Genomic DNA, 115,343 nt, shown 5'->3' with positions numbered 1-115,343 from the left:
ACAGCTGGCGGCAGCGGACCGTACCGGCGGATCCGGTGGCGCAGGTCGTCGCCGTCGACCAGGTCCAGGACCAGGGCGGGCAGCTCGCCCACGGCGGTCCGGGCCCGGAGCCGGATCACGTTCGGATGGTCCAGCCGGGACAGCAGAGCAGCCTCGGTGTGGAAGCCCTCCACCAGATCGGGATACTCGGCGGCGTCCGCCCGGAGCACCTTCACCGCCACCGGCACGTCGTCGCGCAGATCGTGCCCGTGGTGCACCGCGCCGACCGCCCCACGGGAGAACTGCGCCCCCAGCCGATACCGCCCGTCGAGCGCCTGTCGCGTGCCGTACTGCCCGTCCACTCCGTCGACGGTAGGTGTGCGGCCGGGGCACGACGGTCACCAAAGCGACGCTTGGCACGAACCTGGGAGGGATCCGCGTCACTGTGACGGGAAGTTGTCCGACCGTGGACGTCAGCGGGTGCCGGCCGAGCCCACCGCCGGCGCGGCATCCGCAGTCGGCGCGGCATCCGGCTGGCCGGGCAACGTCCGGCCAAGGCAGATCAACGCGGTGAACGCCGCAGTGAACAGGACGATCAGCGCCGAGTTGATCCGGGCCCCGTCGGCCATGGCCTGGAAGGCCTGGTCGCTCTCACTGAACGACCGGGCCAGATCGAGCAACTGGGCACCGCCGACCCGGGTGACCACCTCGGCGATCACCAACAGCAAGCCGGGACCGGCCCCGGCGACCAGATATCCCGGCCAGGGCAGCGGCCGGCCGGACCGGCGTACCGCCCGGTGCAGGTAGCCGAAGGTCACCAGCCCGGCGAGGGCGCCGGCCAGCAGGGCGGTGGCCCAGACCAGCCGGGACTGCGCGGCCAGCACGGATCCGGCGGTGTCGGCGGCTCCGAACAGCTCCAGCAACGGTCCCTTGGCAAGTTCCCGGGCGGTCGTGGTGCCGGCGACCGCCAGCGCGCCGGCGGCGGCCGCCGCCGTCAGCAGGCCGGCCCGGCGGTGCAGACCCGTCAACGCGCCGCCGACCGTGGCGCCGGCGAACAGCGCCCAGCCGAGGATCTCGACGGCCGACCCGCCCCGGCCGTCGCCGAACACGACGGCGGCGGCGGCACCGACGCCGGTCGACGCTCCGCAGCCGAGGGCGGCGAACAGTCTCGGCACCGCTGCCGCGCCCAGCCACCGGTCCGCCAGTCGGCGGACCGCCTGGGCGACACCCGCGCCGGCGATCAGCGCCGCGAAGATCACCGCCGGGAGCCCGTACGCGGTCTCGGTCACCGCGAGCACCCCGTCGGTGGACGACCCCAGGGTGCTCAGCACGGAGACGATCAGCAGGGTCACCCAGGCGAGGCTGAGCAGGCCGAGACCGACTGCCGCGCCGACCGAGCCGTCCGGGCCCACCTCGGCGTCGGGGGCGACTGCGGGTTGGCTGGTCATCGCTGGTGCCCTCCTGGTCGTCGGCGTGCTGTCGTCCGGTGCCGACCAGCGTACGCGGATCGGCGTGCGGGTCAGCCGGGCGTGCGACGATGGGACCCGGACCGCGTCGCCGTGGCCGCCCCACCGGGTGCCCCGACGGGTCCGTCTTCGCCGACGTTGTCGAGATCACGCCAGGAGCCTGTGATGGACGCCGTTCCCGCCACTCCCGACCCCCGCAACGAACCGATCCGCGACTACGCGCCGGGCAGCGCCGAGCGGGCCGACCTGAGCCGCCGGCTCACCGAGTTGTCGGCCGACCGGATCGAGCTGCCGATGACGATCGGCGGCCGGCAGCGGATGGCGGCGGGCGCGCCGATCGAGGTGGTGATGCCGCACCGGCACCGGCACGTTCTCGGGGTGACCGGTAACGCCGAGCCGGCCGACGCCGAGGCCGCGGTGGCGGCGGCGAAGCAGGCCGCACCGGGCTGGCGCAACCTGCCGTACGCTGAACGGGCCGCGGTCTTCCTACGCGCCGCCGACCTGCTTGCCGGCCCGTGGCGGGACACGGTGAACGCGGCCACCATGCTCGGTCAGTCCAAGACCGCCTACCAGGCGGAGATCGACTCGGCCTGCGAGCTGATCGACTTCCTGCGGTTCAACGTGCACTTCGGCCATCAGGTGCTGGCCGAGCAGCCCCGGTCCGCACCCGGGGTGTGGAACCGGTTCGACCACCGCCCGTTGGAGGGTTTCGTCTACGCGATCACCCCGTTCAACTTCACCGCGATCGCCGGCAACCTGCCGTCCGCGCCGGCGCTGATGGGCAACACGGTGGTCTGGAAGCCGTCCCCGACGCAGCAGTTCGCCGCTCACTTCACGATGCGGCTGTTCGAGGCCGCCGGGCTGCCGCCGGGGGTGATCAACCTGGTCACCGGGGACGGGCTGGCGGTGTCCGAGGTGGCGCTGGCCGACCGGGACCTGGCCGGCATCCACTTCACCGGCTCCACCCGGGTGTTCCAGCAGCTGTGGCGGACCGTCGGGGAGAACATCGGCCGGTACCGCTCGTACCCCCGGCTGGTCGGCGAGACCGGCGGCAAGGACTTCATCGTGGCGCATCCCAGCGCCGACCCGGCGGCACTGCACACCGCCCTGGTCCGGGGGGCGTACGAGTACCAGGGACAGAAGTGCTCGGCGGCGTCCCGGGCGTACCTGCCGAAGTCGCTGTGGACGGCCGGGCTGCGGGACCGACTGGTCGCGACGGTCGAGTCACTGCCCTACGGCGACGTGACCGACTTCACCAACTTCGGCGGCGCGGTGATCGACGACCGGGCGTTCGCCCGGCACGCGGCCGTGCTGGACCGGGTCCGCAACGACCCGTCGTGTCAGGTGCTGGCCGGCGGCACGGTCGACGACAGCGTCGGCTGGTTCGTCCGGCCTACCCTGTTGACCTGCACCGATCCCGGGCACGAGGTGTTCAGCACCGAGTACTTCGGCCCGATCCTGTCCGTGTCGGTCTATGACGACGACCAGTTCTGGGACGTGGTGGCCCAGGCCGAGGAAATCGCTCCGTACGCGTTGACCGGGTCGGTCTTCGCGACCGACCGGCGGGTGATCGACCGGGCCGGCGCCATGCTGCGGTACGCGGCCGGCAACTTCTACGTCAACGACAAGCCGACCGGGGCGGTCGTCGGGCAGCAGCCGTTCGGCGGCGCCCGGGGCAGCGGCACCAACGACAAGGCCGGGTCGAAGCACAACCTGCTGCGCTGGACGTCGCCGCGCACGATCAAGGAGACGTTCGTGCCGCCGGTCGACCACCGCTACCCGCACATGGGGTGAGCCGGGCGGGCCGGCCCGGTCACAGCAGCGTCTCCAGCTCGGACACGTCGTACCACTCCAGCTCGTGGTCCTCGGCACCGTCCACGACGAACTGGGCGTCGGGGTCACCGGCGGCGGCCTGCGACACGGCGGCCACCGCCGCCGATACGTCGTCGACCGCCTCGTCGCCGTCGACGTGCACCGCGGCGACCGAGGCGAAGGCGATCGGGCCGGCCAGCGTCACGGTGCTGGAGCCGAGCTCGGCGACCGACCGTTTCAGCGCGTCCGCCGGCAGGTCGACGGCGATCACCACCCGCCGGCGCGGGGCGGCCGGATCGTCGCGCAGGTGGCGCAGTGATTCCTGGGCGGCGCGGGTGAACGCGACGTACTCCAGCTCCTCTTCGTCACCTTCGACGTACCACTCCCGCAGCGCGGGGGTCACGGTGTGCGCGACGTCGGCGGCGAGTTGGCCGGTGTCGCGGAGCCCGGCGAGCGCCGGCAGGGTGGCCGGGACGTAGACCCGGAGCAGGTTGTCGGACACGCTCGCCCCCCACAGATGTCGTCGCTGATGCAATGTACGCCGCCGAGCGGCCCTGCGGGGCCACGGTGGCACACTGAACCGACCGACGTAGACGAGCCGGGAGTCACCGTGGAGCCGAGGTTCCTGCAGTTGTCCGACGTCGCCGCCGAACTCAACGTATCCGACTCGCAGGTCTATCACATGGTTCGCAGTGGCGAGTTGCCCGCGATCAAGATCGGCGGACGCGGACAGTGGCGGGTGGAACGCGCCCAGCTGGAGGAGTACATCCAGCGCAAGTACGCCGAGACGGCGCAGTGGGTGCAGAGCAACCCGCTGATCGAGCGCGAGCCGGAGTAGTCCGGCGCCTACTGGTTGTCCGAACACCGTCATCGACAGACGTTGACGGGCGGTGTCATGCTGGCTTCAAATTGGTCTGCCGAAAGCAAACGAAGGCAAACGCAAGATCAACAGGAGCTCGGATGACTGTCGCGACCCGGATCCGACGTCCCCCCGTCCGACTGCGACCCGCCCCGCCGCTGGACCCGCCGTTCACCGACGAGCCGGCTCAGTTCGACATGCGTCCCGGTCCCGGCGTACAGCTGGCGCTCGACCTGGCCGGGGCGACACCCGGCGCGGTGGTCGCCGACCGGTCCGCGACCACCGTCGGCCGACCGGGCAACGGGTCGGCCGGTGGCCGCGGAGGGTTGCCGCCGGGCGCGCTCGCCGGCGCGTCACCGGAGGCCCGCCGGGCCGCGCACCGGTTCCTGGCCGCGAGCCTGGAGATCATCAACGGGTTCCGCCCGGCCGGCCACATCCGCCGGCTCGCCGACCCGGCACAGGCGCTCGCGGTCGGCGCGCAGCTGGCCGTCGCCGTCGACCGGGCCCGGAGACCGGACGACCCGGGCCGGGCCCGACGCGGGCCGGCATCGCCGCAGCCGGTGCCGATCGTCCGCGGTGGGCGGCGCCCCGTCGAGCTGCTCCGGGTCCGTCAGCTGCGGGTCTGCGAGCCGGTCAGCGGCGTCGCGGAGGCCGTCGCGGTGCTCGGCACCGACGAGCGCAGCTGGGCGCTCGCCTTCCGGCTGGAACGCCGGCCAACCGGCTGGTTGAGCACCACGGTCGACGTCGTGTGACCGGGCAACCCGCCGGGATCAGGTACCGCCGGGATCAGGCCCCGGGAGCGCCGTGGCAGCGCTTGTACTTCTTGCCGGACCCGCACGGGCAGGGCGCGTTGCGTGACGGCCCGTTGCTGCTGACGGCCTGGCCGGGGGCGGCTCGGCGGCCGGCCGACGCCGGCACCGGCGGGCCGGCCGCCGATCGGCTGGCGGCGGGCGGGCGGCCCTGACCGCCCTGGCCCGCACGTTGGCCTTGGCCCTGACCGCCCTGGCCCGCACGCCCGGCCGGTGGGCCGCCGACGCCCAACGCCGGTGCCTGCTGCACCTGCACCCCGCCGTCGGCACCGGCGGCACCGTCGATGGTGGGCGAGACGTACTGCAGGCCCTGCGGCCGCGGCGCCGCGCCAAGGCCCTTGGCACTCACCTGGACTCCGGCGCCACCGTCGGGCACCGGAATCCGGGGTCCGGGCCGCTCCCCCGCCGGCGCGCCGGCACCGTCAGCCGGGGCCCCCGGCTGCTGCACCTGCACCTCGACGTTGAACAGGAAGCCGACCGTCTCCTCCTTGATGCCGTCCATCATGGTGGCGAACATCGCGTAGCCCTCACGCTGGTACTCGACCAGCGGGTCACGCTGGGCGTAGGCCCGCAGGCTGATGCCCTCCTTGAGGTAGTCCATCTCGTAGAGGTGCTCACGCCACTTGCGGTCGATCACCTGTAGCAGGACCATCCGCTCCAGCTGCCGCAACGCGTCGGTGCCGAGCTCCTCCTCGCGGCGCTGGTACGCCGCGTGGGCGTCCTCCAGCACCTGCGCCCGGAGGAAGTCGGCGTCCACCGCGCTGCGTTCGCCGCCAGCTTCCTCGATCAGCTCGTCGACGGTGATCCCCACCGGGTAGAGCTGCTTGAGGCTGGACCAGAGCTGGTCGAAGTCCCAGTCCTCGGCGTAGCCCTCGACCGTAGCCCCGTCGACGTACGCACCGACCACGTCGTCGATCATCTTGGTGACCTGGTCGTGCAGGTCCTCGCCGTTGAGCACCCGCAGCCGCTCGGCGTAGATCACCTGGCGCTGCTTGTTGAGCACCTCGTCGTACTTGAGGACGTTCTTACGGGTCTCTGCGTTCTGGCCCTCGATCTGCGCCTGGGCGTTCTTGATCTGCCGGGTCACCATCTTGGACTCGATCGGCACGTCCTCGGGGATGTTGAAGCGCTCCATCACCGCTTCGACCGCCCCGGCCCGGAACCGCCGCATCAACTCGTCCTGCAGCGACAGGTAGAACCGGGACTCACCCGGGTCGCCCTGCCGGCCGGAGCGACCGCGCAGCTGGTTGTCGATCCGGCGGGACTCGTGCCGCTCGGTACCGAGCACGTAGAGGCCGCCGACCGCGGAGACCTCCTCGGCCTCGGCGGCGCAGGCCTGCTTGACCTGCGGCATGATGTCTTCCAGCGCCTTGGCGTACTCCTCGGCGTGCTCGACCGGGTCGAGCCCACGCTGACGCAGCTGGGCCGCGGCGAGGTAGTCCGGGTTGCCGCCGAGCAGGATGTCCGTGCCGCGGCCGGCCATGTTGGTCGCCACGGTGACCGCGCCCTTACGGCCGGCCTGCGCGATGATCTCGGCTTCCTTGGCGTGGAACTTCGCGTTGAGCACCGCGTGCGGGATGCCCCGGCGACGCAGCAGCTGGGAGAGGATCTCCGAGTTCTCCACCGACACCGTGCCGACCAGCACCGGCTGGCCCACCGCGTGCCGCTCGGCGATGTCCTCGACGGCGGCGTTGAACTTGGCCTTCTCCGTCTTGTAGATGACGTCCGCCCGGTCCATCCGGACCATCTCCCGGTGGGTCGGGATGGTCACCACGCCGACGTCGTAGACCTTGTTGAACTCGCCGGCCTCGGTCTGGGCCGTACCGGTCATCCCGGCCAGCTTGCCGTAGAGCCGGAAGTAGTTCTGCAGGGTGATGGTGGCGAGGGTCTGGTTCTCCTGCTTGATCTCGACGCCCTCCTTGGCCTCGATTGCCTGGTGCATGCCCTCGTTGTAGCGGCGGCCGTGCAGGATCCGGCCGGTGAACTCGTCGACGATCAGGACCTCGCCGTCGTTGACGATGTAGTCCTTGTCCCGCTTGTAGAGCTCTTTGGCCTTGATGGCGTTGTTCAGGTAGCCGACCAACGGGGTGTTCACCGACTCGTACAGGTTGTCGATGCCCAGCCGGTCCTCGACCTTGGCGACGCCCCGTTCGGTCACCGCGACGGTGCGCTTGGCGTAGTCGATCTCGTAGTCGCCCTCGCCGTCCTTGCCGGCCTGCATCCGCTTGACCACGGCGGCGAACTCGCCGTACCAGCGGGCGGAATGTTCCGCCGGGCCGGAGATGATCAGCGGTGTCCGCGCCTCGTCGATCAGGATCGAGTCGACCTCGTCGACGATGGCGAAGTTGTGCCCGCGCTGCACCAGGTCGTCCTTTGACCAGGCCATGTTGTCGCGCAGGTAGTCGAAGCCGAACTCGTTGTTGGTGCCGTAGGTGATGTCCGCCTGGTACGCGGCCCGGTGGTCGGCCGAGGGCCGGTTGGGCAGGATCACGCCGACGGTGAGCCCGAGGAACTCGTGCACCCGGCCCATCCAGGCGGCGTCCCGCTCGGCCAGGTAGTCGTTGACGGTTACGATGTGCACACCTTTGCCGGACAACGCGTTGAGGTACGCCGGCAGTACCGAGGTGAGCGTCTTACCCTCACCGGTCTTCATCTCGGCGATGTTGCCGAAGTGCAGCGCCGCGCCGCCCATGATCTGCACGTCGTAGTGCCGCTGGCCGAGCACCCGGGCGGCGGCCTCCCGGGCGGTGGCGAACGCCTCTGGGAGGAGGTCGTCGAGGGACTCGCCGTCGGCGTACCGCTGGCGGTACTGGTCGGTCAGCTCCCGCAGCTCCGCGTCGGTGAGGTCGACGTAGTCGTCCTCGATCGAGTTGACGGCCGTGGCGACCGCCTTGAGCCGACGCAACATGCGGCCCTCGCCGGCGCGGAGGACCTTCTCAAGAATCGACACGGATCAACGCTCCCCTAGACGGTGTGCCTCACCATCGTAGGCGCATCAATCGGTACGGCGGCAGTCGCAGCCCGCATCCAGCACCGGATATTCCGACATAACGGACCATGTCGACGGGGTCCGCCCGGCATATGCGTTATGCCCTGCGCGAAAGCTGCGTCAGGATGGGCCGGTGGAACCCGTCGAACTCACCGAGGGCGGCGTCCGGCTTCGGATGTTTCTGCCCGACGACGCCCCTGCGGTCGCCGAGGCCTGCGGCGATCCGACCACCCAGCGGTTCATCCCCGACCTGCCCCGGCCATACACGATCGTCGACGCACTGCGCTGGATCACCAAGGGGTCCACCGCCGCCTGGGCCGGCGGCGGCGCGGCCTGGGCGATCGCCGACCCGGGCAGCGACGAACTGCTCGGCTGCGTCGGGCTCAGCCGGGCGGTACCCGAGCGGGCCCAGATCGAGGTCGGCTACTGGATCACGCCGCGGGCCCGGGGCAAAGGAGCGGCCACCGCAGCCGCCATCGCCGCCACCGGCCACGCGATACGCTCCGGGTTCGGCCGGGTCGAGCTGCTCACCGACGCGGCCAACGCGGTCAGCCAGCGGGTGGCGCTGGCCGCCGGGTTCAGCTACGAGGGGGTGCGCCGAGGCGCCGCCAGCCAGCCCGGCCGAGGGCCGACCGCCGACCGGGAGGACCTGGTGGTCTGGACCCGCCTGGCCGGCGACCCACCGGGCCCGACGCCACGCACCCTGCCGGACCTGCCCGGCGACGGGTTGACCGACGGGGTGGTCCGGCTGCGTCCGCTCGGCCCGGCCGACGCCGACTTCGCATATCACCTGGAGTCGCTGCCCGACGTCGCCGCGACCTCGGTCCCACCGGTGGTGCCGACCCGCGCCCTGATCGAGGCGCAGTGCACCAGGGCACCGGGCAGGTGGCTGGCCGGCCAGCGGATCGACGTGGTCATCTGCGACGCGGCCAGCGGTACGCCGGCCGGGCGGATCGGGCTCAGCTATCTGAGTCCGGAGCTCGGCGAGGCGATGATCGGCTACTCGCTGCTGCCCCAGTGGCGCGGGCGCGGCTACACCGCTCGGGCGGTACGGCTGCTCGCCCGGTGGATCTTCGCCAACACGGCCATCGCCCGGTTGGCCGCCGGTGCGCTGCCCAGCAACGTCGCGTCCCAGCGGGTGCTGGAGCGGGCCGGCTTTCAGCGCGAAGGGCGGAACCGGGCCCAGTTGCCCGGCGCGGACGCCAGCCGCCACGACAGCGTCCAGTACTCGCTGCTACCGACCGACCTTGACGAAGCGTGAGCCGCGCCGGCCGGTCGGATACCATCGACGGCCGCCCGTTTGGCGGCGACGGGCCAACGGTATCCGACCGGTCGACCACGAATTGCCGAAATGGTGGTCGATCAGGCGGTGACGGTCGGTTCAGCCAGCGCGATGACACCGTAGTCGTAGCCTTTGCGGCGGTAGACCACGCTCGGCCGGCCGGACTCCTTGTCCAGGAACAGATAGAAGTCGTGCCCGACCAGTTCCATCTGGAACAAGGCGTCGTCGACCGTCATCGGATTGCCCGGGTGTTCCTTCTCCCGGACGATATGCCAGGGCTGGTCGTCGTACTCGTCGGCAACGTCTTCGTACCCATCGTCGCTGAGATCCTGCGCGGTGCGGTCGAGTACCGCGACCGATGTCGCCGGCTCCTCGGTCGGCTGGGACGGCGGCAACGGTGCGAACCCGTTCAGCCCGGCGGTCGGCAGCCCGGAGGTCGCCTCGGCCACCGAGACCGGCGCGTGCCGGCCGCGGTGCACCCGGCGCCGGTCGGCGGCGCGGCGCAGCCGGGTGTCCAGCTTGCTGATGGCGGCGTCAAGGGCGCTGTAGAAATCCTTGGCGCACGCTTCCGCCCGGATCACCGGCCCACGCGAGACACAGGTGAGTTCGACCCGCTGGCAGTGGTCCGACTGACGGGGATTGCGCTCGTGAAACAACTCGACGTCGACGCGCATCAGCTTGTGGTCGTACCGTTCGACCTTGGCCAACTTCTCGGCTACATGGGCTCGGTAGTGGTCGGGGACCTCTACGTTACGGCCTTTCACCACGATTTCCACGCGTGACCTCCCTGGAACCATCTCAACGATCGGTGTCGCTGCAAAAGAATTCGGGACCGGTCAGCGGACCAAGAGTGGTCGGCGTCAACCGGCCGGGTAGCGGAATACACCTCCCTCCGGGACACCTCAGGTGGTTGTTCAACCACCGGCCATACCCCTGATGCGCCTACGCTAACCCGCCGACGGCGGCGCGTCATCAGTTCGGCAGAGACCGGTGCGCGAAGATTCCCAGATCACGAACAAACCCCGACAAAGGACACCAGCAACTGGCTACCGTAAGTGACGGCGTCGCGTCGCTGCGAGCACCACGGCGGCGTACGCCGGCAGCCCCTGCGCGACGAGCAGCCGGTGCACGGCGGCCAGCGTCGCACCAGTGGTGACGATGTCGTCCACCACGATCACCCGCAGTCGAGGATCCGCCCGCAGCGAGATGTCAAGTCCGACCCGCCGGGGCCGAAACGCCGTCCGGGCGGACGCCAGCCGCGCCGCGCTGTCCAACCCGGCCGAGTCCGGACGGGTCCGGGCCCGCAGCGGCCGCGCCACCGCGACCCGCCGGCCGTCGACCCGCAGCCGGGCCGCCGCGTACCGGGTCAGCCGGGCGAGATGATCACCGTGCCGGGCCCGTGCCGCCGCAGCGGTGCTCGGCACCGGGACCAGCAGCACCGGCCGATCCGCACCGGTGCCGACTGCGGCGGCGACCGCGTCGCCGAGCAGCCGGCCCAGTGGCCGACCCAACCCGTGCCGGCCCCGCTCCTTGTACGCCAGCAGCAGCTCCCGCAGTACTCCCGCGTACTCGCCCAACGCCACGCAGGGCGGCAGGTCGGGCGGGGCCGGCTCGGGACGTACCGGCCGGGGGCGCAGCCGCTGCACCTCGCCGGCGCACCGGCCGCACACGCCGAACCGCAGCCGGCCGCCGGTGCGGCGGCAACCAGCGCACTCCACCGGCAGCACCAGGTCGGCCAGCGCCGACCAGACGTCGCCCACCACCGCCGCAGGTCAGTACAGGAAGAACGGGGCGGTCGGATTGGTGACCGGGTTCTCCGGCTCCTCGGTCTCGCCCGGCTCCACCGCTTCGATCTCCTCCGGCCGGATCTGCTCACTCGGCTCGAACAGGTCGTACGGCACGCCGTTGGCGACGTACATCCGGGCACCGACCGTGCCGCCGCCGACCGGGTTGGCCGGATAGCCGGCCAGGTGGGTCACGCTCGCCCCGCCGAGGTCCCGCAGCGAACTGGTCTCGATCGCACCGTCCACCGTCACGTCGTACAGGCTGACCCGCCCGTCAGGGTTCGTGCCGGCCGCCACCAGCAGCGTCTCGGCCACCCAGTCGACCTGGGTGAGGTCGGACAGTGAGGTCGGCACCCGGCGGGGTGGCAGCACCTCGAGCTTGCCGCCCCGGCTCAGCGCGGCCACGTACAGCCGGCCGTCGACCACCAGCGCGATTCGGTGACCGTCCGGGGCCGCACCGACCGACTGCACCTCGCCCGTCACCCCGGGCAGCGTGACCTGTTCGACCGCACCGCTGCCGACCCGGAACGAGTACAGCCCGCCGTCCGCGACGACGAGACCCGCGTCACCTGGTGCCTTGAGCCAGACCGGCCGGCCGATGTCGTCGAAGGTCCGGGTGCTGGCGTCGAAGCTGGTGCCCGCCCCGGTCGCCGCGCCGACAATCAGCCGCTGGGCGCCGCCGTCGGCCACCGCGAGGGCCGCGTACGTGCCGCCACCGGCCTGGGTGAAGCCGGCGGTGACCACGTTCTGGTTGACCTCATCGGTGAGCACCGGGATCGGCTCGCCGGAGCGCGCCGAACTGCGCAACCGGTGCACCCGGCCCTGGTAGACGGTGAACCGTTCGGGCGTCTCGGGCAGCGCCTGGGTGCCGTTCATCGCCAGCAGGTCGGCGCCCGGGTACACCTTCGGAGTCTGCCCCTGGATGGTCAACTCCAGGTCGTTGTCGAACTCCGGCCACAGCGACCACATCAGCTGGGCGGCCAATCGGTCGAGTTCGCGTTCGTCGGCGAACGGGGTCGCGTCGGCGATCAACGTGACCTTCAGCCGGTCTCCGGTGTCGGGCACGTTGCCACCCGAGCGGATGCTGCTCGGCAGCGCCTGCACCGCCGAGGCGAGCCAGTTCGACGGCCCGCTGATCAGCATTTCCAGCAGGACGGTGCGCTGGCGCTCCAACGGCACCGCCACCGGCAGGTAACGCAGATCCGGCACCAGCGCCCGTTGGCTGGTGTCCCAGAAGTAGATGGTGCGCTGCAGGTAGAACGTGTTCAAAGCGTCCACGCTGAGCAGCAGCGCCGCGGGCGGGTTGAGGACGAACTTGCCCGTCTCACCGGCCACCGACCCGACCTGGAAGGTGTACTCGGTGAACTCCGGCTCCTGGGCGGGCAGCGGCTCCAGCGCCCCGTTCGGCCGCAGCAGGCCGAGCTTCTGGACGTCGAGCGCCACCTCCTCCACCCCGGCCTCGGCCCGGGTGATCTGCGGACGTTCCCGCAGTCGGACCACGGTCAGCGCGACCTCGGGATTGGGATCGCGGATGTCCGCCCGGTCCTGCGGCGCGACGTACTCGCGTACCTGTTCCACTGCCCGTTCCGCCTCCACGGCGGCGGCCTGCAGGAAGTTGACGACGAACGCCTCGGTGTTGTTGCGTTCGTCGAGCCGCGACGCCGGCGTCTGGGCCCCGCCGCCGCCGGTCGGCAGGCCGGGTGCCGGACCCTGCCCGTCGACCCGCACGTCGGTGTTCTCCGGAATGCCGCACCCGGCGAGCAGCAGACCGGCGAGCACCGACAGCAGCGCCAGTCGACGCCACCGGCGGGTCACGGTACCGCTCCGGTCGCGGCCACGCCGCCACTGGCCCGGTCGTCGGAGCCGACGCTCTGCTCCGGGAGGACCACCATCGTGCCGACCGGTTCGGCGCCGGGCGGAACGGGCTGCGGCGGCGCCCGCCACGGCTCGTCCGGATCGGCACCGTCCGACCCGCCGGGCGGCCGGCGGTCCTCCGGAACCAGCCGCAGCGGTGACGAGGCGAGCCGGTCACCGGCCCGGGCCGGCAGGGTGAGCCGGAACTGCGCACCCTCGCCGGGCGCGCCCCACGCTTCCAGCCAGCCGCCGTGCAGCCGGGCGTCCTCCACGCTGATCGACAGGCCGAGACCGGTCCCACCGGTCTGCCGGGCACGGGACGGATCCGCCCGCCAGAAGCGGTTGAACACCAGCTTGTCCTCCCCGGCCCGCAGGCCGACCCCATGATCACGTACGGTCACCGCGACCGCCGCATCGTCGACACCGAGAGTGACCACCACCGGCCGGCCCTCGCCGTGCTCGACGGCGTTGCCGACCAGGTTGCGCAGCACCCGCTCGACCCGACGGGGATCCACCTCGGCGATAACCGGCGTCGGGGGCAGTCGCAGCTCGATCCGCACGCCGAGCCGCGCGGCCAGCCCGTCGAGCCGGTCAGCGACCCGGCGGACCACCGGCACCAGGTCGGTCGGCTCGGCGTCCAGCACCGCGAACCCGGCGTCGAACCGGCTGATCTCCAGCAGGTCGGTGAGCAGGCTCTCGAACCGGTCCAGCTCGGTCTGCAGTAGTTCGGCGCTGCGGGCCGCCGCCGGGTCGAAGCCGTCCCGCTCGGCGAAGAGCAGATCGGCGGCCATCCGTACAGTGGTCAGCGGGGTGCGCAGCTCGTGCGACACGTCGGAGGTGAACCGACGCTGCAGCCGGGACATCTCCTCCAGCCGGGTGATCTGCCGCTGCAGGTTGGTCGCCATCTGGTTGAACGAGGCGGCCAGCATGGCCAGGTCGTCCTCGCCGTCGACCACCATCCGTTGGTCCAGCAGCCCGGCGGAGAGTCGCTGCGCGGTGCGCGCGGCCACCCGTACCGGTGTGACGACCAGCCTGGTGACCAGCGCGGCCAGCAGGCCGAGCAGCATCACCAGGGCCAGTCCGGTGATGAGCACGGTCGCCCGGATCTGGTTGGCGGCCTGATCCTGGGTGGTCAGCGGCACCAGGTAGTAGAGCTCGACCTGACCGAACTTGGTCGGCACCGGGGAGCCGTAGACCAGGTACTTGAGCCGCCCCTCGCCGAGGTCACCGGTGCGGATCTGATGCGCCTGGGCACCGGAGCCGACGTGCCGGGCCAGCTCGTCGCTGATCATGCCGGACGCGTCCACCGCCGGCGAGGTCGCCGACTGGATCAGTGGGTAGCCGCTCGCCGCCATCACCACGACCACCCCACCCACCTGGTCGGGGTCGCCGCCGGCCAGGGTGCTGACGGTCAGCTCGAAGGTCACCCGGACCTGCGGGTCGAAGTACTGCGGATGCACGCTCATCTGCTCGGCGGCGTAGTCCCGCCCGTGGGTCAGCCGCCGCTGCACGTCCTCCCGGGCCCGGTCCAGCAGAATGTTGGTGCTCTGCGACGCCACCATGTACGCGAACCCGCCGACCAGCAGGCCGGACGCGACCAGGGTGATGGTCACCACCCGCAGCTGCAGGGACCTGCGCCACATCCGCTGGGCGCCGCTGGTCACCGGCCGGGTCCGGGCCAGCAGCAGCTCCCGTGCCAGGCGCAGTGCGCCAGTGACACGGGAGAGCAGGTCGGACACGGTGCGGGATCGGCCAGCCACAGTACCGACCAGGCTAGCCGGTGCCCGCCTTGTAGCCCACGCCCCGAACGGTGAGGATGATTTCGGGTCGCTCCGGATCCGGCTCGATCTTGGCGCGCAACCGCTGCACGTGCACGTTCACCAGCCGGGTGTCGGCCGCGTGCCGGTAACCCCAGACCTGCTCCAGTAGCACCTCACGGGTGAACACCTGGCGCGGCTTGCGGGCCAGCGCGACCAGCAGGTCGAACTCCAACGGAGTCAGCTTCACCTCCGCACCGTCGCGGCTGACGGTGTGCGCCGGCACGTCGATGGTGATCTGGTTCCCCGGTGGCCCGATGGTGAGCAGTTCGGGCGCGACGTCCTCACCCCGGCGCAGCCGGGCCCGCATCCGGGCGACCAGCTCCTTGGGCTTGAACGGCTTCACCACGTAGTCGTCGGCGCCGGACTCCAGGCCGAGCACGACGTCGACGGTGTCGCTCTTGGCGGTGAGCATGACGATCGGGATGCCCGATTCGGAACGGATCGCCCGGCAGACGTCGATCCCACTCATCCCGGGCAGCATCAGGTCGAGCAGCACGATGTCCGGCCGGTTGTCCCGGAACGCGGCGAGCGCCCGCTCACCGTCGGCAACGAACGACGGCAGGAAGCCCTCGCTGCGCAGCACGATACCCATCATCTCCGCCAGGGCGGGATCGTCATCGACAACCAGCACGCGGGCTCTCATGTGACCAATATTCCATCCCGGTTCCAGCGGTGGGGGACCGCCACCGGCCGTGCCGGTGGCAGCGCCACCGGCCCGGTCATGACATCCCCGCACGGTCACGACATTCCAGACGGCACGCCGCCCTACAGCGGCTGACGGCGATCCGCGTGCCACGATGGTAGGCCAGCGCCCCGTCCGAACCATCGACCACCTCGTCACCAGGAGTCCGCGTGGATCACGCCGGCCCGCCCGACGTGCTGCCGCTGCGCCCGCTCACCACGGGCGAACTGCTGGACGCAGCCGTGGGTCTGCTCCGCGGCCACGCGCCCGTCCTGTTGACCGTCGGCGCCGTACTCGCTCTCGGTGAGCAACTGCTGCTGCTCCCACTGCGCGAGGCGGCCGGAGCCACCGCCCCCGGGTACCTGCCGAGCTGGAACCGGCTCGGCCTCTACTGGCTACTGCTCGCCGCCGGGGCAGCCCTCGAAGTGACGGCGATCGCCCTGCTCAGCGGCCTCACCTCGCGGGCGGCCGGAGCGGCGCTGTCCGGTCGGCGCAGCACCGGGGCCCGGCTGCTCGACCCGCGCGGCGGCCGGTTCGCCGCAGTCGTGCTGGTCGCCTGGGCAGCCGGCACCATCATGTTCACCGCCGCGCTCGCCGGACCGGTCTGGTTCATCGGGTACGCGGTCCTCGGGCTGGCGGTCCCAGCCGTGGTGCTGGACCGGGTGCCGGTCTGGCAGTCGCTGGCCCGGTCCGCCGCGCTCGCCACCCGCGCCGGGCTGCGCGCCGGGCTGATCCGCGTCCTGGGCTACCTGATCTGGTTCGTCATCCGCGCCGGCCTGGCCATCGGCGCGGTGAACCTGGTCGACCGGGACGCGGCGTGGCTCGCCGTCGCGACCGTCGCCGGCTGGACCCTTCTCAACGCGGTCGGCTACCCGGCACTCGCCTGCCTGGACGCCGTCCTGCACGTGGAGACGCGGATGCGTACCGAAGGACTGGACATCCGCCTGCGGCGAGCGTCGACCCCGACGACCACCTTCCGGGCCGCAGCGTCGGTGAGGCCGGACGCCGGTTTGCCGGTGGCTGGCAGGTGATCGCGACCGTGAGCCGCTGGTGGACCGAGTTCGTCGCCGCCGTCGGCGACGTCGTCCCGCTGCCCCTTGCCACAGTGCTGCTGATGGCCGGCGCCGCGTTGGTCGCCCTCGGATGGTTCCACTGGCCCCGCTGGTGGCCACGGCGCCGGCCCGGTCCATGGGGCTGGCTGGGCCGGCCGGGCCTGACCGACCGGCTGCGCCGGCTGGGCCGCTGGCGGCCGGCACCGCCCGGCCTGCCCCGCTGGCTGACCTCGTTCGATCCGCGCCGCTGGCTGGCCGCGTTCGATCCACGCCGCTGGCGGCGCCGGACGGCGACCGCCGGCGGCGATCGCCCCGGTGGTTCGCCGGTGCCGCCGCCCCGGTCGACCGACGTTCCGGCCGCACTCGCCGACCGGTACGCCGACCAGGGCCGGTACGCCGAGGCGGTCCGGGAACGGTTGCGCGCGATGGTCGTTGAGGTCACCGACCACGGGGTGCTCACCGACCGCCCCAGCTGGACCGTCACCGAACTCGCCGACGTGGCCGGGCGGACCGAGCCGGCCGCCCACCCCGTGCTGACCGAGGCCGGCGACATCTTCAGCGACGTGTGGTACGGAGAGCAGCCGGCACTGCCCGGCCACGACCGGCGGATGCGCGAACTCGCCGGCCAGCTGCGTCACGCACTCGACCAGGACCGTCGGCCCGCCGGCCAGCGACCGGGCCGGCGACGGTGACCCGGCCCGGTGTCCGCCGCCAACGGCTGCCACGGCGGCGGTGGCGGTGGCTGCGGATCGCGATCCCGTTCACGGTGGTCGGCGTACTGCTCGTCGGCACCGCCGTGGCGTACCAGCTGACCCACCCGGACCCGACCCGGCCCGGTTTCCTCTCCCCGACCAACCACGGCCCGGACGGCGGCAGCGACCTCGCCGCCGCGTTGCGCGACGACGGTATCGCCGTCCACTCCGCCGACGGGACCGTCGGCGCGATCCGCGCCGCGCTGACCGGACCCACCACGCTGTTCGTTCCCGCCCCCACCCTGGTGCATCCGGACTACCTGCAGGCGCTCGGTCGGATGCCGGCCGGGACCCGGGTGCTGCTGGTCGACCCGCCGGCCCGGCTGCTACGCGGCGAGCCGCTGCCGGTCGAGCGCCGCGCCCGGCGCTGGGCGGCCCAGGTCGACGATCCGGACCACGACGGCCGGCCGTGCGCACTGCCCGAGGTGGCCGACACCGGACCGGCGGCGGCCGTACGGCAGCGTTACGCTGCCCCGCCCGGAATCGACCCGGACCGGTTCGACCTGTGTTTCGATGCCGGCCTGGCCCGGCTCGACTGGGGGCAGGCCGAGCTGGTGGTGGTCGGGGCGAGCGACCCGTTCCGCAACGACCGGTTCGACGAGCACCGCAACGCGCGGTTCGCCGCCCAGCTGCTCGGCACCCGGGCGCAGGTGGTCTGGCTCGACCTCGCCCGCCCGGACACCCCACCGGAGCCCGGGGAGCCGGTGCAGCAGCCGTCGATCCACCTCGGCGAGGACGATCCGAGCGCCGGCCCGCAGGTCAGCGCCCAGCCGACCGGGCGACCGCAGGGACCCGTGGCCAGCGAGGTCCGGCCGTCGCAGGACACCCTGCTGGACGCCTTTCCGCCGTGGTTCTGGGCGTCGCTCGCCCAGCTGGCCGTCGCCGCCCTGGTACTGGTGCTGTGGCGGGCCCGCCGGTTCGGTCCACCGGTGTCCGAGGCGCTGCCGGTGACAGTTCCGGTTGCCGAGACGATGCTGGGCCGAGGGCAGCTCTACCGGCGGTCCCGGGAACGGGCCCCCACCACGGGTATCCTGCGTACCGCCGCGCTGGCCCGGCTCGTTCCGATGCTGGATCTGCCTGATCAACCCCAACCGGCGGACGTCGTGGCGGCGGTCGCCGACCGGACCGGGGCGTCCGCCGAGCAGATCGACGCGTTGCTGTACGGGCCGCCGCCCACCACCGACGGCGACCTGCTACACCTGGCCCGGCGGCTGGCCGCCCTGCCCACCGAGGTCGCCGGTCCGGCCAACCGCATCGAACCGGCAGACGGGCCGGTCCGGACACCGTCCGACGGGCCGGTGGCTCCGGCACCCCGGTCCCCATCCGCGATCGAAGGAGAACCCTGGTGACCCGACCCAGCGTGACCGGTCCGGCGGACGCCGCACCCGCCGACCACGACGCGGCCCGTGACGCGCTACGCCGGCTGCGTGCCGAGGTCGCCAAGGCCGTGGTCGGGCAGGACGCCGTGGTCACCGGTCTGGTCATCGCGCTGCTCTGCCGTGGGCACGTGCTGCTCGAAGGCGTACCCGGCGTCGCCAAGACGCTGCTGGTACGCGCGTTCGCCGCAGCGCTGGATCTGGACGCCAAGCGGGTGCAGTTCACCCCGGACCTGATGCCGGGCGACGTCACCGGGTCACTCATCTTCGATCCACGGAGTGCCGCGTTCACCTTCCGGGAAGGCCCGGTCTTCACCAACCTGCTGCTCGCCGACGAGATCAACCGGACACCACCGAAGACGCAGTCGGCCCTGCTCGAGGTGATGGAGGAGCACCAGGTCTCGGTGGAAGGGGTCCGCCGGCCGCTGCCGGCACCGTTCATCGTGGCCGCCACCCAGAACCCGATCGAGTACGAGGGCACCTACCCGTTGCCGGAGGCGCAGCTCGACCGGTTCCTGCTCAAGCTGTCCGTACCGCTGCCCAGCCGGAACGAGGAACTTGGCGTGCTGCGGGCCCACCACGCCGGCTTCGATCCGGCGGACCTGGCCGCCGCCGGGGTGCGCCCGGTCGCCGGGGCGGCCGACCTGGCCGCAGCCCGCCGGGCCATCGGGCAGGTACGGGTCAGCGAAGAGGTGTTCGGCTACATCGTGGACCTGTGCCGGGCCACCCGGACGGCTCCCGCGCTGACGCTCGGTGCCTCACCGCGGGGCACCACCGCGCTGCTCAACACCGCCAAGGCGTGGGGGTGGCTGGCCGGCCGCGACTACGTCACACCGGACGACGTGAAGGCGGTCACCCGGGCCACCCTGCGGCACCGGATCCGGCTCCGGCCGGAGGCGGAGTTGGAGGGGGTCACCGAGGACGCCGTACTCGAATCGGTGCTCGGCGCCGTCCCGACGCCACGGTGACCGGGCCTGACGCCACCGTGACCAGGTCGCTGGCGCCGCCGGCCGGGGCCGGGTGGGCGCCGTGCTGACCTGGCGGGCGGCGGCGCTGCTCGGGGTCGGCGCGGTGACCCTGCCGTGGTGGCCGCAGCCATGGTTGGGTCTGGTGATCGTCACCGGATCGGTGGCCCTGCTCGCGCTGATCGACCTGGCGTGGGCCGCCCCGCTGAGCGCCCTGGAACTGCGCCGCGACGGCGACCGGACCAGTTGGTTCGGCACTGCGGCGACGGTGACGTTGCGGCTGCGCAACGGCTCCCGACGGCGGCTGCGGGCCGAGGTCCGCGACGCCTGGACCCCGTCGGCCTGCGCCGCCCCCGCCGAGAGCATCGACGCCGGCTCCGCCGGCACCGATCCAGCCGATGGCGCCGGCACCGCCGCCTACCCTGCCGGCACCGTCGGCGGTGGACCCATCTGGCGGGTACGGCTGGCACCGGGAGCTACCGCCGCACTACCCGCCGCACTCAGCCCGACCCGTCGCGGCGACCGCCGCGCCGTCGAGGTGACCGTCCGGTCCACCGGCCCACTCGGGCTGGCGTTCCGGCAGCGACGCCGACGGCCGGCCACCCCGCAGTGGACGCTGCGGGTGCTGCCCCATTTCGACTCCCGGCGGCTGTTGCCGGAGAAACTGGCCCGGCTGCGGGTGATCGACGGCATGCGGGCGGCCCGGGGACGGGGGCAGGGCACCGAGTTCGACAACCTGCGCGAGTACGTGGTCGGCGACGACGTACGGTCGATCGACTGGCGAGCCAGCGCCCGGCGCTCCGACGTACTGGTCCGGACGTGGCGTCCGGAGCGGGACCGGCGGGTGGTGTTCGTCCTGGACACCGGGCGCACGTCGGCGGTCCGCGTCGGCGACCAGCCCCGGTTGGACGTGGCGATCGACGCCGCGCTGCTGCTGGCCACGCTGGCGCACCGGGCCGGCGACCGGTTCGACCTGCTGGCGGTGGACACGAAGGTCCGGGCCCGGATCTGGGGTGCGAGCCGACAGACCCTGCTGCCCCGGTTGGTCGCCGAACTGGCGGCGCTGCAACCGACGCTGGTGGAGACGGACCACGAGCTGATGGTCGGTGAGGTGCTCCGCCGGGAGACTCGCCGGTCCCTGGTGGTGCTCTGCACCGCGCTGGAGCCGGCGGCGCTCGGCGACGGACTGCTGCCGGTGCTGCCCCGGCTCGTCACCCGGCACCAGGTGGTGGTGGCTGCGGTCGGGGATCCGGCGGTGCCGGCCGTCGTCAACGGGCCGGTGCGCGACGTCGCCGACGCATACCTCGCCGCCTCCGCAGCACAGACCACGGCCGAGCGGGACCGGGTCGGTGGTGCGCTGCGTCGGCACGGCGTCCCGGTGCTGGACGCGGCCGCGCCGAGCTTCGCCGGCCGGCTCGCCGACCTCTACCTTCAGCTGAAACTGCTCGGCCGGCTCTGATCCGGATCAGCGGGGTGCCGGGCCGGGTCGGCGGGGCGCCGGGAGCCGAGGATGAGGACGTAGCTGAGGAAAGCGAGCCAGGCGGCGAACCCGGCCGCGACCCGCAGCCAGGTCGGCAGCGGTGCCGGGGTGACGAAGGCCTCGATCAGCCCGGCCGCCGCGAACAGCAGCACCAGCCCGAGCGCCACCAGTACGCCGGAGAGCCCGGCCTCGGCGACCGCCCGGCCCCGGGTCAGGTGCGCCGGCGGCGCGATCCACGCCCCGCCGATCCGCAGCCCCACGCCGGCAGCGATGAAGACGCCGGTCAACTCCAGCAGACCGTGCGGCGTGACCAGTCCGAAGAAGACATCCGCCCGGTCGTACGAGATCATCACCCCACCGGTGACCCCGAGATTCAGCGCGTTCACCCAGAGCAGGTAGAGCACCGGGACCACCAGTACGCCCGCGGCCAGGCACTGCGCGGCGAGCCAGGCGTTGTGCGCCCACAACTGGGCGGCGAAGTTCGGTGCCGCGTACCGGGTGTAGTAGCCGGCGAAGCTCGACTCGGCGAGCTCAGCGGCGGCCCGGTCACCTATCAGCAGCCGGGCGCTGTCCGGATTGCCGGCCACCCACCACATCAGAAAACCGGTGAGCGTGCAGAAGGCGACCGCCACCGCCGCCCACCAGGGCGCCGCCTGGAACACCGCCCGGGGGAACCCGACGCTGAAAAACCGGCCGACCCGGGCCCAGGAGAATCCCCGACCCCGGGTTAGCCGAGCGCGGGCCGCCAGCACCAGCCGGGACAGCCGGGCGACCAGCGCCGGGTCCGGCGAGCGGCTGCGGACCGCCGACAGGTGGGTGGCGGTCCGCTGGTAGAGCGCGACCAGCTCGTCCACCTCGGCGACGGTTAGTCGCCGGGCACGCACGAGCTGTTCCAGTCGTCGCCACTGGGGCTCGTGCTCCGCCACGTACGCGTCGAGGTCCACGGCCACCTCCCGTCCCATAGTGTTCACTGGCAGGGTGGCCATGCAGACAACCGGGGGCGGCAGGCTGGTCAGCGGCGAAGCTGTCGAGGTGGAGGTACGGCTGGCCCGGCTCGGCTCGCGGCTGCTGGCCCTGCTCGTCGACCTCGTCGTGCAGGCGCTGATCGCGGTGGTGCTGGCGGTCCTGGCCGGGCTGCTGCTCGCGTCGATGCGCGCGTCCATCGAGGTGGATCAGGCGCTCGGGCAGGCGCTACTCACGGTCGGCGCGGTCCTGGTGCTGGTCGGCTACCCGGTGCTGTGCGAGACGCTGAACGCCGGCCGTACCGTCGGCAAGCTGGCGGTCGGCGTCCGGGTGGTACGCGACGACGGCAGCCCGCCACGTTTCCGACACTCGCTGACCCGTGCCCTGGTCGGCGTGGCCGCAGAGTGGCCCGGTCTGCTGCTGCCGCCGCTCACCTGGCTGGCCAGCCTGGTGACCTTGGCAATCAACCGGGACGGCAAACGCCTCGGCGACCTGGCCGCCGGCACGGTCGTGGTGCACGATCGGGCCCCTGCGGCCTGGGGGTGGGTGCCGGACATGCCGCCGGTGCTCGCCGGTTGGGCCCGTACCCTCGACCTGAGCCGCCTCGACGACGACCTCGCGCTGGACGTACGGCATCTGCTCGCCCGGGGGCACGGGTTCGCCGAACCGGCCCGCTCCGACCTGGTCCGGTTGGTGACCGAACAGGTCTCGGCGGTGGTTACTCCCCCGCCGCCGGCCGGTGTTCCGGACTGGGCCTACCTGGCGGCGGTTCTCGCCGAACGCCGTCGCCGGTCGGCGCAGCGACTGGCCCGAACCAGGTCGGTGACCGCCGCGCTCTGGCCGGAACTCGCCGCGGTGAGTCCGGCGCGCACGAGCGCCCCGCGTCCGGCGGCGCCGGTCCGGGCCGCTGCGCCCGAGTCGGTCGCGCCGGCGCAGCGGGACGGACCGGACTGGCCGCGCGGCAACTGGCCGCGGCCGCCCTGGTTGGGCCCGACGGCGGAGCAGCCGGACTGGACCGGGGTACGCCGTCCACCGGTCGCCAGCACGCTGCGCACCGCAGGCGCACGATCCGACCGAGAGCGGCCGCCCGGATCCGCACTGTCGTGAACCGGCTTACGACTGGCCGGGTGTGGCAGCATCGGTGCTGTGAAGGCATTCCTCCCGTGGTTGGTCGTCCTTGCCCTGGTGATCCTGTTGAACGCGGTCGGGTTGCGCCCGTTGGCCACCGCGCTGGCCCTCGGTTGGCTGGCGTACTGCATCTGGACCTGGGTACGACCGGGCAGCCGCTCCCAGGGTTGACCTCGCCGGCACGCCACGAGTCGGTAATTTCCGGATTAGCTTGACAGTGCGACTACTCACTGCAAATCTATGACTACGTCGCGTCACGATGATCGTCACGCTGACGCGCGGGGGAACCAAACCGGGGGGATGCGCGGGGCGGCTGTCGGTGAGCGGAGCGGACGCTCACCCGGCCGCCCCGCGTGCTTGTCCGCCAGCAGCCGGCTACTCGATCGACGGACCGACCGAGGCGACGAAGGCCGTACCAGTGCCGGAGAGCGCCAACGGTGTCCCGCCGGCCGGCCCCACCGCCGCCTGCCCGGCCCGGACCGACACCGCCGCCACATCGTCGTCGACGGTGACCTCACCGGCGACGCAGAGCACCACCCGGGGGCCTTCGACCGGCACTGACACCCGTCGCACGTCAGCGTCGAGCACAACCCGGTGCAGCGCGAACTCGGCGACCGGCACCGGCCAGGTGACCACCCCGGAAGCGACCGGCTGGACGCGTACCACCGGGTCGTCGAGCACCTCGAAGCGCAGCACCCGCAGCAGCTCTGCGACATCGACGTGCTTTGGGGTCAACCCCCCGCGCAGCACATTGTCGCTGGCCGCCATGATCTCCACGCCGGCACCCCGCAGGTACGCGTGCAGGTTGCCGGCCGGCATCCAGATCGCCTCCCCCGGAGCCAGGGTGACCTGGTTGAGCAGCAGCGCCACCAGCACCCCGGGGTCGGCCGGATAGTGCCCGGCCAGCCGGCGCAGCAGCGCCCCGTCGGCGGCGTACCGCGTCGGCAGTCGGTCGGCACCCGCCACCGCCGCCGCGACCAGAGCCGGTCGTTGCGGCCGCGGCCACCGCAGCAGCCGCTCCAACGCCTCCGGCAGCCCGTCCGGGCCGACCCGCAACGCCTTGGTCACCGGCTCCAACTCGTCGACACCCAACGCCGCCAGCACCTCGGCGGAGAGCTGCGGCACCCGGAAGCCGCAGAGCGCATCGAACTCGCTGAGCGCCACCAGCAGCTCCGGCTTGTGGTGCGGGTCGACGTAGTTACGCCCCGCCGAGGTGGCCGGCAGCTTCGACTGCGCGGCGTACCCGGCGCGGGCCTGCGCCGCGTCCGGATGCGCCTGCAACGACAGCGGCGTCTCGGCGGCCAGCACCTTCATCAGGTACGGCAGCCGCCCGTCGAACCGGGTCGCGGTCGGCTCGCCCAGCCAGCCCACCGGATCCTGGTCGATCAGCTCCGGCAGCCCGACCAGCGCCGCGCCCCGTCGCACCTGGGACGGCGCGCCGGGGTGGGCACCCAGCCAGAGCTCCGCCTCCGGCCCGGGTGCCGGAGCCGGGCGCCCCTGCAGCTGCGCGATGACGGTCCGCGACCCCCAGGCGTAGTCCCGGATCCGGCCGGTCAACAGTTCCACGACGCCCGCCTCAGGTGGTGGAGAGTTCCTTCATCTCGCTCACCGCCGGCACCGCCATCGGGTCCAGATGGTGCGCCAACGCCAGGTAGACGGAGGCGAAGTCGGGGACCGAGATCAACGAGGCGAGCCGTTCCAGCGCCGAACCGCCCTCCGCGGTGATCACGTCACACCGCACACCGCGCCGGTCCGCCAGGGTCTGCACCGCCTCGGCCCGGCGCTCCTCGACCACGAAGGGTTCGTCGGCGTCGTCCTCCGGATTCAGCCCACCGTCGCGCAGCAGCACCAGACGCAGCCGGGTCGGCGACTCGGACTGGTCGTCGTCGTCCGGGTCGGCGAAAATGTCCCGGGTCGACTCGCCCAAGCCGCCGAAGACCCCGTCGAGCAGCCCTACCCGACCCCGGCCGGCCTCACCGAGCGCCCCGGTGACCACCGGGTAGCGGGCGTTCGTGGACAGCGTGTCGCCGAACCGGCGGGCGGCGACCGACGCCACCGGCGACGAGCCCCAGACGATCGGCACCGAACCGGCCAGCCCGAGAGCGAGGGCCTTCGCCGGGTTGACGAACGACTCGGCGGCCGGGCGGCACCGCTCGGCGTCGGCGTCCAGCCGGGCCGCCGTCTCCGCCAGATCCGCCTCGTTGACCTTGACCAGGCCCAACGCCCGCGCTGCCAGCAGCACCGGCACGGTCAACGCCCAGAGGCTGGCCCGAGCCGGGGCCCGTCGCGGCACCGGGACGAACGGGGCGCGTACCCCTTCGGCGACCGACTGCAGCTGCGAGTCCGGCGGCCCGACGGCGACCAGCCGGGCACCGCGCCGGGCGGCGGCCTGAGCCGCACCCAGCGCCTCCGGGCTGCGCCCCGAAGCGCTGACCGCGATGACCACGTCCGCCGCGCCTACCCAGCCGGGCACGCCGGCGCTGCGGTGCGGGATCACCGGTACGGGACAGCGCGGTCCGGCCACAGTGGCCAGCACGTCGCCGGTCCGCCCGGCGGTACCGATCCCGGCGATGACGACCGCCCGGGGCCGCCCCTCGTCGCCGAGCACACCGAGGTTTGCCTCGGCGGCCAACGCCGCCGACTCGCGCACCTGGGCACCGGCCGACGCGGTGAACCGCAGCATGCCGCCGGGATCGGTCGAGTTGAGCCCGTCCACGTCGTCGAGCAGCGCCTCGTCGGCGACCCGCCGACCCACCACCCCGGACGTGCCGTCGATCGGAACCGCCATCAGCCGGCCTCGCCGGGCCGGCGGGCCTCGTCCAGCAGCAGCACCGGAATCCCGTCCCGCACCTCGAAGACCCGCGAGCACTCCGGACAGGTGAGGGTCGACGCGGCAGCGTCGTAGGTCAACGGCGTGTGGTGCGTGTCCGGGCAGGCGAGGATCTCCAGCAGCTGCTGATCCAGGGCCATCGGATGGCTCCTTCCACGTGTCTCGCCGGCGGACCCCGTCCCGGGGTGCGCCTTCCGGTGAAGATCCTAGCCGCGAACCAGCGCGAGCACCCCGTCGCGCAGTTCGGCCATCCGCTCGGTGGTCGGTGCCTCCACGTTGAGCCGCAGCAACGGCTCGGTGTTCGAGGCACGGATGTTGATCCAGGCACCGTCGTCGAAGCGGACGGTCAGCCCGTCCAGCTCATCGGTGTCGGCATCGGCGTACGCCGCCTTGATCTCGGCGAGCTTGGCCTGCTGATCGGTGACCGTCGAGTTGATCTCGCCAGAGGCGACGTACCGCTCGAACTCGTGGGCCAGCTCGGACAGCGGCTTGTCCTGCTCGCCGAGCGCGGCCAGCATGTGCATCGCGGCCAGCATCCCGGTGTCGGCGAACCAGAAGTCCCGGAAGTAGTAGTGCGCCGAGTGCTCACCGCCGAAGACCGCGTTGGTCCGGGCCATCTCGGCCTTGATGAACGAGTGACCGACCCGGGAGCGCACCGGCTCGCCGCCGTTCTCCCGGACGATCTCGGCCACCGCGCTGGAGGTGATCAGATTGTGGATGACCGTCTCACCGGGGTGTTTGGCCAGCTCCCGAGCTGCGACCAGGGCGGTGATCGCCGACGGCGAGACCGGCTCGCCACGCTCGTCGACGACGAAGCAGCGGTCGGCGTCGCCGTCGAACGCCAACCCCAGGTCGGCGTTGTGTTCCCGGACCGCTTTCTGCAGGTCGACGATGTTCTCCGGGTTAAGCGGGTTCGCCTCGTGGTTCGGGAACGAGCCGTCCAGCTCGAAGTACATCGGCACGATGGTCAGCGGCAGAGCCGGCAGCACCGTGTCACCGAGGACCGCGGGCACGGTGTAGCCGCCCATCCCGTTGCCGGCGTCGACGACCACCTTGAGCGGCCGGATCGCGGACAGGTCGACCAGGGTACGCAGATGCGCGGCGTAGTCGGCGAGCAGTTCGCGCCGCTCGACCCGGTCCCCGCCGGACGGCACCTCGCCGCCGTCGAGCAGCGCCTGTGCCCGGTCCCGGATGTCGGTCAGCCCGGAGTCCTGGCCGATCGGCGCCGCCCCGGCCCGGCACATCTTGATGCCGTTGTACTGGGCTGGGTTGTGGCTGGCGGTGAACATCGCGCCGGGCAGTTCCAGCGCGCCGGAAGCGTAGTAGAGCAGATCGGTGGAGGCCAGCCCGGCGTGCAGCACCTCGGCCCCGGCGGCGGTGGCCCCGGCGGCGAACGCGTCGGCCAGCGGCGGCGACGACTCACGCATGTCGTGGGCGATGACGATCCGGTCGGCTTTGTCGCCGCGCTCGGCCAGAACCTGCACGAACGCGGTACCGATGGCCCGGGCCACGGTCTCGTTCAACTGGTCGGGAGTGGTGCCACGGACGTCGTAGGCCTTGACGATTTTGGACAAGTCAGACAAGGTCTCGCTCCTCAGCCGTGCCGATGCCAACACGAGTGAGGGTAACGGAGCGGTGGGCAATGCCTTCGGCCAAGGCTGACGGTCCATCCTCCGGCAGCACGATGTTCATCCTCCGGCCGGATACGCCGCTGCAGGGAGCGCTCAGCCGCTGGTCAGCGCCGGATCCGGGGTAACAGCATGGTCGCCCCGCCGTCCCCGACATCCCCACCAGGACCACCCGTACCGCTGGCTGCCGACCGGGCTGGGCGCAGTCTGCGGATCAGCAGCACCAGCAGGGCGATGCCGACAGCGACCATGCCGACCCCGGCGGCCATCACCCCGGTGCCGATGCCGGAACCGTCGTCACCAGCCGACCCACCGGTGGTGCCGGCCGCGGCCAGCAGGTCCTGGTCGGGCAGTACGGCCGGCGCGTCGCTCGGCTCCACGGCCGTGCTGTCGACCGTCGGTTCAGGGGTCGGCTCCGCACTCGGTGACGGGGTCGGCGGACCCGGCTGGTAGGTGCCGGCGAGCCGGCCACCGACCCGCTTGGCCCCGGCTTCCCGGCCGAGCAGGACCCCACCGGCGGTGTACGCCTCACCGACGATGTGCGCGACTCCGGCCGGCGCACCGGCCCGGAACGCCATCCGGTAGCGGACCGAGCGGCTCTTGCCCTTGCACAGTTCGTCCTTCTCCGGCGCGGTGTGCTCGGTCAGCAGCAGCCCGTCGCCGTTGTCCCACAGCGGCACGGTCACCCAGTCGTCGTCGATCCGGGCCTGCACGGCGACCTGATCGGGAGTGACGCCGGGCAGCCGGATCGCCAGTGCGGTGCGCGCCGCCACGCACCCGTCGGTGCGTTTGGTCACCTTGACGGTCACCCCACCGGCATTCTCGCCAGCGGTGAACTTGCTCGGCAGATCGATCCGCACCCGCTCGTCCTGACCGTACGCGGGGGCCGCGGCGAGCACCGCTGTGCCAAAGGTCAGCGCGAGCACCGTCGCCAGTCGAGCCGCGCCACGCCGTACCGACATCTCCGCCTCGCCTCCCGCGTCGCCGGCACCCGCGCTTCGGACGCCACCGCGCGACAGGCTACCGCGCTCCGGCTACGTGGCCGGACCGCGCAGCGCGCCACCCCGGACATCGGCGACGAACCGCCCGAAGTCCGTCGCGGTGAAGGCGAGCACCGGGCTTGCCGGGTCCTTGGAATCCCGTACGCCGACGGTCCCGCCGAAGACGGCGACCTCGACACAGCTGCCGTTGCCGCTGCTGTAGCTGCTCTTACGCCAGCCCGCCCCGGTGAGATCTGCTGTGGACATGCGGTGCTCCTTGCCAGCGACGCGTCAGGTCAGCCCGTCGGCGACCTCGGCGATGAACGCCCGGGAGTCGTCGCAGCCGAGCGCATCCGCCCGCAGGTCGTCGAAGACAAGGTTATAGCGGGCGACGCCGGCCGGCTTCTCCACGTAGAGGTCGCCGGCCTCGTTCTCGACGTAGGCCACGTCGGCGTCGGCGGTCTCCGGGAAGGTCAGCACGGTGAACGGCCCGGTATTGCAGGCATATGCGCCCTGAGCGAACGGCAGGACCTGCAGCCGTGCGGTCGGCTCGAACCAGCGCAGCTCGGCGGCGTCGTACCGCTGATCGGTGCCGACCTGCTGGCCGTCGCCTGAGCGGGCGTGCGAACGGTGGTCAGAGGTCGAGTCCGGTGAGGACCATCACCCTGGGCTCGGTGTAGTCGTCCATCGCGCTGCGGACCCCTTCCCGGCCGACACCGCTGCCCTTGACCCCGCCGTACGGCATCTGGTCGGCCCGGTACGACGGCACGTCACCGACGATCACCCCGCCGACAGCGAGCGTGCGGTGCGCGGTGAAGGCGGTCTGCAGGTTGTGGGTGAACACGCCGGCCTGCAGCCCGTACGCCGAGTCGTTGACCGCCGCGAAGCCGGCCTCGTCGTTCTCCACCCGGTCCACGACGAGCACCGGGCCGAAGACCTCCTCGGTGAGCACCTTCGCGCCGGCCGGCACCCCGGTAAGCACCGTCGGCGGGTACGTAGCGCCGTCGCGCCGGCCACCGACCTCGATCGACGCCCCGGCGGCCACCGCCTCGTCCACCCACGACTCGACGCGTATCGCGGCGTCCTCGCTGATCAGCGGCCCGACATCGGTGGCGTCGTCGGCCGGGTCGCCGGCCCGCAGCGCCCGAACGGCGGCGACGAGCCGGGGCAGGAAGCCGTCGTAGAGCCATTCGTGCACGTACACCCGCTGTACGGCGATGCAGCTCTGCCCGGCCTGATAGTTGGCGAAGGTGGCTATCCGCTGCGCCGCCTGAGTCAGCTCCTCGTCGCCGGTCCAGTCCTCGCAGATCACCGCGGCGGCGTTGCCGCCCAGCTCCAGGGTGACGTGCTTGTCCGGCACTGAGCGGCGGATCAGCGCGCCGACCGGCCCGGAGCCGGTGAACGACACCACCGGCAGGCGCGGATCGGCGACCAGGTCGCCGGCCCGGTCGTTCGGCACCGGCAGGACCGAGACCATGCCGGCCGGCAGCCCGGTGCCTGATCCGGCGGGCGCTCCGGTGTGTGGGCCGTGCGGCTCGGTGACCTCGGCGATCAACTCGCCGAGCAGCAGCGCGGTCAACGGGGTCGCCGGTGCCGGCTTGACGATGATCGGCGCGCCGACCGCGATCGCCGGGGCGACCTTGTGCGCCACCAGGTTCAGCGGAAAATTGAACGGCGAGATGCCCAGCACCGGCCCACGCGGCACCCGCCGGACCACCGCCATCCGGCCGGCGGCGGCCGGGTCGGTGTCCAGGCGCTGCAGGTCACCGGAGAACCGCCGGGCCTCCTCGGCCGCCCAGCGGAATGTGGAGACGGCGCGCGCCACCTCGGCGCGCGCCCACTTGATCGGTTTGCCGTTCTCGGCGGTGATCAGCCGGGCGATCTCGTCGGCCCGCTGCGCGAGCCGGGCACTGATGTGGTCCAGTGCGCCCGCCCGGCGGTACGCCGGCAGCGCGGCGGCCTGCGGCGCGACCTGGTGCGCGGCGGCGACGGCCCGCTCGACCTGGCCGGGCGTGGCATAGCTGGTCTGTCCGACCAGCCGACCGTCGTACGGGTGGTGCACGGCCAGTGGCGCGTCACCGTGCGCCGGCTCGCCGGCCAGCCAGAACGGCATACGCGGGGTCGGGTCGGCGTGGTCCATCCGGCCAGCCTAGGCCAGTGATCCAGACACCCGATGAGCTTGACAATATACAACCGATCGGTTGTATATTGGCGTGGTGATCGAGGAGAGCGCGGACCGGGCGGACGCCATGTTCCACGCGCTCGCCGACCGCACCCGGCGCGACATCCTGCGCCGGGTGCTGGCCGGGGAGCACTCCGTCTCAGCGCTCGCCGCCAAGTACGACATGAGCTTCGCCGCCGTACAGAAACACGTCGCCGTGCTGGAGAAGGCCGGTTTACTGATCAAACGACGCAGTGGTCGCGAGCAACTGGCCAGCGGAGACGTGCAGGCGGTGCGCTCGGTGGCGTCCATGCTCGCCGAGCTCGAACACATCTGGCGTGGCCGCATCGCGCGCATCGACGCGCTGATTGCAGCTGATCCGGATGGGTAGTCAACGATTCCGACGGAAGGACCGAACAATGCCCGTGACCGACGTCCAGCAGGACCTTGACAACCTGACCCTGACCATCACGGCGGACTTCGCCGCGCCGGTGGAGCGGGTCTGGCAGGTCTACGCCGACCCTCGCCAACTGGAGAAGGTGTGGGGACCGCCGACGTACCCGGCGACCGTGGTCGACCACGACCTCACGCCCGGCGGACGCGTGACCTATTACATGACCGGCCCGGAGGGCGACAAGCATGCCGGATACTGGCTGATCACGGCCGTGGACGAGCCGACGAGTTTCTCCTTCGAGGATGGCTTCGCGGACATGGACTTCAATCCACTGTCGGAGATGCCGACCTCCCGGAACACCTACACCTTCGCCGAGCACAACGGCGGCACCCGGGCGACCTACGTGGGCAGGTACGAGTCCGCCGAGGCCCTGCAACAGGTGCTGGACATGGGCATGGTGGAGGGCTCCACCTCGGCGATCAACCAGATCGACGAGCTACTCGCCCGCTGACCCACGGGAGACCGGGCGACCGGCTCTTGATTCTGCGGTAGGTGGTGTTCGCAATGATCCGTGGTACCCGGAAAGTGCGTTCTTGTGGCGCGGATCCGCCCGCCGGATGATCGGTACGTGTAAGGAACCTGCACGTCTACCGGCAACCGATCGGATCGATACCATGCACCTGCCTGAGTACTCGTCGCTGCACGTCCACATCACCGACGGTGTCGCCACCGTGGCGCTCGATCACCCGCCGGTGAACACTCTGAACGGAACGATGATGCTCGATCTGCACGATCTGCTCGGGCGGTTGCGGGCAGACGACTCCACCCGCGTCATCGTGTTCGAGAGCAGCCACGACGAGTTCTTCCTGGCCCACGTCGACTTCGGGATCTTCGACAGCTACCCGGCTCTGGAGGCAGTCAAGAAGGACTACCCGCACGTGAACGTTCACCAGGGAATCGGGGAGCTGCTGCGCAGCCAACCGCAGATCACCATCGTCAAACTGGCCGGCATCGCCCGCGCCGGCGGTGCGGAGTTCGTGGCCGCCGCTGACATGGCGTTCGCCGGCTCGGAGCGCGGAAAAATCGCGCAGAGCGAGGTCCTGCTCGGGATTCTCCCCGGCGGCGGGGGAACCCAGTATCTGCTCGAGAAGGCCGGACGCAACCGCACACTCGAAGCGGTGCTGGGGGCCGACCTGTTCGACGCGGAGACCGCAGCGCTGTACGGATGGATCAACCGTGCCGTTCCCGACGCCGAACTCGACGCGTTCGTGGCCCGCATCGCCGGCAACATCGCGGCGCTCGACCCTGGTGTGATCGAGGGGGCCAAGCGTGCTGTTCCGGCGGCAGATCTGACCTGCGGCCTGAACGTGGAGCACGACGAGTGGAACCGGCTCGTCAGCGGCGACGCGCCGGCCAAGAAGATGAAGCTCGCCCTGGATCGGGGCCTCCAGAGCACCGGACCAGAGCGTGAGTTCGAGGGCTTCCTGCGCAGAGTCGCGGCCGACATCTGATACCGACGCGCGGTGCGAGCACCCTTGGCGCGGAAGCCGACTGATCCGGTCTCGTCCGGCAGCTGCGGACGCCCCGACGCTGAGGGTGCTCCACCCGGTGCGCTGGTCGCCCAGGATCCGTCGAGGGCGGTGCGCCCACAGGCTCACGGTCTGAGCGACATAGCTCACGAACCTCTTCAGGGGTTCCCGACCGATGTGTAAGTTCCTTCCAGATACCGACCTGGTGGGCCGAGACCTCAGGTCCAGAAACACATCTCGGCGTACCAGATCGATCTTGGAAGGGATACCGATGACCGCAACGGCACCCAGGTCGACTCCGCGGTTCGTGGCGGACTGCCCGACTCGGCCGATCCTCGACCAGGTCGCCGACAAGTGGACGATGATGGCCCTGACAGTGCTCGAGGAGCCCACCCGCTTCAACGAGATCCGTCGGCAGCTGGAGGGCGTGACCCAGCGCGTGCTCACCCAGACTCTCCGACGTCTGGAGCGCAACGGTCTGGTGGTTCGCCGTGTCCTCGAGACCTCGCCGGTCGGGGTCGAGTACTCCCTCACCACCTTGGGCGAGTCTTTCCGCGAACCGTTCACCCGACTGTACGAATGGGCCCTGACCCACAGCGACGAGATACAGGAGGCTCAGCGCACGTTCGACGCCAGAGTCGCTCGACCGGACCATCGGAACTGAATCGCACGTCGCAAGACTGTCCGGCACTCGGTCGGAGCCCTCTTCGCGGCCGGTGACCACACCGGGCAGGGTCGCCGTGGGCGGCACCCGGGCGACCTACGCCAGCGGATACGAGTCCGCCGAGGCGCTGCAACAGGTGCTGGACATGGGGGTGGTGGAACTCCACCTCGGCGTTCAACCAGATCGACAATCTGCTCACCACACCTCAGCCCGGCATCGGCACGGCCATCTGGCTCCACGCCACAGACGTACAGGACATTCACGATGCTCTCGTCGCCGACGGTCACACCATTGTCTCCGCGCCGATTGACGGCCCGTTCGGCCAGACCTTCACCTTCGCCGACCCCGACGGCTACCGGATCACTCTGCACGACTGCGGCTGACGAACCCCGGACCCCCATGATGCGTCCGACGACCTGATGCCACAGGTGCATCCTGATGCACCTGTGGCATCAAGCTCAACCAGTACCCACCTGCTGACGTGCTCGATCCCGTCCTGCGGTATCAGCAGGTCGCCGCCGGTGTCGGGTCGGCGCCGATGACCGCCGCAACCCCGGCCGGCAACGGATAGACCCGCTCGGCCGGCAGCAGGGCACCAGCACCCGCGTCGTCACCAGCGGCAAGCCGGTCACGCACAGCGTGCGCCAGCCCGGTCACCTCGGTGATGGCGACGGTCCACTCGTCGACGTACCGGCCGACTGCTTCGCCGGACAGCCCCACCTGCAGCGACCGGTACGGCAGCGGCCCGAGCCGCAGCGACCGCTCAGGATCCCACTGCACCCGCACCGGGCTCGTCCTCACCCGTCGCGCCCACGTATCGCGGTCCGGGTACAAGCTACGGTCGAAGTGGCTCAGGCACGCTGCCGCCAGCGCCCACTCGAACCCGCTGCGCCGAATCTCGACCGCCAGCACCCGCTCCTGACCGGGCTTGGACGCCCACCCGCACCGGTACATCATCCACAGGAACGACGGCTTGATCCACGTCATCCGGTCCCGCTTGAACGGTGCCACGAACCGCCCGTTCGCCAACGCCGGCACAGCGATCTCCGCCGGATACGCCTGGTACACCGTGACGGTGTCGGCGGTGTACCGAGCCCGAACCTGCCGATGACGAGCGTCCACGCATGAGATCATCCCCGATACTGAGGCACCGCCGCGATGCCGGCACGTCGCCGATCAGGGCAGTTGCCCGACGCGCTTTGGGGCATCATCATCGGGCGATGCTGGACATTGAGTCCCAATGGTGACCGTCGGCCAGGACGGCGTTTCATCTCCCAAGCCCTTGACGCCACGCGCCCCCTGGTGGGCCCTGCACATCGTGACACTGGTTGCTGCGGCCTGCCTGCTCTGGGCATTCAGTGTTCCCGGCTTCTCGTTCTTCCTGGTGTTCGGCGCGGTGCCCGTACTCGGGCTGGCCGGCTTGGCCTGGGTCGTCTGGGTGGTGATGTTCGGGGTACAACGGCGGCGGTGGTCCTGGTCGTTCCTGCCGGCGCCGATCATCGTCGCGCTCGCGCTGGCGCTGCTCGTCGCGGGCGTGCCGCTGCAGGCCCGCTGGGCGATGAGTCGCAGTGCGTTCGAACAGGCGGTCGCGACTCTGCCCGCCGGCGAAGACTGGTACCTCGTCCCGGCACCGTCCACAATCGGCTCCTACCGGATCATCGCCGCCTACCACGTGCCCGGCGGAGTCGTGTTTCAGGAGGCGAACGGCAACCTGTTCGACGACGCCGGGTTCGCCTACCTGCCCGAAGGACCAACTCCGGCCCTGGAGAACGGCTCCTTCGAGTCCCCGGTCTTCCAGCATCTCGGAGGTGCCTGGTACCGCTGGACCGCAAGCTGGTAGACGAACAGCACGATGCCGGCGTCGCTCAGAGCCGCGACAGGAACTCCTCGATCGCCGTACCGACGTCGCCCGAGGGCCTGGGCGTAGGCCCGCAGCGGCCCGGGTGGCGGCCATCGAGGTGAGGTGTACGCACGTCAAAACGCGAGTACAAGGTGCGTACGCCTCACCTCGATGCGGGTGCCGCTGGCGGCGTCGGGCACGGCGAGACCGTGCCGGACCAGCCGAGCGCTGGTCCTGTCGTCACGATCAGTTCCAGGCAACGCGCGCACGGAAACAGTTGCCGTACCTCTTGTCTGCTGCGATTTCGGTCGCGAAGATGGCTCGTAGCTGGCGGATACCTCATCCTCCCTGATCCAGGCCGAGCCGACGTGCGGGAGCCGAACGATGACCGACAAGCAGACTCTGCGCAACTTCGTCGACGGCGGCTACGTCGAGCCGGTCGACGGCGGCTACCAGGACCTGGTCGACCCGTGCACCGGCGAGGTGTTCGCCCAGTCACCAACGTCCGGCCCCACCGACGTCGACCGGGCAATGTCGGCCGCCGCGACGGCCTTCGACAGCTGGCGGGACACCACCCCGGCGCAGCGGCAGCTGGCCCTGCTCAAGCTCGCCGACGCGGTCGAGGCCCGCGCCGCCGACCTGGTCGACGCCGAGGTCCGCAACACCGGAAAGCCGCGCCAGCTGACCGCCGACGAGGAGCTGCCGCCCAGCGTCGACCAGCTCCGGTTCTTCGCCGGGGCGGCCCGGGTGCTGGAGGGCAAATCGGCCGGGGAATACCTGGCCGGGCACACCTCCTACGTACGCCGGGAGCCGATCGGGGTCTGCGCGCAGGTGACGCCCTGGAACTACCCGCTCATGATGGCGGTCTGGAAGATCGCCCCGGCGCTGGCCGCCGGCAACACGGTGGTGCTCAAACCGTCGGACACCACCCCGCTGTCCACCCTGCTGCTGGCCGAGATCGCCGCCGAGTTCCTGCCGCCGGGCGTGTTCAACGTGGTCTGCGGCGACCGGAACACCGGCCGGACGCTGGTCGCCCACCCGACCCCGGAGTTCGTGTCGATCACCGGCTCCACGAGGGCCGGCATGGAGGTGGCGGCCGCCGCCGCACCCGACCTCAAACGCACCCACCTGGAGCTGGGCGGCAAGGCACCGGTGGTGGTCTTCGACGACGCCGACGTGGCGGCGGCGGCCGAGGCGATCGCCGGCGCCGGTTACTTCAACGCCGGGCAGGACTGCACCGCGGCGACCCGGGTGCTGGCCGGGCCGGGGGTGCACGACGACTTCGTCGCCGCGTTGGCCGAGCAGGCCCGAGCGACGAAGACCGGGCTACCGGACGAGCCGGACGTGGCGTACGGGCCGTTGAACAACGCCGACCAGCTGGGCCGGGTCACCGGCTTCGTCGACCGGCTGCCGGACCACGCCCAGCTGCACACCGGCGGCGTACGGGTCGGCGACCGGGGCTACTTCTACGCCCCGACGGTGGTCGCCGGGGTACGCCAGCCGGACGAGATCATCCAGGACGAGGTGTTCGGGCCGGTGATCACCGTGCAGCGCTTCACCGACGAGGACGAGGCGGTCCGGTGGGCCAACGGCGTCCGGTACGGCCTGTCCGCCTCGGTGTGGACCCGCGACCACGGCCGGGCGATGCGGATGACCCGCCGGCTCGACTTCGGCTGCGTCTGGGTCAACACCCACATTCCGATCGTGGCGGAGATGCCGCACGGCGGGTTCAAGCACTCCGGCCACGGCAAGGACCTGTCCATGTACGGGCTGGAGGACTACACCCGCGTCAAGCACGTCATGCACGCGATCGAGGACTGACTACGCCCCTGCACCGCGACCGTCGAGCAACGGCTGGGTCGGATCCCACGGCGGGCCGCCAGCGGCGGCGTCGCGGCGGCGCCGGGCGATCGCCGACAACGCCTCCAGCACGACCCGGTTGCCCAGGTACGCGGTGACCTCGGCCTGGTCGTACGGCGGTGACACCTCGACCACCTCGACGCCGACCACCGGCAGGTCGTAGCAGCAGCGCCGGACCGCGTCGAGCAGCTGCCGGCTGGTCAGCCCGCCCGGCTCTGGGGTGCCGGTGCCCGGCGCCATCCCCGGATCTACCACGTCCACGTCGACGGACAGGAACACCCCGGCGCAGCCGTCCACCGCAGTCCGGCCTGCCTCGGCCAGGCATACGTCCAGGCCACGGGCCACGATCTCGGTCATCTCGTACGAGCGCATCCGCTGCCCGGCCATCCAGGCCAGGGTGTCCGGACCCGGCCAGTAGCCGCGCAGCCCGATCTGCAGGAACCGGTCGCCGCGTACCGCCCCGGACTCGATGAGCCGGCGCATCGGCTGGCCGTGCCCGTACAAGGAGCCGAACTCAATGTCCCCGGTGTCGGCATGCGCGTCGAAGTGGACCAGCGACACGTTGCCGAAGCCCAGGTGCCGGGCCACCCCGGTGGCGTCCGGCAGGGCGATCGAGTGGTCGCCGCCGAGCACCACCGGGATCGCCCCGGTGCGGGCCACCGCGTACACGGCGGATTCGAGCGCGCCCAGCGACCGTTCGATGTCGCCGGCGAACATCTCCACGTCACCGGCGTCGACCACCCGCAGGTCGCGCAGCGCGTCCACGCGCAGCGCCAGCGACGGCCGGGACCCGTCGTGCGGCAGGTAGCAGGCCTGGCGCAACGCCGCCGGACCGAACCGGGTGCCGGGGCGGTGCGAGGTGCCGCCGTCGAACGGCGCGCCAACGATCACCACGTCCGCCCCGGCGAAGCCGGCGGGATCGGTCAGGTCGCACGGCGGTACGCCGAGGAACGTCAGATTCGGACCGTACATCGCCCCGTACCGCCCAGTCACTGGCAACCGTAACCGGTGGGCGCAGCCCTAGGAATTTTGACAAGCGCCTCCAACAAAGCTCTCGACCTCCCGTGACCGCCTGCTCCAGTCCGATACCCCGGCGCAATCTCGGTGAATTTTCGTCTAAACATATCAAAGGGATCGACACATAGGCACCGATCTGCAAACTCAGGGTGACCGCTGCCCTGAACTGGCCTGCCGCCGAACTCAACTTGCCCGCCCTGGCCGATTCCGGCGGCGAAGCTCAGGCCGCTGCATTAACCTCGGCCCTTCGTTAAGGGGTGTCCAAGGACTGGCCCAAAATGAAGAAGTACCTTCTGATCAGGGCAAATAGGGCTTGTCAAGAGTCCAATGAGCTCCTAACACGATCTTGGGGTTGCCTGTTCCGTGAGGCGGCGCCAGCAGATCAGAGCGCATCCGAGGCTAACGAGAGCGTCGTGGAGGTCGAGGTGGCGTTCCCAGCGGATGGCCAGTCGGCGGAACTGGTGGAGCAGGGCGATGCCCTGCTCCACCACGTAGCGCAGCTGCCCAGGCCCTTGATGTGCTTGTGGCCGCGTTGCGGGATGATCGGCTCGGTGCCCCTGTGGCGGCAGGCGGTGCGGAACCCTGCGCTGTCGTAGCCCTTAGGACGGGGAGCCGTCGGCGTGGTCGACCGGGGGGCCTGCGATGGGTGATACCGCGTCGAGCAGGTCCACGGCCTTGCTGATGTCGGGGACGTTGGCGCCAACGACGACGGTGCCGGCGCCGGTGGTGAGCGCCGCGAGTGGAGTGCCCGCTCCGTCGGTGATCACATGGTACTTGCTGCCGGGTTTGCCGCGATTGACCGGGGATGGGCCGGTGCCGTCGCCCCCATTTCGCGTCGATGTGTCCGCCGTCGATGATCGCTCTGGACCGGTCGATGCGGCCGTGGGCGTTGAGGTCGGAGAGCAGGAGTTGGTGGAGCCGGTCGAACACGCCGGCGTCGGTCCAGCGGCGTAGCCTGCGCCAGTAGGTCATGCCGGAGCCGAGGCCCAGTTCCCGGGGCAGGTCCTCCCAGCCGATCCCGGTGTGGAGGACGAACAGAATGCCTTGCAGGCAGAGTCGGCCGGGTACCGGTCGTGGTCCAGGTGATCGTTGTGGCCAGGGCGGTAGTAGCGGCTCGATCAACTCCCACAGGTCGTCATCGACGATCCTCGGCTTGGTCACGCCGTGTGGAACGAACCAGATCCACCGCCGTCACGCTAGCCACCATCGATCAACAAGATCGTGTTAGGAGCTCTTAATGATCAACGACCAAGATCAGCAACAGCATCCGAAGTTTGCGCCAGAGCCACGATTGAGGCGGTGTTGACAACCCTGGCGGCCCTGCACCTGACCCACTTCGAACACAAGTACCTGCCCGAAAGTCGGTGAGATCACTTCGTTGATCCATCAACCCCAAGTGTCAGAAGGTTGACTCGAAGTCAGAACCCTGGCCTGCTCGCGTCGTCCACACCAGCCGAGGGGATCCTCAAAGCGCAAACGCTCGACCTGCGGCTTCTCGGCCTTTCGGGCACGCCGTAGGACCATCCTGGGCTTCTCAAGTACGGACAGGGTGGATCGATGGGCCGCTACGTCGCCTGGTCCGTGATACGAAGACCTGATCGACGGGCTCGCATGCCGCCTCCACAATGGGCAACATGGGCACGCGCAGAGTACGGATAGCATCTCTGGCGGTCACATTCGTGGCCGCGCTCGCGCTAGGTGTGGTGGCGGTGGTCTTCGGCCGAGAAGACCTGGAAGTGGTGAGTTGGCTAGCCGGTATAGGCAGCTTCCTCGCCGCAGCTGCGACTCTCGCGCAAGGCACGGCGGGCGGGCGGGCAGCACACGTCGGGCACTCCATCCGAGCTTGGCTCGGCGGGATGATCCGCAATGTGAAGATTGCCGGCCAGAGTGCCGGCGTGAGGATCACCTCAGTCATTTGGAGCACCGTCGAGCGCATAGACATCAACGGCGAGACTCCCCTGCCGCCCGGACCGGACGACCCCACCATGCCCGGCAAGAGCACGGCGCCGAAGGCGGATCGCCGTGGATCAGAACATGGGGTTCCGGCGGCACCAGCTGCGGTTGCCGAGGCGACTGGCCGGGCCCAGGTGCGGGTCCGCAACGGCTTGATCAGCAGAGATGAGCAGTTGCGCCGAGTTGTCGCAGGCATCCGAACGGACATGTCGGGGATCTTTGTCGTGCTTGGTGGACACGGCATGGGAAAGTCCGCCTTCCTGCAACAGCTGCGGGAGGACCTGCGTCGGGAGCTCCCAGGCGTCGACATTCTGCCGGCCTCCTTGGACGTCTCGTTCGTCGGGCGCGGCCTAGACGAGACGTACAGCGGCCAGTACGGTGCTGCAGCCACAGCCGCCTCACTCCACCAGGTGCTGAACAAGTCGGCTAAGCTACTCGAAGACCTTGTCAAGGATGTCATCGAACGTTTCGGCGGATTCATCGCCGCAATGGAGAAGTCAACGACGGTGGCCCAGGCCATGCCCCCGCAGCGGGTGGTCATCCGGGCCGGCGGCTTCCGTACCAATACCAGCAATGTCAAGGTCAACGTGGGGGCCCAAGCTACCCCAATTGAAGGGCAGAGCCCCGAGGAACGACTACGCAACGCCCAACTGCGAATCGACAGGGCATTCCTTGCAGACTGGACAACGTGGCGGGCCGGTCGGCCGACAGTGTTGCTACTCGACGGCTTTGAGACGCTCATTGACGATGCAATGGGACACTGGTTTGTGACGCTCGCGGCCCAGATGCCTGACACTGCGGTCGTGCTGCCGATGATACCCAGGGAATACAACCAGCACGGGCGCAGCGTCTTGGACCCGGAGCGGACCGAGACGCTTCCCCTGTTCACGCCTCCCGAGGTCAACGCCTACCTGCAGTCCCACTTCGGCGACGATCTCGATCCCGAACTGGCTGAGGTCGTCTGGGACTTCACGAGCGGACACCCGTCCGGGCTCAACCTGGTCATTCATCTCATTCGCGAGCGGGGCACGGAGGCGACTCGGCCTAGCGAGCTACGGAAAGTGCTGGCTCAGGTCACGACCGAGGGCGACCTCGACCCTGCCAAGCTCGTTAGAAAGGTGATCATGCCGGATCGGAATCCCGGAGTGTGGCGAACGGTCGAGACTGCGGCGCTGCTGAACACCTTCGACGTTCCCATGCTCTGTCACCTGATGAGGGACGCCGAACCGGCAATGGATAGCGCCGCTATCAGCAAGGCCGTCGAGCGGATCAACAGTCTGGGTTTGCTCGATCCCTTACCGGTGGCCGGGCGGTTCCGCCTGCATGACTTTATCCGGTCGAGGTTATCGGACGACGTACGGCAGTTCCAACCGGCCAGGTGGGTGGACGTCAACCGACGCGCCGCAGCCTATTTCTACGACCTGACCACCTCGTTGGAGGGCACGACCGATCGGCCGTACGGCTCATGGCTAAAGTACGAAAATCCGACCTGGCAGATGTGTGAGTCGGATTGGTTGTTCCACTCGGCGCAACTGCCCGATGAGCGATCACTGACCCGCACGCAGTTCGTCGTGCTCTTCATGGAGGCCTTCTGGTGGTGGGGACTCTACATCGACTTCCCGTTCTGCCACCGACTGCTGGAGAGCTGGGGACGTACGATCCGGGACGACCGTGACCGTTTACTAATGGACCAGTTGATCCGGTTCCAAGACAACTATCCACCGGGTGCGACCAAGCCTCCCGGCGTGCACTGGGAGGAGGTCCGACATGCGCTCCGGACAATAGGTGACCTCTGCGGGTTGCGCCAGGGGTGGCGCAACCCCAATCTCAGCGAGAAGACCCAGGGTGTCCGCCGCAACGCTCGGCTCTACCTGCAACTGTTCACCGCACATGCACACTGGTACAACGAGAATCCTGGCCGAGCCGAGAGTTATTATCGCAGTCTGGAGCCGGAGTTCGTCGAGCTCGGCGATCGAGTCTCCCTCTCGTACTTCTACTTCGAGTGGGCTGACATTGCCAGAGCTGCGGGGGACCCTACCTCGGCAGCAGCCCACATCAGGGCGGCATGCGCCCAGATGCGGATCCTGGTCGACGATGGCGAGGAGGACCCAGAGCTCCAAGCCAACCTGCATCGTTGCCTCGGTGATCTGTTTTGCGTGGACGATCCCGTCACGGCTGCACAGGAGTACGGCCGCGCTGTACTGCACGCGTTCTTGCTGCAGCAGGTGACCAACACTCTCGACGACTCGGTGAACCCGCCCGATGAGTACACCCAACGGTTCTACCAGGAGATGAGCCAACTGGCGGCGGAGAAGGCAGCAGCGTGGATCGGCCATACTGAGCAGGAGGCTCTCATCGCGGCACTGGTGGAACCCTTCGGGGGGCACGTGCCGGAAGCATCGCTGGTCGAACAGTGGCGCTACCGGCCAGGGCTTGCGTCCGGAGCGGAAGCTGCATCGCGAACGGCCGCCTTGGCGGAGCTGGCTCAGGATCTGTTTCCGAGCGCCCCGGCGAATACAGACCTTCACCGGCGTACATCCGATTTCACAGACTACTGGGCGAATGTTACCGAGGGCGTGGACCGGAACGCGTCGCTCGACCTGGACCGGATCGACTGGCTGGCTGGCCGGATCCCGACGGATCCAGTTGACTGAGGTTTTCAGGCCGGGGCATAATCGCCGCGTAGCGGCCAAGGGGCCAGTCAGCTCAGCTCCAGCCTTTCGGACAGCCATGCGGCCTGCCAGCGCCGTTCCGCGTCGTAGCGGTCGCCCTCGGCGCTAGGCGGCCGGGTCTGCGCGGCCCGTGCGGCAACGTATCCGAGCGCAGCCACCGGATATTCGCCTGCCATGTCGACGGCGTCAACGAGGAGTCCGCACACTCGGGCGGCGATCAACCGACCCGCTCGGGCAGCCGCCTCCTGTCGGTTCAGCGCGAGTTCGCGCACATCGGCGGTCACCCAGGTGCTGCTCTGCGGATCGGTCAAGTGCTGTGCGACGTCGCGCAGCGATCCGTCGTCCAGCTCACTGCACTCGTATGCCGCATGCGAGGCGACTCGACCTATGCAGGACCGGGCAAAGGACTCTGCCGCCCCGGCATCCCATGCGTCGACACGCACGGACAGTCGACCGCGCGGTGCCAACACCTTGCGGCCAATCACCGTGACCGGACCGTCGAGTTCCACCTGCCACAGCTCCTCATGCAGCCAGTACGGCAGGTCGGTGACCCGGCAGGCGTGTAGACCACGCTCGCAGGGCACGATGTCAGGCTCATGGAGCCAGTCAGTCGTCCAGTGCTTCCCGGAAAAAGGTCCGGCTCCGCCGCGAGTGAGGAACTTGTAGTACCTCATGCGGCCGGCCCCGCCACCAAGTCGAGCAACCACGCCGGCGCGGGCCGCCCGGGCATGGTGGATAGACCGGCCCGCATCCCACCCAGCTTGTGTAGATGATCGAGACACGGTGGGCAAACCAGCAGGTGCATCTCCACGAGCTCTCGCCGGGCAGGGCTCACGGCGCCATCGAAAAGACGGCCAGTGAGTCCGACCACTGTGTCACAGCGCAGGAAGTCGTCCATCCTTCTCCTCCTCGTAGATCTCGCGGTCGATGAGCGCGACAATCTCGGTACGGGCTGCGGCGAGCATGCTGCGGTAGTCCTCCTCGGCGAGGCCGGTGATCTCGGTCGCTTCGTCGAGTCGCAGGCCGGCGACATCGGACAGGACCACGACTACCCGAGGCAGCGGCGGCAGCCGCCGTACGGCCGGTGCGAGGCGCCGGGTCAGCATCCGGTCGGAGGTCCATCGAGGCGGATCAGTCGCCCACCAACCGGCCCACGGTTCGTCCTCGCCCGCGAACCACCAAGCGAGCACGTCGGCGTCGGCCGGGTCCGGTGAGACGTGAAACAGATCAGCGTCGTCCAAGGCGTCAACCAACTCGGCGAGCACGGCCGTCTTCAGCCGGGCGGGTAGATCGTCGGCCGTGCGATCAATCACCCGCCGCCACGTCTCGTCAAGTACGGCCATGGCCCTCTCGTCAACGGCAAGCATATCGAGCGCGACGGCCGTAACGGGGTAGTCCCTCCGTACGAGTTCGGCAGCGACGTCCAGCGACGGGATCTCCATGTACCTATGGGGTGGGATCAGCTCTGGCGTGGGACCGCACCGGTCGATCATGGCGAGCAGAGCGTTGAACAAGGGGTCGTCGTGGACCTCGGGGCCCTCCGCCGACACGTAGTATTCGGCTACGAAGGCTCGCAGGGTCGTGCCGGGGAGACGCTGATCGCCGGGCCAGACAGCGAGAAGCATACCCGGCACCCGTTCGGCGTCAGGACGCACTCGAGGCTGGGCAAAGGGGACTGGTACCAGGTTGAAGCCCTGGCGCTGATAGAACCGAAGGCGGGCAGCAGGATCACCGTACATCGTTGCGTCGTGGTGCCGTGGATCCTCGACCTCAGCGATGATCGCGCGTGTCCCTGTACGCTCCCGCCACACAGGCAGCCAGCGTTCAACCATCGCCCTCCCGATCCCACCGCCACGGGCCCCTGGTCGGACCGCCAGGTAGCTGAGCAGCAGGGCATCACATTCGTCAAGCACGTCGACCACGATGGTGCCGACCGGCTCGTCGCCATGCAGGGCCACGGACATGTGCGCCGTGCCGTCGGCTACTCGACCAGCGAGTTCGTCCAGTCCATCCAGCTGGTCCGCAGGAAGACTCGGTTCGAGAATCTCGGAGTATGTCCGGGTCAGCAGTTCTAGGTGTTGGCCGCCAGCGACCTCCCGGAACTGGATCTGGCTCGTCGATTCGGCGGCAGAGGGAGTGTTCACTCCAATATAGTCGATCGCCGCCACGACCAGCACAACCAGCCGAACGCGTGAAAGCGACGCTCGCACGATCCGGCGTCATCGCTGCTGGCGCTGCGGCAAGCTCGTCTCCTTCGGACAGCGACCCACCATCGGATGGCCGTTCCCACGTCGCCTTCGACGGCAAGCTACCCGACCGCGGCCGGCTCAGCGAAGCCACGTGTCTGTCATGGGTGAGCGGTCGTCTTCCGGTACTCAGCTCAGGAGGCGCTGCGGCTTCGTCGTGACCACGCAGGCAGTCGCCGGCCCATGAGACTGCCGCCGCCCGGGACCGCCGAGACCTCCACCTTGAACTGAAGGGAAGCGAAGCCATCCGTCAAGGTCAACCGCTCCAACAGACTGCACCCACGCAGATGACCGCAACGGTCTTTCAGGTGCAAATCAACACAAAGAGTTGGCTAAGTATTGCTTTCGCATTTGATTCATTCAGCTATTATTTACCCGCCACCCCAACCGACACATGAGCCCGAGGACAAGAATGGAATCGACGAACGGCAACCAAAATGGAGATTCCAAACAAATCGACAGACAATCAAAAAGCATCTACGGATCTCATCTCACATTAAGAATAGTGAGGATTGAAAAGAGAGCCCATCTCGCCGAGATCGGAACTATCCGCCAATTTCTTGTCGACCTAGTGACAGGAATTGGCATGCGAATACTAGGCGGCCCACTAGTAAGCGCCGAGTCGGGGCGCGGCGACCTAGACGGATACTCGGGGGTGGTGCTGCTATTCGAATCGCATGCCGCCGTTCACACCTACCCCAAGCGAGCCGAAATCTTTCTTGATGTATTTTCATGCAGATCATTTGCGCCAGACGCAGTCTTGGTCATATGCAATGAATACTTCGGATCATACCTCGTCGCCGAACAAGCCCTAGTCGACCGGGGGCACCATTGGGAGAAATCCACTGAAGTACATATGATGGAGTGGCAAGAGTCTCGGCGACAAGCGCCCTGACGCGCAGGTCGCTGAGGCTCGGTACCACGGCAGGCGTCGCCAAGGTTGACGGCCAACTTCAGCAGGAAGGTGAGGGCAATGGACACACGGCGGCCCAGCGGTGGCTCCGGTCACGTCGTCCTCGACGACGTGGCGAAACAGATCATCGAACAGTTGCAGGAGGACGGGCGGCGCCCGTACGCGACGATCGGCAAGGCGGTCGGGCTCTCCGAGGCGGCGGTCCGCCAGCGGGTGCAGCGGCTGCTCGACGCCGGGGTGATGCAGATCGTCGCGGTCACCGATCCGCTGCAGCTCGGCTTCCCCCGCCAGGCGATGATCGGGCTGCGTACCGCCGGGGATCTGGAGACGGTCGCCGACCGGCTCGCGGAGCTGGACGAGGTCGACTACGTGGTGATCACCGCCGGGTCGTTCGACCTGCTCACCGAGGTGGTCTGCCGCAACGACGACCATCTGCTGGAGATCCTGCAACGGATGCGTACGGTCGAGGGGGTCGTCTCCACCGAGGCGTTCGTCTATCTGAAGCTGCGCAAGCAGACCTACACCTGGGGTACGGCCTGACCTGCGTCAGCAGCGCCCCACCGGCGGGACCACGGGTGGGCGCCGGTGCGACATATGTCGATTGTTCACCGGGGTCCACAGGGGTCACAACTTGTTGCTACTGTGGAGCTACTCATGGTGATCAGACAGAGAGGCGCCAGCCGTGCTCAAGTATCTTCGCAGCGCATTGGCGGGAACACTACTGGTAGTGGCTACCAGCCTCGCCCTGACGGCCACTCCGGCGCAGAGCGCCCCACCCGACTACTACACCGTCATTTACTACTACTACTCGGACAGCAGCCACACCACCGAGGTCGGCATCGGCTACCGCTTCCGGTGCCCAGATGGCAACTACAAGTATCTGACGGGCGAAAGTACCGCGTACTTCACCTCGATCACGGTCCCGTACTGCTTCTAGCCCGACCAGGACGGCACGGTACGGCCACAAGCCGGCCGCACCGGCAGCTGACACCTGGGGTACGGCCGGACCAGTCGGATTGATTCGCTTCCCTACCCTGACGGCACACGTCGAGGGAAGTGGGGCAAACGGATGCGTCGTCAGCTACGGGTGATCGCGGGTGTCGGTGCGCTGCTGGTGTTGACGGTGACCGGATGCACCACGGTGAGCACCGAGTCGGACCAGGTGGCGCTGCACTACGACGCGGGCGCCTTCTCCAGCACCACCTACCAGGCCTGTGTCACCCAGAACAACCGCACCTGGGACGGTCCGGGCGAGCGGTACTACGTGTACCCGGCCGGCCAGCGCACCTTCGACTTCACCGGCAACGAGGGCTCCGAGTCCACGCCGTTCGTCGTGGTCTCCAAGGACAACCAGGAGCTGACCGTCTCCGGCGGGTTGACCTTCCACCTGGACACCTCGTGTGCCGACGAGGGTGGGATGCTGCGGGAGTTCCATGAGGAGATCGGGCTGAAGTTCCAGCCGGTGATGGACGGCGACGGCCGGACCACCAGCCACTGGCTCGACCTGCTGCGGTTCTACATCGGGCAGCCGCTGCACAAGGCGATGACCACCGAGGCGCAGAAGTACGACTGGTTGGCGTTGTACAACGATCCGGCCACCCGGGCCGCGTTCGAGACGGCGATCAACGAGGACCTGGGCGCGGCGGTGCAGGCCACCACCGGCGGACGGGCGTACTTCCTGCAGTTCAACCTGACCCTGCAGAAACCGACACCGCGTCAGGATCTGGTCGACGGTCTGGCCGCGGTGCAGGTGGCGATCACCGAGCGTCGGGCGATCGTCGAGCAGAACGCCACAGTCGAGGAGAAGCTCAAGCAGATCCGCCAACTCGTCGAGGTGCTCGGCCCGGAGGGCTACATCCTGTACGAGGTGTTCCAGCGCTGCCTGACCGACGAGACCGCGAAGGGCTGCCCGACGTTCCTACCGGTGCCGGCCGGCGGCAGCGTCGACCTCAACGCCGGGCGCCCGGCGAACACCGACTGACCACTCGCGGGTGTTTGTCGGATCTTCACCGCCCCACATTCCACCTACGGGTTGCTACGGTATGACTACCGAAAGTCGAGCATCCTGAAGGGACTCGTACCGTGCCGGCTGTCATCCGCAACGCCCTCGCCGCAGCCCTGCTCGCCGTGTCCACCACCCTCGTGGTCACCAGCGCCCCGGCCCAGGCAGCACCCCCCGACTACTACGTGACCGTCACCCACTACTACTCGGACAGCAGTCACACCAACCGGGTCGGCACCTGGTTGCGTGGCCCCTGCCCCGACCGGGACTGGGACCACCTGTCCGGCGTACGCACCCCGTTCTCCACCAGCGGCATCCACCCCTGCCCGTAGGCACGGACAGGATTTTCCCGGGCCGGCCGGCGTCGGCGACAACCGACCCGGTCGGCTTCGGCGCCTCCCTGACACTGCGCGCCCCGGTGCGCCGTTCGGCCCGGTGCTCGGGCCCTCGCCCTGTCCGAGTCGATCAGGTCGATCGATGCCTCACGCGGGAGTGCCTCCCCGCTGACACTGCCCCACCGCCGGTGCAGCACCACCTCGTCGATCACCGTCACGAGCAACGGCGGGTGCGACCCGGTCAGGATCGTCTGACGCTCCAGTCGGATGGCGACGATCCGCTCCAGCTCCTCGTCGGCGGTGGGCACGCCGCCGATGTGCAGCATCCCCGCGTACCCCTCGGTCTGCAGCACACCAACCACCAAGACGACCCCTCGTCGGTACGGAATTCGTCGCAACCATGTTCATTGACTACTGAAAACGTCGCGGATAGGAGGTCTTGATCTCGTGAACCTTGCAGCGAGCGGCGCATCTGTGCGATAACCGTAGCCAGGACGGCGCTGTGCGGGCGCCGGTGCGACCGACGCGATGGGGCCACGACATGGGCAACCCGACCGACCACCTCTGGCTGCACTTCACCCGGATGTCCAGCTACCGGGACGCCCCGGTGCCGACAATCGTGCGCGGCGACGGCGCGTACGTCTGGGACAGCGAGGGACGCCGGCTGCTGGACGGGCTGGCCGGGCTGTTCGTGGTCAACGCCGGCCACGGGCGCACCGAGCTGGCCGAGGCCGCCGCGAAGCAGGCCAGCGAGCTGGCGTACTTCCCGCTCTGGTCGTACGCGCACCCGACGGCGATCGAGCTGGCCGAGCGGATCGCCGCACTCGCCCCCGGCGACCTCAACCGGGTCTTCTTCACCACCGGCGGCTCCGAAGCGGTGGAGTCGGCCTGGAAGCTGGCCCGCGCCTACTTCAAGCGGATCGGCAAACCCACCAAGCACAAGGTGGTCAGCCGGGACATCGCCTACCACGGGACCACGATGGGGGCGCTGGCGATCACCGGGCTGCCCGGCATCAAGGCCGACTTCGAGCCGCTGGTGCCGGGTGGGATCAAGGTGCCGAACACCAACTTCTACCGGGCGCCGGAGCATGGCGACGACCCGGTGGCGTTCGGCCGGTGGGCAGCCGACGAGATCGGCCGGGCGATCGAACGCGAAGGCCCGGAGACCGTCGCCGCCGTCTTCCTGGAGCCGGTGCAGAACGCCGGCGGCTGTTTCCCGCCGCCGCCGGGCTACTTCGAGCGGGTACGCGAGATCTGCGACGCATACGACGTGCTGCTCGTCTCCGACGAGGTGATCTGCTCGTGGGGCCGGCTCGGCGAGTACTTCGGCGCCCAGCGGTACGGCTACCAGCCGGACATCATCACCACCGCCAAGGCGCTCACCTCCGGCTACTCCCCGCTCGGCGCGATGATCGCGTCCGACCGGCTGATCGAGCCGTTCCTGCACGGCACCGAGTCGTTCGGTCACGGGATCACCTTCGGCGGGCATCCGGTCTCCTGCGCGGTGGCGCTGGCCAACCTGGAGATCTTCGCCCGGGAGGAACTGACCGGGCGCGTACGGACCAACGAAAGCGCTTTCCGGGGCTCGCTGGAAAAGCTGTACGACCTGCCGATCGTCGGGGACATCCGGGGCGACGGGTACTTCTACGGCATCGAACTGGTCAAGGACAAGGCGACCCGGGAGAGCTTTGACGACGCTGAGTCGGAGCGGCTGCTGCGCGGGTTCCTCTCCGGCGCACTGTTCGCCGCCGGGCTGTACTGCCGGGCCGACGACCGGGGCGATCCGGTGATCCAGCTCGCCCCGCCGCTGATCGCCGGCCAGGCCGAGTTCGACGAGATCGAGCAGATCCTGCGGGCCGTGCTGTCCGAGGCCTGGCAGCGACTGTAGCGCTGGGGCGACAACAGGAGGGTCGTGGACCCTGCGCGGTCACGGTGACTACCGGGACGTGTCGCACTGGATGGCCACCGTCGACGATGAGCTGGCGACCCGGCCCGCGCTGGACGGCGACACGACCGCCGACGTGGCGATCATCGGTGCCGGCTACACCGGGCTGTGGACCGCGTACTACCTGGCCCGCGCCGACCCGGCGCTGCGGATCGTGGTGCTGGAGCGGGAGATCGCCGGGTACGGCGCCTCCGGGCGCAACGGCGGCTGGTGCTCGGCGCTGCTGCCCAGCTCACCGACCGCGTTGGCCCGCCGGCACGGCCGGGACGCCGCCCTCGCGATGCAGCAGGCCATGTACGCCACGGTCGACGAGGTCGGCCGGGTCGCCGCCGCCGAGGGCATCGACTGCCACTGGAGCCACGGCGGCACAGTCACCCTGGCCCGTACCCCGGCGCAGTTGCGGCGGGCCGAAGCGGCGGTGACCGAAATCCATGCGTACGGCGGCACCGATGCCGACCTCACCCTGCTGGACGCTGACGCGGCAACCGCCCGGTGCGCCGCCGACGGCGTACTCGGTGGCACCTACACCCCGCACTGCGCAGCGATCCACCCGGCCCGGCTGGTCCGTGGCCTGGCCCGGGCCGTCGAACGGCGCGGGGTGACGATCCACGAACGGACCCCGGTCGTCGGGTACGGCCCCGGGGCGGCCCGGACACCGACCGGCACGGTCCGCGCCCCGGTGGTGGTACGGGCGACCGAGGGTTACACCCCGGCGCTGCCCGGCGCCCGCCGCGCAGTGGCCCCGATCTACTCGCTGATGATCGCCACCGAGCCGTTGCCGGACGAGATTTGGGCCCGGATCGGGCTGGCTCGGCGGGAGACGTTCAGCGACTACCGGCATCTGATCATCTACGGGCAGCGGACCGCCGACGGCCGGCTGGCATTCGGCGGGCGGGGCGCGCCGTACCACTTTCGGTCCCGGGTCCGGGCCGAGTACGACCGCGACCCTCGGGTGTTCACCGCGCTGCGCAGCACGCTCGGCGAGCTGTTCCCGGTGCTCGGCGACGCGGTGCCGGTGGCCCGTGCCTGGGGCGGCCCGCTCGGCGTCGCCCGCGACTGGGCGGCGTCGGTGGGGTTGGGCCGGGCCACCGGGCTGGCCTGGGCCGGCGGATACGTCGGCGACGGGGTGGGCACCGCCAACCTGGCCGGCCGTACCCTCGCCGATCTGATCCTCGGCGTGGACAGCGAGCTGACCGCGCTGCCCTGGGTCGGGCACCGCTCGCCGCGCTGGGAGCCGGAGCCGCTGCGCTGGCTCGGCGTCAACGCGGGTCTGCGGCTGGTGACCGCCGCCGACGCGGCCGAGGCGCGCGGCGACCGGCCGTCCCGGCTGACCGGGCTGCTGGGCCGGCTGACCGGACACTGACGCGGTCGGCCGTACCGCTGCCTGCGGTCCGGTCGGCTCGGCGGGGGTCGGGGGCGGATCGGCCCGAGGTCAGGCTGGTGGGATCACCCGGAGGTGGCCACGGCGGCCGGTCGAGGGGTTGATGTCGATGTCGACGGCCTCCGGGGCGCCGGGGCGTGGTGGTGGGGCCGGTCGGGCCGCTTCCCGGACCGCCTCGGCGAGCGCCACCAGATCGTCGGTGGTCGGTGGGGGCGGGTCGAACTCACCCTCGTGCCGGACGACCTGCCACCCACGGGGCGCGGTCAGGCTACGGGCGTGCTGCTCGCAGAGGTCGTAGGTGTGCGGTTCGGCGAACGCGGCGAGCGGGCCGACCACCGCAGTCGACTCGTTGTAGACATAGGTCAACGTGGCGACGGCCTGGCGGGGGCAGCCGTTGCGGGAGCAGCGCCGTGGTGACCTCACGGCGGCACGTTATCTCTAATACCGGCTCGACTACCAGCTTGCCGACGCGACACGCCGGGACTCCTGATCCGCACGCCCGGAAAGGGCCGATCCGGACTACGCTGGGCAGGTGACCGGAGGATCCCAGTGACCATCCCCGTGCCCGGCAGCGCGCAGACGCCCCGCCGGGCGCGTCGGGATCGCCGGGACCGGCACGGGCGCGGGCTGCGCGGTCGGCTGGTGCCGGCGACGGTGCCGTTGGCCCGGACCAAGGCCGAGGTCTTCGACGAGCTGGTCCTGGACACGGTCGAGACGCTGGAGCGGCGCTTCGCGAAGGAGCTGGCTGGCGTCGAATTCGCCGTCGAGGACGTCCCACCTGATCTGAACGTGTACGACTCCGACGTGCTGGAGGACGGTGAGGTGCCGCTGGCCCGGCTGCTGCCCGGCCGGCCGGGGCGTCAGGAGATGCCGCCGCGGATCGTGCTCTACCGGCGTCCGCTGGAGTTCCGGGCGTTGAACCGGGAGGATCTCGCCGACCTGGTGCACGACGTGATCATCGAGCAGGTGGCGAATCTGCTCGGCGTCGACCCGGACGAGCTGGCCTGACTCGGCAACTCGTCCGGGTCGACAGCGGCAGGTCAGGCGACCCTGCGCTTGAGCTTACGTCGTTCCCGCTCGGACAGTCCGCCCCAGATGCCGAACCGCTCGTCGTGACCGAGTGCGTACTCCAGGCACTCGGACTTCACCTCGCAACGAGAGCAGATCCGCTTGGCCTCGCGGGTGGATCCGCCCTTCTCCGGGAAGAACGCCTCCGGATCGGTCTGCGAGCACAGCGCCCGCTCCTGCCACTCCGGGGCGTTACCGAGCAGGTCCGCGACCTCCAGCCGACCATCCATACGCGTGCCTCCTTTCGCGCGCCGCCCCACCCGGCCGGCGCAACCCCCCACGCGGAAGGCGTGTCCATTTTGCCCGTTCGATCCGGTTTTGATGCAGCCCGTCCGAGCGACCCCGTGGAAATTACACGCGTGTAATGCGTGCGTCGTCAAGACGAACCTGGTAAATGGGCTTGCTGTCGCGCACCGGTCACCCGCCCTCCCCGTCGTCATCCGGCCCGCAACCTGCCCTATCGATTCAGACCCCCACCGGGTAACGCGGGACCGGCGAGTCGCACCACCCTGCCCGGCCTGACCGGCACATCCCAACGACGACGCGGTCCGCAGACGACATCGAGCCGGTGCCGCTCACGCGGCACCGGCTCGATGTCCGGTCGGACGACCGGTCTACCTCACTTGCCCTACTTCCCTCCCCAGGGGTCGATCACGCCTGCGGCCCAGCCGATCGCGCCCAGTGCGTCGATTTCGTCACACTGTCGTGCGGGAGTCCCGTCACCCTGTTTTGGGGATCAGCCGCCCAGCGGTGGCGTGCTGCGGCCAGACGAACTCGGTCACCGCCCCGCCGGTGATCGTCACCTGACCGGCAGGCACCTCGTCGGAGCGCCACACGGTGTAGGAGCCCGCCGGCAGATCGGTGTAGACGGCACTGAAGAAGACTCCGTCGCGTACCTGCCGCTCCCGGACCGCCGCATGGGTGCGCGGGGCCGGATCCGGCCGGTCCGGGCCGGCGGTCGGGCTGATCTCGATCTCCCGGCCGTGGAACTCCTGTCCGGTGTAGATGATCAGCGCACCCATGTCGCCGCCGATGTCGAGGACGACGCCGCCGGTCTCCGACGGGGCCAGACTGTGCTCGTGCATGCTCCCCACCTTCTCTGGATCTGCCGGGGGTCGGCCCGGACGGGACGTGCGGGCCGGTCAGGACGGGTTGTTGAAGCCGTCGTAGGGCACGCCGAGATACGGGAAATGCTTCAGGAACGGGGCGGTCACGTCGGCGGCGCTCAGCCCGTGGGTCACCGCGCCGGCCGCGTCGTCCGGGGTGAAGTTCTTGTCGATCAGCGGGAACGTCAACCCGGCGATGGCCCGCAGCGAGATGGTGACCACGTCGTCGGTCGTCCGGCGGCCGTTCGGAAAACCGGCCAGGTCGCCGCCGAGCAGACCGAACCGACTCGACCGCTTCGCTGGCGGGATCGCGGTGTTCAGCCGCAGCATGTCCGCCTGCAGATCGCCGGTGTTGTTCTGAAAACCGTCGATCAGCCCGGCCGGGATCCCGGTCAGTAGGATCGCCACCAGATCGGCTCGGGGCACCCCAGACTCGTTGAGCTCGGCAAGGTTGGGAAAGACGTCCGGGTAGAGCACCGGCAGCAGCTGCGCCAGTTCGGGCTTCTCCACCAGGCCCGCGAAGCGCTTGTCCTCCGACGGGGGCAGAGTGTTCCACAGGTCCTTCTGCGCCATCGGCACGATGACCTCGTTGAACAGTGGATTGCCGAGTCGCGACACCTGCACCGCCGGTCCGACGTTGACGTCGGCCGCCTTGGCACTGCCCAGCATCCGTACCTGCTGACGCGCGGCGGAGGTCCAGACCCCGATCACCGAACGCTGGTCGTTGACGTCGTACCGGCCGCCGCCGCTGACCAGGTCGGTGATCGGGACCTGCAGCGCGATGCTGGAGACGTTCAGCCGGTCGGTCGCGTTGACCGGTTCGTCCGCCACGTTGAAGATGTCCTTGCCGACCACGTGGAGCTGCTGGAACGGCCGTAGGTTTCCGAGGTCGAAGATCGAGCCCAGGTCGACGAAGAACCCCTCAGCCCGCTGCCCGGCGAAGACCCGTTCACCGCTCTTGAGCTGGAACGTGGCGTCGTTGGCAAGCCCCACGTAGTCGGGCGTGGACAGCGGACCGATGTTGCACGGCGGGCAGGGCACGTCGCGGGCCAGCAGCTGCGCCTTGCCGTGCGCATCGACCTTGGTAAGACTGTAGAACTGACGCCTGTTCCAGTTCTCACTGTCCAGGGCGTCGATTGGCCCGGTGTTGTAGAGGAACGTGTTCTCGTTGGTGATCTCGGTGCGGAACTGAAACTGGTAGGTGATGTCCGGATGGCCGTCACCGTTGTTGTCCACATGGATCGAGTAGAGCACGTCATCGCCGAACTCGAAGAAGTTCGGCCCGCCCGACGGCACCTGGAAAGGCAGATAGTTGGCGATCAGAGTGACCGTGTCCGGACGGTCCGGACTTACAAAGGCATAGACGTCGGTGCTGTCAGCGACCGGGTCCTTGGATATCTCCGGCGCTTCACGGTGCGAAGACATGACGAACCTACCTCACATAGCCTGAGAGAATCAATGAATGACGCGGTACGCGTCAGGTGAGACGTGCCCTTACGGCGCACTCAGCCCTGGCGGGCGGCGCGCTGCAACCGGGCGGCTAGGCTTTTGTCTTGTACCTCGATCCGCGACGTGCCGACGAAGACGTCCAACGTCCCGTTGGACGGATCCCGCAGGTGGACGACGATCGCCTCGTCATTCGAGGCTGCTCCGGCGAGCCGGCTGTCCACGGCCGACGACAGGCCGCTGACGCTGACCGCGGCCGCGCCGACACCCGCACTCGCCGCCACGGTCAGCACCTGGCGGCGGGAAATCTTGAACTTCGGTCGGTTTCGCTGGCGAGTTCTCATGGACAACCCTTCCGGTGGGTCAGGGGGTAACCCACTGTCGCGATGGGACCAGTGCCGGCGCGGCCCATCTGTCACCCGCAGTCGCCGGCACCTATCCATACGGCCGACGACGCCGGTGGGTTCGATCATCCGCGAATCGACTTCTGTCGGACGCGCCACGCAGGGTGTCGGCCGGGACCGGGCCGGTCCGGCCGCCGGTGGGCAGCGATGGGCGCGGGGCCGGACAGCCGGCCTCAGCGTTGGTACGCGGTGGACCGTCGGACCGCCGGACGGCCGGCGGCGGCCGCGATCGACTGCAACTGCGCCTCGGTACGCGCCGAGCCGTTGGCCGAACCGGCCATCCGGGAGATCGTCTCCTCCATCAGCGTCCCGCCGAGATCGTTGCACCCGCCGCGCAGCATCGCCACGGTGCCCTTGTCGCCGAGCTTCACCCAGGAACACTGGATGTTGTCGATCCGGCCGTGCAGCAGCAGCCGGGCCATGGCGTGCACGGCACGGTTCTCCCGCCAGGTCGGCCCGGGCCGGGCCAGCCCGGCGAGGTAGATCGGCGCATTGGTGTGCACAAATGGCAACGCGACGAACTCGGTGAAGCCGGCGGTGCGGTCCTGCACCCCGGCCAGCACCCGGAAGTGCGCCAACCACTGGCCGGGATGGTCCACGTGCCCGTACATCATCGTCGAGCTGGACCGCAGCCCCAGCTCGTGCGCGGTGGTCACCACCTCGACCCAGGTGGCGGCCGGCAGTTTGCCCTTGGTCAGCACCCACCGCACGTCGTCGTCGAGGATCTCCGCCGCGGTCCCCGGGATGGTGTCCAGTCCCGCCTCGCGCAGCATCAGCAGCCAGTCCCGGACCGGCATGCCCGCCTTCGCGGCGGCGGTGACGATCTCCATCGGGGAGAAGGCGTGCACGTGCAGCTGCGGCACCCGTCGTTTGACCGCCCGGACCAGCTCGGCGTAGGCGGTCACCGGCAGCTTTGGATCGATGCCGCCCTGCATGCAGACCTCGGTGGCACCGGCCCGCCACGCCTCCTCGGCCCGGTCCGCCACCTGCTCGGCAGACAGCCGGAACGCGTCGGCGTCCCGTTCCCGCTGGGCGAACGCGCAGAATCGGCAGCCGACGTAGCAGACGTTGGAAAAGTTGATGTTTCGGTTGACCACGTAGGTGACGTCGTCGCCGACGGTGTCCCGGCGTACCTCGTCGGCGATCCGGCAGAGCTGGTCCAGCGCCGCGCCATCGGCGGTGAACAGGGCGAGCGCCGCGTCGGTGTGCCGTGGTTGCAGCAGCGCCGCCGGATCGTCGGCGGCCAGCCGCAGCCCGGCCCGCAGATTTGCGTCGCCAGCGCCGTCGCTGTTGGTGCCGGCACCGGTCGGTACGCTGATCCGGTCGGCGACCTCGGCCCAGTCGCCGTACACCCGGTCGAAGTCGCCCCGCCGGTCCCCGGTCCGCCCGGTGGTATCGATCGTGGTGTGCAGATCGGTGCGGCCGACCGGGGCGAACACCTCCTCCGGCTCCTGCCAGGGGCGGCCGACCGGCATCGCCGACTCGTCGGCCAGACCGGTGCCCGGCTCGGCGAGCGCCGACACGTGCGCGGCCAGCCGGGGGTCCAGCCACGCCTCGCCGCGCCGCACATACTCGGGGTAGACAGTCAGCCGTTCCCGCAGAGTGAACCCGGCGGCGGCGGTACGCCGGGTCAGCTCGTCGATCTGCGGCCAGGGCCGCTCCGGGTTGACGTGGTCCGGAGTCACCGGCGACACCCCGCCCCAGTCGTCGATGCCGGCCCGCAGCAGCAGCGCGTACTCCCCCTCGACCAGGTTCGGCGGGGCCTGGATGCGGGCACCCGGCCCGAGCAGGAGGCGGCCGACGGCAACCGTCGCGGCCAGGTCACGCAGTTCGGCGTCCGGCATGCCACGCATCGCCGTGTCCGGCTTGGCGCGGAAGTTCTGCAGGATCACCTCCTGGATGTGGCCGTACTCGCGGGCCGCCGACCGGATCGCGAACAGCGACTCGACCCGTTCCCGGAGAGTTTCGCCGATGCCGATCAGCAGGCCGGTGGTGTACGGCACGCCGACCCGACCGGCGTCGGCGATCGCCCGCAGCCGCACCGCCGGTTCCTTGTCCGGCGAGCCGTGGTGCGGGCCGCCCGGCTCGGACCACAGTCGGGTCGCGGTGGTCTCCAGCATCATCCCCATGCTGGGCGCCACCGGCTTGAGCCGTTGCAGCTCGGCCCAGCTCAGCACCCCCGGGTTGAGGTGCGGCAGCAGACCGGTCTCCTCTAGTACGGCGATCGCGCAGGCCCGCAGATAGTCGACAGTGGAGTCGTAGCCCCGCTCGTCCAGCCACCGGCGGGCCGCCGGCCAGCGGTCCTCGGGCCGGTCGCCGAGGGTGAACAACGCCTCCTTACAACCCTGTGCGGCACCGGCCCGGGCGATCGCCAGGACCTCGTCACGGTCCAGGTACGCGGCGGGCAGCCGGCCCGGCACGGTGGCGAAGGTGCAGTAGTGGCAGCGGTCCCGGCAGAGCCGGGTCAACGGGACGAAGACCTTCCGCGAGTACGTGATCACGCCCGGTCGGCCGGCGTCGCGCAGGCCCGCGTCGCGCAGCGAACCGGCGAGGTCGAGCAGTTCGTCGAACTCGCCATCGGTGGCGGCCAGCAGCGCGACCGCCTCGTCCAGGTCGAGACTGCGGCCGGTCGCGGCACGACGCAGCGCCCGCCGGACACTGGCGGTGGTGGGCTGTTCCGCCGGGGCGGCCCCGGTCACCCGGGCGACGACGGATTCGGTGTGCTCGGCCACCAGTGCAGACTAGGCCCTCGGGCCTGCGCCGGCCGGTGGCGCTCGCCACAGCGGTCACCGGCGACCCGGAGCTGGGCCGCCGGCGACCGGGGCCGATCAGGAGATTCGCTGGGTCGGCCCGTCCGGTCCCGGCTCCTGCGGACCGGGCTCGTTCCCAGCCGGCCCTGGCTTGTCCCCGGGCGGGGCGGGCGGCCCGGACGACGGCGCCGTCGGCGCAGGCGGCGCGTACATCGGATGCGGGCCGCTCTGCGGTGGTGGCGGTGGCGGGTACGCCGGTCCGGGCTGACCGGACTGACCGGGCTGGTGGTACGGGTGGTACGGAGCGGGCTGGCCGTACTGCCCTGCTGGGCCGTAGCCCGGCGGTGGGCCGTAGCCGCCCGGTGCCGGCGGCTTCGGTCGCACCACCTGGTAGCGGCCCTGCCAGACCCGCCACAGCGCGTACCCGGCGACGCCGAGCACCGCCAGCCACGCCGCCCGGGTCAACAACGCCTGAAATCCGCTGCGGATGGTGTCGTCGACCAGCACGACGAAGCCGACCAGCAGCCCGAACAGACTACCGAACACCGCTGCGACGGCGTACTCGACGAGGGCGACCAGGGTCATCAGCCGGGCCCGGCCCAGCTCCGGGGTGAGGTGCGTGGCGAGCAGCACCGCCAGCAACGGGAAGCTGACCGTGGTCAGGTTGACGAAGTTGTCGAAACTGTCCGCCGAGCGGCGGGCGAACCCCGGCCCGGAGCCGAGCCGGTACGGGACAAGCAGGTCCAGCAACGCCGTGAACAGGAACACCGCGGTGGCACCGAGCAGGACGGCGGCGGCGAGCTCCCGCAGTGGCATGGTGAGGTTTCTGGCTGGTGGCCGGTCGCCGGGCCCAGCCTCTGGTTGGGTGGTCACGCGTTCTCCCGGTGCTCGCAGGTGGCGGCGGTCGATGCCGGTGAGCGTAGTGCTCCGCCGATGGACGAGGATGGACGGCATGCGGATCGTGGTACTGACCGGCGGGATCGGCGGCGCGAAGTTCCTGATCGGCGCGCGGGAGTACGCCCGACGCACGGGAGCCGAGCTGACCGCCGTGGTCAACGTCGGTGACGACGTCATCCTGCACGGACTGCGGATCAGCCCGGACCTGGACAGCGTGATGTACACACTCGGCGGTGGCGCGGATCCGGAGCGCGGCTGGGGCCGGGTCGGTGAGACGTGGGCGGTGAAGAACGAGCTGGCCGCGTACCAGGCGGAACCGACCTGGTTCGGGCTCGGCGACCGGGACGTCGCCACCCATCTGGTCCGCACCACCATGCTCAACGCCGGCTACCCGCTGTCGGCGGTCACCGAGGCGCTCTGCGCCCGCTGGCAGCCGGGGGTGAGGCTGCTGCCGGCCACCGACGACCGGCTGGAGACCCACGTCGTCGTCTCGGACCCGGAGCCGAACCCGGCGCAGGGGCTGGGGCTGGGGCAGGGGCCCGATGCCGGCGGTGAGCGGGCCATCCACTTCCAGGAATGGTGGGTACGCCATCGGGGCGCGCTGCCCACCCACCGGTTCGTCTTCGTCGGCGCGGCACAGGCCAAGCCGGCGGCCGGCGTACCGGAGGCACTGGCCGCCGCCGACGTCGTGCTGATCGCACCGAGCAACCCGGTGGTGAGCATCGCGCCGGTGCTCGCCGTACCCGGGATCCGCGAAGCGCTGGCCGGCAATACGGCCCCGGTGGTCGGGGTGTCGCCGATCATCGGCGACGCCCCGGTACGCGGCATGGCCGACCGGTGCCTCGCGGTGCTGGGTGAACCGTGCACGGCGGCGGGTGTTGCGGCGCTCTACGGTGCCCGGCGCGCCGGTGGGCTGCTGGACGGCTGGCTGGTCGACCCGGTGGACGGGGCCACCCGGGTGGACGGGATCGAGGTGCGGGCCGTACCGCTGTGGATGTCCGACGAGGCGGCGACGGCCGCGATGGTCGGCGCCGCGATCGAGCTGGCCGGCCGGCCGACCGGGGTGACCGGATGAGGCTGGAGGTCCTGCCGGTCACCGGGATCGGCGAGGTGCTCCCCGGTGACGACCTGGCGGCGCTGATCGGGGACGCCGCGCCGTGGCTGCGCGACGGCGACGTCCTCGTGGTGACCAGCAAGATCGTTTCCAAGGCCGAGGGCCGGCTGGTGGACCTGCCGGCCGACGATCCGGACCGCAGCCGGGTCCGCGACGAGGTGCTGGCCGCCGAGACCGTCGAGGTGGTGGCGCGGCGTGGGGCGACCCGGATCGTCCGCACCCGGCACGGGTTCGTGATGGCGGCCGCCGGGATCGACAACTCGAACGTGGCTCCTACCCGGCTGGTGCTGTTACCGGTCGACCCGGACCGGTCGGCCCGCCAACTGCGGGCCGGGTTGCACGCCCGGCTGGGGCTCGATCTGGCGGTCGTCGTGTCGGACACCATGGGACGGCCGTGGCGCAACGGCCTGACCGACGTCGCGCTGGGGGCCGCCGGCATCGATCCGGTGCGCGACTACCGCGGCCAGTTCGACCGGTACGGCAACGAGCTACGGCTGACCCAGATGGCGGTGGTCGACGAGATGGCCGCTGCCGGGGACCTGGTGAAGGGCAAGTCGGAGCAGGTGCCGGTGGCGGTGGTCCGCGGCTATCCGTGGCGGCCGGAACCGTCGGCGGGGCCGGCCGGTCCCGACGGGCCGGGCGTGCACCCATTGATCCGCGAACCAGGTCAGGACCTGTTCACGCTGGGTACGGCGGAGGCCCGGCGGGCCGGGCTGCTCGCGGCGGCGACCCTGCCGCCGGCCGGGCCGGCGGGCGCCCCGGCCACCGGGGTCGACGACCCTCGTCCGGTCGACGGCGAGACCGTGGCCCGGGCGGTCCGGCTGGTGTCCGAGGTGGTGGCACCCGGCACCCGCTTCGAACTGGCCGACGCCGACGACCAGCGGACCGCGGCCGACGGTCTGCCGGCCGACGGTCTGCCGGCCGACGCGGCGTACCCGGTCTTGCTGCGCTGCCGGCCGCCCGGCGATACGCCGCCGGACCTGGTGCGCTTCGGCGCCGACCTGCACCGGCTACGGGCGGCGCTGGCGGCCGACGGCGTCGCCAGCGCCGAGCTAGGTACTGTTGCCGGCCCCGACGGCACCGTCGTCGCACTCGGGCTCGTCGCGCCGCCGTGACGGACCGGGTGGCCTACACGTAGCCGTCCTCGCCGCGTTCCTTGAGCGCGTCCACCAGCCGCTTGACGTCCTGCGCCCGATCGCGCGGGCAGACCATCACCGCGTCCGGGGTGTCCACCACGATCAGGTCCCGTACGCCGAGCGCCGCGACCAGCCGGCCGGAGTGCGGCACCACCACCAGGCCGCTGCTGTCCCGCAGCAGCACCCCCGGCTTCTCCTCGGCCGCCGGGGCGCCGAGGACGACGTTGCCGTCCGGATCGGCGGGCAGCACGTCGCCGAGGGTGTGGAAGTCCCCGACGTCGTTCCAGCCGAAGTCGCCGGGGACGGTGCCGACCCGCCCGGCGGCGGCCGCGCCCTCCATCACCGCGTAGTCGACGGAGATGCGGGGCAGTGTCGGCCAGACCTCGCCGAGCACCTCGTCCCGGTCGGGGCTGTCCCACCTGGCCGCGATCCGGGTCAGGCCGGAGTGCAGCTCGGGCTGTTGGCGGGCCAGCTCGGTGAGGAACACGTCGACCCGCCAGACGAACATGCTGGCATTCCAGAGGTGCCGGCCGGAGCGCAGGTATTTTTCGGCGACCGCCAGCCCTGGCTTCTCGGTGAACTGCTCGACCCGGCGGACCGGCCCGGAACCGATGGTGTCGCCGCAGGCCAGGTAGCCGTAGCCGGTCTCCGGCCGGGTGGGGGTGATACCGACGGTCATCAGCAGGCCGGTGCGGGCTCCGTCCACCGCCTGACGAATCGTCTCCACGTACCGGTCGGTGTCGCCGATCAGATGGTCGGCCGCGAACGAACCCATCACGGCCTGCGGTTCACGCCGGGCGACGACTGCGGCGGCGAGGGCGATCGCCGCGCAGGAGTCCCGGGGCGACGGCTCGACGAGCACGTTCTCCTCCGGCACCGTCGCCAACTGCCGGGCGACCGCCGCAGCGTGCGCCGCACCGGTCACCACCAGGATCCGTTCCGGATCGGTCAGCGGCGCCAGCCGTGCGACGGTCGCCTGCAGCAGTGAGGCGGTGGTGCCGGTGAGAGGGTGCAGGAATTTAGGGTTACCGGCGCGGGACAGCGGCCACAGTCGGGTGCCGCTGCCACCCGCCGGGATGACGGCGAAGAGCATCAGCACATCATGCCCGGCACGGGCACGCCACCCGACGAGATGGTGGATACCTATCCGTATCGGTAGGTAGTGGTCGGGTCACCAGGCGACCCGGTTCATGCTGGCGGCCCGGCTCCACGCCGCCACGTGCACCTCGGCGCTGGATGACCAGGTGAACTCCTTGGCCCGGTCCACCCCGGCCTTGGCCAACGCGTGCCGGCGGGACTCGTCGTCGAGCAACGCCACCAGGTCGGCGGCGATCCGGTCCGGATCCTCGCTGGTGTAGGCGACCGCGTCACCGCCGACCTCGGGCAGCGACAGTCGGGGCGTGGTCAGCACCGGGGTACCGCAGGCCATCGCCTCCAGGATCGGCAGTCCGAAGCCCTCCCCGTAGGACGGGTAGGCGGCGACGAGGGCACCGCCGAGAAAACCGGGCAGGTCGGCGTAGCGCAGATAGCCGGGACGCAGTAGCCGCAGGTGGGCGGGGACGTCGGAGACTGCACGGTCGATGTCGTCGTCGTGGCCCTGCCCGCCGGCGACCACGAGCGCCGGCGGCTCGGGCCGGTCCTGCACCGCGCGCACCCAGCCCCGGATCAGGTTGGGCACATTCTTACGCGGCTCCTTGGCACCGAGGAACGCGATGTAGTCGGTGCCGGTCAACCCGAGCCGTGCCCGTACCCTGGCCTTCTCTTCGTCGCTGGGCACGTGGAAGGCGCCGCAGTCGACGCCGTGGTACGCCACGTCGATCCGGGCCTGGTCGGCGTTGAGCAGCCGGATCAGCTCGTCGCGGCTGGCCTTGCTGGGCACGATCACCCGACTGGCCCGGCGCAGCGAGGTCTTGATCGCGCTACGGAAGAAGGTTCGCCGCGACTTGTCGTAGTGCTCCGGTTCGGTGAAGAACGTCGCATCGTGCACAGTTACCGTTACCGGACATCCCGCCCGCATCGGACAGGTGTAGTACGGCGAGTGCAGCACGTCAGCACCGGCCTGCTGGGCGAGCAGCGGCAACCCGGTCTGCTCCCAGGCCAGCCGGGCCGGGCGATGCGCGACGGCGGCCGGCGCGGCAATCACGTCGGCGGCCGGCAACATTCGGGTGTACCGCTCGACATCTGTACGCAGCGCTACGACGGAGAGCTCGACGCCGCTGCCGATGAGCGCGCCGAGGGCCCCCAGCAGGCCGTCAACGTATCGACCGACGCCACCGCGGTCGGTGGGCACGCTCGTGGCGTCGATGAGTACGCGGGGCGGTCGACCGGCGGTCACTGGGCAACTCCTCTAAGGGGGTGGTGGAGGGTTGTGAAGAACGACACGTGTGCCAAGACTACGCCGCCCGACGCCGTCCGCCGTGTCGACGACGCGACCGAAAACGCGTCGCGGCGAACCGCGCCACCGACGATCAGCGGGGCGAGACCGCCCGGTGACAGCGTGTACGCACAGTGACGGCGCTACGCTCGGCTCCGATGACCAACAACCTGGCCGGGCTGCTCGCGGTCGCCGTCGCTGCGGACCCGACACGGCCCCTGCTCACCTGGTACGACGACGCGACCGGCGACCGGACCGAGCTGTCCGGTGCGACGCTGGCCAACTGGGTGGCCAAGACCGCCAACCTGGTGGTGGACGGGGCCGGCGCCGCCGCCGGTGACCACGCCGACGTCGTGCTGCCGGCCCACTGGCAGACCGCCGGCGTCCTGCTCGGTTGCTGGTCGGCCGCGCTGGTGGTGCGGATCGACCCGGCCGCCGGGCCCGGCACCCCGGCTGCGGAAGTGCTCTTCGCCAGCCCACCGGCGGTGCCCGGAGTCGATCGGCGGTCCGCCGGTGAGCGCTACCTGCTCAGCCTCGCCCCGATGGCGGCACCCGCCCGGGAGCTGCCGTCCGGCTGGACCGACTACATCGCCGAGGTACGCGGCCACGGCGACCATTTCACCCCGTACCCGGCGGTCGACCCTCAGGACGCGGAGCTGGCCGGCCGGGCCCGCCGGCGCGGTGCGGAGCTGGGCATCGGGGCCGGGGCCCGGGTCCTGGTCGACTGCGACCGGTACCCGGACCCGACCGACTGGCTGCTGGCGCCGCTGGCCGCCGAGGCGACCATGGTGCTCTGCCGCAACCTCGACCGGCAGCGGCTCGACGGGCGGGTGGCCAGCGAAAAGGTCGACCTGGTCCTGGCCTGAGCGGTCGTCGTCGGCGCCGCCGGACGATCGGGGCCGGTCAGAGTTCGCGGGGCACCACTTCGCGCAGTTCGCCGTCCGGCGCGCAGACGTAGAAACCGGCCCGGTCGGCCAGCCACGGCTTGTCCGCCGCCTCACCGGCGCTGAGCAGCTTCTCCTGCACGCCGAGGATGATGTACCGGGACCCGTCCGGGTTGCCGTCGCGCCAGCCCGGGCCGTACAGCCGGTCGACCAGCATCTCGCGACGCTGTCGCGGCACCGCGCCGTCCACCACCCAGTCGGTTGGCAACCGGTACCAGAAAGTCCGGGTGATCCCGGCCAACGGGTTGAAGGCGTGCGCCCCCTCGACCCGGACGCCGAGCGTGTCGGTGATCTTCAAGCGGAAGTAGACACCCACGCCTGTGAGACGCGCTGCACTGACGCCGCGTTGCCATCCCGGCAGAATCGGTCAGCCCACCGGCGTGCCCCGGTCCTGGGCGAACCGGATGAACGGTGCCAACGCCGCCGGATCGGTCAACGCCCCGGCCGCCGCCGCCTGCCCGGCCGGCACCCCGGTGAGGATCTTCTTCACCGGCACCTCCAGCTTCTTGCCGGACAGCGTCCGAGGCACGGCCGCGACCTGGTGAATTCCGTCCGGCACGTGCCGCGGTGACAGCGCCGACCGCAGCTCACGCACGATCCGGGTACGCAGCGCGTCGTCCAGCCCGACCCCGGCCCGCAACGCCACGAACAGCAGCAACTCCCCCGCCCCGCCCTGTGGATCATCCAGGTGGATCACCAGCGAGTCGGCGACCTCCGGCAGCGCCTCCACCACCGAGTAGAACTCGGCGGTGCCCAACCGCACCCCGCCCCGGTTCAGGGTGGCGTCCGAACGGCCGGTGATGGCGCAGCTGCCGTCCTCGGCGATGGTGATCCAGTCACCGTGGCACCAGACCCCCGGATACCGGTCGAAGTACGCCTGGCGGTAACGGCTGCCGTCCGGGTCGTTCCAGAACCCGACCGGCATGCTCGGCATCGGCTCGGTGATCACCAGCTCGCCCAGCTCACCAACGACCGTCCGGCCGTCGGCGGCCCGGGCCTCGACCCGCGCGCCCAGACACCGGCAGGCGATCTCCCCGGCCCGCACCGGCAACAGTGGTACGCCGCCCACGAACCCGGTGCACACGTCGGTGCCGCCGGACAGCGACGTCAACTGCAGGTCCTCGCCGACCGACTGGTACACCCAGGTGAAACCCTGGGCCGGCAGCGGCGCCCCGGTCGAGCCGACCCCGCGCAGCCGGGACAGGTCGGCGATCCGGCGGGGCACCAGCCCCTCCTTGCGGCAGGCCAGCAGGAACGGCGCCGAGGTGCCGAAGTAGGTGGCACCGGTCTCGGCGGCCAGCCGCCACAGGGTGCCCAGGTCCGGGCTGGCCGGACCGCCCGGGGCCGCACTCACCGCCGGGTTGCCGTCGAACAGCACGATCGCCGCGCCCACCGCCGGCCCGGAGGCGAGGTAGTTCCACATCATCCAGCCGGTGGTGGTGAACCAGAAAAAGCGGTCCCCCGGCCCCAGATCGTGATGCAACGCCAGCATCTTCAGATGCTCCAGCAGGATGCCGCCGTGCCGGTGCACGATCGGCTTCGGCAGCCCGGTGGTGCCCGACGAGTAGAGCACGTACAGCGGCTGGTCGAACGGCACCGGGTCGAACGTCAACGGCTCGTCGGTCGGCGCGGCGAGCGCCTCCCAGGTCGAGGTGGCCCACGACGGGGCGGCCGACGGCTCAGCCGACAGGTACGGGATCAGCACCCGGTGCCGCGCCGACGGCAACGCGTCCGCGATCGCCGCCACCTCGGCCCGGCGGTCGACCGACTTGTCACCGTACCGGTAGCCGTCGACCGCGACCAGCACCGTCGGCTCGATCTGCTGCCAGCGGTCGGTGACGCTGCGAGTGCCGAACTCCGGCGCGCAGGACGAGAAGATTCCACCCAGGCTGGCGGTGGCCAGCATCAGCACGTACGTCTCGGGGATGTTCGGCGCGTACGCCGCGACCCGGTCCCCCGGCCCCACCCCGAGCCGGCGCAGCCCGGCCCGCACCCGGCGGACCTCGTCGCGCAGTTGCCCGACGGTGAGCGTGACCGGCGCTCGGGTCTGGCTGTGCGCGATCACCACCGGGGCGCCCTCGGCCAGCCCGGGGGCGCGCAAAACGTGCTCGGCGTAGTTGAGCCGGGCACCGGGGAACCACTGCGCACCGGGCATCCGCCGGTCGGCGAGCACCTGCTCCACCGGCTGCTGGCCGACCACCTCGAAGTAGTCCCAGATCGACTCCCAGAACCCGGCCAGGTCGTCGACCGACCACTGCCACAGCTGCCGGTAGTCGGCGAACCGCAGCCCTCGGGTGCGCTCCAGCCACGCCAGGTATCCGCCGATCCGGGTCCGCTGCCGCACGTCCGCCGGTGGGCGCCACAGCACCTCGCTCACGACTGACACTCCTCCCCGGGTCACGGCCGCATCGCCGGACCACGTGTGACCGTCCACTTCCATCCTCGCGTACGTCGCGCGCCGCCGGCGGCGGTGCCGCTGATCGATTGTCCTGCCAACCGGGGCGCAACGGAGCGTGCCGGGAACACAAGCTGTCGTCGGCAGGTAGCGCAACGGGCACAGCCTGCGGCGTGTGCCAACGCGTACCCGAAAAAGTGCGCCGCCCGTTGCGCCCCTGCCCGAGCCTCCCGCCCGAAACGGTACGGTTCGCCCATGCGTCATCTCTGGAGCTTCCTCAGCGGTCTGGCTGCGGCGCCGCTGTGCTGGGTGCTGATCGCGGTCGGCCAGACGACGTCGGTCCGCACCATCGCCGGCTGGGTGACTGACGGTAGTTACCACACGGCGACCCTGCTGGCACCGGCCGCGTTCATGTTCGCCGCCGGTCTGCTGCTCGGGCTGCTGGGCACGCTACGGTTCTCCCCGCTCGGTCCACTCACCGCCGGGCTGGCTCTGGCGGCCCCGTACGTCGCGATGTTCGTCGACCCGTTCGGTGCCCGCGACCTGATCGGTACGCCGTGGCGGCTCTTCGGTGAACCGGTGGTACTGCTGCAGCCGGTAGAGAACGGCACTCTCGCGTTGCTCGGAGTGCTGCTCAGCACTGCGGTGCTGAGCCGGCAACGGTGGCGGTCCCGGCCCGCGACGATCGGCACCGCCGACGACAAGGCCGGCTCCGACGCGGCGGCGGCGGAGCCGTTGCCGGTCCGGCCACGCGGCGAGTTCGACCCGTCGCTCTGGTCACTGCCGGGCGGCAGCACCACGACGTCGGACGAATCTGCCGCCGCGCCGCCCGGTCCGGACCGGGCCGACGCCGGCCGGCCGGCGTCGTTGACCACGAAGACGAAGTCGACACTGGCTGCGCCGGCCGAAGACGTTCGACCCGACGGCGACGGACTACGGCCGGCCCGGCCCATCCCCCGGTCCAGTCGGGTGATTCGCTGAACCGACCCACCGACCGTCGTCGGTGACGTTGCGCCTGGCGGGTACCGTGCCGAGAGGCACCATCCCCGCGAGGAGGTCAGATGCGGCACCTGGGCTCGCTGATCCTGTCCCTGCTCCTCGCACCGGTGATCTGGTTCCTCGCCGGGCTCGGCCTGAGCGAGTACGCGCTTGCCCGACGGGACGCGTACAGCGAACCACCGCTCGACGTGTTCATCGGGTTGGCCGCGCTGGCGGTCTGCGGGGTGTCGTACGCACTGTTGCTGCTGCCCCGTCTGTCCCCGGTCGGGCCAGTGCTGGCCGGGGCGTCGTTCGTCGCAGTGTCGGTGTGGGCCACCGTCGACATCGTGGGGTTCTACGACACGATGCCGCGCCGGCTGCTCGGCACGGACTTCGTCCTCACGGCGCCGGCCGAAGGGCTTGCCGTGGTGCTGGCCGTCCCGTTGTTGGCCACCGTGTTCAGCCCACGTCGTTGGCGGGGTGAGCGGATGGTGGCGCTGTATGCCGGCGGACCACCGCCGCAGGACGTGACGCGGACCGCCCCACTGCCCGGCCCCGGCGGGTACGGCAACCCGGGCGGACACGGCGGGTACGGCAACCCGGGCGGACACGGCGGCAACGCCGGACCGCCGGCGTGGTCGGCCCAGCCGCCGACCGGCGATCCGGCTCGGACCATCGCGTTCCCGGCTGCCGCCAACCCGCCGCTGCGGCCAGCCCGATCGGCGACGGGTGCCGGGACCGACTCGGAGCAAGACACGATGCGACTGACCCCGCCGGGGCACCGGCGAGACGATCCGACCGTCGTACTGCCCCAGGCGTCGGCGTTCGCACCGCCCCGGCCGGCGGTGCCTGGCGGCGACCCGGACGAGACCACCCGGATCAGCCAACCGACCACCACCGACCCGGACGAGACCACCCGGATCAGCCAACCGACCACCACCGACCCGGACGAGACCACCCGGATCAGCCAACCGACCACCACCGACCCGGATGGTGACGACGAGACCACGACGGTGCTGCCGGCCCGTCCCGACGACGCCGGGAAGTCCCCGACCTGAGGCCGGACCCGGGAACCTAAGGCCCGGCCTCAGGTCAGGGGGTCAGCAGCTGACGTGCCATCACGATCCGCTGCACCTGGTTCGTGCCCTCGTAGATCTGAGTGATCTTGGCGTCCCGCATCATCCGCTCGACCGGGTAGTCCCGGGTGTAGCCGTACCCGCCGAGCAGTTGCACCGCGTCGGTGGTGATCTCCATGGCCGCGTCGGAGGCGAAACACTTCGCCGCCGCCCCGAAGAAGGTCAGGTCGGCGTCGGCGCGCTCCGACCGGGCGGCGGCGACGTAGGTGAGCTGCCGGGCCGCCTCCAGCTTCATGCCCATCTCCGCGATCATGAACTGGACGCCCTGGAAGTCGGCGATCGGCTTGCCGAACTGCTGGCGCTCCCGCACGTACCCGCGAGCGAAGTCGAGCGCGCCCTGCGCGATGCCGACGGCCTGGGCTGCGATCGTCACCCGGGTGTGGTCCAGGGTGCGCATCGCGGTGGCAAACCCGGTGCCCGGCTCGCCGATCATCCGGTCCGCCGGAATCCGGACATTGTCCAGGTAGACCTCGCAGGTCGGTGACCCCTTGATGCCGAGTTTCTTCTCCGGTACGCCGAAGCTCACCCCGGGGTCGGACTTCTCCACGACGAACGCGGAGATCCCCCGTGACCGGGCACCCGGCTCGGTGACCGCGAAGACCGTGTAGTACTCCGAGACACCAGCGTTGGTGATCCACCGCTTCACCCCGTTGAGCACCCAGTGGTCGCCGTCGCGGACCGCGCGGGTGGTCATCGACGCCGCGTCGCTGCCCGCCTCGGGCTCGGACAGGCAGTACGAGAACATCGCCGCCCCGGACGCCACTGGCCGCAGATAGCGCTCCTTCAACTGGTCCGAGCCGGCCAGCAGCAGCGGCATCGTGCCGAGCTTGTTGACCGCCGGGATCAACGACGAGGATGCGCAGGCCCGCGCGACCTCCTCGATGACGATCGCGGTGGCGAGGGCGTCGGCACCCGCCCCGCCGTACTGCTCCGGGACGTGCGGGGCGTGGAAGTCCGCCGCCCGTAACGCGTCGTAGGACGCGGTGGGAAACTGTGCGGTCTCGTCGGCCTCTGCGGCGTTGGGTGCGACCTTCGCGTCGCACACCTCCCGAACCGCTTCCCGGATCGCCGTGTGCTCCTCTGGTAACTGATAGACATCGAACGCCGGCCCGGACGTCATCACGCCCTCCCTCGCCTGGAGTGTTCCCTCGATATCCTGCTCCAGTGCGAGGATACCGGCGAGTAACGCCGACGTCGGTCGCCCCCACTCAGCCGTACGGACTATCGTCTGCCGGGCAGCCGATCGGCGGCTCTCAGCCGGGTCGGTCCCCACAGAAGCGGTATGCCGCGAACGTCAAAACCACGATGATTGGTGTCGAGCCCCCGGCACCGGACCACCGAGTGCGACGCGACCACAGCGCCGCCAGCGCGAGCGGAGAATCAAGGCGTGACCATCCCGTACCCGAACATCCAGCCCGTCCCGGCCATCGCGGCGGTGACCCCGCCGTCCGGCGCCCCCCGCCCGCGCCTGACCTTCCTCGGCACCGGCTACCTCGGCGCGACCTACGCCATCTGCTTCGCCGAACTCGGCTACGAGGTGATCGGCTACGACGTCGACGCCGACAAGATCGCCAAGCTGTCCGCAGGTGAGGTGCCCTTCCACGAGCCGGGCCTGGACGAGTTGCTCAAGCGGAGCCTGGCCGCCGGACGGCTGCGGTTCACCACCGACATGGCGGCGACGGCCGAGTTCGGTGACGTGCACTTCATCTGTGTGGGTACCCCGCAGCGGGCCGACGCGATGGGCGCCGACCTGTCGTACGTCGAGGCGGCGGTGACCGGTCTGGCCCAGCACCTGTCCCGTAAGGCGTTGATCGTCGGCAAGTCGACGGTGCCGGTCGGCACCGCGGAGTGGATCGAGCAGCTGGTCGGCAAGCACGCCCAGGGCGACCTGGGCGTCGAGGTGGCGTGGAGTCCGGAGTTCCTGCAGGAGGGTTTCGCCGTCGAGGACGTGCTGCGGCCGAACCGGATCGTGGTCGGGGTACGCAGCGAGTGGGCCAACGGCATGCTGTACGCCGCGCACAAGGGGGTGTTCGACCTGGCTGCCACCGAGGACCGGGAGGTGCCGTTGGTGGTGACCGACTTCGCGACCGCCGAGCTGGTGAAGGTCGCGGCGAACGCGTTCCTGGCCACGAAGATCTCGTTCATCAACGCGATGGCCGAGGTCTGTGAGGTGGCCGGCGGCGACGTCACCCAGCTGGCCCGGGCGATCGGCTACGACCCGCGGATCGGTAACCGGTTCCTGCAGGCCGGGGTCGGGTTCGGTGGTGGCTGTCTACCGAAGGACATCCGGGCGTTCCAGGCCAGGGCGCAGGAGCTCGGCGCGGGTGAGGCGTTGCGGTTCCTGCACGAGGTGGATCTGATCAACCAGCGGCGGCGGTCCCGGGTGGTGCAGCTGGCGGCCGAGCTGCTGGGCCGCCGGTCCGGGCCGGCCGGGCCGGACCTGTCCGGCACGACGGTGGCGGTGCTGGGGGCGACGTTCAAACCCAACTCCGACGACGTCCGCGACGCACCGTCGCTCGCGGTGGCTGCGATGCTGGCCAAGACCGGCGCGCAGGTGCGGGTCTTCGACCCCGAAGGTACGGAGAACGCCCGGCGGGCCCAGCCGGACCTGACCTACGTACCGTCGATGGTCGACGCGGTCCGCGACGCCGACCTCGTCTGCGTCCTGACCGAGTGGGCCGACTTCCGTAACGCCGATCCGGTGGCGTTGGGTGAGCTGGTTGCCGGCCGCCGAGTGATCGACGGCCGGAACTGCCTCGATTCGACGTTGTGGACCGGCGCCGGCTGGCAGTACCGCGGCATGGGCCGCCCCTGAGCCCGGCACCGCCCGCGCCGAACCGGCCGGTCGTGGGTCCGTGGCGGACCCACGACCGGTTTTTCTCCGATCTCCACGCCGCCTGGGGCTGTTCAACAGTTGCTTGGTTTAGGCATGCTTCGTAGGAAGTGGTCCACAGTGTGGTCCGGGCGTGGAGGAGGGTGCCATGAGTACGCCGTACCGCTGCGCCTCGTGCGGGCGGACCGTGCCGGCGGCGGCGACCTGCCCCCGGTGCGGTGCCGAGCAGCCGCAGTTCGCTGAGGACCTGGCCCGCATCGAGCGGTCCATCGCCGAGATGAAGGCCCGCGAGCTCGCGCTGGCCAAAGAGCAGAAGCAGATGGCCAGCGATCTGCAGGCGGCGATCTTCCAGCGGGACATCCTGTCCACCGGCGGTGCCGCCGGTCGGCGTGGCCCGGGGCCCCGGGTCTCGGTCCGCCGCCGGGCCGGGCGTCGACCGCCGACCGCTGACCAGGGCACCGCCCCGCCGAAGTTCCCCCGGCAGAGCCCCGACCTGGTTGCCGACGACGACGCACCACCGGCCGGGCCACCGCCGGGCAATGAGCCTCCCGCCGCCGGCCAGCCCGGCTACCCGCCGGCCGCCGGTGGCGACGATCCGACCCAGGTCCTGTCGTCGGACGGCACCCGACCGGAAGCGTCCGCCCAGTCGATCCAGAACGTCCTGCTCGGCCTCGGCGCGCTGATGGCGGTGGTGGTGTTCGCCGCCGTCGCCAACAGCGCATTGCCCGACGTCACCCGGCTGAGCGTGCTGTTCGCCGGCACGTTGCTGCTGCTCGCGGCCCCACCCGCGGTCGCCGCCCGCGGGCTCACCTCCACCGCGGAGACGATCGCCGCCGTGGCGCTGGTCCTCGTCCCGATCGACGGCTACGCGATCTGGGCGACCGACGCCGTCCGGGCCGGCCCGGTCAGCCCGTCGGCGTTCGCCGGCCTCACCTTCGCCGTCACCGCGCTGGTCGCCGCCGGGTACGCCGCCACGACCGGGCTGCGGCTGCCCCGGTACGGCATGGTGCTCGCGTTCCAGCCGGTCGTGCCGCTGCTCGGTCAGGACCTGATCCGGGGGCCGGCCGGGTGGGCGACGGCGCTCGCCGCGGTCGCCGTGCTCGACCTGCTGCTGGTCCGGCTGCTGAGCGGCTCCGGGCAGCTCGGCGCCGGCTGGCGGTCCGGGCCGCCGACGGTGGCACGACCCCGGCCGGACGCGCCGGTCGGACCGGACAGCGGCAACCGGCCCGGCGACCGGGCCAGCGGGCCGGCCGGGCCGGCACCGTCCGGCACCGGCACCGGCTCCGACCGACCGGAGAGCGCGCCGGAGGAGGCCGACGCCGTCGTCGAGGGCGAGCCTCCCGGTGGCGGCGACGGTGGCCGGCAGCCGGGCTGGCTGCCGCCGGCACCCACTGCGGCCGTCCTCTGGCTACGCGACCTGATCTGGACCCTGCACGGGCTGGCCGTCACCGCCGCGCTGCTGTTTGCTGTAGTGGCGGTGCTACGCGCCGACACGGTGCCCGCCACGCTGGTCGCGGCGGCGGTGCTGCTGATCGCCGCAGGTGTCGGGCTCGTCGGCGGATTCACCCTGGGCCACCCGCCGCTGCCGGACCTGGCCGCCGGCGTATTCGCCCTGGCAGTCATCGGCGCGGCCAGCCGGGTCGCGGCGGTCGCCCTGCCGGGTCCGGCGCTGTTGTTGATCGCCGCCGTGGTCGCCGTCGCCGGGATCGGCGTACGGGCCCTGCCGGAGCAGGTCCGCCGTGGCCCGCAGCTCGCGGCGGCGGCCGCGTTGACCGTGCTCGGCGTACTCGTCGCCGGTGGCGCGCTGCGGGCGGCGCTGGCACCGATCCGCGCCGCGTTGCCCGCCTGGCAGGCCGACCTGGCCGGCTACCAGCAGAGCCTGGTCGACTACGCCGGGCCCGCCGACTGGCAGCTGGCCCTGGCCGCGCTGCTGATCACCATCGCGGCGGCGGTCGCCATGCCGGTGGAATGGCGTCGCGAGGCGACCGTCGTCGGCGTGACGCTGACCGCGCTGGCCGTACCGGCGTCCTTCGCCCTGCCCTGGTACGCCGCACCGTGGCTGCCGGTGCTCGCCGCCGTCGCGGTGGCCGGCACCGGTTTCCTCACCGACACCACCCGGGCCGCCCGGGTGCACGTGATCTGCGCGGCGGTGCTCGGGACCGCCGGTGCGGGCGCGGCGCTGGCCCGACCCGGCTCCACCGCTGCCGCCCTGCTGGTGCTGGCCGCCGCCGGCGTACTGATCGCGGTAGCCGGGACCCTGCCGGAGGTACGCCGCCGGCCCGCCGGGGACGCGGTCGGGGGTTGGGCCGCCGGCGGGGCCGCGTTCGCCCTGCCCGGTGGGGTGGCGGCGTTCGTCACCGCTCTGGTGCCGCCGCCGGGGCCGACCGCGCTGGCCGTCCAGGAGACGACCGCCCCGATCCTGGCCGCCGGTTTCCTCGCGGTCTGCGGCACGCTGGGCTACTCTGCGCTGGCACAGGTGGCGGAACGGCAGATCCCTCGACCGTTGACCATCGGCACCGGGCTGGGGGCGCTCGCGGTCACCGCTGCGGCGTTCGGCTCGCCGGGCGCGGCCATCGCCGACGTGTGGGTCGCCGTCGGGCTGCTGGTCGCCGCGGGGCTGCTGCTCATGGCGCCTTCGATCGACGCCGGCCGGCGGGCGGACCGGCTGCTCGACGGCCCCGACTACGCCGCGGCGGCGGCCACCGCAGCGCTGGTCGGCACGCTGGCCAGGGTCAGCGCGATCGTGGTACCCGGCATCGAACTGGTGGCCAGCGCGGCGCTGACCCTGCTGGTGGCGGTCGCCGTACGCGCCCTGCCCGAACACTGGCGGCGCGGACCGGTCCTGGGCACTGCGGTCAGCGGTGGGGTCATCGCCGTCCTCGCCGGCTACACGGCGGTCGCCGGCGGCGTTCAGGCACTGGCCACTCCGGGCCAGCTCTGGCAGGCGGACCTGACCGCCTGGTCCACCGAGGTCGCCGCCAACTCCTGGCAGGTGCCGCTGGCCCTGGTGCTACTCGCGCTGGCTTCCGCCGTCGCGCTGCCCCGACCCTGGTCGTTCCACGCCGCCGGCGTGCTGGTCGCGCTCGCCACCGTCGGCACCCCGGCGGCGCTCGGCCTGCCCTGGTGGTCGCCGATCGTGGTCGGCTGCCTGGTCGCAATCGGGTACGGGATCGTCTCGGTGGCCGCCAACGATCCACAAGCGGCCACCGCCCGGGCCGGCGTCGCCGTCGCGGTGGCCCTGTACGCCATCGGCGCCAGCCTGGTCCGTCCGTGGACCACCGCCGCCGCGCTCGGTGTCGTGGTACTGACCTGCGTGGTGGTGGCGGTACTCGCCCGGGTCGTCGCCACCGTGACGCTGGCCGACCGACCTACTCAGGCCGACCAGGCAGGTACCGGGCCGCCCGTCCCCGACCGGGAATCGATGCCGGCGCACCTGGCGAAGATCGGTGGCGCGGCGACCGGGGCCGCGCTGCTGGCACTGCCCGGAGCGGTCGCCGCGCTGGCCGCCGCGCTCGGCTGGACCACGGAGATCGTGCTGACCGGGGCGTTGGCCGCCTCGGCGCTCGGCGTCGCCGTGCTGGCCATGGTCCGCCGTCGGGTCCCGCACTACCTGCCGTACGCCACCGTCGGCCTGGCCGCCGGCGCGACGGTCACCGCCCTCGCCTCGCTCCCGACCAGCCTGCCGACCGGCATGTACGCCGCCGGAGCCGCACTGCTCGGCGTACTCGCCGAACTGCTCCGGGCCGCCACCCCACCGCCGGTGGACCTGTCCCGGCCGAGTCGCCGATGGTCCGGGCTCGGCGGCCGGTGGAGCCAGCCGGGGCCGCTGGAGATTGGCCAGGAGTGGGCGATCAGCCCGGTCAAGGGAGCGTTGGCGGCCGCCGCGCTGCCCACCGCGCTGGCCGTAGCGGCGGTGGCGCCGACGCTGACCGCCGCGCTGGTCGAGCCGTACCGCACCCTGACCGCGATCTGGCAGGGGCCACCGGCCGGACTGCTCGATCCGCCGGCCGCCGCCGTGGACCCGACCAACGTGCTCGCGGCGCTGCTGCTCACCGTCGCGGCGGCGCTGGCCGCGACCGGGTTCAACACCGGCCAGCCGGGCCAGGCGGTTCCGGTGGTACTGCCCGGCGTGGCGATCACCCTGCTGATCACCCCGATGTCGTTCGGCGTCGGCTGGCCGGCGGGCACCATGGCGGCCCTGCTGGTCTTCGCGGTCGCCATGGTCGGACTGGCGTTGACCGAACCGCCGCCGGACACCGAGCGGCACCGGCCGCTGCGCATCGCCCGCCGGCTGCTGTTCCTGATCGGCCTCGCCGCCGGTGGCGCCGGACTCGCCGGGGCGCTGGCCAACGATCAACTGACCGTCTTCACGCTGGGCAGCTCGGTGTGTGTCGGAGCGGTGTCCGCGTACGCCGGACGCAGCCAGCCGGCCCGGATTCTCGGCTGGCTGTTCGCCTCGGTGATGGCGCAGATGTTCGTGCTGACCATGGGTCTCGTCGCCGGGCTCCCGCCGAGCTGGTCGGCGTTCGGCGTACTCGCCGTCGGTGCCGGCCTGCTGTTGTCCGCGACCCGGCTGCCCCGGCTCAGCCACCCCGAGGCGGTACGCGAGGCGGCGGTGGTCGAGTGGAGCAGCTACGCGGCCGCGCTGCTCGCGCTGGCCCTGGCGTACGACTCGGCCGCGCATCTGGCCGGACTGCTGGCCGCCTGGGGTGCGGTGCTCGGGGTGACGGCCACCCGGCCCGGCCGCCGTGCGATGGAGCGCCGGGTGCTGTTCTGGCTGGCGGTCGGCTGCGAGATCACCGCCTGGTGGATGCTGATGCGGATCACCGACGTGGCGTTGACCGAGGCGTACACCTTGCCGTTCGCCGTCCTCGCCCTGCTGGTCGGGGTCCTCGAGCTGCGGCACCGGCCGGACCTGAGCAGTTGGACGGCGTACGGGCCGGCACTGGCCGCGGCGTTCCTGCCCACCCTGGTGCTGGTGATCAGCTCGGGGGAGAACAGTTTCCGGCAGGTCCTGTTGCTGCTCGGTGCGGTCGGCACCCTGCTGGTCGGGGCGATGAGTCAGCAGCAGGCCCCGGTGGTGGTCGGTACGGTGGTCAGCGCGGTGACCGCGTTGCACGCGTTGACCTTCTTCGGGCCGTGGCTGGTGCTGATCCCGGTCGGTCTGGTGCTGCTGGCACTCGGGGCCAGCAGCGAGTGGCGCCGGCAGACCCAGGAGCGGGTGCGGGGCGCGCTGCGCGGCATGCGCTGAGGCCGGCCGCCGAGAACCGGTTGGGCAGATCCGGCCGCCGGAACCCGGCCGGGCCGACCCGGCCGGGGCTAGGCGATGCCGCCGCGTGGCGCCTGCAGCGCGGCGTCCTTCGCGGCGACCAACTCGACCAGCTCCTGCTGGTAGGCGAACATCCGGGCGCGCAGCCCTGAGTCGGTGGCGGCGAGGATCCGTACCGCCAGCAGACCGGCGTTGCGGGCGCCACCGATCGACACCGTGGCCACCGGTACGCCCGCCGGCATCTGCACGATCGACAGCAGCGAGTCCATCCCGTCCAGGTGCTTCAACGGCACCGGCACCCCGATCACCGGCAGCGGGGTCGCCGAGGCGACCATGCCCGGCAGGTGCGCCGCGCCGCCCGCCCCGGCGATGATCACCTGGAGGCCTCGGTCGGCGGCGGTGCCGGCATAGTCGAGCATGCCGTGCGGGGTGCGGTGCGCCGAGATCACCCGTACCTCGTGCTCGACGTCGAACTCGGCGAGCGCCTCGGCGGCGGCTCGCATCGTCGGCCAGTCCGAGTCGCTGCCCATGATGACGCCGATCATCGCCCCTCCTGCAGCCAGCGGGCGGCCCGGGCGGCCCGGTTCCGGACGTCGGTCAGATCCTCGCCGAGCACCGTCACGTGGCCGATCTTGCGGCCCGGCCGGACCTGTTTGCCGTAGAGGTGGACCTTCGCGCCGGGGTCGGTCGCGAACAGGTGGTGCAGCCGCTCGTCGATGCCCATCCCGCCGTCCGCGCCGCCCAGCACGTTGGCCATCACCACCGCCGGGGCGGTCAGCCCGGTGTCACCCATCGGATAGTCCAGGACCGCCCGCAGATGCTGCTCGAACTGGGAGGTACGGGCCCCCTCGATCGTCCAGTGCCCGGAATTGTGCGGCCGCATCGCCAGCTCGTTGACCACCAGGCCACCGCCACCGGTCACCTCGAACAGTTCCACCGCCAGCAGCCCGACCACGTCGAGCGCGCTGGCCAGGTCGATGGCCAGCTGCTGGGCCGCCAGGGCGAGCGGCTGTGGCAGGGCCGGTGCGGGCGCCAGCACCTCGACACAGATGCCGTCCCGTTGCACGGTCTCCACCACCGGGTAGACCGCCAACTGACCGAACGGCGAGCGGGCCACCTGTACCGCCAGCTCGCGGACCAGTTTCACCCGCTCCTCGGCGATCAGCTCCACCGCCGGGTCGGCTGACGGGTCGGCCGGGTCGAGCCCGGCGGCGACCAGCTCGGCCGGCGTGTCCAGCAACCACACCCCGCGGCCGTCGTAGCCGCCGCGCGCGGTCTTGACCACCACCGGCCAGCCGACCTCGGCGCCGAACTCGGCCAGCTCGTCGACCGAGCCGATCCGCCGCCAGCGCGGCACCGGGGCACCCAGCTCGGTCAGCCGCTGCCGCATCACCGCCTTGTCCTGGGCACAGCGCAGCGCGTCGGCCCCCGGGTGCAGGCGCACCCCGTCGGCGGCCAGCGCCCGGATGTGCTCGCCCGGCACGTGCTCGTGGTCGAAGGTGACCACGTCACAGCCCTTGGCGAAGGTACGCAGCGCGGCGAGGTCGGTGTGCTCGCCGTACTGCACGTCGGCGGCGACCAGGGCGGCGCCGTCCTCCGGTGTGCGGGCCAGCACACGCAGCGACTGGCCGAGCGCGATCGCGGCCTGGTGGGTCATCCGGGCGAGCTGCCCACCACCCACCATGCCGACGACGGGCAGTCCGGTACGGGTATCCATGGCGGCGACAGCCTAACCCAGCTGCGCGACCAGGTCCGCGACGGAGGTGACCGGCCGGTCGCAGACGAAGCCCCGGCAGACGTACGCGGTCGACACGCCGCCGATCATCGGCCGGTCCGCCAGCAGCGGTACGCCGGCCTGGTCGGGGCGGCCGGCCACCACCACCGCACCGGGCGGCGCATACCGTCGCGCCGCCCGCAGCAGCGGGTCACCGGTCGGGTCCTCGGTGACCACGGCGATCTCGTACGGACCGGAGAGCAACGCCTCGCCGACGGCGGCGGCGTAGCCGGTGAACCGGGCGTGTCGGGCGACGACCGGCGCGACGGTGGCCAGCGCGGCCTCGGCGGCGTCCCGGTACTGCGGGGCGCCGCGCAGCGCCGCGTACCAGGTGAGCGCGGCGGCGGTGGCCGAAAGCCCGGACGCGGTGGCGTTGTCGGTCGGATCCGCCGGCCTGGCGACCAGCTGTTCGGCGTCGTCGGCGGTGTCGTAGAAGCCGCCGTTGTCGGCGGCGAACCGGGCCAGCGCGACGTCCAGCAGCTCACCGGCGAGGTCCAGCCACCGGTGTTCCCCGGTGAGCTGGTGCAGCGCGCAGAACGCCTCGGCGAGGCAGCCGTAGTCTTCCAGCACCCCGTCGGGCGCGCCGACCAGTCCGTCCCGGGAGACCCGGCGCAGCCGCCCGCCGACCAGGTGGGTACGGGCCAGATGCGCACCGGTCGCAACCGCCAACTCGGCGGCCAGCTCAACGTCGCCGTCGGTGCCGGCTGCGGCACCGGTCCCGTCGGCACCGGTCAGGGCATCCGCGGCGGTGGCGAACTCGACCAACGCGGTGACCGCCAAGCCGTTCCAGGCGGTCACCACCTTGTCGTCGCGGGCCGGCTGCGGCCGGGCCGACCGGGCCCGACGCAGCGCCGTCCGGACCCGGTCCAGATGCTCCGGCGGCGTGTCGTCGACGTCGCGGGCCAGCCGAAGCACGCTGGTGCCGTGTTCGAAGGTGCCGTCGCCGGTCACCCCGTACAGGTCTGCCGCCCACCGCCCGTCGGCCTCGCCGAGGACCTCGATCAGCTGCTGCGGCGTCCACACGTAGCTGGCGCCTTCGACCCCGCCGGTGTCGGCGTCCAACGCGGAGGCGAACCCGCCGCCAGGTACGGCGAGCGCCTCGGCGAGGAAGCGGACCGTCTCCCGGGCGATCCGGCCGGCCATCCGGTCGCCGGTGAGCCGCCACAGCAGCGTGTAGACCCGCAGCAGCAGCGCGTTGTCGTAGAGCATCTTCTCGAAGTGCGGCACCGTCCAGGTGTCGTCCACCGCGTACCGGGCGAAGCCCCCGGCGAGCTGATCGTAGATGCCGCCTCGGGCCATCGCCTCGCAGGTGTGCTGGACGATCTCCAGGCTGTCGGCGGCACCGGTACGTTGATGATGCCGCAGCAGGAAGAGCAGGCTGAGATGCGGGGGGAACTTCGGTGCCCCGCCGAACCCGCCGTGCGTCGGGTCGTACTCCTTGCCCAGCGTCGCCGCGGCGGCGTCGAGCAGGTCGGCGGTCAACGGCGTGGTCGCCCCGCCGACCGCCTGCGCGCCGCCGACCGCCTCGGCTACCGCGGCCCCCTGGCGCAGCACGGCGTCGCGCTGGTCGCGCCAGGCGGCACCGACCGAGTGGAGCAGCCGGACGAAGTTCGCCTGCGGGAAGTAGGTCCCGCAGAAGAACGGGGTGCCGTCGGCGGTGGCGAACACGGTCATCGGCCAGCCGCCCTGACCGGTCATCGCCTGGGTCGCGGCCAGGTAGACCGCGTCCACGTCGGGGCGTTCCTCCCGGTCCACTTTGATCGCGACGAAACTGTCGTTGATCAGCTGCCCGACCGCGTCGTCCTCGAACGACTCGTGCGCCATCACGTGGCACCAGTGGCAGGCCGCGTACCCGACCGAGATCAGCACCGGCACGTCCCGGCGGCGGGCCTCGTCGAACGCCTCCGGGCACCACGGCCACCAGTCGACCGGGTTGTCGGCATGCTGTTGCAGGTACGGGCTGGTCGCCTCACCGAGCCGGTTCACGCTGGGTCGCTCCTCGGGGTCGTGGCACGACTCCGACGGTGTGGGGTCGCACGTTCCGACCATAGCCAGTCGGTGGGCGGCTCACCGCCGGGTCGGCACCGGAACGTCCGGGTATCGCAGCGCGGTGAGGCCCGCCTCGGCGGCGGCCCGGACGTTCTCCGGGCGGTCGTCGACGAAGGTGACCCGGTCGGCAGGCGCGCCGAGCCGGTGCAGCAGTGCCGCGAAGATCGCCGGATCGGGTTTGGTCAACGCCAGCCGGCAGCTGAACAGCCGGTGGTGGAACACCGCCGCCCAGTCGGCCGAGTCGATCGCCGTGGCGATGGACTCGGGGGCGTTGGACAGCAGCGCCAAGCCGTGCCCGTCGGCGGCAAGGCCGGTGACGAGTTCGACGGTACGCGGATTCAGCTGCGACCAGCTGGCGATGTCGGCCCGGTCCAGTTCGGCCACGAGCGGATCGTCGGCGGACAGCGGCCGACCGACCACGTGGCTCCAGTAGCGGTCGGCCGGCCAGCCGGCGTCGTAGGCGTCCCGGTGCCGCCAGTACCCCTCGTCGAAGGTGGCCTGCGGCAGGCCGGCCAGCTGGGCCATGGCGGCCACCGCGGCCGACGGCTGCGGCAGCGAGATGACCTGGCCGTAGTCGAAGACCAGCCAGTCCCGGACAGCGCCGCTGGGCCCGCCGGTCACGACGCACCGTCCGCGCGCAGCGGATAGATCTGCGCCTGCGCGGAGTCCGCCAGGGACCGGAGCACCGCGAGCACCTTGTCGGCGGGCATCGGCTTGAAGAAGTGGTAGCCCTGGGCGGCGGCGCAGCCGAGGGCGGCCAGGGTGGCCCGCTGGTCGGCGGTCTCCACCCCCTCGGCGACCACCCGCAGGCCCATTTCCCGGCCCAGCCGGACGGTGTGTCGCACGATGGCGGCGTCGCGTGGCGAGTCGGCCATCCGGACCACGAAGGACCGGTCGACCTTCAACTCGTCGACGGTGACCCGGGTCAGGAAGGCCAGTGAGGAGAACCCCGTGCCGAAGTCGTCGACGGCGAGCTGGACGCCCATCTCCCGGAGGCTGGCCAGCACCTCGTCGATGATCTCCAACTCGCTCATCACCACCGTCTCGGTGATTTCCAGCACCAACCGGTGGGCCGGGACCTGGTGGCGGCGCAGCAGCTCGCCGATCTCGGCCGGCAACTGCGGGTCGAGCAGGCTCCGGGCCGAGATGTTGACCGAGATCGGTACGTCGATGCCGTGCGCCGCCCACTCGGCGGCGGCCGACAACGCCCGGTCGACGACGTACCGGGTGAACGGGGCGAGCAGTTCACTGCCCTCGACCGCTCTGACGAAGTGGACCGGGGTGAGCCGGCCGCGCCGCGGATGCCGCCACCGGATCAGCGCCTCCACCCCGGTCGGCCCGCCGGTGGCGAGGTCGACCGCCGGTTGCAGGGCCAGTTCGAGCTGGTCGTCGACGTCCAGCGCGGCGCGCAGTTCGGCCAGTAGTGCCAACTGGTCGGTATTGGCGGCGTCCTTCGCGCTGTCGTAGCCGGCGACGCTACCGCCGATCGCCTTCGCCTGGCTCATCGCGATGTTCGCCCGGCGGAGCAGTTCGTTCATGTCGGCGGTGCCGGCACCGGCGACCACCACGCCGAGTGCGCCTTCGACCGACATCCGCACGCCGGCGACGTCGGTCGGCTCGGCCAGCATCGCGGTGATCTCGCGGGCCCGGCGCATCGCCACCCCGGTCGGCGAGGTCCGCTCGACGCAACCGGCCGCCGCCGGGCTCAGCGAGGTCAGGAGCAGGGCGAACTCGTCGTTGCCGAGTCGGCCGAGCAGTTCGCCGGGGCGGACTCGGTCGCTGAGCCGCCGGGCGGCGGACTGCAGCAGCTCGTCACCGGCAGCATTGCCCAGGGTGTCGTTGACCTCTCTGAAGCCCTTGATGTCGAGCAGCAGCAGAGCGACCGGATGATCGTGCTCCAGCCGGTGCAGTGCGGCGTCCCCCTTGGTGAGCAGCGCCGCCCGGTTGAGCAGCTCGGTCACCGGATCGTGCATGGACCGGTGCATGGTCCGGTCGGTGAGGTGGCGCAGTGCCCGCTCGGTGGCCGCGTCGTGCAGGGCGGCGGCGAGCGCGTCACCGAAGGCGGAGAGCGCGTTGCGGTCCCGGGACCTCGGCATGGTGCTGCCCGGCAGGTGGATCCGCAGCTCACCGACGCCGGTCCGGCCGACCGTGAGCGGGTGGACGAGCATCTGGTCGGTGGCGTCGTCCGCGACGTCCTCAGCCGCCGCGACGGGGTCGACGGGATCGGCCGGCGGTTCCGACCGGCGCATCCCGCCGTCGGCGTCGCCGACGTAGCGCCACAGCCTGCCGTCGACCTGCCGCACGTCGATCTCGACCCGCTCGGCACCGAACAGGGCCAGCCCGCCTTCGACTCCGGCGCCGACGACGGCCGGCTCGTCGAGCTTGTTGAGCGCCCGGGTCGCCCGGGCGAACTCCTGCCAGGCCCGACGCTCGTCCTCGATCCGCAACCGGTGGCCGTAGGTCTGCTGCAGCAGCCACAGCACCGGGGGCAGCAGCAGTAGCCAACGCGGATCGTGGCCGAGCATCCCGACCGTGACCAGCCCGACCAGGACGTTGCCGACGAACATCAGCAGCTTGTTGCGCAGCGCGTGCAGCAGGGTGGCACCGAACGGCCGACCGTGCCGCAGTGACAGGGCGACCGTGGCGAGGGCGGCGGTGATCAGCAGATAGACCAGCCCGCCGAGAAGCATGGCGGCGGCGAGCAGTGGGGTGAGCTGCTGGGCGTACGGGTCGGCGACGGCCCGGGCGGTGACGCCGGCCGCCGCGACCGCGACAGTCAACGACGCGGTGACCCGGAGGATCTCCGGCACGGTACGGGGCTCGGAGAAGATCGACAGCAGGGTCCAGGCGACGCCCACGCCGACTGCGGCGGCGGCCGGCAGCCAGCCGGCCGGGAGGACGTAGAGCCCGACGATGAGGGCGGCCTCGCCCCAGGTGAAGCTGACCGTGCCGGTCCCGATGCGGAACCGCAGTCGGGCGAGTTGCGCGACGCCGAGCAGCGCCGCGACGATCGCGAATCCGGCCGGGGGCGGGAGCGCCGACGTCTGCGGGGCCGACCCGGTGAGCAGCCCGATGGCGATGGTGGCGACGGCCGCCACCAGGACGGCGACGGTGAAGACGGGCAGCCGCCAGTGGCCCCCGCCGTCCAGGGTTTCGGTCGTCGCCTGGCGCGCGGTCGCAGCCGGTTCCGGCCGCGCCGGCGTCACGGGTCACTCCCGGTGACCGCCGGGCCGTGGACCGACGCCCGACGCGGACGACCGACCATGATGAGCATCCCTCGCGTCCGTTCGGTACGACCAGGGACGACACCTGTGCGATCCATGGTCGCCCCTTTCCGCGCGCGGTCGGAGGAACTGAAGGTCCCCGGCGGAAGGCTAAGCCAAAGCCGATTCCGGCAACAGGGGCCACTGGGCCGGTTTACCGGCGGAGGCCCGCTGGAGGGGAGAAAAGTCCCTGGTGAGAGCGGATGTAAGCGCTTACAAAGGGGATCCGGGACGCGAGTCGCCTTCTGTCGGATCAAGGACATTGCGTTCGGCCGCCGCCGACCCGCCGCCCGGCTCCGCATCGTCGAACCGCTGGGGCAGCCGACGCAGCCGGGCGTTCATGTTCCTGATCAGGAACACCGTCGCGGCGGCGAGCACCAGGAGCAGGAACAGCCCCATCGGCCCGGCCAGACCACCGCTGCGGGTGTCCCCGAAGTTGTTCACCGCCAGGACATGGACAGCACTCAGCACGATCGGACCCCTCTGCGTCGCTGACGTCGACTACACGGTACGCCCGGCGGATCAGGAGTGACCGAGCCCCTCGCGAATCCCGGCGAACAGGTCGGATTCCGGCTTCGGGCTATCGACGAACGACCGGACCAACTCGAAATCCTCGGTCGGCCAGGCCTGCCGCTGCACCTCCATCGGCACCTGGAACCAGAAGCCGTCCGGATCGACCTGGGTGGCATGCGCGCGCAGCGCGTCGTCGCGGACCGGGAAGTAGTCGGCGCAGTCGACCCGGGTGGTGATCCGGTCGCCCTTGTCCGGGCGCTCCTCCCACCGGTCCATCCACTCCTGGTACGGCGACTCCCGACCGATCGCGAGCATCCCCTCGTGCAGCGCGAGAATTCGCGCCCTGGTGAAGCTCATGCAGTAGTACAGCTTCAACGGCTGCCACGGCTCACCACCGACACCCGGGTAGCGGGCCGGGTCACCGGCCGCCTCGAACGCGGCGACGCTCACCCGGTTGCACATGATGTGGTCCGGGTGCGGGTAACCGCCGTCCTCGTCGTAGGTGGTCACCACGTGCGGACGGAACTCCCGCATCAACCGCACCAACGGCCCGGCCGCCTCCTCCAGCGGCTCCAGGGCGAAACACCCGTCCGGTAGCGGCGGCAGCGGATCGCCCTCGGGCAGACCCGAGTCGACAAAGCCCAACCAGGCCTGCTCGACGCCGAGGATCGCCCGGGCGGCGTCCATCTCGGCCCGGCGGATCTCGGCGATGTTCTCCCACACGTCCGGCCGGTCGAGTTTCGGGTTCAGCACACTGCCCCGCTCCCCGCCGGTGCAGGTCACCACCAGCACCTGGGCACCTTCCGCGACGTACCGGGCCATCGTCGCGGCACCCTTGCTGGACTCGTCGTCAGGATGGGCGTGCACCGCCATCAGACGCAGTTGCTCAGCCAACGAAAACGCTCCCTCATCCCGTGCCTGACATCCCCTGCCGGCGGCGTCCGGGCCCGGCTGCGACAATGGGGCCCGTCGACCATTCTCGCCGACCCCACCGACACGTCCGCCAAGGAGTTCCGTCCCGGGTGACCGACACGTCCGCCACAACCGCACCGACCGCCGTCATGTTCCCACCCGGGCGGTACGGACGCCGACGCGCGCCCCGAGCGCGCCGGCCGTGGCTCGTCGCGCTGCTCACAGCGGTGGCGGTGCTGGTCGGGACGGCGATCGCCGGCCGGCTCTACACGCTCTACGGCGACCCGCTGCACCAGCCCGAGGTGATCACCTACACCGAGGCCACCGAGGACGGGATCACCATCGACTTCGCCGTCACGGTGCCCCCCGGCGGTGCGACGACCTGCCTGGTCAGGGCCCGGTCGCGGGACGGGGCGGAGGTGGGCCGGTCCGAGGTGACCGTCCGGGCCGAGCCGGGCGAACGACACGTCCGCACCACGTACCGGCTGGCCACCGAACGGGTCGCGTTCCTGGGCGAGGTGCCACGTTGCCGACCCATCGACTGACCAGCCGACCGTGACCCTCGCCACACCCGCCGAGGCGGGTGGCGATCCGGCGGCCGGCACACCCGGGCCGTTGCAACCCCGGCACCTCGGTGCGGATCGCTGGTACGTTGGTAGTTCGACCTCGACCGCCCGCAAGCCCACAAGGAGATCGTCTGTGTCCACGACCGACCGCGAGGCGCCCACCACCTGGCTGTCCCAGGACGCTTACGACCGGCTCCAGGCCGAGCTCAACGAGCTGATCGCCGGACGGACGGCGATGGCCGCCGAGATCAATGCCCGTCGGGAGGAAGGCGACCTGCGGGAGAACGGCGGCTACCATGCCGCCCGCGAGGAGCAGGGCAAGCAGGAGGCCCGGATCCGCTACCTGCAGGAGCTGCTGCGTACCGCCAAGGTCGGCGAGGCACCGGACGCGGACAGCGTCGCGCCCGGCACGGTCGTCACGATCCACTTTGACGACGACCCCGCCGACACCGAGACCTTCCTGCTCGGCTCCCGGGAGATCTCCTCGACGACCGAGCTGACCGTCTACAGCCCGGAGTCCGCGCTCGGCCAGGCCATCCTGGGCAGCCGACAGGGTCAGACGGTGACCTACACCGCGCCGAGCGGCGCGGACATCAAGGTCACTGTCGACAAGTTCGAGCCCTTCGCCGGCTGAGTCCGCGGCCGCCACAGCGGCGGTGGGTCCGGCAGCGGCGGTAGGTCCGTCAGCGGAGACGGGTCAGTCAGTCCGTCGCGGCGAACGTTACCTGGTACCCGCGATCACGGAGCACCTCGACCAGCTCGGTCGAGTGCTCCGGGCCGCGGGTCTCTACCGACAGGCCGACCTGGACCTCACCCAGCCGCAGGTGCGGGTTGCGCCGCTGATGATCAACGTCGACCACGTTCGCCCGCTGCTCGGCGATCAGTGCCAGCAGCGCGGCCAGCTCGCCGGGCCGGTCGCCGCACCGTACGGTGAACCGCAGGTACCGGCCGGCGGCGGCCAGGCCGTACTCGATCACCCGCAACAGCAGCAACGGGTCGATGTTGCCGCCGGAGAGTACCGCGACCGTCGGGGTGGCCGGCCGCACCGCGCCGGACAACAGCGCCGCCACCGCAGCCGAGCCGGCCGGTTCGACCACCTGCTTGCCCCGCTCCAGCAACATCAGCAGCGCCCGCGACAGGTCCTCCTCGGAGACCGTCACGATCTCGTCGACCAACTTGCTGACGTGCGCGAACGTCAGGTCACCGGGGCGTCCCACGGCGATACCGTCGGCGATCGTACGGTAGTCGGCCAACCGCACCGGGGCACCGGCGGCCAGCGACGGCGGGTACGCGGCCGCACTGTCCGCCTGCACCCCGATCACTCGTACGTCCGGGCGCAGTGCCTTGACCGCCACCGCGATCCCGGAGATCAACCCGCCGCCACCCACCGAAGTGACGATGGTGGTGACCTCCGGGCACTGCTCCAGGATCTCCAGCGCCACGGTGCCCTGACCGGCGATGACGTCCGGATGGTCGAACGGGTGGATGAGCACCGCACCGGTCCGGTCGGCGAACTCCCGGGCCGCCTCCAGCGCCTCGTCCACGGTGGTGCCGGCGAACTCGACCTCGGCACCGTACCCTCTGGTCGCGGCGACCTTCGGCAGCGGCGCGCCGGTCGGCATGAACACCGTCGCGCCGATGTCCAGCAGTCCGGCGGCGAGTGCCACGCCCTGGGCATGGTTGCCGGCGCTGGCCGCGACCACCCCGCGCCGCCGCTGCTGCTCGGTCAGCCGGGAGATTCGCAGGTACGCGCCCCGTACCTTGTAGGAGCCGGCCCGCTGCAGGTTCTCGCACTTCAACCAGACCGGCCCGCCGAGCAGTGCGGTCAACGGGCGGGACGGCTCCAGCGGAGTCACCCGTACCACGTCCGACAGGACGTCCCGGGCGGCGAGGACGGCCGGCAGTCCGACCAGTTCCGTCATACCGGGCTGTCCACTCTCGGCCACGACGGGGCGTGGCGGGGCCACGATGCCATCATCTCCAGCTGGCCGGCCACCGCGAGCAGCAGCAGCTCCGAGCCGGGCGGCCCGACCAGCTGGACCCCGACCGGCAGGCCGTCCGGGCGCAGCCCGGCCGGCGCCACCAACGCGGGCAGTCCGGCCATGTTCCACGGCGCGGCGTACGGGGCGTACCGAACACAGCTCCACATGTTCGCCGCCCACGACCGGCGCGCCCAGCCGGTCGCGGCCGGCGGGGTGCCGGCCAGCGCCGGCGTCAGCAGCACGTCGGCGCGCTGGTCGGTGAAGAACCCGGTCATCCGGTCCCGCCAGGCGGTGCGGTCGGCTTCCCGGACGTACCCGCGCCGTTGTGCCCACCGGCCGAGCGCGACGTGCCGACGGGTCCGTGGCTGCAGGTCCCGGCCGCCGGCCCGGCCGGCGGCGACGTCCTCGGCTGCGGCGGCGAACCAGGTGGACAGTCCCCGCAGCCCCAGCGAGGCCGGATAGTGCAGCTCGGTGCCGACCACGTCGTGCCCGGCCTCGGTGAGCCGGCGCGACGTCGCCGCCACCGCGTCCCGGTTGGCCGCGTCTGCCCGCAGCCCGGCCACCGGCGAGGTGAGCGAGACCGCCACCCGCAGCCGGCCCGGCTGGACCAGCTTCTCCGGCCGCCGGCCAGCGAGCACCGCGAAGCCGGTCGCGGCGTCCGCCACACAGGTCGTCAGGATGCCGTGCTCGGTGAGGCCGAACCAGTCCTCGGTGCCGAGCTGTCGCGGAACCACGTCGCGGCCTGGTTTGAGCCCGAGCAGGCCGCAGCAGGCAGCCGGGATCCGGATCGAGCCGAATCCGTCGTTGCCGTGTGCGATCGGCACCATGCCGCTGGCCACCGCGGCCGCCGCGCCACCGGAGGAACCGCCCGGGGTACGCGACAGCTGCCAGGGGTTGCGGCTGGTCGCTGTGGCGTCGTCGGTGGTCGCCCAGAGACCGAGCTCCGGCATCCGGGTCACCCCGACGACGACCGCGCCGGCACCGCGCATCCGGCGGACGATCTCGTGGTCGTGTTCGGCGACCGCGGTCCGCGCGGCGGCCGATCCGCGCCAGGTCGGCAGCCCGGCGACCGGGGTGTTCTCCTTGATCGCCACCGGCACCCCGGCCAGCGGCAGGTTCGCCAGGTCCTCCTGCTCGTCGACCTTTTCCGCTTCGACGATGGCCTCGCCGCCACGGACCGCTCGGAAGGCGGACAGCTCCGGGTCGGCTCGGGCGATGTGGTCGAGATGGTCGGCAACGACCCGGGTCGCCGAGGTGTCTCCCCGGCGTACGGCCCGGGCGATCTGCCGGGCGGTGGTCCCGACCCAGGTCGGTACGATGTCGTGCACGGCACCTCCAGGCAGCCGGTACGCGGTTCGCGTCGCTGTGCGGACCCGTCGCCGGACCCGCCCGGGTGTCGGGCCGGCCCGCAGTGGGCCCGCCCGTCGGATCTCGCCGACGGATCCTCAGCCGAGCGCCTGATCCAGGTCGGCCAGCAGGTCGTCCACGGTTTCGATTCCGACAGACAGTCGCACGAGATCGCCGGGGACTTCAAGAGGCGAGCCGGCGGCGCTCGCGTGGGTCATCCGTCCAGGATGTTCGATCAACGATTCGACCCCGCCGAGCGATTCGGCGAGGACGAACAGTCGGGCCCGGTTGCAGATCCGCACCGCTTCCGCCTCACCACCGGCCACCCGGAACGAGACCATCCCACCGAACCGGCGCATCTGCTTGGCCGCCGTCTCGTGGCCGGGGTGGTCGCGGTGTCCGGGGTAGAGCACCTGGCGTACCGCCGGGTGCTGGCCGAGGAATTCGACGACCCGTTCGGCGTTGTCGCAGTGCCGCTCCATCCGTACGCCCAGGGTCTTGATCCCGCGCAGGGTGAGCCAGGCGTCGAAAGGCCCGTTCACCGCGCCCGTGGCGTTCTGGTGGAAGGCCAGCTCGGCGGCGAGTTCCGGATCGTCGGTGACCAGCGCGCCACCGACCACGTCGGAGTGTCCACCGAGATACTTGGTGGTGGAGTGGACCACCACGTCGGCGCCGAGCGCCAGCGGCTGCTGCAGGTACGGCGAGGCGAAGGTGTTGTCCACCACGAGCCGCGCCGCGACGTCGCGGGCCAGGGCGGCCAGCCCGGCGATGTCGGCGATGCCGAGCAGCGGGTTCGTCGGGGTTTCCACCCAGATCATCCGGGTACGGCCGGGTTGTACCGCAGCCCGGACCGCGTCGACGTCGGAGATCCGCGCGGCGGTCCAGGCCAGTCCCCAGCGTTCGGCGACCTTGGCGAACAGGCGGAACGTGCCGCCGTACGCGTCGTCCGGGATGATCACGTGGTCGCCGGGCCGGCAGACGGTACGCAGCAGCGTGTCCTCAGCCGCCAGACCGCTGGCGAAGGCGAGCCCGGCCCGGCCTCCCTCGATCGCGGCCAGGCATTCCTGCAGCGCGTCCCGGGTCGGGTTGGCCGACCGGCTGTACTCGTAGCCGGCCCGGGGGGCGCCCACCTCGTCCTGAGCGTACGTGCTGGTCTGGTAGATCGGCGGCACGACCGCCCCGGTCCGGGCCTCCGGCTCCTGCCCGGCGTGGATGGCGACCGTGTCGAACCCGTATGTCATGGCACGAGGCTAGGCCATCGCTCCGGGCGCCACCGCCGGTGGGACGGATGCCCACCCGACCTGCGGGTACCCCGGCGGGAACGAGCCGGTTCCCACCGGTGTTGTCCGAGAGGCCACGAACGAGAGGAGTCGCACGGTGTTCCTGCGACCGATGAAAGCGAATCTGCCCGAACCGGGGCAGGCCCTGCCCGGCCGGGACCGGCCGATGCCGGTGGCGGACCGGCACGCGGTGCTCGGTACGCCGCTGACCGGCCCGTGGCCGGCCGGTACCCGGGTGGCGGTCTTCGGGATGGGCTGCTTCTGGGGGGCCGAACGGCTGTTCTGGCGACTGCCCGGGGTCGTGTCGACCTCGGTCGGGTATGCCGGCGGCGAGACGCCGAACCCCACGTACGAGGAGGTGTGTTCCGGCGGGACGGGGCACGCCGAGGTCGTTCAGGTGGTTTACGACCCGGCCCGGATCGGCTACGCCGACCTGCTGAAGGTGTTCTGGGAGAACCACGACCCGACGCAGGGCATGCGCCAGGGCAACGACGTCGGTACGCAGTACCGGTCGACGATCTACACCACCGACGCCGAGCAGGCGACCGAGGCCGCCGATTCCCGGACGGCGTTCGCTCCGGTGGTGGCCGCGGCCGGCCGGGACGGGATCACCACCGAGATCCGGCCACTCGGCGAGTACTACTACGCTGAGGATCACCACCAGCAGTACCTGCACAAGAATCCCGGCGGCTACTGCAACCACGGGCCGAACGGGATGACCTGCCCGGTGGGCGTCGCCCGCAGCGGCGACTGACAAAGCCGTCGTCGCAGATTCTGAACCGGAGCCGGCCGTCGCCGGATCAGGCGGCGGCCCGCTCCACCTCCCGCAGCATCAACCGCAGCGACTGGCTGTGCTTGGCCGGTGGCAGACTCGCCAGTGCCGATCGGGCGTGCCGCAGCCCTTCGACGCGGTCGCCCGACTTGACCAGCATCAGCCCACGGTGCAGCTCGATGTGGGTGGCGAACCGGGCCAGGCTGGTTGGCCGGGTCCGGTCCGCCCACTCCTGGGCGTCGACCGCGGCCGGGTCGCCGAGGCGGGCGAGCAGCATGCTGGTGAAGATCGCCATCCGCCACTCGGGCACGGCGAAGTCGGAGATCTGCTCGGCGGAACCGGTCTGGTCGAAGACCCGGCGGGCCTCGTCCAGGTGTGCCAATGCGCTGATCCGGTCGCCACGGACACCGGCGACGTGCGCCTTGGCCATCAACGCGTTGAGCCGCCCGAGCGATGGTCGGTCAGTCAGCGCGAGGGCCTGATCGGCCAGGTCCTGCGCGACCGTGAGGGCAGCGCCCTCGTAGCCGAGGGCCAGCGCGGCGCGGCCCCGGACCCAGACTTGCACGGTCCGGTCGCCGCTGCGATCAGCGCTGACCGCGGCAAGCCGGTACCACCGGACTGCTTCCTGCGCCATCCCGGTGGTCTTGCCGTAGACGCTGAGGAAACGGGCGGCCAGCCCCCACATCACCGGAGTGCCGAGTTGCTGTTGCAGCACGACGAGGTCGCTGGCGATCCGGTCCTGCAGCTCACCGGCGCCGACCGACATGTAGTCCCGGCCGAGGTTGGCGGCCCGTTCCTGCCATTGGTCCTCGGCCGCCGGGTCACCGAGCGCAGCCGTGAAGCCGCGGTGGATGAGTTCGGAGACGGCTGCCGGTGCCACCACTGCGGCGGCGAGCCCGGTGATCAGGCCCCGACGTTGCATATGGTCCCCCAAGACCTGTTCGTAGGCGGTCACCACATCGGCCGTCGCTGTCCGCCGCCCGGCCTCGACGTTCGACAGATGACCCTTGCTGAAGTGGCTCAGCGCGGCCATTTTCGCCAGGCTGACACCAGCGGATTCCCGGGCCTTCCTCAGGGTCTCACCCGTGTCTCTCATATTCCGCCTGCCCACCTGTATTGAAGACCTGCTGAAAACTCAGCCGCGCTTTCCTGACCTTCGACTGCCCCTGACGCTCTTGACCAGAGGCCGCGGGGATGGCGCGTGGACGCGTTGGACCGAACCTACACCGATTCGGCGTAACAGCCCGCCGACCTCGCGGCCCATCGACCAGCATGCCAGCGACAGGCCACTACGTACACCAACGTTCTAGGGGCAGGTACACCACCCGGAAAAGACGATGGCAGATGTCGGCCGTGCTGGACAAGTCCGAGCAGACTTCATCCGATCTCCAGTGGCGCGATACCCGAGGCCAGACGAGACTAAGACCATAATCAATCATTGTCATTAACCACTCAAAGTAAGGGCAAGGTAACCATTCGTCACCTTCGGATGATGGGCCAGCCGGGTGCGACCGACCGCCGGCTCCACCGACCAGACTGGCCTGCGAGCCGCGCCGACAGTCCACGCCGCCGCCCCGGCCAAGCGGTCCACGTCGCCGCCCCGGCCAAGCGGTCCACGTCGCCGCCCCGGTCGGCGGAAAAATCGTTGCCGGCGGCCGTAGCGGCCGGCTAGCGTGGCCGTACACGGGAAAGGAGGTGGTCCAGCGTTGTATAGCTATAGGACTCGTGAGGTGGCTGCCCGCTAGCCGCTGTCCTTGACAGCTCCGATCGTCGAGACCGTGTGGCAGCGGTGCGGCGAATCCACGACAGCCACCCGACCCCCGGGGGTGCCGGCCCAGTCCAGCCGGCCCGCGTCGAAGACGCGGAAGCCCCGGGGGTCGTTTCATGCCGGTAGGCTCGGCCGGGTGGCGGTCACCCTGCGCACGGCCATCCTCGACGACATCGCCCCGGTCGGTCATCTGCACCACCGGTCCCGGCTCAGTGCGTACCAGGGCATCGTGCCGGACGCCGCGCTGGAGACCTACGGCGCCGACGTCACGGCGCGGTGGTGGGTCGAGCGGTGGAGCTACGAACGTGACACGCACCGCCTGACCGTCGCCGAACACCAGGGGCTGCTGATCGGGTTCACCTACGTCGGCCCGCACGAGGACGGCGAGCCGGCCACCGGTGAACTGTACGCAATCCACGTCGATCCCGGGCACCAGGGCCGCGGCGTCGGCCGGGTGTTGATCCGCGACGCGCTCGACACGATGCGCGAGCGCCGGTGCCGTCGGGCGGTGCTCTGGGTGTACGCGGCCAACCACCGGGCCCGAGACTTCTACGAAGCGGGGGGCTGGCGCCCGGACGGGGTTGGCCGGAACGGCTGGCTCGGGCCGGTGCCGACTCCGCAGCTGCGCTACGCGCGCGACCTCACGGTCGCCGCAGCTGAGCCGGCGGCACCGGCCGCAGCACAGGGCTGAGCGCCACCGGGCTGCCAGCAGCGCCGCGCACCGGGCTGACGGCCGGGCGAGAGTACGGGACCGCTGCTGCGGGGGTTCCGTCCAGCCCCGCACTCTCGCCCGGCACTGCCCGCCCTAACCGGGGGAAAACGCCTGGCCGAAGGCGCTCAACCGGCGGAGGCGTGCCGGTTGATCGGCGTGGGCGGGCAACGGTGCGGGACCCCGGGATGCTGGCGGGCGCCCAGGGTCACCGCAGTGGTGAAGCACCATGGTCGCCTGCCCCGGTGGCGAGCCGTGCCGGGGCAGCGCTTCCATGGCCCTAGTCAACCCCAGCTACCAGCGATCAACCGGACACACTGTGCGACTATCGGCCGGACTTTCCCAGATGTGCCAGCAGGTCCTGACGGGTGATCACCCCACGTGGCTTGCCGTCGACCAGCACCAGGGCGGCGTCGGTGCCGGCCAACAGCGCCACCGCCTCGCGTACCGGCTGGCCACCGCCCACCATGGGCAGCGGCTGTGCCATGTGCCCCTCGATCGTGTCGTGCAGCTGCGCCTTGCCGCTGAACAGCGCGTCCAGCAGATCCCGTTCGGCGATCGACCCGGCCACCTCACCGGTCACCACCGGCGGCTCCGCTTTGAGCACCGGCAGTTGCGAGATGCCGTACTCGCGCATGTAGTCGACCGCGTCGCGGATCGTTTCGGTCGGATGCACGTGCACCAGCTCCGGCAGGCCGCCCGGCTTCGCCGCCAGCACGTCGCCGACCGTTGGCTCGGCCGCCTCGACCCCCAGGAACCCGTACCTGGCCATCCACTCGTCGTTGAAGATCTTCGACAGGTAGCCACGTCCGCCGTCCGGCAGCAGCACCACCACCACGTCGTCCGGCCGGGCCCGGCGGGCCACCCGCAGCGCCGCCGCGACGGCCATCCCGCACGAGCCACCGACCAGCAACCCTTCCTCCCGGGCCAGCCGGCGGGTCAGCTCGAACGACTCCTGGTCGGAGACCTCCACGATCTCGTCACAGACCGACCGGTCGTAGGTCTGCGGCCAGAAGTCCTCCCCCACCCCTTCGACCAGGTACGGGCGCCCCGATCCGCCGGAGTAGACCGAGCCTTCCGGGTCTGCGCCGACCACCCGCACCGCGCCGCCGGACACCTCCTTCAGGTAGCGGCCCACCCCGGAGATCGTCCCTCCGGTGCCCACCCCGGCGACGAAATAAGTGATCCGCCCCACAGTCTGTGTCCACAACTCCGGCCCGGTGCCTTCGTAGTGCGACTGCGGATTCGCCGGGTTCGCGTACTGGTCCGGCTTCCACGCGCCGGGGATCTCCGCCGCCAGTCGGTCGGACACCTGGTAGTACGAGCGGGGGTCCTCCGGCGCGACCGCCGTCGGGCAGACGACCACCTCGGCACCGTACGCCCGGAGCACGTTCTGCTTGTCCTCGCTGACCTTGTCAGGGCAGACGAAGACACACGAGTAACCGCGCAGCTGCGCGACCAGCGCCAGACCGACGCCGGTGTTTCCACTGGTCGGCTCGACGATCGTGCCACCGGGACGGAGCAGCCCGGCCTGTTCGGCGGCCTCGACCATCCGTAGCGCGATCCGGTCCTTCACCGAGCCGCCCGGGTTGAAGTACTCGACCTTGGCCAGCACCGTCGCGGAGATCCCCGCGGTGACGTTGCGCAGCCGCACCAGCGGGGTGTCGCCGATGAGATCGACAACGCTGTCGTGGTAACGCACCTCGTTGTGCCCTTCTGCTGACGCCGGCGAGGCGCCATCGTCGGGTTGAGGTCGTCAGCCGACAACAGCCCGCTGCCGGCGGTGGAGTATGTCGGGATCAGCCTACTGGTGCACGGCCGGTCAGCCGACCACCTGACCGGGCACCACCGACTCGCGCCGGGCCTCCCAGTCCAGGAAGCGTTCGGTCTCGGCGAGCACGCTGCCAGCGAGCCAGGTCACCACGAGCGCGTCGTCGACGATGCCGAGCATCAGCAGCATCGCCTCCGGCACCAGGTCGAACGGGGACGCGACGTAGGCCACGGCCGCGGTCATCAACGCCAGCCGCAGGCCGCCGTCGTAGTCGCCGCGCAGCGTGGCCCGGATCATCCGGGGCAGCGCCGCCAACCGCCGCCCCAGTGAGGGACCGCCGCGGGCGCCTGCGGTCAGTGCCCGCCCCAGCGCCGCGAACGCCGCCGCCCGCTTGAGTGTCCTGGCCATCGCGGCCACCTCCTCGTCACCGGGCCTGCCGGATCTGTGTGTGCCCATTGGCCGCCGACCGTACCCCGGTCGTCGACCCGTGGTGCCCTGCCCTCCATGATGCCCGGGATCGGCAACTGTCGCCGGACACGCGTCCCCAGGCCGGTGGACCTGGCCAGAATCGGGCTGAGCCCGGCACCGCGGGCCGAGATAATCTCGAAGGACCTAGCACGACGGCAGCAGCGAATCGCAGTCGGGGGGCGCGATGGGCACGGGTGGCGCGGGGACAAGTCCGACCGACTGGACCGTGGCTACGCGGGCCGTCCGGCTGGCGGCGTTCGGAGCCGGTGCCGCCGCAGCGGCCGCGGTGGCCACCGCCGGCACCCTCTACGGGCAGGCCAAGCAGGCCCGGCGGATCATCCCGCTGGCCGAGGCACCGCCGCCACGCGGCGACGGGGTGTACGGTTCCCGGCTGCCCGGGCCGCCGCTGACCGTGGTGGTGCTCGGCGACTCGTCGGCCGCCGGCTACGGCGTGCACCGCCCCCGGGAGACCCCTGGCGCGCTGCTGGCCACCGGCATCTCCCGCCGGCAGCGGCGACCGGTCCGGCTACACCGGCTGGCGGTGGTAGGTGCCCGGTCGGTCGGCCTGGTCCCGCAGGTAGAGGCGGCGCTGGAGCTGCGACCGGACCTCGCGGTCATCCTGATCGGCGGCAACGACGTCACCCACCGCACCCCGCCGGAGGTCGCGGTCGGGCACCTCGTCGACGCGGTACGGCAACTGCGCGCGGCCGGGGCCGAGGTGGTCGTCGGCACCTGCCCGGATCTGGGCGCGATCAAGCCGATCAAACCGCCACTGCGCTGGCTGGCCCGTCGGTGGAGCCGACAACTCGCCGCGGCGCAGACCGTCGCGGTGGTCGAAGCCGGCGGCTGGACGGTTTCCCTCGGCGACCTACTCGGTCCACGGTTCGCCGCCGAACCGGGCCGGCTCTACTCCTGGGACCGGTTCCACCCCTCGGCCGAGGGGTACGCCATGGCCGCTGCCGTCCTGCTGCCGGCGGCGCTCGGCGCGCTCGGTGCCAGCACCGCGTCGCGTGGTGGCGTCGCCGGCCGGGAGAAGGTGCGGACGCTACCCAAGGCCGCCCACGAGGCCGTCCGCCACGCCGGCACCGAGGTCCGCGGCACCCGGGTGGCCGGCCGGGAACGCGGTCCGGCCGGCCGCTGGGCCCGGCTGCGCCGTCGGCCGAGGTTCGCCGGCCGATCCTGGCAGACCGCCGCGCTCAACTGGTTGTTCGGTCCGCCGGGCGGCGATCGGGACGGCGACCACCGCAAGTCGGCCGTATCCTCCGATCAGCGGGTGGGCCTGTCCACCGCCGGACCGCAGGACTGAGCCGTGCGCGACCGCAACCGTACCGACGGAAGGTGACCGCCGTGACGTCGAGAAACATCGCTGTACGGATGGGCCAGGTCACCGCCGCCGCGGTCGTCGCCGGTGCGGTGGGCAGCGCCGCGCTGCTGGTCGGGGAGGCGGTGCTGGCCCGTCACCGCCGGTACGCCCAGCCGGAGCTGGGCCTGGCCGTACGGGTGGCGCTCGGTCCGGCCGGTGGCGCGCCGCTGCGGCTGGTGCTGCTCGGCGACTCGGTGACCCTCGGAGTGGGGGTGGACCGGGTGGCCGACACGGTCGGTGGCCAGTTGGCCCGGCTGCTCGCCGAGCACGAGGGCGGTTTGGCGGTCACCGGGCGTCGGGTCCTGCTGTCCAGCGTCGGTGTGGCCGGCTCCCGCTCACGGGACCTGGCCACCCAGGTCGCCCGGGCGCTGCTGGGCGAACGACCGGACGTCGCGGTCGTTCTGATCGGCACCAACGACGCGGCCGCGTTGCGTCGGCCCGGCGAGTCGGCGGTTCATCTCGCCGCAGCGGTACGCCGGCTACGCGGCGCCGGGACGGAGGTGGTGGTCGGCACCTGCCCGGATCTCGGCGCCGCCCCGGCCATCGCGCCGCCGCTGCGTCAGCTCGCCGGGCTGCTCGGGCGGCGGACCGCCCGGGCCCAGGCCCGCGCCGGCCGGGACGCCGGCGCCAGGGTGGTCGACCTGGCCGGCGAGACCGGGGCGGTGTTCCGTGCCGACCCCAACACCTACTGCCATGACGGCTACCACCCGTCGGCCGACGGGTACCGGATCTGGGCGCACGCGCTGCTACCGGCGGTACTCGCGGCGGCGAACACCGCCCCGCACCGCTGACCCATCGCGTACCGCTGACTGCACCGGCCTGGGTCAGGCGGCGGTCGCCGGTGGCGCCGGTGGCGGGTCAGAGCGTTTCGAGCCGGCCGCGCAGCCGCTGCGCCGCAACCGCAGCCGATTCGAGCACCGCGAGGTCAGGTGCCGCCCGGATCAGGTCGGCGGCGACCACCCGCAACTGGTCGGGCAGCGCGGTGTCCCGGCTCAGCCGGGGTACCTGCCGGCCCGGCCGCCCTTCGGCAGCCGCGCCCAAGTCGGCAAGGTACTGCACCAGGTGGTGGAACTCGTCCGCTCGGTGGCCGTCACCCGCCGCCCATCGGGGCTGTTCCCAGTGGGCCACCTGCCGGACCAGGAGGTCGACCAGGCGGGTCAGGTGCGCTGCGGCCACCGCCGCAGTCTAGTGCCGGCGACGACGCACCGCGCCGCGCCGACAGTGCGGCGCGGCGCGGACGGACGGTCAGTCGTCGCCCTGCAAGAAGCTGAGCAGGCGCAGGATCTCGATGTAGAGCCAGATCAGGCTGACCAGAATGCCGAACGCCGCGGTCCAGGAGTAGCGCTGCGGCAGGCCGAGCCGGACGCCCTCCTCGACCTCGTGGAAGCTCAACACGAAGCTCAGCGAGGCGACCACGATGCAGATGAGGCTGAAGATGATGGCGACCGGACCGCCGCTACGCAGCCCGGTGTCGACGCCGAAGAGCGACAACACCAGGTTGATCATCATGACCGCGAAGACACCGACCATCGCGGCGATCAGGCCACGGGTGAACTTCGGGGTGGCCCGGATGACCTTCATCTTGTAGAGGGCGGCCATCAGGAAGAAGACGCCGAAGGTGGCTACCACCGCCTGCAGGACGATGCCCTGGTAGCCGGCGACCACCTCGAAGAACTTGCTGACCAGGCCGACGAAGACACCCTCGACGACGGCGTAGGTGACCACCAGCGCCGGGTTCGCGACCCGGGAGAACGAGATGACCAGCCCCAGCACCAGACCGACGATCGCGGCGCCGATCCAGGCGCCGAACAGCAGCGAGTCGGGGACCAGGATCCAGGCCGCCGCCGCCGACAGTCCGGTGATGCCGAGCAGGGTGACGGTCTTGACGACGACGTCGTCGACCGTCATCGGCGCGACGGTCGGTGGCGCGGCCGGGTAACCGGCCTGCGTCGGATATGGCTGCCCGGTGCCGGGCTGCCCGTAGGGACCGGCAGGGGCGTACCCGGTGGCCCGCTCCCGCTCGGCCGCCTGGCCGAGCCGGGCCAGGACCGGGTTGGATGTCTTCACTGTCCAGCCTCCCTCAGGGGGTTGTCACACGATGGTGTGAGGTCAAGGGTAGACGGCTCGATCGAAACTGTGCAGGACCGCCGGTCACGGGCCGGCTCCGGCCGGTGGCACTGGGCCTCGAACGGCGCCAGGGGACACCGAGGTACCCGGGGCGGGAATCGAACCCGCACGCTTTTCAGCAGCCGCTTTTAAGGCAGCCGTGTCTGCCATTCCACCACCCGGGCCGGCGGGTCGGCCGGGCTGCGCCCGGTCGGACCGATCGCCGACACGCCACGCGTCGGTACGCGGCGGCAGATGTCACGGTAGCGGGTCGTGCCCAGCCGGACGCAGCCCGGCCGGCCCGCAGCACTAGGGTGCGAACCGTGAGCCGCTCAGCAACCGCAGCGCAGGACACCGGCCCCGTTCCGCCCCGGCCCGGCGGACCACCCTCGACGGCTGGCTCCCGGTGGTCCCGGATCGCCGCAGCGGCTCGCGGACACCGGGCGGACGCCGTGGTGTGCCTGTTCTTCGTCCTGTTCGCCGGCGTGCTGACCCACCGGCTCTGGCCCGCACCCGGTGCCCACCTGCTGGCCTTCAACCCTGAGGACCAGACCCTGTACGAGTGGTTCCTGGCCAGCGACGCGCGGCTGCTGTTCGGCGACTTCGGCCTGCTCAGTGACCGGTTGAACGCCCCCGACGGGGTGAATCTGATGGCCAACACGACGGTCATCGCGCTCGGCTTCCTGATGGCCCCGGTCACCGTTCTCTTCGGCGCCCCGGTGAGCTTCGCGCTGCTGGTAGCCGGCAACCTGACCGCCAGCGCGATCGCGTTCTACTTCCTGTTCTCCCGGCCCCTCGGCGCGCACCGGCTGGCCGCCGCGACCGGCGGCGCGTTCTGCGGGTTCGCCCCCGGGATGGTCTCGCAGAGCAACAGCCACCTGCACATGACCGCGCTGTGGTTGATCCCGGTCATGATGTGGCTGCTCATCCGGATCATGCGGGCCGCCGATCCGACCGGCTCGACACCCGACGGGCGGATCCTCGGGCCGGCCGGCCGGCCCGACCGCCGCCGCATCGTCACCTCCGGCGGCTGGCTCGGGGTGGTCGTCGCGGTCCAGGTGTTCGTCGGCGAGGAGGTACTCTTCCTCACCGCGGTCACGCTGATCATCATGGCGGCGGCGTTCGCCGCGACCAGACCCCGGTACGCGTGGCGGATCCTGCCGAACTTCGTCGCCGGGATGCTGGTCGCCGTGGCCGTCGGCGTGGTGCTGCTCGGGTATCCGCTGTGGTTCCAGTTCGCCGGGCCGCAGGGCGTCTCCGACGGCGTGTTCGACCCGGCGTACTTCTCGGCCGATCTGGCCAGCTGGCCGGCGGTGTCCGAGCTGTCGGTGGCCGGTTCGCCGGCCGCCGCCGAGCTGACCACCGGACCGGCCGAGTACAACACCTTCCTCGGCTGGCCGCTGGTGCTGGTCACGGCCGCCGCCACCGCCTGGTTGATCCGGCGGCCGGTGGTCGTCGCCTGCGCTGCCGGGACGCTGCTGATGGCAGGGCTCTCGCTCGGCCCACGGATCGTCGTCGACGGCGCCAAGTCCGACGTCCCGGGGCCGTACGCCCTGCTCGACGGGATGCCGGTGGTGGACGGCGCGCTGCCGATGCGGTTCGCCCTCGCGGTGATCCCGTTGATCGCCGTCATCCTGACCCTCGCCGTCGACCGGGCGTTGCGGCTCGGCTGGCGACCGGCCCGGCTGGCCGTCCCGGCCGTCGTCGCGGTGGCGCTGCTCCCGGTCGTGCCGGCCCCGCTGCCGGCGATGGACCGTGACCCGCTGCCGGAGTTCATCGTCGGCGGCCACTGGCGGAGCTGCGTACCGTCCGGCGGCGTGCTGGTGCCGGTGCCGCCCGCCACCCCGCCGCAGCCGTGGCCGATGGCCTGGGCCACCGCGACCACGGTCGACTTCGGCATGCCGGAAGGGTTCTTCATCGGCCCGTACGCCCCGGGTGGCGACGCCTCGATGGGCACGTTCAAGCTGCCGACGTCGAAGATCCTCGCCGAGGTGGCCCGGACCGGCGACGTGCCGGAGATCACCGACGAGGAACGCGCCCGGGCCCGTCGTGACCTGACCCGTTGGGGTGCCGACTGCGTGGTGCTGGTGGACGACACCACGCACGCCGCCGAGCTGCGGCAGACCACCGAGGACCTGCTCGGGCCGGGCCAGCGGGTGGCCGACGCCTGGACCTGGCCGGTCAGCTGACCCGGGCCGGCGCGGCACCTGGCTGGTCGAGCTGCGGGGTCGCCCCGAGGAACTCCTCGCGCGGGTCGTGCAGCTGCCCGAGCGCCACCACCTCACGCTTGAGCACCAGCGCGAGCGTCCAGTCGACGATCACCCGCACCTTGCGGTTCAGCGACGGGATCCGGCTCATGTGGTACGTACGGTGCATGAACCAGGCCGGCAGCCCGGTCATCTTGATCCCGTACACCTGGGCGACGCCCTTGTGCAGGCCGAGGCTGGCCACGCTGCCGGCGTGCTTGTGCCGGTACTCGACCGGCTGCTGACCGCGGACCACCGCCAGGATGTTGTCGGCCATCGTCCGTGCCTGGCGCACCGCGTGCTGGGCGCTCGGCGAGCAGTACGCCCCGGGCGGGCCGGTCAGGTCCGGCACCGCGGCGCAGTCACCGGCGCTCCACGCGCCGTCGACCGTCCGGTCGCCGTCGACGACCTGCAGCGTCGGCCGGCAGCTGATCCGCCGCCGCTCGTCGCGGGGCAGATCGGTGGCGTCGAGCATCGGCGACGGCTTCACCCCGGCCGTCCAGACGATCGTGTCGGCCGGGAAGCTGTCGCCGTCGGAGAGCCGCACCAGCCCGTCGACGCAGGACTCCAGCCGGGTGTCCAACCGGATGTCCATCCCCCGCTTGACCAGCTGCTGCACCGTGTAGGCGCCCATGTCCCGGTCGACCTCGGGCAGCACCCGCTGGGTAGCCTCGACCAGCACCCAGCGCATGTCCGTCGGCTTCAGCTCGGGATAGTAGCGCAGCGCGTCCCGGGCCATGTCCTCCATCTCGGCCAGCGCCTCGATACCGGCGTAGCCGCCACCGACGAAGACGAACGTCAACGCGGTCCGGCGGACCTGTTCGTCGGCGGTGGCCGCCGCCACGTCGAGCCGTTCCAGGACGTGGTTGCGCAGGTAGATCGCCTCGCCGATGGTCTTGAACCCGATGCCGTGCTCGCGCAGACCGGGGATCGGCAGGGTGCGGGACACCGAACCGGGGGCGACGATCACATGGTCGTAGCTGATCTCCCGGGGCGGCCCGACGATGGGTTGCACCTCGGCGACCTTGCGGGCGTGCTCGATCCTGGTCACCGCCCCGGCGATCACGTGGCAGCGGCGCAGCTCCCGGCGCAGCGGCACGACGGAGTGCCGGGGTGAGATGTTGCCCGCCGACGCCTCCGGCAGGAACGGCTGGTAGGTCATGTGCGGCTGCGGGTCGACCACGATCACCTCGACCTCGCCCCGACGCATCTTGCGGGACAGGCGCAGGGCGGCGTAGAGACCGACATGCCCGGCACCGACGACAAGGATCCGTTGCCTGTTCACGTACCCCATCTTCCTCCCGGTTGCCTCTTGACGCCGCCTCGAAAGCCAGATATGTGACCGAGCACGCCTGTGTGAGCCGCCGCACGCCGGCCGGTCAGCGGCGCCGGCCGATCACGCCTCCGCCGGCCCGTCAGCGGCGCCGGCCCAGGGTGGCGAGCAGGGCGACCGCGCCGACCGCCACCACCAAGCCGGCCAGCACCGCGAGCAGGAACGGCTGACCGGCGGTCCGGCCGGCGGCGGTGATCAGCAGCACCACCAGCACCGCCGAGGCGAGCAGCACCGCCGCCACCCGGGTGGACCAGCGCACCACGACCTCGGGAGCCAGCACCACGTCGTACGGCACGGCGGCGGCCAGCGCGGCGAGACTGTGGGTCAGGTACAGCAGCGCGCCGACCGCCAACAGCCGCCACAGCTGCACCGGGGTCCCGTAACCGGTGGTGGCGAGCACCCAGCCGCCGATCCCGACCAGGATCGTCACCGTCGGCGCGTGCCCGCGCGGCGCCAACGCCGGCAGTAGCGCGACGGCGAGCAGCGCCGGGCCGGCCCGGCCGAGGAAGACTTCGGCCGGGTACGCGAGCCCGAACGCGAGCAGCGCGGTGACCGCTACCACGCCCCGCAGCAGCACCGGCGCGAGGGTGACCCGGGTGAATCCGGTGCGCACCGCCGCCACCCGGTCCCGGATCGCGGTGATCATCGCAGCACCGCCTTCGGCGCCGACGCCAGCCGGGCCACGTCCCGCAGCACCTGGTCGAGGCTTCCAGCCCCGGCCCAGGTCACCACCGGTACGCCGTGTTCACGCAACTGTCCGACGGTGTTCTCCCGGTCCAGCCGCCACAGCCGGTACGCCACCTCGGTCCACTGGCCCTGCCGGGGCGGCGGCGCCACCGTGGTGGGCAGCGTGTCGACCGCGACGACGATCCGCCCCGAACGGGCCATCCGGGCCAGCATCTCCGCCGAACGCGGGTCCACCAGGGGGGTCAGCACCACGACCAGCGCATCCGAGGAGAGCAGCTGTGGGCCGAAGACCTGGTCGTACGGTTCGTACGGGGTGGGCCGCACCTCGACGTCGAGCAGCCACTCCAGGACCGTCAGGTACTGCCGGCGACCGGTGGCCGGGCGGAGCCGGCGGGCCGTCGGCCCATACTCCAGCATCGACACCCGGTCACCGCGGTGCAGGTAGTGTTCCGCGATCGCGGCCGCCGCCCGGACCGTGGTGTCCAGCACCGACGCACCGCCGGACACCCCACCGGAGCGACCGACCTCGGTGAGGACGTCCAGCAGCAGCACCACCTCGGCGTCGCGGTCGGACAGGGTCGCGGCGACGTGCAGCTGTCGGGCCCGCAGCGACACCCGCCAGTCGATGCGGCGCAGCCGGTCGCCGGGGCCGAAGATGCGCACCCCGGCCAGTTCACCGCCCTCCCCCGGCCGACGCGAGCGGTGCCCGCCGACCAGCCCGGCGGCGCGGGGCATCGCCTCGTCGGCGTGGAACGGGTCGATCACCGGGTAGACCGGCACCCGGACCGGTTCGGCGACCACCGGCCGGCAGGACAGCAGCCCGTCGCAGGCGATCGCCCGCGCGGCGACCGGCCCGACCGGCTGCCGGCCCCAGCGCAGCGCCACCCCGGACAGTTCGAAACCGGCCGCCGAGCCGGTCGGCACCGCCAGACCGAACGGGCGGTCCGGCACTCCACCACTGGGACGGGGTCGGGCCGCCGCCGCCAACCGTTCGAGTACCAGCAGCTGGTCGCCGCCGGGTGACGGGTCGATCGAGATCGGCGCCAGCACCCCGACCTCGTCGATGCGCAGCCACGGCGACACCAACGCGCGTACCACCACCAGGTCGTAGTCGGCGTCGGCCGGGTTGGCGGCGGCGGCCCGGGCACCGACCTGGCCGCCCTCGACGAGGTTGGCGTCGACCGCCCCGAGGTCCAGCACCGGTGCGGCGGCCGGCCGGCGGCGCAGCGCGTACGCGGTGCCCAGGGCGAACGGGGTGGCCAGGGCGACCAGATCGACCCGACCGAGGATCACCCCGGTGATCAGCAGCAGCCCGGTGATCAGCACCGCCCGGCCCAGCGCCCGGGTCGGCTGCCATCGCGTGGCGGTCATGACACGCCGCCGCCGGTCACGGTGCCGCGCGGCGGCCGGCCGCCGCGTTGCCCGGTGGGCCGAACCCGCCGCCGTAGCTGGGCAGCGCGCCGCTGGCCGGAGCCGGGGTCTGCGCCAGCACCTCGCCGACCACGAAGGACGGATCCACCCGGCGCAGCCACATCTCCGGCCGCAGGGTGATCCGGTGTGCCAGTACGGGGGCGGCGACCTCCTTGACGTCCTCCGGCACGACGAAGTCCCGGCCGGCGAGCACCGCCTTGGCCCGGGCCAGCAGCAGCAGCGCCAGCGAACCCCGGGGCGACGCTCCGACCAGGACCGACGGGTGTTCCCGGGTGGCCGCGGTGAGGGCCACGATGTACCGGCCGATGGAGTCCTCGACCACCACGTTCTCCAGCGCCGCCTGCATGGCCCGCAGCCCGGCCGCGTCGACCACGGCGGCCAGTTCGGTCTCCTCCTGGCGGCGGGAGATGCGCCGACGCAGCACCTCCCACTCCTCCTCGTGGGTGGGGTAGCCGAACGACACCCGTAGCAGGAACCGGTCCAGCTGTGCCTCGGGCAGCGGGTAGGTCCCCTCGTACTCGATCGGGTTGGCGGTCGCCAGCACGTGGAACGGCGCCTCCAGCCGGTAGGTGACCCCCTCGACCGACACCTGCTTCTCCTGCATCGCCTCCAGCAGCGCCGACTGGGTCTTCGGCGGTGTCCGGTTGATCTCGTCGGCGAGCAGCAGATTGGTGAACAGTGGACCGGCCCGAAAAGTGAAGTCGGCGCTGCGCTGGTCGTAGAGGAACGAACCGGTGACGTCGGCCGGCAGCAGGTCGGGGGTGAACTGCAGCCGACGGAAGTCCAGCCCCAACGCCTGGGCGAACGACCGGGCGGTCAACGTCTTACCCAGCCCGGGCAGGTCCTCCAGCAGCACGTGCCCACCGGCGAGGATGCCGGCGAGGACCAGCTCCAGCGCGTCCCGCTTGCCGACCAGCACGGTGCCGACCGAGTCCAGTACGGCGTGCGCGAGCCGGCTGACCTCGGTGGTCGGGGCTGCCACCACGTCGTTCATATTTTCTCCAATTGGCTGACGAACACCGCGCAGTCCTTTGCCGACGGCTTACGCCGGGCCGGGGTGTTCAGGAAGTTCCACAGTTCGTCCCCGCAGATCTCCCGGGCCCGTTGCGGGTCGGTGGCCCGGGTCAGCCCGTACCGGTGCCGTAGCCGCTCGTCGACCAGCTCGCCGAGCACCGGCAGGGTCACCTCGGTGAACCGGCCCGCGTCGCCCTGACCGGCCCGCAGCCGGCGCTCCCACCGGCCGACCGCCTCCCGCAGGCCGTCCTCGCCACCGAAGACGTAGCTGCCGTCCTCCGGGTCGGAGCCGACCCGGCGCAGCTTGACCGGGGGCGGGGCGGCGACCGACCGTACGGTGCGGCGCAGCACCACCAGCGCGAGGCAGCCAGCGAAGACCGCCTCGACCGGCACCGTCAGGCCGAACAGCCGCAGCCCGAGCAGGACAGCAGCGGTGCCGGCGGCGGCCAGCGCCAGCGCTGTCAGCCAGGACCGGACCCGACCGGGTGCGCGACGCTCGCGGGGCGGCGCCTCCTCGTCGTGGTAGAGCAGGTCGTCGATGCTGGTCTGCGGGTCACTCACCGGCCGGCCCGCCTTCGCCTTCGCCGGGGCCGACTGCGGCGGTCAGCTCGGTACGCAGCCGGCGCAGCGCCCACCGCGCCTGCTCCCGGGTCCGCTCGTCGACGTCGTGCCGGGCGTAGCGGGCCTCGCGGTAGACGCCCGCGAACGCCGACAGCACCTCGGCGCTGATCTCGTGCCCGGCGAGCAGCCGGGTGACCAGGTCGGTCGGGGTGTCGCCGATCTGACGCGGAGTGCCGGCCGCGGCAGCGGCCTGCTCCAGCCGTACCCAGCAGGCGATCACCGCCCGGCGCGGGTCGGCGTCGGCGGCGGAGAGCTCGACCAGGCCGGCGTCGACGGCGGCGACCACTTCGGCCGTGCCGGCCGGGCCGGGCCCTGCGGTGCTCCGGCGGCGGATACCGACCGGGCTCGACCGGGGTCGGCGCCGCACCACGTCACGCAGCAGGGTCCACAGCAGCAGTCCGGCGACAACCAGCACGACGAGGCCGCACAGCGCCCCGGCGAGCAACGGAACCCAGGACGGAAGCTGCTGCTGGTCGGCGGCGGCGAAGTCGTCCGGCGGTGGCTGGTAGGTCGGCGCCGTCTGCGGCTGCTGGTAGTCCGGCAGCGCGGGGATGTCCCGTTCGACGGTGGCGTCGGTGCGGCCGACCGGCAGGGTGGAGTTCGCCGCCGCGACTGCGGTCAGCGCGAGCAGTACGGCGACGGCGGCGAGTGGCCACAGCCTGCGGATAGCCGCGGATTCCATTGCCGGCGGGTGCCCCCTCGAGTCCTCCAGTGGTCGTCTCGGCCCGGTCAAGTCCGCCCCGCCAGGCGATTCACCTCGGTGAACACCTCGTCGAGCATGGCAGGAGTGAGCCGTCCGGTGAACGTGTTCTGCTGGCTGACGTGGTAGCAGCCCAGCACGTCGGGCACCGCCCCGCCGCCCGACCAGTGTGCCCCATGGCCGAACACCGGCCTGGGTGTGGGCGGTCGTCGCCCGTACACCCGGCTCATCGCCGGCCACCACGCGGCCCAGGCGAATGCGCCGAGCGCGACCACCACCCGCAGCGTCGGCCTCAGCAGGGCGATCTCCCGGTGCAGCCAGGGCGCACAGGTGTCCCGTTCGGTCGGGGTGGGGCGGTTCGCCGGCGGGGCGCAGCGGACGGCGGCCACCACCCGGGTGTCCGACAGCCGCAGACCGTCGTCGACGGCGACACTGGTCGGCTGGTTGGCCAGTCCGGCGCGGTGCAGGGCGGCGAAGAGCACGTCGCCGGAGCGGTCGCCGGTGAAGATTCGGCCGGTGCGGTTGCCGCCGTGCGCAGCCGGTGCCAGCCCGAGTATCGCGATCCGGGCGTCCGGCGGCCCGAAGCCGGGCACCGGACGGCCCCAGTAGGTCTGGTCACGAAACGCCGCGCGCTTCGTCGCGGCGACCTCTTCCCGCCAGGCGACGAGGTTCGGGCAGGCCCGGCAGCCGGCTATCGCGTGGTCCAGTGCCGGCAGGTCCGGCACCCGCGCCGCCGCGCTGGTCACGTCGGCCGCGCTGGTCACGTCGGCTGCGGTACCGGTCACCACGGCTCCTTCCGACGTCGGTCGGCCAGCGGACGACGCACCGCGAGACCGCGACCGGCCGGCCGTGGGCGTCAGCCGAGTCGGGTCCGGAACATCTCCAAGGTCCGCGCCCAGGCACGCGTCGACGCGTCGTCGTCATACGACTCCGGCCGGTCGTCATTGAAGAACGCGTGCCGGGTGCCAGGGTAGTCGTAGACCACGCAGCCGCCGCCGGCCGCCTCGATGTAGCCCTTGGCCTGCTGGATCCCGTCGGCGGCGGAGGTGCCGTCCTGCTCCGAGCAGTGGATCATCGCCGACTTGCCGGCGTAACCCGCCCAGTCGGGACGCATCCGCTCCCACGGCAACGCCGGATAGAACCCGGCGGTGGCGACGATCCGCCCGGTCAGCGTGGCCGACCAGAGCGCCAGGCTGCCGCCAGCGCAGAAGCCGACCGTACCGACGGTGTCGCCCGCCGACTCGGCCCGGCCGGCCAGGTACTCGGCGGCGCCGGCGATGTCCTTGGCCGCCTGGTCCATCGCCAGGCCCATCAGCAGCCGGCGGGCGTCGTCCGGCTCGGTCGCCTGTACACCGTGGTAGAGATCGGGAGCGAGGGCCACGAACCCCGCCTCGGCCAGCCGGTCGGCGACCGCGGTGATGTGCGGCACCAGCCCCCACCATTCCTGGATCACGATGACCGCAGGTGCGGCGCCCGCCGCGCCGCCCTCCCCAGGTGCCGGTGGCAGGGCCAGGTATCCCTCGCTGGTCCCGCCGTTGCTGCGGTAGCTCACCATCTCGCCCATGGGGGTCCTCCTGTCGGTCAGTCATCGTTGGCTGGCGCGCAGTGGGGCACGTGTCCGGGTAGCCTGACACGCGCCGTGGGGCCGGGGAAGGCGCGCGGAGGGTGGCGTACGCCTCTTGGTGAGCTGCAGTACGTCTGCTGGTCACCGCAAGCTCAGGCAGATCCCGTCCAGAATGTCGTGCTCACTGGCCACCACCGACGACACGTCGGCGCGTTCCATGACGATCCGCAGCACCAGGGCACCGGCGGCGATCACGTCGGCCCGGCCCGGGTGCATCACCGGGATCCGCAGCCGCTGCCCGACCGGCATGGCCAGCAGGTCGGCGGTCACCTCGGCCACCTGGTCGTAGCTGATCCGGGCGTGGTGCAGCCGGTCCGCCCGGTAGCTGTCCAGCCGCAGCGCGATCCCGGCCACCGTGGTCACCGACCCGGCGAGCCCGACCAGCGTCGGCGGCGGGCCGGACCGGTCCGGCCCCAGCACCACCGACAACGCCTGGTCGACCGCCGCCGCGATGTCGCCTTCGGCGGCGGCGATCTGGGCGACGGTCGGCGGATCGGCACGCAGGTGCCGCTCGGTCATCCGCACGCAGCCGACGTCCACCGACACCGCCCGGTGCACCGTGTCGGCGCCGACGACAAACTCGCTCGACCCGCCGCCGATGTCCACCACCAGGTACGGTGCCGGCGCGGTGGCGGCCAGCCCACCGACCGCCCCGGCGAAGGTGAGCCGGGCCTCCTCGGCGCCGGTCACCACCTCCGGGGTCACTCCGAGGGTGGCCTGCACCATCGCCACGAACTCGTCGGCGTTGCCGGCGTCGCGGCTGGCCGAGGTGGCGCACATCCGAACCCGCTCGACACCGTGCTCGGCCAGCTCGGCGGCGTACCCGGTGAGAGCCTGTCGGGTCCGTTCGATGGCCGCCGGGGCGAGCCGGCGGGTCCGGTCGACGCCTTCCCCGAGCCGGACGATCTCCATCCGGCGGACCACGTCGGTCAGCGGCGCGGCGACCGACCCAGCCGGCGAGCCGGCTTCCGGGGCCGAGCCGGTCCCGGATTCTGCTGGCTGCCGCAGGTCCGGCAGGTCCGCGATCAGCAACCGGACCGCGTTGGTGCCACAGTCGATGCCCGCCACCCGTGTCGCCACACCGGACACCGTACCGGGTGCGCAGCCGCTGCCGGGCCGGCGGCCGACACCGTCGGGCCCGGGTGCGTCGCACGTCAGCGCAGGTGCAGCAGCATCCGGGTGTTGCCAAGCGTGTTCGGCTTGACCCGCTCCAACCCGAGGAACTCGGCGACGCCCTCATCGTACGAACGCAGCAGCTGCTCGTACACCTGGGCCGGCACCGGGGCCCCGTCGATCTCGACGAACCCGAAGCTAGCGAAGAACCTGGTCTCGAAGGTGAGCACGAACACCCGGGCCACACCCAGCTGACGCGCGACGGCGAGCAGCTCCGTCACGATCCGGTGCCCGATCCGCCGGCCCCGGCACTGCGGGTCGACCGCGACGGTACGGATCTCCGCCAGGTCCTCCCACATCACGTGCAGCGCGCCGCAGCCGACGATTGCCCCGTCCGCCGACCGCTCGGCGACCCAGAACTCCTGGACGTCCTCGAACAGCGTGACCGTGGCCTTGCTGAGCAGTCGACGGTCCGGGCTGTACAGGTCGATCAGCCGGCGGATGCCCCGTACGTCGCGGGTCCGGGCCCGCCGGACGACCAGGCCGACGTCGGATCCGGGTTCCGTCACGCCGGTCACCTAGTCCGACTCCCGAGGCGGTACGCAGGGGCCACCGGCCCACCAGGGGCCGATCAGCTTCCGCACCCGGTCGCCGATCGGGTTGACGCCGGGGCCGACGGCGAGCGCGTGACCCAGGTGGACGTGCAGGCACTTGACCCGGCCCGGCATGCCGCCGGCCGACACTCCGGCGATCTCCGGGACATGGCCGATCGCCTCCCGCCGGGCGAGGTAGTCCTCGTGCGCCGCCCGGTAGTCGGCGGCGAACTCGGGATCCTCGGCCAGCTCGGCGGCGTACTCACGCATCAGTCCGGCCGATTCGAGCCGGCTGCAGGCCGATGTCGCCCGGGGGCAGGTGAGATAGAACAGGGTCGGGAACGGCGTGCCGTCGGCGAGCCGGGGCACCGTCTCGACCACGTCGGGCAGTTGGCACGGACAACGGTGGGCGACCGTCCGGGTGCCGCGCGGCGGCCGGCCGAGCTGCGCGGCGACCGCCGCGAGATCGCGTTCGTCGGCTGCTTCACTCACCGATTCGTTCACCGGTTCACTCACCGAGAAATGCCCTCCGCGTCGGCGGCCTGCACGCTCGACCAGAGCGTGTCGTACCACGGGCCCGCCGGGCCGTCTCGTTCGCCGGCCGGCTCGACCGGCTCGCCCGAGTCGCGGGCGGCGCCGTCCGGATCGTGCAGCACCAGCAGCGGAACCTCGCCCGGATAGACCATGTAGAACCGGCGCTTCGCTTCGATCCGGATGAAGTCCGGGTCCTGCCAGCGCTCGGCCTGCGCGTTGAGCTCGGCGATCCGCTCGCGCTGGGCCTGCTGGGCCTGCTCGATGCGGGCGATGTCGGACTGCTGGGCCAGGTAGACCCGCACCGGATAGGTGTACGCCAGCGCCAGGGCGACCAGCACCACCAGCAGCACGGTCGCCCGGCCGGTGAACCGGTTGGGCTGCGGCGCGGTGGTCCGCTTGACCGGGCCGCCGGGCACCCGGCGGCCGGGAGCCGGCCGGCTGGCCGGGCGACCCGGGTCACCGGAGCGGCCCGCAGCGGAGCGGGGCGCAGCGACCCGGTCGGCACCCGCCGACCGGGTCGCTCTGCCGCGCTGGTCGGCCCGCGAGCCGCTGTCGGAACCAGTGTCGCGGCCGGCGAGCCGCAGTGGCCCGCGCGAGCCGGACCGGCCGGGCTGTCCCGGCCGGCGGGCCGGGCCCTGACCACTCGGTGTGCGCCGTTGCGGCACCGTCGTCACACCCCTCCCCGGGCGGTTGGCTGTACGGGACCGGTCGGGTGCGCCGGCGGCTGGTCGAACCGTCGGCGCGCCGGGACCGGTCGGACCGGACCCGGTCACCAGGACCGGGCCGGTCGAACCGGCGGGACGCTAGGCGGAACGGTACCTCGGGAACGCGCCGGCCCCGGCGTAGCGCGCCGCGTCGGCCAGCTCCTCCTCGATCCGCAGCAGCTGGTTGTACTTGGCCACCCGCTCGGAGCGGGCCGGTGCGCCGGTTTTGATCTGACCGCAGCCGGTGGCTACCGCCAGGTCGGCGATCGTGGTGTCCTCGGTCTCACCGGACCGGTGGCTCATCATGCAGCGGAAGTTGCTGCGGTGGGCCAGCTCGACCGCGTCGAACGTCTCGGTCAGCGAGCCGATCTGGTTGACCTTGACCAGAACGGCGTTCGCCGCCTGCTCGGCGATGCCCCGGGCGATCCGCTCCGGGTTGGTGACGAACAGGTCGTCGCCGACGATCTGAATCCGGTCGCCGAGCGCGGCGGTCATCGCTGACCAGCCAGCCCAGTCGTCCTCGCCCAACGGGTCCTCGATGGACACGATCGGGTACTCGCCGACCAGCTTGGTGTAGTAGGCGACCATCTCGTCGGAGGTCTTGCCGGCGCCTTCGAAGACGTACGCGCCGTCGCGGTGGAACTCGGTGGCGGCGACGTCGAGCGCCAGCACGATGTCGGTGCCGAGCTGGTAGCCGGCGGCGCCGACCGCCTCGGCGATCAGGTCCAGCGCGGCGGCGTTGGTGGGCAGGTCCGGGGCGAAGCCACCCTCGTCACCGAGGCCGGTGGCCAGGCCCTTCTTCTTCAGCACCGACTTGAGCTTGTGGTAGACCTCGGCACCGCAGCGCAACGCTTCCCGGAAGGTCGGCGCGCCGATCGGGGCGATCATGAACTCCTGCACGTCGACGTTGGAGTCGGCGTGTGCGCCGCCGTTGAGGATGTTCATCATCGGCACCGGCAGCAGGTGGGCGTTCGGCCCGCCGAGGTACCGGAAGAGGCTCAGCTCGGCGCTGTTCGCGGCGGCCTTCGCGACCGCCAGGGAAACGCCGAGAATGGCGTTCGCGCCCACCCCGGACTTGTCCGCGGTGCCGTCCAGATCCAGCATCTTCTGGTCGATCAGCCGCTGCTCGCTCGCCTCGAAACCGACCAGCTGGTCGACGATGCGCTCCTCGATGTTGGCCACCGCCTGCTCGACGCCCTTGCCGGAGTAACGGTCCGCGTCGCCGTCACGCAGTTCGATCGCCTCGAAGGCCCCGGTGGATGCGCCGGACGGCACCGCAGCGCGAGCGATGGTGCCGTCGTCAAGCCCGATTTCGACCTCGACGGTCGGATTGCCGCGCGAATCGAGAATCTCCCTGGCGACGATTCCCTCGATGGTAGCCACTGTGTCGCTCCTCGTGATCAAGTCCCGCAAGGCCGCGACGGTGCGGCCGACCGTTCCGGTGGCAGCGTATCGGGCGACGGTGACGCTGCGGGCGCAGGCTTCCGAAACGCGGGATGTACGCGTCGGGAACCACCCGGATCCGGCATCGATCTTATTTTCTGACATTGATGGCAATCGGTTTGCGGTGGGTGGACAGGATCGGTCACCCTGTCACCATGCGTGCAACGGAGAACCGGTTCCGCCGCGGCGCAGCGGCCACCGCCGCCGGCACGCTGCTGCTGGTCGCCGGCTGCCAGACCATCGCCGACGCCGGCCAGACCATCGAGCCGGCCGACCTGGTCAACGAGCTGGCCACCCGACTCGACGGGGCCAGAGCGTTGACCTACTCGGCCGAGTACCAGCTGGTCGGCGGGGCCAGTGCCAGCATCGTGCAGGCGCAGACCCCGCACCGTACGGCGTACGTCTACCCGGGCGGCAAGCTGATCGTCACCGACGAGACCACCACCGAGTGTGACACCGATGACTCCCCGCCGGTCTGCACCCTGACCAGCGGGCCGTCCCCGTCCGCCCAACCAGATCCGGAGCTGTTCACCGACGCCAACGCCGGCGGCCTGGTCACCCCACCGGTGGTGATCACGCTACTCAACGCCACCGCGCTGGATCCGGCGGCCGTGGTGAGCCAGAACGACACCACGATCGCTGGCCGACACGCCACCTGTGTGCAGGTCAGCCAGGTGCAGGGGGCGGCGGCGTCCCGGTTCGACGTGTGTGTCACCACCGAGGGCGCGCTGGGCAGCTTCACCGGGGTGGTCGATGGACAGACCGTCGAATTCGCGATAAGCCGGTACAGTGACACTGCCGACGAGACCGCCTTCACGCTCCCCCACGGAGCACGGTCCGTCGACCGTCGACCCGGCCCCGCGTAACGGGTTGCCCGTGGCCGATCCGGCCCCGCCCAGCGATCCGGCCCCGCCCAGCAGATTCGTTCCCGACGCACGGGTGGGCCGGGGCGCCGACCCGGCCGATCCGTGTCTGGTGGTGGCCGGCCGCCGGCTGCTGGTCGGCGCCGACGGCGGACTACCGTCGGTGGCTGATCTTCCGGCCAACACCGAGTGGGTGCCGCTGGGCAGCCTGGACGGCACCCGGGTGTGGGCAGCCGGCCTGCCCGCCGTCGACGACCAGCTCGGCGGCTGGCGGAGCTGGCCGGCGATGGCCGGTGAGCTGGGTGAGCCACTCGCCGCGCTCGCCGGACGCGCTCTGCAGGTGATCACCTGGCGGCGTACCCACCGGTTCTGCGGAGCCTGCGCCACCGAATTGGTCGAGGTGCCTGGCGAGCACGCGCGCCGCTGCCCCGGCTGCGACCTGTACGTACCGATGCAGCTCTCCCCCGCCGTGTTGGCCGCGATCACCCGCAGCCCCGGCCCCGACGGTGACGAGTTGCTGCTGGTTCGGCACACCTACGGGC

General features: G+C 71.5%; 103 protein-coding genes, 1 tRNA gene and 2 pseudogenes (2 of these 106 cut by a window edge). 42 read left to right on the top strand and 64 right to left on the bottom strand.

Translation table 11 applies throughout. From position 1 onward, the window contains the following. Positions 1-341 carry the 5' portion of a serine/threonine-protein kinase gene (locus tag O7621_RS09960; protein ID WP_282233697.1) on the bottom strand. Its footprint begins 1,000 nt before the window's first position, so 341 of the gene's 1,341 nt are visible here — the first part of the coding sequence; the start codon lies at positions 339-341; the stop codon falls past the left edge of the window. A 111-nt stretch (positions 342-452) separates the two neighbouring features. Next, positions 453-1,427 carry a hypothetical protein gene (locus O7621_RS09955; RefSeq protein WP_282233696.1) on the bottom strand — a complete coding sequence of 325 codons (975 nt, stop codon included), beginning with the start codon at positions 1,425-1,427 and terminating at the stop codon, positions 453-455. Between the two features lie 183 nt (positions 1,428-1,610). On the opposite strand from O7621_RS09955, the gene pruA reads away from it, so the two are divergent. After that, positions 1,611-3,239: an L-glutamate gamma-semialdehyde dehydrogenase gene (gene pruA, locus O7621_RS09950; protein WP_282233695.1), complete on the top strand. Its 1,629-nt coding sequence runs from the start codon at positions 1,611-1,613 to the stop codon at positions 3,237-3,239. Positions 3,240-3,258: 19 nt separating this feature from the next. Here pruA and O7621_RS09945 read toward each other — a convergent pair whose 3' ends face one another. Beyond that, positions 3,259-3,759: a hypothetical protein gene (locus O7621_RS09945; RefSeq protein ID WP_282233694.1), complete on the bottom strand. Its 501-nt coding sequence runs from the start codon at positions 3,757-3,759 to the stop codon at positions 3,259-3,261. Between the two features lie 108 nt (positions 3,760-3,867). On the opposite strand from O7621_RS09945, the gene O7621_RS09940 reads away from it, so the two are divergent. Together O7621_RS09940 and O7621_RS09935 are read left to right on the top strand one after the other, a co-directional pair. Beyond that, entirely contained in the window at positions 3,868-4,095 is a 228-nt protein-coding gene (locus O7621_RS09940; RefSeq protein WP_281551696.1) for a helix-turn-helix domain-containing protein, read from the top strand. A 122-nt stretch (positions 4,096-4,217) separates the two neighbouring features. Beyond that, the gene (locus O7621_RS09935; protein WP_282233693.1) at positions 4,218-4,868 is read left to right on the top strand and encodes an Rv3235 family protein; all 651 of its coding nucleotides are present in this window, start codon (positions 4,218-4,220) and stop codon (positions 4,866-4,868) included. Between the two features lie 34 nt (positions 4,869-4,902). On the opposite strand, the gene secA is transcribed toward O7621_RS09935, so the two are convergent. Continuing rightward, a complete protein-coding gene (gene secA, locus O7621_RS09930; protein WP_282233692.1) occupies positions 4,903-7,875 on the bottom strand; it encodes a preprotein translocase subunit SecA in 2,973 nt (990 codons plus the stop codon). 172 nt (positions 7,876-8,047) lie between these two features. On the opposite strand from secA, the gene O7621_RS09925 reads away from it, so the two are divergent. Further along, a complete protein-coding gene (locus tag O7621_RS09925; RefSeq protein WP_282233691.1) occupies positions 8,048-9,175 on the top strand; it encodes a GNAT family N-acetyltransferase in 1,128 nt (375 codons plus the stop codon). 101 nt (positions 9,176-9,276) lie between these two features. Here O7621_RS09925 and raiA read toward each other — a convergent pair whose 3' ends face one another. The 5 genes from raiA to mtrA form a co-directional block, all read right to left on the bottom strand. Further along, the gene (gene raiA / locus O7621_RS09920) at positions 9,277-9,972 is read right to left on the bottom strand and encodes a ribosome-associated translation inhibitor RaiA (RefSeq protein WP_282233690.1); all 696 of its coding nucleotides are present in this window, start codon (positions 9,970-9,972) and stop codon (positions 9,277-9,279) included. A gap of 270 nt (positions 9,973-10,242) precedes the next feature. Further along, complete coding sequence (locus O7621_RS09915) at positions 10,243-10,959, bottom strand: ComF family protein (protein WP_282233689.1); 717 nt, start codon at positions 10,957-10,959, stop codon at positions 10,243-10,245. Positions 10,960-10,968: 9 nt separating this feature from the next. After that, positions 10,969-12,795, bottom strand: coding sequence for an LpqB family beta-propeller domain-containing protein (locus O7621_RS09910; protein ID WP_282233688.1), 1,827 nt, complete (start codon positions 12,793-12,795; stop codon positions 10,969-10,971). Further along, positions 12,792-14,477, bottom strand: coding sequence for an MtrAB system histidine kinase MtrB (gene mtrB / locus O7621_RS09905; RefSeq protein ID WP_282234535.1), 1,686 nt, complete (start codon positions 14,475-14,477; stop codon positions 12,792-12,794). Before mtrB ends, O7621_RS09910 begins: the two co-directional genes overlap by 4 nt. Before the next feature lie 130 nt (positions 14,478-14,607). Beyond that, positions 14,608-15,297, bottom strand: a complete 690-nt coding sequence (gene mtrA, locus O7621_RS09900) for an MtrAB system response regulator MtrA (protein WP_281551702.1) — start codon at positions 15,295-15,297, stop codon at positions 14,608-14,610. A gap of 209 nt (positions 15,298-15,506) precedes the next feature. Here mtrA and O7621_RS09895 point away from each other — a divergent pair, with 209 nt between their 5' ends. The 5 genes from O7621_RS09895 (at position 15,507) to O7621_RS09875 (ending at position 20,940) form a co-directional block, all read left to right on the top strand. Continuing rightward, positions 15,507-16,367: a hypothetical protein gene (locus O7621_RS09895; protein WP_282233687.1), complete on the top strand. Its 861-nt coding sequence runs from the start codon at positions 15,507-15,509 to the stop codon at positions 16,365-16,367. Then, on the top strand, positions 16,364-17,080 hold the full coding sequence (locus O7621_RS09890; RefSeq protein WP_282233686.1) for a DUF4129 domain-containing protein: 717 nt from the start codon (positions 16,364-16,366) through the stop codon (positions 17,078-17,080). Before O7621_RS09895 ends, O7621_RS09890 begins: the two co-directional genes overlap by 4 nt. After that, a complete protein-coding gene (locus O7621_RS09885) occupies positions 17,077-18,489 on the top strand; it encodes a DUF4350 domain-containing protein (protein WP_282233685.1) in 1,413 nt (470 codons plus the stop codon). The genes O7621_RS09890 and O7621_RS09885 overlap by 4 nt, the downstream gene beginning before the upstream one ends. Continuing rightward, complete coding sequence (locus O7621_RS09880; protein ID WP_282233684.1) at positions 18,486-19,484, top strand: MoxR family ATPase; 999 nt, start codon at positions 18,486-18,488, stop codon at positions 19,482-19,484. The genes O7621_RS09885 and O7621_RS09880 overlap by 4 nt, the downstream gene beginning before the upstream one ends. A gap of 64 nt (positions 19,485-19,548) precedes the next feature. Continuing rightward, complete coding sequence (locus O7621_RS09875) at positions 19,549-20,940, top strand: DUF58 domain-containing protein (protein ID WP_282234534.1); 1,392 nt, start codon at positions 19,549-19,551, stop codon at positions 20,938-20,940. Here the strand turns inward: O7621_RS09875 and O7621_RS09870 are convergent. Further along, positions 20,913-21,923 carry a stage II sporulation protein M gene (locus O7621_RS09870; RefSeq protein WP_282234533.1) on the bottom strand — a complete coding sequence of 337 codons (1,011 nt, stop codon included), beginning with the start codon at positions 21,921-21,923 and terminating at the stop codon, positions 20,913-20,915. The genes O7621_RS09875 and O7621_RS09870 overlap by 28 nt on opposite strands. Positions 21,924-21,945: 22 nt before the next feature. Between O7621_RS09870 and O7621_RS09865 the strand changes: the two genes are divergently transcribed. Together O7621_RS09865 and O7621_RS09860 are read left to right on the top strand one after the other, a co-directional pair. Next, a complete protein-coding gene (locus O7621_RS09865) occupies positions 21,946-23,031 on the top strand; it encodes an RDD family protein (protein WP_282234532.1) in 1,086 nt (361 codons plus the stop codon). A 39-nt stretch (positions 23,032-23,070) separates the two neighbouring features. Then, entirely contained in the window at positions 23,071-23,223 is a 153-nt protein-coding gene (locus O7621_RS09860) for a hypothetical protein (protein ID WP_278173964.1), read from the top strand. 204 nt (positions 23,224-23,427) lie between these two features. Here the strand turns inward: O7621_RS09860 and manA are convergent, their stop codons facing one another. The 8 genes from manA to O7621_RS09820 all read right to left on the bottom strand — a co-directional run bounded on the left by manA (position 23,428) and on the right by O7621_RS09820 (position 30,630). Further along, a complete protein-coding gene (gene manA / locus O7621_RS09855) occupies positions 23,428-24,618 on the bottom strand; it encodes a mannose-6-phosphate isomerase, class I (RefSeq protein WP_282233683.1) in 1,191 nt (396 codons plus the stop codon). A 10-nt stretch (positions 24,619-24,628) separates the two neighbouring features. Further along, the gene (locus tag O7621_RS09850) at positions 24,629-25,840 is read right to left on the bottom strand and encodes an SIS domain-containing protein (protein WP_282233682.1); all 1,212 of its coding nucleotides are present in this window, start codon (positions 25,838-25,840) and stop codon (positions 24,629-24,631) included. Further along, entirely contained in the window at positions 25,840-26,022 is a 183-nt protein-coding gene (locus O7621_RS09845) for a Trm112 family protein (RefSeq protein ID WP_282233681.1), read from the bottom strand. The genes O7621_RS09850 and O7621_RS09845 overlap by 1 nt, the downstream gene beginning before the upstream one ends. Before the next feature lie 66 nt (positions 26,023-26,088). Then, positions 26,089-27,465: a phosphomannomutase/phosphoglucomutase gene (locus O7621_RS09840; RefSeq protein WP_282233680.1), complete on the bottom strand. Its 1,377-nt coding sequence runs from the start codon at positions 27,463-27,465 to the stop codon at positions 26,089-26,091. Positions 27,466-27,617: 152 nt separating this feature from the next. Beyond that, a complete protein-coding gene (locus tag O7621_RS09835; RefSeq protein WP_282233679.1) occupies positions 27,618-28,472 on the bottom strand; it encodes a hypothetical protein in 855 nt (284 codons plus the stop codon). A 72-nt stretch (positions 28,473-28,544) separates the two neighbouring features. Continuing rightward, entirely contained in the window at positions 28,545-28,757 is a 213-nt protein-coding gene (locus O7621_RS09830) for a DUF397 domain-containing protein (protein ID WP_282233678.1), read from the bottom strand. A 24-nt stretch (positions 28,758-28,781) separates the two neighbouring features. Next, positions 28,782-29,054, bottom strand: coding sequence for a Scr1 family TA system antitoxin-like transcriptional regulator (locus O7621_RS09825; protein ID WP_282234531.1), 273 nt, complete (start codon positions 29,052-29,054; stop codon positions 28,782-28,784). Positions 29,055-29,124: 70 nt separating this feature from the next. Next, positions 29,125-30,630, bottom strand: coding sequence for an aldehyde dehydrogenase family protein (locus tag O7621_RS09820; protein ID WP_282233677.1), 1,506 nt, complete (start codon positions 30,628-30,630; stop codon positions 29,125-29,127). Positions 30,631-30,706: 76 nt separating this feature from the next. On the opposite strand from O7621_RS09820, the gene O7621_RS09815 reads away from it, so the two are divergent. From O7621_RS09815 to O7621_RS09795, 5 genes and pseudogenes are all read left to right on the top strand, one after another. Continuing rightward, a complete protein-coding gene (locus O7621_RS09815) occupies positions 30,707-31,042 on the top strand; it encodes a metalloregulator ArsR/SmtB family transcription factor (RefSeq protein ID WP_282233676.1) in 336 nt (111 codons plus the stop codon). Between the two features lie 28 nt (positions 31,043-31,070). Further along, the gene (locus O7621_RS09810; RefSeq protein WP_282233675.1) at positions 31,071-31,556 is read left to right on the top strand and encodes an SRPBCC domain-containing protein; all 486 of its coding nucleotides are present in this window, start codon (positions 31,071-31,073) and stop codon (positions 31,554-31,556) included. Between the two features lie 106 nt (positions 31,557-31,662). After that, a complete protein-coding gene (locus tag O7621_RS09805) occupies positions 31,663-32,556 on the top strand; it encodes an enoyl-CoA hydratase/isomerase family protein (RefSeq protein ID WP_348775312.1) in 894 nt (297 codons plus the stop codon). Positions 32,557-32,881: 325 nt separating this feature from the next. Then, on the top strand, positions 32,882-33,238 hold the full coding sequence (locus O7621_RS09800; RefSeq protein ID WP_282233674.1) for a helix-turn-helix domain-containing protein: 357 nt from the start codon (positions 32,882-32,884) through the stop codon (positions 33,236-33,238). 206 nt (positions 33,239-33,444) lie between these two features. Continuing rightward, positions 33,445-33,621: pseudogene (locus O7621_RS09795) on the top strand (VOC family protein); the annotation flags it as partial. Positions 33,622-33,742: 121 nt separating this feature from the next. Here the strand turns inward: O7621_RS09795 and O7621_RS09790 are convergent. Next, on the bottom strand, positions 33,743-34,360 hold the full coding sequence (locus tag O7621_RS09790; protein ID WP_282233673.1) for a DUF4291 domain-containing protein: 618 nt from the start codon (positions 34,358-34,360) through the stop codon (positions 33,743-33,745). A 196-nt stretch (positions 34,361-34,556) separates the two neighbouring features. Between O7621_RS09790 and O7621_RS09785 the strand changes: the two genes are divergently transcribed. Both O7621_RS09785 and O7621_RS09780 read left to right on the top strand, forming a co-directional pair. Further along, positions 34,557-35,078: a hypothetical protein gene (locus O7621_RS09785; RefSeq protein ID WP_282233672.1), complete on the top strand. Its 522-nt coding sequence runs from the start codon at positions 34,557-34,559 to the stop codon at positions 35,076-35,078. A 384-nt stretch (positions 35,079-35,462) separates the two neighbouring features. Beyond that, positions 35,463-36,899: a gamma-aminobutyraldehyde dehydrogenase gene (locus O7621_RS09780; protein ID WP_282233671.1), complete on the top strand. Its 1,437-nt coding sequence runs from the start codon at positions 35,463-35,465 to the stop codon at positions 36,897-36,899. On the opposite strand, the gene speB is transcribed toward O7621_RS09780, so the two are convergent. Both speB and O7621_RS09770 read right to left on the bottom strand, forming a co-directional pair. Next, the gene (gene speB / locus O7621_RS09775) at positions 36,900-37,910 is read right to left on the bottom strand and encodes an agmatinase (protein ID WP_282234529.1); all 1,011 of its coding nucleotides are present in this window, start codon (positions 37,908-37,910) and stop codon (positions 36,900-36,902) included. Positions 37,911-38,290: 380 nt separating this feature from the next. Continuing rightward, positions 38,291-39,116: pseudogene (locus O7621_RS09770) on the bottom strand (IS5 family transposase). 473 nt (positions 39,117-39,589) lie between these two features. On the opposite strand from O7621_RS09770, the gene O7621_RS09765 reads away from it, so the two are divergent. Next, positions 39,590-42,562, top strand: a complete 2,973-nt coding sequence (locus tag O7621_RS09765; protein ID WP_282233670.1) for a hypothetical protein — start codon at positions 39,590-39,592, stop codon at positions 42,560-42,562. A gap of 47 nt (positions 42,563-42,609) precedes the next feature. On the opposite strand, the gene O7621_RS09760 is transcribed toward O7621_RS09765, so the two are convergent. Further along, positions 42,610-43,254, bottom strand: coding sequence for a hypothetical protein (locus tag O7621_RS09760; RefSeq protein WP_282233669.1), 645 nt, complete (start codon positions 43,252-43,254; stop codon positions 42,610-42,612). 201 nt (positions 43,255-43,455) lie between these two features. Continuing rightward, positions 43,456-44,748: a GNAT family N-acetyltransferase gene (locus O7621_RS09755; protein WP_282233668.1), complete on the bottom strand. Its 1,293-nt coding sequence runs from the start codon at positions 44,746-44,748 to the stop codon at positions 43,456-43,458. Positions 44,749-45,799: 1,051 nt separating this feature from the next. On the opposite strand from O7621_RS09755, the gene O7621_RS09750 reads away from it, so the two are divergent. The 6 genes from O7621_RS09750 to O7621_RS09725 all read left to right on the top strand — a co-directional run bounded on the left by O7621_RS09750 (position 45,800) and on the right by O7621_RS09725 (position 51,384). Continuing rightward, positions 45,800-46,279: an Lrp/AsnC family transcriptional regulator gene (locus O7621_RS09750; protein ID WP_282233667.1), complete on the top strand. Its 480-nt coding sequence runs from the start codon at positions 45,800-45,802 to the stop codon at positions 46,277-46,279. A 187-nt stretch (positions 46,280-46,466) separates the two neighbouring features. Beyond that, positions 46,467-46,676, top strand: a complete 210-nt coding sequence (locus O7621_RS09745; RefSeq protein WP_282233666.1) for a hypothetical protein — start codon at positions 46,467-46,469, stop codon at positions 46,674-46,676. Positions 46,677-46,808: 132 nt separating this feature from the next. Next, the gene (locus tag O7621_RS09740; protein WP_282233665.1) at positions 46,809-47,720 is read left to right on the top strand and encodes an SPFH domain-containing protein; all 912 of its coding nucleotides are present in this window, start codon (positions 46,809-46,811) and stop codon (positions 47,718-47,720) included. A 101-nt stretch (positions 47,721-47,821) separates the two neighbouring features. Continuing rightward, positions 47,822-48,073: a hypothetical protein gene (locus tag O7621_RS09735; RefSeq protein WP_282233664.1), complete on the top strand. Its 252-nt coding sequence runs from the start codon at positions 47,822-47,824 to the stop codon at positions 48,071-48,073. Positions 48,074-48,617: 544 nt separating this feature from the next. Then, positions 48,618-49,964: an aspartate aminotransferase family protein gene (locus O7621_RS09730; protein WP_282233663.1), complete on the top strand. Its 1,347-nt coding sequence runs from the start codon at positions 48,618-48,620 to the stop codon at positions 49,962-49,964. 70 nt (positions 49,965-50,034) lie between these two features. Next, complete coding sequence (locus O7621_RS09725; RefSeq protein WP_282234528.1) at positions 50,035-51,384, top strand: FAD-binding oxidoreductase; 1,350 nt, start codon at positions 50,035-50,037, stop codon at positions 51,382-51,384. A gap of 69 nt (positions 51,385-51,453) precedes the next feature. On the opposite strand, the gene O7621_RS09720 is transcribed toward O7621_RS09725, so the two are convergent. Beyond that, complete coding sequence (locus tag O7621_RS09720; protein WP_282233662.1) at positions 51,454-51,825, bottom strand: DUF3499 domain-containing protein; 372 nt, start codon at positions 51,823-51,825, stop codon at positions 51,454-51,456. Between the two features lie 219 nt (positions 51,826-52,044). On the opposite strand from O7621_RS09720, the gene O7621_RS09715 reads away from it, so the two are divergent. After that, positions 52,045-52,410: a metallopeptidase family protein gene (locus O7621_RS09715; protein ID WP_233606708.1), complete on the top strand. Its 366-nt coding sequence runs from the start codon at positions 52,045-52,047 to the stop codon at positions 52,408-52,410. A 32-nt stretch (positions 52,411-52,442) separates the two neighbouring features. Here O7621_RS09715 and O7621_RS09710 read toward each other — a convergent pair whose 3' ends face one another. The 6 genes from O7621_RS09710 to O7621_RS09685 form a co-directional block, all read right to left on the bottom strand. Beyond that, a complete protein-coding gene (locus O7621_RS09710; protein WP_123605977.1) occupies positions 52,443-52,700 on the bottom strand; it encodes a WhiB family transcriptional regulator in 258 nt (85 codons plus the stop codon). A gap of 489 nt (positions 52,701-53,189) precedes the next feature. After that, entirely contained in the window at positions 53,190-53,555 is a 366-nt protein-coding gene (locus tag O7621_RS09705; protein WP_282233661.1) for a phospholipase, read from the bottom strand. Between the two features lie 57 nt (positions 53,556-53,612). Further along, positions 53,613-55,001 (bottom strand): DUF4331 domain-containing protein, encoded by a 1,389-nt coding sequence (locus O7621_RS09700; protein ID WP_282233660.1) that lies wholly within the window; start codon positions 54,999-55,001, stop codon positions 53,613-53,615. 80 nt (positions 55,002-55,081) lie between these two features. Then, entirely contained in the window at positions 55,082-55,366 is a 285-nt protein-coding gene (locus O7621_RS09695) for a hypothetical protein (RefSeq protein WP_282233659.1), read from the bottom strand. Positions 55,367-55,599: 233 nt separating this feature from the next. Beyond that, positions 55,600-58,125, bottom strand: a complete 2,526-nt coding sequence (locus O7621_RS09690; RefSeq protein WP_282234527.1) for a bifunctional FO biosynthesis protein CofGH — start codon at positions 58,123-58,125, stop codon at positions 55,600-55,602. Between the two features lie 129 nt (positions 58,126-58,254). Next, positions 58,255-59,049, bottom strand: a complete 795-nt coding sequence (locus tag O7621_RS09685; protein ID WP_282233658.1) for a hypothetical protein — start codon at positions 59,047-59,049, stop codon at positions 58,255-58,257. Positions 59,050-59,128: 79 nt separating this feature from the next. Between O7621_RS09685 and cofD the strand changes: the two genes are divergently transcribed. Both cofD and O7621_RS09675 read left to right on the top strand, forming a co-directional pair. After that, positions 59,129-60,148, top strand: coding sequence for a 2-phospho-L-lactate transferase (gene cofD / locus O7621_RS09680; RefSeq protein WP_282233657.1), 1,020 nt, complete (start codon positions 59,129-59,131; stop codon positions 60,146-60,148). Continuing rightward, on the top strand, positions 60,145-61,302 hold the full coding sequence (locus O7621_RS09675; RefSeq protein ID WP_282233656.1) for a coenzyme F420-0:L-glutamate ligase: 1,158 nt from the start codon (positions 60,145-60,147) through the stop codon (positions 61,300-61,302). The genes cofD and O7621_RS09675 overlap by 4 nt, the downstream gene beginning before the upstream one ends. A 13-nt stretch (positions 61,303-61,315) precedes the next feature. Here O7621_RS09675 and O7621_RS09670 read toward each other — a convergent pair whose 3' ends face one another. Beyond that, positions 61,316-62,416, bottom strand: a complete 1,101-nt coding sequence (locus O7621_RS09670; RefSeq protein WP_282233655.1) for a sugar phosphate nucleotidyltransferase — start codon at positions 62,414-62,416, stop codon at positions 61,316-61,318. A gap of 78 nt (positions 62,417-62,494) precedes the next feature. Continuing rightward, positions 62,495-63,658 (bottom strand): glycosyltransferase family 1 protein, encoded by a 1,164-nt coding sequence (locus O7621_RS09665; RefSeq protein ID WP_282233654.1) that lies wholly within the window; start codon positions 63,656-63,658, stop codon positions 62,495-62,497. A gap of 197 nt (positions 63,659-63,855) precedes the next feature. Between O7621_RS09665 and O7621_RS09660 the strand changes: the two genes are divergently transcribed. Then, positions 63,856-64,563 carry a TIGR03089 family protein gene (locus O7621_RS09660; protein ID WP_282233653.1) on the top strand — a complete coding sequence of 236 codons (708 nt, stop codon included), beginning with the start codon at positions 63,856-63,858 and terminating at the stop codon, positions 64,561-64,563. Between the two features lie 37 nt (positions 64,564-64,600). On the opposite strand, the gene O7621_RS09655 is transcribed toward O7621_RS09660, so the two are convergent. Further along, complete coding sequence (locus O7621_RS09655) at positions 64,601-64,939, bottom strand: hypothetical protein (protein ID WP_282233652.1); 339 nt, start codon at positions 64,937-64,939, stop codon at positions 64,601-64,603. A 69-nt stretch (positions 64,940-65,008) separates the two neighbouring features. After that, complete coding sequence (locus tag O7621_RS09650; protein WP_282233651.1) at positions 65,009-67,018, bottom strand: acetoacetate--CoA ligase; 2,010 nt, start codon at positions 67,016-67,018, stop codon at positions 65,009-65,011. A 273-nt stretch (positions 67,019-67,291) separates the two neighbouring features. Here O7621_RS09650 and O7621_RS09645 point away from each other — a divergent pair, with 273 nt between their 5' ends. Both O7621_RS09645 and O7621_RS09640 read left to right on the top strand, forming a co-directional pair. Then, positions 67,292-68,017: a hypothetical protein gene (locus tag O7621_RS09645; RefSeq protein ID WP_282233650.1), complete on the top strand. Its 726-nt coding sequence runs from the start codon at positions 67,292-67,294 to the stop codon at positions 68,015-68,017. An 80-nt stretch (positions 68,018-68,097) separates the two neighbouring features. Then, a complete protein-coding gene (locus O7621_RS09640; protein ID WP_282233649.1) occupies positions 68,098-69,072 on the top strand; it encodes a hypothetical protein in 975 nt (324 codons plus the stop codon). A 34-nt stretch (positions 69,073-69,106) separates the two neighbouring features. Here O7621_RS09640 and O7621_RS09635 read toward each other — a convergent pair whose 3' ends face one another. Beyond that, the gene (locus O7621_RS09635; protein WP_282233648.1) at positions 69,107-70,270 is read right to left on the bottom strand and encodes an acyl-CoA dehydrogenase family protein; all 1,164 of its coding nucleotides are present in this window, start codon (positions 70,268-70,270) and stop codon (positions 69,107-69,109) included. Between the two features lie 267 nt (positions 70,271-70,537). On the opposite strand from O7621_RS09635, the gene O7621_RS09630 reads away from it, so the two are divergent. Next, on the top strand, positions 70,538-71,965 hold the full coding sequence (locus tag O7621_RS09630) for a UDP-glucose/GDP-mannose dehydrogenase family protein (RefSeq protein ID WP_282233647.1): 1,428 nt from the start codon (positions 70,538-70,540) through the stop codon (positions 71,963-71,965). A gap of 166 nt (positions 71,966-72,131) precedes the next feature. Then, entirely contained in the window at positions 72,132-77,234 is a 5,103-nt protein-coding gene (locus O7621_RS09625) for a permease (RefSeq protein WP_282233646.1), read from the top strand. 68 nt (positions 77,235-77,302) lie between these two features. Here O7621_RS09625 and purE read toward each other — a convergent pair whose 3' ends face one another. The 7 genes from purE to mca all read right to left on the bottom strand — a co-directional run bounded on the left by purE (position 77,303) and on the right by mca (position 85,745). Next, on the bottom strand, positions 77,303-77,797 hold the full coding sequence (purE, locus tag O7621_RS09620; protein WP_282233645.1) for a 5-(carboxyamino)imidazole ribonucleotide mutase: 495 nt from the start codon (positions 77,795-77,797) through the stop codon (positions 77,303-77,305). Beyond that, positions 77,794-78,969 carry a 5-(carboxyamino)imidazole ribonucleotide synthase gene (locus O7621_RS09615; RefSeq protein ID WP_282233644.1) on the bottom strand — a complete coding sequence of 392 codons (1,176 nt, stop codon included), beginning with the start codon at positions 78,967-78,969 and terminating at the stop codon, positions 77,794-77,796. Before O7621_RS09615 ends, purE begins: the two co-directional genes overlap by 4 nt. Positions 78,970-78,981: 12 nt before the next feature. After that, positions 78,982-81,012, bottom strand: a complete 2,031-nt coding sequence (locus O7621_RS09610; RefSeq protein ID WP_282233643.1) for a thioredoxin domain-containing protein — start codon at positions 81,010-81,012, stop codon at positions 78,982-78,984. A gap of 81 nt (positions 81,013-81,093) precedes the next feature. Next, positions 81,094-81,696 carry an HAD-IA family hydrolase gene (locus O7621_RS09605; RefSeq protein ID WP_282233642.1) on the bottom strand — a complete coding sequence of 201 codons (603 nt, stop codon included), beginning with the start codon at positions 81,694-81,696 and terminating at the stop codon, positions 81,094-81,096. Next, positions 81,693-84,086, bottom strand: a complete 2,394-nt coding sequence (locus O7621_RS09600; RefSeq protein ID WP_282234526.1) for a bifunctional diguanylate cyclase/phosphodiesterase — start codon at positions 84,084-84,086, stop codon at positions 81,693-81,695. The genes O7621_RS09605 and O7621_RS09600 overlap by 4 nt, the downstream gene beginning before the upstream one ends. A gap of 465 nt (positions 84,087-84,551) precedes the next feature. Further along, positions 84,552-84,809 (bottom strand): hypothetical protein, encoded by a 258-nt coding sequence (locus O7621_RS09595; protein WP_282233641.1) that lies wholly within the window; start codon positions 84,807-84,809, stop codon positions 84,552-84,554. Positions 84,810-84,860: 51 nt separating this feature from the next. Beyond that, positions 84,861-85,745: a mycothiol conjugate amidase Mca gene (mca, locus tag O7621_RS09590; protein ID WP_282233640.1), complete on the bottom strand. Its 885-nt coding sequence runs from the start codon at positions 85,743-85,745 to the stop codon at positions 84,861-84,863. 128 nt (positions 85,746-85,873) lie between these two features. Here mca and O7621_RS09585 point away from each other — a divergent pair, with 128 nt between their 5' ends. Both O7621_RS09585 and greA read left to right on the top strand, forming a co-directional pair. Then, a complete protein-coding gene (locus O7621_RS09585) occupies positions 85,874-86,308 on the top strand; it encodes a DUF4307 domain-containing protein (protein WP_282233639.1) in 435 nt (144 codons plus the stop codon). A gap of 154 nt (positions 86,309-86,462) precedes the next feature. After that, positions 86,463-86,963 carry a transcription elongation factor GreA gene (gene greA, locus O7621_RS09580; protein ID WP_278173899.1) on the top strand — a complete coding sequence of 167 codons (501 nt, stop codon included), beginning with the start codon at positions 86,463-86,465 and terminating at the stop codon, positions 86,961-86,963. A 67-nt stretch (positions 86,964-87,030) separates the two neighbouring features. Here greA and ilvA read toward each other — a convergent pair whose 3' ends face one another. The 3 genes from ilvA to O7621_RS09565 all read right to left on the bottom strand — a co-directional run bounded on the left by ilvA (position 87,031) and on the right by O7621_RS09565 (position 90,899). Continuing rightward, positions 87,031-88,251: a threonine ammonia-lyase gene (gene ilvA, locus O7621_RS09575; protein ID WP_282233638.1), complete on the bottom strand. Its 1,221-nt coding sequence runs from the start codon at positions 88,249-88,251 to the stop codon at positions 87,031-87,033. Next, complete coding sequence (locus tag O7621_RS09570) at positions 88,248-89,639, bottom strand: amidase (protein WP_282233637.1); 1,392 nt, start codon at positions 89,637-89,639, stop codon at positions 88,248-88,250. Before O7621_RS09570 ends, ilvA begins: the two co-directional genes overlap by 4 nt. 117 nt (positions 89,640-89,756) lie before the next feature. Continuing rightward, positions 89,757-90,899 carry a cystathionine gamma-synthase gene (locus O7621_RS09565; protein WP_282233636.1) on the bottom strand — a complete coding sequence of 381 codons (1,143 nt, stop codon included), beginning with the start codon at positions 90,897-90,899 and terminating at the stop codon, positions 89,757-89,759. A gap of 136 nt (positions 90,900-91,035) precedes the next feature. Between O7621_RS09565 and msrA the strand changes: the two genes are divergently transcribed. Continuing rightward, positions 91,036-91,692, top strand: coding sequence for a peptide-methionine (S)-S-oxide reductase MsrA (msrA, locus tag O7621_RS09560; RefSeq protein WP_282233635.1), 657 nt, complete (start codon positions 91,036-91,038; stop codon positions 91,690-91,692). 46 nt (positions 91,693-91,738) lie between these two features. On the opposite strand, the gene O7621_RS09555 is transcribed toward msrA, so the two are convergent. After that, complete coding sequence (locus O7621_RS09555) at positions 91,739-92,806, bottom strand: helix-turn-helix transcriptional regulator (protein WP_282233634.1); 1,068 nt, start codon at positions 92,804-92,806, stop codon at positions 91,739-91,741. Positions 92,807-93,614: 808 nt separating this feature from the next. On the opposite strand from O7621_RS09555, the gene O7621_RS09550 reads away from it, so the two are divergent. Continuing rightward, entirely contained in the window at positions 93,615-94,169 is a 555-nt protein-coding gene (locus O7621_RS09550) for a GNAT family N-acetyltransferase (protein ID WP_282233633.1), read from the top strand. Positions 94,170-94,512: 343 nt separating this feature from the next. On the opposite strand, the gene O7621_RS09545 is transcribed toward O7621_RS09550, so the two are convergent. Continuing rightward, positions 94,513-95,889 carry a cystathionine beta-synthase gene (locus O7621_RS09545; RefSeq protein WP_282233632.1) on the bottom strand — a complete coding sequence of 459 codons (1,377 nt, stop codon included), beginning with the start codon at positions 95,887-95,889 and terminating at the stop codon, positions 94,513-94,515. A 120-nt stretch (positions 95,890-96,009) separates the two neighbouring features. After that, entirely contained in the window at positions 96,010-96,366 is a 357-nt protein-coding gene (locus O7621_RS09540) for a YkvA family protein (protein WP_282234525.1), read from the bottom strand. Between the two features lie 286 nt (positions 96,367-96,652). Between O7621_RS09540 and O7621_RS09535 the strand changes: the two genes are divergently transcribed. Both O7621_RS09535 and O7621_RS09530 read left to right on the top strand, forming a co-directional pair. Continuing rightward, positions 96,653-97,732, top strand: coding sequence for an SGNH/GDSL hydrolase family protein (locus O7621_RS09535; RefSeq protein WP_282233631.1), 1,080 nt, complete (start codon positions 96,653-96,655; stop codon positions 97,730-97,732). A 68-nt stretch (positions 97,733-97,800) separates the two neighbouring features. Then, on the top strand, positions 97,801-98,580 hold the full coding sequence (locus tag O7621_RS09530; RefSeq protein ID WP_282234524.1) for an SGNH/GDSL hydrolase family protein: 780 nt from the start codon (positions 97,801-97,803) through the stop codon (positions 98,578-98,580). A gap of 67 nt (positions 98,581-98,647) precedes the next feature. Here the strand turns inward: O7621_RS09530 and O7621_RS09525 are convergent, their stop codons facing one another. From O7621_RS09525 to O7621_RS09515, 3 genes are all read right to left on the bottom strand, one after another. Further along, positions 98,648-98,965 (bottom strand): hypothetical protein, encoded by a 318-nt coding sequence (locus O7621_RS09525; protein ID WP_282233630.1) that lies wholly within the window; start codon positions 98,963-98,965, stop codon positions 98,648-98,650. A gap of 69 nt (positions 98,966-99,034) precedes the next feature. Then, positions 99,035-99,856 (bottom strand): Bax inhibitor-1/YccA family protein, encoded by an 822-nt coding sequence (locus tag O7621_RS09520; RefSeq protein ID WP_278173889.1) that lies wholly within the window; start codon positions 99,854-99,856, stop codon positions 99,035-99,037. A gap of 143 nt (positions 99,857-99,999) precedes the next feature. Then, positions 100,000-100,080 (bottom strand) — tRNA-Leu (locus O7621_RS09515). 138 nt (positions 100,081-100,218) lie between these two features. Here O7621_RS09515 and O7621_RS09510 point away from each other — a divergent pair. Beyond that, positions 100,219-102,084: a hypothetical protein gene (locus O7621_RS09510; RefSeq protein ID WP_282233629.1), complete on the top strand. Its 1,866-nt coding sequence runs from the start codon at positions 100,219-100,221 to the stop codon at positions 102,082-102,084. On the opposite strand, the gene O7621_RS09505 is transcribed toward O7621_RS09510, so the two are convergent. From O7621_RS09505 to eno, 13 genes are all read right to left on the bottom strand, one after another. After that, positions 102,077-103,426: an NAD(P)/FAD-dependent oxidoreductase gene (locus O7621_RS09505; RefSeq protein WP_278173887.1), complete on the bottom strand. Its 1,350-nt coding sequence runs from the start codon at positions 103,424-103,426 to the stop codon at positions 102,077-102,079. The two genes, O7621_RS09510 and O7621_RS09505, sit on opposite strands and share 8 nt — an antisense overlap. A 130-nt stretch (positions 103,427-103,556) precedes the next feature. Next, a complete protein-coding gene (locus tag O7621_RS09500) occupies positions 103,557-104,120 on the bottom strand; it encodes a hypothetical protein (protein WP_282233628.1) in 564 nt (187 codons plus the stop codon). Then, positions 104,117-105,532, bottom strand: coding sequence for a DUF58 domain-containing protein (locus O7621_RS09495; RefSeq protein WP_282233627.1), 1,416 nt, complete (start codon positions 105,530-105,532; stop codon positions 104,117-104,119). The genes O7621_RS09500 and O7621_RS09495 overlap by 4 nt, the downstream gene beginning before the upstream one ends. A gap of 16 nt (positions 105,533-105,548) precedes the next feature. Then, the gene (locus O7621_RS09490; RefSeq protein ID WP_123606009.1) at positions 105,549-106,586 is read right to left on the bottom strand and encodes a MoxR family ATPase; all 1,038 of its coding nucleotides are present in this window, start codon (positions 106,584-106,586) and stop codon (positions 105,549-105,551) included. Further along, a complete protein-coding gene (locus tag O7621_RS09485) occupies positions 106,583-107,167 on the bottom strand; it encodes a hypothetical protein (RefSeq protein ID WP_282233626.1) in 585 nt (194 codons plus the stop codon). Before O7621_RS09485 ends, O7621_RS09490 begins: the two co-directional genes overlap by 4 nt. Next, positions 107,160-107,909 (bottom strand): DUF4129 domain-containing protein, encoded by a 750-nt coding sequence (locus O7621_RS09480; RefSeq protein ID WP_282233625.1) that lies wholly within the window; start codon positions 107,907-107,909, stop codon positions 107,160-107,162. Before O7621_RS09480 ends, O7621_RS09485 begins: the two co-directional genes overlap by 8 nt. Before the next feature lie 47 nt (positions 107,910-107,956). Further along, entirely contained in the window at positions 107,957-108,691 is a 735-nt protein-coding gene (locus tag O7621_RS09475; RefSeq protein ID WP_282234523.1) for a uracil-DNA glycosylase, read from the bottom strand. Between the two features lie 92 nt (positions 108,692-108,783). After that, positions 108,784-109,491 carry a dienelactone hydrolase family protein gene (locus O7621_RS09470; RefSeq protein WP_278173881.1) on the bottom strand — a complete coding sequence of 236 codons (708 nt, stop codon included), beginning with the start codon at positions 109,489-109,491 and terminating at the stop codon, positions 108,784-108,786. A 141-nt stretch (positions 109,492-109,632) separates the two neighbouring features. Beyond that, positions 109,633-110,619 (bottom strand): Ppx/GppA phosphatase family protein, encoded by a 987-nt coding sequence (locus O7621_RS09465; protein WP_282234522.1) that lies wholly within the window; start codon positions 110,617-110,619, stop codon positions 109,633-109,635. A gap of 86 nt (positions 110,620-110,705) precedes the next feature. Further along, positions 110,706-111,233 (bottom strand): amino-acid N-acetyltransferase, encoded by a 528-nt coding sequence (locus O7621_RS09460; RefSeq protein WP_282233624.1) that lies wholly within the window; start codon positions 111,231-111,233, stop codon positions 110,706-110,708. Positions 111,234-111,242: 9 nt separating this feature from the next. Further along, complete coding sequence (locus O7621_RS09455; protein ID WP_282233623.1) at positions 111,243-111,773, bottom strand: DUF501 domain-containing protein; 531 nt, start codon at positions 111,771-111,773, stop codon at positions 111,243-111,245. Further along, complete coding sequence (locus O7621_RS09450; RefSeq protein WP_282234521.1) at positions 111,770-112,456, bottom strand: septum formation initiator family protein; 687 nt, start codon at positions 112,454-112,456, stop codon at positions 111,770-111,772. The genes O7621_RS09455 and O7621_RS09450 overlap by 4 nt, the downstream gene beginning before the upstream one ends. Before the next feature lie 138 nt (positions 112,457-112,594). Beyond that, positions 112,595-113,878 (bottom strand): phosphopyruvate hydratase, encoded by a 1,284-nt coding sequence (eno, locus tag O7621_RS09445; protein ID WP_282233622.1) that lies wholly within the window; start codon positions 113,876-113,878, stop codon positions 112,595-112,597. Positions 113,879-114,093: 215 nt separating this feature from the next. Between eno and O7621_RS09440 the strand changes: the two genes are divergently transcribed. Together O7621_RS09440 and nudC are read left to right on the top strand one after the other, a co-directional pair. After that, a complete protein-coding gene (locus O7621_RS09440) occupies positions 114,094-114,804 on the top strand; it encodes a hypothetical protein (protein WP_282233621.1) in 711 nt (236 codons plus the stop codon). A 10-nt stretch (positions 114,805-114,814) separates the two neighbouring features. Beyond that, positions 114,815-115,343, top strand: partial view of an NAD(+) diphosphatase gene (nudC, locus tag O7621_RS09435; RefSeq protein ID WP_282233620.1) — the 5' portion only. The gene runs 338 nt beyond the window's last position; 529 of the gene's 867 nt are visible here — the first part of the coding sequence; the start codon lies at positions 114,815-114,817; its stop codon lies off the right edge, out of view.

Origin of the sequence: Solwaraspora sp. WMMD937 (assembly GCF_029581175.1) — a bacterium.
Lineage (GTDB): Bacteria > Actinomycetota > Actinomycetes > Mycobacteriales > Micromonosporaceae > Micromonospora_E.
This window is presented reverse-complemented; position numbering and strand designations above follow the sequence as displayed.

Excerpts from the sequence above, each read along its gene's own strand:
- O7621_RS09955 (WP_282233696.1), bottom strand. The coding sequence starts at position 1,427 with ATGACCAGCCAACCCGCAGTCGCCCCCGACGCCGAGGTGGGCCCGGAC.
- pruA (WP_282233695.1), top strand. The coding sequence starts at position 1,611 with ATGGACGCCGTTCCCGCCACTCCCGACCCCCGCAACGAACCGATCCGC.
- O7621_RS09935 (WP_282233693.1), top strand. The coding sequence starts at position 4,218 with ATGACTGTCGCGACCCGGATCCGACGTCCCCCCGTCCGACTGCGACCC.
- mtrB (WP_282234535.1), bottom strand. The coding sequence starts at position 14,477 with ATGTGGCGCAGGTCCCTGCAGCTGCGGGTGGTGACCATCACCCTGGTC.
- mtrA (WP_281551702.1), bottom strand. The coding sequence starts at position 15,297 with ATGAGAGCCCGCGTGCTGGTTGTCGATGACGATCCCGCCCTGGCGGAG.
- O7621_RS09870 (WP_282234533.1), bottom strand. The coding sequence starts at position 21,923 with ATGGGACGGGAGGTGGCCGTGGACCTCGACGCGTACGTGGCGGAGCAC.
- O7621_RS09865 (WP_282234532.1), top strand. The coding sequence starts at position 21,946 with ATGCAGACAACCGGGGGCGGCAGGCTGGTCAGCGGCGAAGCTGTCGAG.
- O7621_RS09850 (WP_282233682.1), bottom strand. The coding sequence starts at position 25,840 with ATGGCGGTTCCGATCGACGGCACGTCCGGGGTGGTGGGTCGGCGGGTC.
- O7621_RS09845 (WP_282233681.1), bottom strand. The coding sequence starts at position 26,022 with ATGGCCCTGGATCAGCAGCTGCTGGAGATCCTCGCCTGCCCGGACACG.
- O7621_RS09835 (WP_282233679.1), bottom strand. The coding sequence starts at position 28,472 with ATGTCGGTACGGCGTGGCGCGGCTCGACTGGCGACGGTGCTCGCGCTG.
- O7621_RS09830 (WP_282233678.1), bottom strand. The coding sequence starts at position 28,757 with ATGTCCACAGCAGATCTCACCGGGGCGGGCTGGCGTAAGAGCAGCTAC.
- O7621_RS09820 (WP_282233677.1), bottom strand. The coding sequence starts at position 30,630 with ATGGACCACGCCGACCCGACCCCGCGTATGCCGTTCTGGCTGGCCGGC.
- O7621_RS09810 (WP_282233675.1), top strand. The coding sequence starts at position 31,071 with ATGCCCGTGACCGACGTCCAGCAGGACCTTGACAACCTGACCCTGACC.
- O7621_RS09805 (WP_348775312.1), top strand. The coding sequence starts at position 31,663 with ATGATCGGTACGTGTAAGGAACCTGCACGTCTACCGGCAACCGATCGG.
- O7621_RS09780 (WP_282233671.1), top strand. The coding sequence starts at position 35,463 with ATGACCGACAAGCAGACTCTGCGCAACTTCGTCGACGGCGGCTACGTC.
- speB (WP_282234529.1), bottom strand. The coding sequence starts at position 37,910 with ATGTACGGTCCGAATCTGACGTTCCTCGGCGTACCGCCGTGCGACCTG.
- O7621_RS09765 (WP_282233670.1), top strand. The coding sequence starts at position 39,590 with ATGGGCACGCGCAGAGTACGGATAGCATCTCTGGCGGTCACATTCGTG.
- O7621_RS09760 (WP_282233669.1), bottom strand. The coding sequence starts at position 43,254 with ATGAGGTACTACAAGTTCCTCACTCGCGGCGGAGCCGGACCTTTTTCC.
- O7621_RS09750 (WP_282233667.1), top strand. The coding sequence starts at position 45,800 with ATGGACACACGGCGGCCCAGCGGTGGCTCCGGTCACGTCGTCCTCGAC.
- O7621_RS09740 (WP_282233665.1), top strand. The coding sequence starts at position 46,809 with ATGCGTCGTCAGCTACGGGTGATCGCGGGTGTCGGTGCGCTGCTGGTG.
- O7621_RS09730 (WP_282233663.1), top strand. The coding sequence starts at position 48,618 with ATGGGCAACCCGACCGACCACCTCTGGCTGCACTTCACCCGGATGTCC.
- O7621_RS09725 (WP_282234528.1), top strand. The coding sequence starts at position 50,035 with ATGGCCACCGTCGACGATGAGCTGGCGACCCGGCCCGCGCTGGACGGC.
- O7621_RS09710 (WP_123605977.1), bottom strand. The coding sequence starts at position 52,700 with ATGGATGGTCGGCTGGAGGTCGCGGACCTGCTCGGTAACGCCCCGGAG.
- O7621_RS09705 (WP_282233661.1), bottom strand. The coding sequence starts at position 53,555 with ATGCACGAGCACAGTCTGGCCCCGTCGGAGACCGGCGGCGTCGTCCTC.
- O7621_RS09700 (WP_282233660.1), bottom strand. The coding sequence starts at position 55,001 with ATGTCTTCGCACCGTGAAGCGCCGGAGATATCCAAGGACCCGGTCGCT.
- O7621_RS09695 (WP_282233659.1), bottom strand. The coding sequence starts at position 55,366 with ATGAGAACTCGCCAGCGAAACCGACCGAAGTTCAAGATTTCCCGCCGC.
- cofD (WP_282233657.1), top strand. The coding sequence starts at position 59,129 with ATGCGGATCGTGGTACTGACCGGCGGGATCGGCGGCGCGAAGTTCCTG.
- O7621_RS09675 (WP_282233656.1), top strand. The coding sequence starts at position 60,145 with ATGAGGCTGGAGGTCCTGCCGGTCACCGGGATCGGCGAGGTGCTCCCC.
- O7621_RS09670 (WP_282233655.1), bottom strand. The coding sequence starts at position 62,416 with ATGCTCTTCGCCGTCATCCCGGCGGGTGGCAGCGGCACCCGACTGTGG.
- O7621_RS09660 (WP_282233653.1), top strand. The coding sequence starts at position 63,856 with ATGACCAACAACCTGGCCGGGCTGCTCGCGGTCGCCGTCGCTGCGGAC.
- O7621_RS09645 (WP_282233650.1), top strand. The coding sequence starts at position 67,292 with ATGCGTCATCTCTGGAGCTTCCTCAGCGGTCTGGCTGCGGCGCCGCTG.
- O7621_RS09640 (WP_282233649.1), top strand. The coding sequence starts at position 68,098 with ATGCGGCACCTGGGCTCGCTGATCCTGTCCCTGCTCCTCGCACCGGTG.
- O7621_RS09635 (WP_282233648.1), bottom strand. The coding sequence starts at position 70,270 with ATGACGTCCGGGCCGGCGTTCGATGTCTATCAGTTACCAGAGGAGCAC.
- O7621_RS09625 (WP_282233646.1), top strand. The coding sequence starts at position 72,132 with ATGAGTACGCCGTACCGCTGCGCCTCGTGCGGGCGGACCGTGCCGGCG.
- purE (WP_282233645.1), bottom strand. The coding sequence starts at position 77,797 with ATGATCGGCGTCATCATGGGCAGCGACTCGGACTGGCCGACGATGCGA.
- O7621_RS09615 (WP_282233644.1), bottom strand. The coding sequence starts at position 78,969 with ATGGATACCCGTACCGGACTGCCCGTCGTCGGCATGGTGGGTGGTGGG.
- ilvA (WP_282233638.1), bottom strand. The coding sequence starts at position 88,251 with ATGACGGAACTGGTCGGACTGCCGGCCGTCCTCGCCGCCCGGGACGTC.
- O7621_RS09565 (WP_282233636.1), bottom strand. The coding sequence starts at position 90,899 with ATGACATACGGGTTCGACACGGTCGCCATCCACGCCGGGCAGGAGCCG.
- O7621_RS09555 (WP_282233634.1), bottom strand. The coding sequence starts at position 92,806 with ATGAGAGACACGGGTGAGACCCTGAGGAAGGCCCGGGAATCCGCTGGT.
- O7621_RS09540 (WP_282234525.1), bottom strand. The coding sequence starts at position 96,366 with ATGGCCAGGACACTCAAGCGGGCGGCGGCGTTCGCGGCGCTGGGGCGG.
- O7621_RS09530 (WP_282234524.1), top strand. The coding sequence starts at position 97,801 with ATGGGCCAGGTCACCGCCGCCGCGGTCGTCGCCGGTGCGGTGGGCAGC.
- O7621_RS09500 (WP_282233628.1), bottom strand. The coding sequence starts at position 104,120 with ATGATCACCGCGATCCGGGACCGGGTGGCGGCGGTGCGCACCGGATTC.
- O7621_RS09495 (WP_282233627.1), bottom strand. The coding sequence starts at position 105,532 with ATGACCGCCACGCGATGGCAGCCGACCCGGGCGCTGGGCCGGGCGGTG.
- O7621_RS09490 (WP_123606009.1), bottom strand. The coding sequence starts at position 106,586 with ATGAACGACGTGGTGGCAGCCCCGACCACCGAGGTCAGCCGGCTCGCG.
- O7621_RS09480 (WP_282233625.1), bottom strand. The coding sequence starts at position 107,909 with ATGGAATCCGCGGCTATCCGCAGGCTGTGGCCACTCGCCGCCGTCGCC.
- O7621_RS09470 (WP_278173881.1), bottom strand. The coding sequence starts at position 109,491 with ATGGGCGAGATGGTGAGCTACCGCAGCAACGGCGGGACCAGCGAGGGA.
- O7621_RS09440 (WP_282233621.1), top strand. The coding sequence starts at position 114,094 with ATGCGTGCAACGGAGAACCGGTTCCGCCGCGGCGCAGCGGCCACCGCC.